Origin of the sequence: Runella limosa DSM 17973 (assembly GCF_000482465.1) — a bacterium.
GTDB classification, from domain to species: Bacteria; Bacteroidota; Bacteroidia; order Cytophagales; family Spirosomataceae; genus Runella; species Runella limosa.
On record NZ_KI519422.1, the window covers coordinates 376,926 to 489,622 of the forward strand.

The following is a 112,697-nucleotide window of genomic DNA, read 5'->3' on the forward strand; positions in this document are numbered from 1 at the left end:
GCTCGACTTCGCTTCCCGTCGGGGTCACAACTTTGGCTTTTAACTCATTGACTAATACATAGTTAATGAGTTTTGTTTTTTATGGGGACGCGTAAGGGGATGAATTTTAATGTGGAGGGTTTATATACTAAAAGTTTTTGGCACTTTTTCTTTCATTTAAACTCTGGTGCTGGCCATTAATGATATTAGGGTGCAAAGTTTTAAAAGTTAATTTGAATGATTCCTTTTTCTCTTTTATACCAGGTTAAACGCATTAAAAAAAGTAGCCTCAGCGAGGCTAAATCTTCGTAGAAAAAAGGGGGGGATTTGATTCATTTTTCTACTAAGATGTAGCTCCTCTGGAGCAAATAAATGGGGCTTTATATTTTAATGCGTTCAACCTGATTCGATAATGATTTTGAACAAAGATAACAAAAAACACTACGCTTAAAACACGAAAAAAGCCTCTTTTGGAGGCTTTTAAAGTAAAATGAATAGGGTTTTTGTCAGTCATCAATGGATTGATAAATCATTTGGCGGAACAAATTATTGAGGTTATCGCCGCTGCTTTGGGTCTGTTTCATAATCACGCCAATTATTTTTTCTTTGGGGTCGGCAAAATAGTTGGTATTAAAATAACCGCCCCACTCAAACGTCCCTGCGCTACCTTTAGCTCCTTTGTCTTCGCCCGCTTTATTGAGGAGGCCGAAGGCTAAACCATAAGATGAATTGGCTTTGTCGCCACCCAATAAATCTCCTACTTGATTGCTCAAAATAGTTTGTATGGTAGTGCGGCTTAAAAAACGTTTGCCATTGAGCTCACCGCCGTTGAGGTACATCATCAAAAACGTAGCATAATCTTTGGACGTACTTGATAACCCTGCGCCTCCCGAGAAAAATGTTTTTGCTCCTTTGATGGGGTAGTCGGTATCGTAGAAAGTATTAGGATAGCGCACCCATTGCCCGTTTTGCGGTTTTTGAATTGTTACCAAACGCCCTGCTTTCGCGTCGGGCAGGTAAAAATAAGTATCTCCCATGCCCAATGGCTCAAACAATCGTTTCCGCAAAAACTCATCAAAGGGCATTCCCGACATCAATTCGATGAAGTAGCCCAATACATCTAAACCTTCCGAATAGACGTACTTCTCGCCTGGGTGATGGTGGAGTGGGAGTTTGGCTAGTTTCTTGATATTATCGCCAATTTTGACGGGCTCGGTTGTGAACAAATCAACAATGCCCGCTTTGTGGTACATCGCCTTGAAACGCTCGTCGGCATCAATGACCCCGTAGCCAAGTCCTGACGTGTGCGTTAGCAAATGACGGATGGTAATTTCTGATTTTACGAGTTCGGTGGTATAGGTGGAGTCCTGAAATTTGAAGTTTTTGAGCACCGTTTGGTTTTTAAATTCAGGAATATACTTCGAAATCGGGTCGTCGAGTTGAAACTTTCCTTCTTCCCACAGCATCATCACGGCCGTGGAGGTGATGGCTTTACTCATCGACGCAATCCGAAAAATATCATCCCGTTTCAACTGACGGTTGGCGGTATTGTCGGCCATTCCAAAGGCTTTGTAATAGACAATCTTGCCGTTTCGGACGATAAGTGCCGATACGCCTGGAACACTGCTTTGCGCAATCGCATTTTGGAGGACTCCGTCAAGGCGGTTGAGGCGCTCAGACGACATACCAACCGTTTCGGGGGCGGCTTCGGCTAGGGGAGGAGAGTTCTTGAGTGATTTAGTTTGAGCCTGAACCAGTTCAGTTGCGAGGCCAAAAAGGCTTAAAAGGAGGAAAACTTGCTTCATGAGGTTCTTGTAAGTTTATCCCCTTATGAAGCAAGTTTTCGCTAAATTTTACTGATTATACAACCGCCTATTGGCTAGTACTTGGCAGGTTGGTTCGATTTCGGTGTTGACTTCTTAATAAAATCGCGAATGTCATCATTTGATTTTTGAAGGTCTTCCTTGCGCAAATACATCATGTGACCGCTGCGGTAGCCTTTCCAGCTCATGCGGTTCTTGAGTTTTCCAGCAGGATCCATTTGCCACATATTGTATTGGGCATTAAAATAATCGCAAGCACCGTCGTAGTAACCCGACTGCACCAGTAAATGCAAATAAGGGTTCTGTGCCATGGCCTGACGGAGGTTTTCGCCCGTTTGGTCATTAGAACGATCCCAAGGGTTTACGGGGCCAAACATGTAGTACTTGAGGTCGGTTTTGTAATTGAGCTCGTTGCGAAGGTACATGTTGATGGCAGGGGTAAACGAGTGCAACCACGACGTCAATTCGGCGTTAAAATCTGGGCGGTCGCCAGCATCTTTGCGGTCGATGCCTTTGTAACGAGAATCCAAACGGCCTACGGTATAGCCTTCATCACGCAGAAGCTCTTTCCAGAAGTATTGAAGCGGCATGTTGAGGTTGTTTTGGAGGACTTCTTTTTCCGAAACCCCCGTATAACGAGCGAGCTTGGCCGCGATGGCTTTGCGCTTGGCATCGTCCAAAAAGCCGCCCATGCTTACGGCAGGAAGAAGCTCATTGATGGTAAAATTCTCTACCTCAGGTAAGAAATCGGTCAAGTCTTTTTTCTGTAAATCCGCAGGAAGTTTTTTGTGATACCAAGCCGTAGCCGCGCAGTAAGGTACTTTCAACGCCGCCTCAGAAGCTTCGCCACGCTCTATGCCAAGCGTAGTAGGCGATACCAAGATTACGCCATTGATGTACATCCATTGGTTGCTTTGTAGCTCCAAGGCCAAGCCCGAAACGCGCGTTGTGCCGTAGCTTTCTCCGATGAGGTACTTAGGCGAATCCCAGCGGTTGTTGCGCGTCACAAACGTACGAATCCACTCGGCCAAATATTTGATGTCGGCATTTACCCCAAAAAACTTTGAGGTAGGAACATCTTTGCTGGTAGGACGAGAGTAGCCCGTGTTGACAGGGTCAATGAACACAATGTCGGCAACGTCTAAAATCGAATACGGATTTTTCTTGTAGCCATACGGTTGTAGCGGATAGCCCTCATCGTCGATGTTGAGCAGGACTGGGCCTGTGTAGGCCATGTGCATCCACACCGATGCCGTTCCAGGGCCACCGTTGAACGAAATAATCAACGGGCGATTGCCACGGTCTTTTACGTCGCTGCGTTCGTAATACATGTAAAACAAGCCTGCTATGGCTTTACCACCTTCGTCAAAAACGGGCATAGTACCAGTCGTTGCCTTGTAAGGGACGCGTTGCCCTTTGACGGTTACTTCGCTTTCAGTAACAACAAAAGAGTCAGGATTAAAGGGGATGTCGCTTCCTTTGTCTTCTTTTGAGGGAGCCGTAGAAGTTGAGGCTTGGCGCTCGCCACCGCCAGCGGGGCGCTGTTGGGCGTGGGTGAGGTAGCTTCCTACGAGCAAGGCTGCTGCCAAGAGTAATGGTTTTTTCATTTAGGTTTAGTTTGATTGAAAGTTATAATTGACCAGACACGCAATGTGAACGCTTATGCAAGAAAGCATTCTAGGCTACAAATGTAAAATTGTATAGCTTTAAAAGCCTAAAATGTCGCTATATTACCTTATTAATGAGACTACTTTTGGGATGAAAGCCGTAATTTTGGGACTTCACTAAGTAATCGTAATCCACCATGCAATTGTACGATGTATTGATAGTAGGCGCGGGGCCTTGTGGGCTGGCTGCTGGGATAGAGGCTGCGAAGGCAGGATTGAGTCACTTGATTCTTGAAAAGGGGAGCATCACGGAGTCGATTCGGCGCTATCCCAAACGAATGCGTTTTTTCTCCACCGCCGAAAATATCGAGATTGGAGGCATCCCGTTTCCCATTTCGGACGTCAAAGCCAACCGCAGTGAGGCGTTGCAATATTACCGCAAAGTGGCGGGGTATTATCACCTCAACTTCAAATTGTTTACAGAAGTAGCTCAGGTTGTAAAACAAGACGACGAAGTATTTGAAATTCAGACGATAGGAGGAGAAAATTACTATGCCAAAAAGGTCATTATCTCTACGGGTTATTTTGACTTTCCTCGCTTTTTGGGGATAAATGGGGAAAAACTTCCGCACGTTTCTCCCTATTATGACGAACCGTTTCAGTACTCATTTTCCAAAGTTGTGATAGTGGGAGGGGCTAATTCTGCGGTGGAGGCCGCGCTGGAAATGTACCGCCATGATGTGGACGTGACGGTCGTTCACCGAGGGGCGGACTTTCGTCCGACGGTGAAATATTGGTTAATTCCTGACGTCAAAAATCGGGTCAAAGAAGGGAAAATAAAAACGCGTTTCAATAGCCTCACCAAAGCCATAGAGCCTAAGCGGGTGTTGATAGAAAATACCCAAACGGGTGAGCAAGAATGGCTTGAAGCTGATTTTGTATTGATGCTCATTGGGTATATACCAGATGGAGCATTGCTTCAGCGGTGTGGGGTGGAGTTGCGCCAACCAAGTATGGTGCCAGTATTTAACCCCGAAACCTTTGAAACCAACGTCTCTGGTTTATACTTGTGTGGCACCGTAGTGGCAGGTATTCATACCGAAAAAGTCTTTATTGAAAATGGGCGCGACCATGCTGCCGCCATCATTGACCATATTGCGGGTCGTCAAGTACGTAAGGTAAAAGAATTGATAGATCGGATTTAGCACGCCCACTACCGTCGGTTTATTTTACCGTAAAACTGGAGTTGGTATTTTTTGGGAGTAATGTGAAAGTACTTCTGAAACATTTTGTTGAACTTAATCGCCGAAGATGCGCTGTAGCCGATCATCAGCGCTACTTCGTTGGCTTTATAACCTTTTTTCAAGAGCGAAGCAGCCCGCTCCATTCGCTTTGCCGTGTAGAGTTGATAAAATGGCTGTCCATATACTTTTTTAAACAGACTTTTAAACAAGGCAGGTTTAATGCCATGGTTTTCAGTGATTTCTTTTTCTGAAGGGGGAACATTGCCAAAATCTCCTTGAAGGTATTTATCATGGATTTTTTTTACAATTTCAAGGTAATTGTCCTTAAAAGCCGAAGTTCTATCAATGACTGTTTTTGGAGAAAGATATCCATTGTATTTCACTTCAAAGGCAATCTGTTGGCGAACCAATTCCAAACAACATTCTTGAAAGTCTTTTGCATTTAAGACAATCATGATTTTTGTGCTTTCAGTTTGAGGAAGCACCGATTTTTCGAGCGCACTTCCTTCACTGGAAGTGGTTGGTTGTAGGGAGGCGTTCATAATGACATTTCGGGTAAAAATGAGTAATCAATACTATGCGAAAACAGTCAAAAATTGCCCCAATGTTCTGTAAAATCAATCCTTTTGTCGTCAACTGGCCACTAAATACAACCAACTATCCAAAAACTACTATGTTGTGGTAGGTTTATTGCCTTTTATGACGATGGATTTAACAGTTTTAGTAGGTGATAAAAAATGTAAAATTCTGACTTACTGGTAGTTATTAGTGAAATTATTTAAACTAGACTTAGCATTAATATGCTTTAAGTTGTAAGATGGCTTGCGCTGTAGCCGTGGGGTTGTCGTCGGTAGGGTGGAGGTGATGAGAAATAGCGCGTTGAGAGAGCTCGTATAGGTAGGCTTTGTCGTAGTAGTTGAGCGAAATATCGGCTACCGTAGCGTAGTCGTGGCGTTGGAGGGCGTCGATAGCGGCTTTGTAGTGCTGGCCGCCAAGTCGTTTTTTGATGCGGTCGGTGGCAGCTTGCAGTAATGTGTGGTCGTAGCAAGCGTATTCGCGGACGAGGCGTTGAATACGGAGGTCCTTAGGAAGGTCAACAAAAACAAACTGCGTCGGCTGCTGCATTTGTTGCCAAAAAGCCAGCGGAATAAAACAGCCCCCAATGTGCCGACTTTCGCTTTCGAGCCAAACGCGCCGCTGTGGGTCTAGCAAACGCCATTGTTGATGTAGTAGGTTTTCAAACTGTTCGGAAGAAGGCTGGGGAGATTGCCCAATCGCGCCGTAAGCCGAGCCTTTGTGGTGGGCAATGGCCTCCAAATCAATGACTTGTTCGCCCATTTCGGCGAGCGCACGTAGAATGTCGGTTTTACCGCTCCCTGTTGGGCCACCCAAAATGGTCATGTTTTGTGGTCGGCTAAACGACTCCAAAACGTGGTTGCGGTAGGCTTTGTAGCCACCTTCTAGGGTTGATACGCGGAAACCCGCCGTTCGCAATAACCACGCAAAGCTTCCACTGCGCATTCCGCCGCGCCAGCAGTGAACCAGCACTTCTTGTTGAGGAGCGACTAAGTCGGCTTTTTTGACGAATAAAGCGAGTTTTGGCCCTACCATTTCTAATCCTAACCGAACGGCCGCATCGCGTCCTTGTTGTTTGTAGCAGGTGCCCACTTTGACGCGTTCGTCGTTGCTAAAAAGTGGGATATTGATGGCACCAGGAATGTGCGCGTGGCTATATTCGCCTGGCGACCGCACGTCGATGATGGGCAAGCGCTGGGAGGCTTGCAAAAAATCAGCGGGAGAGAGTGCCGTCGCCATGAAATTTTCAGATTAGTTATTTCTTAGTCCTTTTGCCACAAGCCGCTCACGTAGTTGATTGACCATGTAAATAGAGGCTTCTATTTCGTCTTTACGAATGGCCACACTTTCGATGTTAAACCCAAAAGGAATGGCGTGTTCGGCACAAAACTCAATAAGTTCATCCGCAATTTGTAAGCAAAGATTCACCGACGTTTCGAGGATGTTTTCAGATTCCAGCAAGGTTTCTTTTACCGAATCAGGCACGTGAATACCGAGCCATTCCATGAAGTGGAGCGTTTTTTTTGACCCACAGGCGGTAATGGTAAATACAAACGTAGGAAGGGGTAATTGTTGCGCTTGGCAGGTGTTGACGACGGCCGTAAGCATTTGTTTGGCATAGGCTACGTTGAACACACACTGTGAGACAAAATAACTGACCCCGCTCGCGACCTTATCGAGGATGCGTTGGTCTTCGTCGTTGAGAACAGCATGCCGTTCGGGAATGGTGACGGCGCCGATGATAGAATTTTGGTCAAATTCTCGCCAAACGGAGTAGGCGTCGGGTAGGCTGGTGACGGGCGTAAAATCAGGTGAAGGAACGCCTACAAACACAGGATAAAAGCCTTGTTGGGTCAAATTGCCCACCCACTGACGAAGTTCGTCTTGGGTAAACTTTCCTGCAGGGCGATAGATAATTTTGGGAATTGTCAGAGGTGCCAAATGCTGACGGGCAAAATCAAAGGGGTCGAGGGCGGTGATGAATGGAAAAGGCCGCTCTTCGGAAGTTCGACTCGATTCATCTTGAACATCATACACAATGAGGGCGTCGATGTCTAACCCTTGCAAACGGGCCAGTGTTTTTTCGGCAATCTCACTTACTTTTTCAGGAGCGGTTTGTGATTTGGGAGGAGTGATTCCGTATAGCAATAAACCCGACTCTTTTGATTTGATTTTCGTTAAAAACATGCTGCAATTCGTAAATGGAGTTGCAAATGTAGGAAATAGGGGGAAAATACCGAATATATCGTGTGCCGGGGTGTGAGCACCCCGACACACGGCGGTTTATTTTTGCCCTTTCAAGATTTTTTCGTAGCGAGGCATGTCTTTAAACAAATCTAGCGCTGCCTTTACTTCGGCATCTGTGCGGAATACGTATTCGCGCTCCCCTTTTTGTAGGTAATAGTGCGAAACAATTTCCCGCTCTAGTAGGTGTTTAATGTCTTTTTTGAACATCGCCAAATCGCTCTCTTTGCTATGACCGAGCTTGGTTTTAAGTGCTTTAAGTTGTTCTTGGATAACATCAAAGTACTTTTCTTTTTTGGCCGATGCCTCAAGCGTGCCGAGGTCTTTCTCTACCTGTGTCACGTAGTCGTATTCTTTGTCTTTTAACCAAGTCGAAAATCCTTGATAATCGGCATCTGTGAGCTCAAATTCTTTAGCGGCTTTGATGGTTGGGTGCGCGGCACGGTAGTGCAAAGCATAGTCAAAAAACAACCCTTTGGCGTTTAGACTGGTCACAATTGTTGGCAATGCAGGCAGTTCGGTAGCTACATCAGGTTCTACGCCACCACCGTCATACACCACGCGGCCATTGCGGGTTTTGAAGGCCACTTTGAGCGAGTCAGGTACTTTGGCCACGCTGCCGTCGGGGTTGCGGTGGCTATAATCGATGGCCTGAATACAACGTCCACTCGGGATGTAGTACTTCGCAACAGTTACTTTTAATTTGGTATTGTACGACAAATCGCGGGTTGTCTGGACAAGCCCTTTGCCGTAGGTTCTTTGCCCCACCAACACCCCACGGTCGTAATCTTGCATCACCCCCGACACAATTTCAGAAGCGGATGCACTGCGGCCATTGACCAGCACCACCAACGGAATGTCAGTGTCCACAGGCGCCATTGGAGCCGTATAAGTTTTGTTCCACTCCGTTACTTTTCCACGGTTCGATACCACTTCAGCATCTTTGGGAATGAATAAATTACAAATCAATACCGCTTGGTCAAGCAATCCACCTGGGTTTTCGCGAAGGTCAAGCACCAATTTTTTCATGCCTTTTCCTTTGAGTTCCACCAGCGCATTTTTTACCTCGCGGGCAGCCGTTTGATTAAAATCTTTGAGGTCGATGTAGCCTACTTCGTTGTCGAGCATTCCGTAATAAGGGACATTTCCTGTCTTGACAAACTCACGCGTTACATTGACTTCAATCAGGTCTTTGGTACCCACGCGGCGCACGGCGAGCTTCACCGACGAATTGGCCTGCCCTTTCATGAGTTTGTCGGGGTTGGCATCTTTGCGGGTGGTGATGTCTATTCCGTCGATTTTGACAATTTCATCACCTACGTGAAGGTTTGCTTTGGCGGCGGGAGAATCTTCCAGGATAGAATAAATGATTTGTTTGCCCTTGTTAGGGGTGATTATGGCCCCGATGCCCGTGTATTGGCCCGTGGTCATGGTGCGATAATCTTCAATTTCGTCTTCGGCGTAGAAATTGGTGTAAGGGTCGAGGTTTTTAAGCATAGATTCTATGCTCATTTTAGTCAACCGATTGGGGTTGATTTCGTCCACATAATAGCGATTAAGCTCCTTAAACAGCGTGGCATAAATGTCTAAGTTACGGGCGATTTCAAAAAAGCGTTCGTCATTGCGGAAGGCAAAAAAACCTACGGACACAACGCACACAGCGGCAAGAATGAGTTTACGGAAATGTTTCATGGTGGTCCTTTTTATCAAAAACGCGTAAAGTGTCACGAAGTTATGAGATTTCCCCAAAAAAACGAGCGATGCCTCGAAAGACATCGCTCGCCATGGTTGGGAAAGGTTTTTAGACCTTATTTTCCTCCTTCAAACATTTGGAAGAATTGGTCAAGTTTTGGAAGAATGACGATTTCAGTACGACGGTTTACGCTGCGGTTTTTGCTGCTGTCGTTCGCTACTTTTGGTACATATTCTCCACGGCCACCTGCAGTCATACGCTCAGGTGCTACGCTGTATTTTTTCTGAAGTGTGCGTACTACTGACGTTGCACGCTTGGCACTCAAATCCCAGTTGTCTTCCAACACCGATGCGCTGTTGTACGGTACGCTGTCGGTGTGGCCTTCTACCAAGATGTCGAAATCTTTGCGGTCGTTTACTACTTTAGCAATTTTGCTCAACACTGTTTCAGCTTGTGGCGTGATTTCGTAGCTGCCGTATTTGAACAACATTTTGTCAGAAAGCGAGATATACACTACGCCTTTTTTCACTTCAATGTTTACGTCTTCGTCGTTCACATTGTCAAGTGAGCGCTTGAGGCTCATCACCAACGCCAAGTTGAGTGAATCCTTGCGACGCAAGTTTGAGTTCAAATCTTGGATGTAAGAGCTCTGACGGTTCAAGGCATCCAATGATTTTTTGATGCTTTCTGCGCCATCTTTACTTACGATTGACAAGTCAGACAAACGGTCAAGAAGGTTGGTGTTTGTACGTTTCAAGTACGCCAATTCATCTTCCAATGCTTTGAGTTTAGCACGTTCGTTGGTAACATCACCATCTTTCAATTTGATTTGGTTTTTCAAATCGCTGATGTCATTGTTAAGTTTTGAGGTCAACGCGTCGCAATCAGCCTTGTTTTTGTCCAACAATGCTTGGAGTTCAGCTTTTTCTTTGTTGAGTTGGGCCAGTTGTTTCTTGTTGCAAGATGCAAAGAGGAGAACAGACAATGAAAATAAAACAATTTTTCTCATTTCTTATGAGGTTAAAAGTGGATTATATAGTTAGGTATTTGCTACAAACTTAAAGCGTTTGCTTCAACTTTTCGCTATATAAACTCAATTCTTTGCAATTTTTACCACTCGGAAGGCAATTTTTTTTGAAAAAAAGCGATTTGGAACCCTTTTGAGCCATTTTGGAGTAGTCATGTACAAAAGTAGCGCACAAGCCTAAGTGAGCCATGTAGGTGGCTTGCCATAGAAATGAAAAACAGCAAGAGACGTAGGGGAAGTCGTGGCCAAATGACTAGATTTACGAAAAAATTCCTATTTTTACGCCCGTTTTCAACCCCCAAATCCAGAATTTTACACATACAATGAGACAAATACTTTTCCGTGAAGCTTTACGTGAAGCCTTGAGCGAAGAAATGCGTCGTGACTCACGCGTGTTTTTGATGGGTGAAGAAGTAGCCGAATACAATGGAGCTTACAAAGTAAGTCAAGGAATGCTTGACGAATTTGGGCCCGAACGCGTTATAGACACACCTATTGCAGAATTGGGTTTTGCTGGTATCGGGGTAGGTGCTGGAATGAACGGTTTGCGACCTATCATCGAGTTTATGACATTCAACTTCTCGTTGGTAGCCATCGACCAAGTGATCAACTCTGCTGCTAAAATCCTTTCGATGTCAGGCGGACAATACAGCTGTCCTATCGTATTCCGTGGGCCTACTGGGAACGCGGGTCAGTTGGGCGCGCAGCACTCTCAAAACTTTGAAAACTGGTATGCCAACACGCCAGGTTTGAAAGTGGTTGTTCCCTCAAACCCTTATGATGCAAAAGGATTGCTGAAAGCCTCAATTCGTGATAATGACCCCGTTATTTTTATGGAGTCAGAATTGATGTATGGTGATAAAGGCGAAGTTCCAGAAGAAGAATACATCATTCCAATTGGAAAAGCGGAAGTGAAAAAGACAGGGACGGACGTAACGATTGTTTCTTTTGGTAAAATGATTACACGCGTTGTTAATCCTGCCATTGAAGAATTGGCCAAGATGGGTATCAACGCCGAATTGATTGATTTGCGTACCGTGCGCCCTATCGACTATCCAACGGTGATTGAATCTGTCAAGAAAACCAACCGCTGCGTGGTGGTAGAAGAGGCTTGGCCATTGTCGTCGATTGCGACGGAACTTACTTACATGATCCAGCGCAAAGCGTTTGATTATTTGGATGCTCCTGTCGTACGTGTGAACAGCATGGATGTGTCGCTACCTTATGCGCCAACCTTGATTGAAGCCGCTTTGCCAAACGTAAAACGTACGATTGATGCCGTGAAAACGGTGATGTATCGTAACTAATAAACAGTGACTACTGTAGATAAAAACAAAAAAGCCCCCGACGGGGCTTTTTTGTTTGGCACGATTTTTTAGTGGTATCCTATCATAAAACCATTATTTTTGGAGTTATTCATCCAAACGTCTTTTTTAACGATGAAACAGCTAGTTGTAACCTTATTTTTAGCCGCTGTGGTGAGCACAGGGCTTTATGCGCAGACTTCAGACGCAAAGGCAGATTCTGTCTTTTTAAAGTATTATACAGCCACGGGTGGCAAAGCATTGTGGGATTCGGTTCAAACTTACACCCTCAAACAAGCCTACCGCGCAGGAACGGCCAACGACTTTGATTTGGACATCAAAGCCTCAGTGCCTTCGCAGGCAATGGTAAAGGTACGTACCATTTTAAAACGTGATTTTATCTATGGCATCAAAGCAACCGATGGTTGGCTAAAAATTCCTATTGGTAGCCGTGACAAGGTAACGCAGTACCAAACCAGCAACTTGAGCGATAAAGAACGCGAGAACATGCGTCGCGAACTAACGGATATCCTTATCCCTTTTGATGATTATACCACCAAAGGCTACATCGCTACCGTCGTTGGAACGGAGCAAATCAATGGTGCCACTGCCACGCAAGTAGAATTGGAAGGAAAAGGAGTGAAATACAACCTGTATTTTGATGCAAAAACGGGCTTGCTCCTGCGAGAAAAATTGACATTGGCAACGGGCGAAATTCAAACCCGTGACCATGCCAAATACGAAAAATCAAAGTATGGTCTTTCGTATCCTTCAGAAACAACTTATGTAAGTAGCATTGATAAAAAACCGATGAAGGTCACAACGGTGACGGACTTCAACGTGAAGTTTGCCGAAGATCCGTTTGTGAAATAGAACTTTTTGGTGCGTCGGGTTGTGAGCAACCCGACGCTTTTTTAGTGAATCAACATTCTCTCGCGGGGGGCTAAGGGGGCTATTGAGTGAAAAAAGTAGGTAGAGGCATATTGCTTGTTGTATTGGGACTACTGCTAGTGGTCGGTTCGGGGGTGGTTTGGCTACAAACTACTTCGGGCCAAAACTGGCTGACCCAACAAGCAGTGTCGTACCTTCGTAAAAAGCTTAATACAAAAGTGGAGATAACCCAAGCTCGCTTTTCATTGCCCGACTGGATTGAACTACGTGGGGTGTATGTGGAGGATTTGCGGCGCGATACGCTACTTGCGGGAGGACGCCTATACGTGGACTTGGACGTGTGGGGTTTGCTTCAAAGTCGGGTGGGTATTAATGAAATCCAGCTGGAAGACATTCGTCTCAAAGCCTACCGTACACTCCCTGATACTACTTTTAATTTTGCCTTTGTCGCCAAAGCCTTTGCATCGGAAGATACCACGCCCGATACCACGACAGCACCGCTGGATATGCGACTGGATGCCATTCAGCTGCGCAATGTGCGTGTGTCGTACCAAGACGCGGTCATCGGTACCGATGCTGATCTGTCACTGCCCGATGCGCGCTTTCTTTTTTCGGCTTTCAATCCTTCATTGAACCGTTATCATTTATCTAAAACCGACATTCGTTCGGGAAAGGTAGCGGTGAAAATGTACCAACCCCTTCGCCAAGATACGACCCAAACTGCTGCTACAACGCCTGCCTCTGATTCGCTTGATTTGAAACTGGGCATGATTCGCTTGGCAGACTATCGGTTGACGTATGAAGACGAAAAACAACAGATAAAAACTGCTCTTACCATTGGAAAAATAGAGGTAGAAGCTGAAAAATTGTTTTTGACCAAACTGTTGGTTGCCCTCAAAAAATTAGGCATTGAAAATACCGACATTACGTTTCGTTCGGGTGATTTTGGCCTAGAGCTTCAGCAATTTCAAACCCAGCTAGATAGTTTTTTATTTGCACCAGAACGTATTTCGGGGCAATTGAAGTCGGGGAGTTGGGTAGAAAAACGACGCGGAGCGGTGCGCCAACTTCGTGCTAATTTTGTCTATACGCCCCGCGAAGTATCACTACAAAACCTGCTACTGCAAACCAATGAAACGCTTCTTCAAGATCGGTTGGTGCTGCGCTATGCTTCGCTAGATGATTTTTCAAAAAACGTGGGGAAAGTGGGCGTAGATCTGCGTTTGACCAAAAGCCAATTGAGTTTTAAAGACATCCTTGCTTGGGTGCCTTCGTTGAAAAAAACGCCTCCGTTTACCAAAAACCCTGCCGCCATCGTCAAACTCAATGGCCTTGTACAAGGCCGTATCGACGATTTGAGCTTAAAAGGCGTTGACATTAGTACGTTAGAAACAACCCACTTACGGGCCGATGGGCGGATTAAGGGTTTACCCGATCCTCAACGAATGGCGCTGGACTTAAACATTGCTGACTTGTCGTCTTCGAGGCGAGATTTGCAGCGGATTTTGCCCGATAGCGCCCTGCCTGCTACCATCGAATTGCCCGAAAACCTGCGTTTATCGGGCAAAGTGAAAGGGAGCTTAGACAACTTGCAGTTGGATACCCAATTGGCTTCCGACCAAGGCAATGCGACCTTTGCGGGAAATCTCAAAAATTTTGTAAAAGGCCGTCAACAAAGCTACGACGGAACGCTTGTTTTGCAGGAATTTGATGCAGGGAAATGGCTCAAACAACCGCCTTCGGAGTTGGGAAAACTTTCGCTCAAAGCAACGGTGGTTGGACAAGGCATTGATCCCAAAACGCTTCAAGCAGATTTGACTGGTGTCGTTGAAAAGGCCGATGTGAAAGGCTATGTATATCAAAATTTGGCCTTGAAAGGGAGTGTGAGGGAGCAAGTTGCAGACCTAACGGCCGCCATTGCTGATTCTAACGCTACCCTGACATTGGTTGCCAAAGCAGATTTGCGGACGGACTATCCTACGTTTTCATCCCAGTTAGACATCCTAACGCTGCGCCTAAAACCACTTCATTTGTACGAAGAAGATTTGGAAATCAAAGGGGGAATAAACGCCAATTTTACTTCTACTGACCCCGAAGACCCACGCGGAACGTTCCAAATTACCAATGGAATTTTGGTACAAAAAGGTAAAACTATTCCCCTGCAAAATATTCAAGTAGCATTGGAGAATCAGCAGGGAGAGCGCTTGGCGCGGATAGATGCGCCTTTCTTAAAAGCCAAAGCTACGGGTACGTTTCGCTATGTGCAGTTGGCCGACGTGGTGTTGACTGAAATCAACCGTTATTTTGCCCTTCCCGACGTTTCTTACAAACCCGTAACCAGTCCGTATCGCTTGTCGATGGAAGGAAAAATAGCCAACCACCCTGCGATTCAGGTTTTTGTGCCTGAACTGACTCGAATGGATACTGTGCGTTTTTCGGTGAATTTGGACAGTCAGCGTGATACTACGTTGCTGGCGCGTATTTCGGCACCGCACGTTGAGTACGATAGCATGGTGGTTAAAAACGCTGATTTTGGCGTGTTAGGAGTCGAAAATCAGGCCAATTACGTGGGGCATGTGGACAACTTTTTGTACGATACATACCAAATCAAGCGGGCAGCCGTAGAGGGTCAAGTGGCCAATAGTTTGGTAGGTTTTAAGGCATCTTTTAAAGATTCATTATACCAAAAACAACACGAATTGGCGGGCTCACTGGCAAGCGTGGGCAATACGTATCGCTTACAACTCGTGCCAAATGGCCTGTTGCTTGATTACAAATCTTGGCAAGCAGCGCCCGATGGCTACGTTCAGTTTGGGAAAGAAGGATTATTGGTCAAACAATTTGGCTTGCAACAAGACCGTCAACGACTGCTCATCAACACCACGACCGATACGCCCAACGGCCCTTTGCGGGTCGAAATGGATAGCCTTGATTTGGGCTCACTGACCTCTTTGGTGATGGATTCGTTGCAGGTAAGCGGTAAATTGGGAGGGAATGTGTTGTTACAAAACTATACCGAGTCGGCTGTATTTACGGGCGACTTGGGCATTGAAGGCTTTAAATATACCAACATCCCGATTGGAGATTTGAAAATAAAAGCTGCCAACGAATCGGCGTCTAAGATTGTGGCGGAAGCAACCCTCAAAAGCCCCCAAAACGATGTTCGTTTGACGGGTAATTACCTGTTGAAAAGCAAAACCCCGCTCGACTTGCAGGTGGATATTCGGAAGCTTGGAGCGCAGACGATTGAGGCATTTAGCGCGGGGCAGCTTCGTCGCGCCACGGGGGCATTGTCAGGAAAAGCCACCATTCGAGGAGCTGCCGATAAGCCGCAAGTGGAAGGAGAGGCACTGTTTGATAGTGTGGCATTTAATATCACCAAATTGGGTGCCACGTACCGCATTCCCAATAGCCGCTTGCAGTTTGCCAATTCTGATATTTTCCTCAAAAAATTTGTGGTTAGAGATACCCTCAATCAGCCCTTACAGGTGGACGGAAAAATCAATTGGGCTAACCTACCGAACGTAGCCTATAACCTCACGATTGAAGGGAAAGACTTTACGGTGTTGAACGCCTCACGCAAAGAAAATGATTTCTTTTACGGCAAAGGCATTGTGGACGCCAACTTGCACATCGAAGGCGTAGGTACCAATCCGACGATTGACGGGTCGGTCAAACTCAAACAAGGAAGCGATATTACGGTGATCATGCCCGACGATGATTTGGGTAAGGCAAGTACGGAAGGGATTGTCGAGTTTGTGAATAAATCGGACACCACGGCGGTGCCAAATACAGGTGCAGAAACGGCCGCACCGCTGGCTTTTGGGGCAGGGATTTCGCTCAACTTAGAAGCCGACGACCGCTCGCAATTGACCATTGTGGTGGATGAACTGAACGGAGACAACCTAAAAGTAAAAGGCAATGCGCAGCTCAATGCGGGCATCACTCCCGAAGGACAACCGTATATTTTGGGATTGTACGAACTTACCCAAGGGTCGTATAATCTTACATTTGAAATTTTAAAACGAGATTTTACCATCCAAAAAGGAAGCCGCCTGCTCTGGACGGGCGACCCCATGAAGGCTGACGTGGACATTACGGCGGTGTATCCCGTTGTTGCCGATTTAACGCCCCTCCAAGGCAAAGCCGCGCAGTTCGGCAAAGTGCCGCTTGAGGTATTGCTCAAAATGCAAGGAAGCCTTAGCAATCCACAAATTAGCTTTGAAGTGCGTCCCGATCCCGCCAAGGTGTCGGCTAGCATACGTAGCCGAATCGAAGAAGATGGGGTTTTTAACAACATCAAAGACCCCGTTCAGATGAATAAACAGGTGTTTTCTTTGCTGGTTTTGAATAAATTTATGGGTGAACAATCGTCAGATTTCTTCTCGTCAGTCAATCCCGAAGTGATAGCCCGCCAAAGTGTGAGTAAGCTCCTAACCGACCAGCTTAACTTGTTGGCGTCGGATTTGATCAAGGGTGTTAAACTCAATTTTGACGTGAACTCGACCGCCGTGGCAACGGGAAGCGGTAGCGCAGGCCAAACCGACTTGAACGTGGGGTTAAGCAAAGCATTTTTGAACGAGCGTTTGACGGTGAATGTGGGCCGAAACTTTGAGATTGAAAGCGGAAACCGTACCCAAAAATCCACCGAATTGGTCGATAACGTCAACATCAATTATAACCTAACCCGCGACGGGCGCTATGCGGTACGCGCTTATCGAAAAAATCAGTATCAAACCGTATTAGAAGGATTTATTGTAGAAACAGGCGTGAGTTTTGCCGTTGTTTTGGATTACGAAACCTTCAAAGAAATGTTCAAAAAATAGGTTCTCAAATTAAAGTTACATGTCAAGAATCACGGCTGTCTGGCTTTTTCTGGTTGGAATCGTGCTGAGTAGCTGCTCGGTATCGAAGCACTTGCCTGCGGGAGAGAGCCTGTACATGGGGGCGGAAGTAAAAGTGGTAGCTGACTCGGCAGTATCGGCCAAAGATGCCAAGGCCGTGAAGGCAATGGTAGAACCCTTGATTCGGCCTGTGCCAAACAGTAGCTTGTTGGGTTTCCCGTACAAAGTTTGGTTCTATTATTTTATGGGTGAGCCTACCAAAGAAAAGAGCTTTCGAGGGTGGTTTCGGAAGCGTTTTGGAGAAGCGCCCGTGTTGGCAAGTCGTCGGGCTGTTACTGCAAACGGCGAAATAGTCACGAATTATCTCCAAAATGAAGGTTATTTCCGTACCGAAGCTTCGGGGGAGTTGGTTGAAAAAGGGCGTACCGCCAAAGCCCATTATACGGTCGCCCTAAAACCACGGTATTTGATTGAAAACGTTGAATTTGTGGATCCCAATACGGGACGAGGTTTTACCCGAGAATTTCTCAAAAACCGCCAAGCGTCCCTGCTAAAACCAGGGCAGCCTTACCAGCTTTCGGTCATTGAGGCCGAGCGCCAGCGGATTGAACGGGATTTGAAACGCGTTGGGTTTTATTACTTTCGCCCCGACTACCTCATTGTCAAGGCCGATACCAACCTCAAGCGAAATCGGGTGAATCTGTACGTGGAGCTAAAACCCAACACAACCCAGTTGGCTCTAAAAAGGTATTTTATTAAAAATGTGTATGTCATTTCGGACAATGGCTTGCTGCGTTCAGATACCTTGGCGGGAGCAGTGTATCGACGTGGTTTTCAGATTGTGGATCCTGCGCGGGCGTACCGTGTTCGGACATTTGCCGATGCCATTGGTTTTCGCCCTAAAGCAATGTATAGCAGCGACATACAAGATGTGTCGTTGTCGCGGCTAATCAACCTCAAGAATTTTAAATTTGTTAAAAATCGCTTTGAGTTGCTTCCTCGGTCCGATTCGGCTTTGTTGGATGTGTATTATTATTTGACACCACTGAAAAAGAAATCGCTGCGGGCAGAACTAAGTGCCGTTACGAAGTCAAGCAACCTGACAGGGTCGCAGCTAAACCTGACGTGGATGAACCGAAACCTGTTTCGGGGAGCTGAAATGCTTCGCCTGACGGCCAATGCGGGGATAGATGTGCAGCTGGGACGTCAGCGGAATATCAAAGTGCGAGATTATTACCGAACGAGCGTAGAAGGTGAACTGTCGTTCCCGCGTTTTGTCTTGCCTTTTTACCGAATGAACCCCGCCAAAAACCAAACATTGCCCAAAACAACGTTGACGGTAGGGTACGAAGAGTTATCTCAAAAAGATTTTTATACCCAAACCTCAGTGAAGTTCAACTGGGGCTACGTGTGGCGGCGAAGCACGAGGTTTGAACACTCATTTACGCCCATTTCGCTCAACCTTGTCAAGCCCCGAAACATTAGCGAGGCATTGGTGGACAGCATCACTTCGGCTACTGTTTCTTTGCAAGATTTACTTCGGTATTTTAGTATCCTCGAAAACCGCCTCATTTTGGGAGCGCAGTACAACTTTAGCTTTACCCCGCAGTCCGCTTTTGGTAGTAAAGGAAAGTTTGTCTTGAATGCGGGGGCCGATATTGCAGGAAATGTGGCGGGCCTCATTGCCAAAGGCCGCCAAGAAGTGGGCATGGTGTTTGGCATTCCGTACGAACAATACGCGCGTTTCGATGCCGATATGCGGTACTATTACGATTTTACGCCTTCCATCCGTTGGGCCAATCGTATCCTTGGAGGGGTGGGGATTCCCTACGGAAACTCGTTTGCGTTGCCTCAGTTTAAGCAATATTTTGCGGGTGGAAGCAACGGGATTAGGGCGTTTCGTGGGCGGTCCGTTGGGCCAGGAGGCTACCAGCCCGACTCGCTGAGTTTGTTTGGCTTTACTTCCTTTGGGGATATTCGACTGGAAGCCAATACGGAGCTTCGGTTTAAAGTAAATCAATACATTGAAACGGCGCTTTTTGCCGATGCGGGCAATATCTGGATGTATCGAAATTTCGATAATTCGTTTTATTTTCCCGAAGACAATGCCGTTTTTACCAATAAGTTTTACAAACAAGTAGCCGTAGGAGCGGGGCTTGGCTTGCGCTTGACCTTGCCGTTTTTGTTGCTTCGTTTCGACTTAGCGACGCCCCTTCGCAAGCCTTGGCTTCCCGAAACCGACCGTTGGGTGATTCGTCAAATGGACTTTGGAAGCCGTAGCTGGCGAAAAGAAAATTTGGTACTCAACATTGCCGTTGGGTATTCGTTTTAGCCTACACTTCTGCCACGCCAAAAGCCCGTTCGGGGGCTTTCCCTTCGGCAATGAGAAAACCGTTGGGCGTCAGGTGCGTAAACTCTTTAAAGTCGCGTACCAAATGTTGATAATCATAATAACCCAATTCGAGCGCAATTGTGAGCCAATCTTTGTGCGGTTGGGCATTCTTGAATTTTACGGCTTTTTCAAAACGCGTAATTCGGTCGAAGGTTTTGGGACTTACACCGACCCTTTCGGTGAAAACTCGGTGAAACTGACGGACACTTAGGCAGGCATCGTCGGCCAAAGTGTCCATAAAAAGTGTCTTGTTTTGGGATAAAACAACTTGCGCCACTTTGTCAACCCCAAGCAGTGGGCGTTTTGACTTTTTAATCAGTTTTTCCAAAAAACGTTCTGCCAGTAGAATGGCCCCAAAAGGGTCGTCTAAATTGGAAATTTCTTCGTGAACCGAACGAATATCGCTCCCCCAAATCGCTTCGGCGTCAATAAACGTATTGGTCAATTCAGAAGAAGGAAGACCCGTGAGTCGAAATAACGCCGTTGGTTGCAAGACAATCTGCAACGCCCAAAAATCGCGCCCAATGTATCGGTTTGTTAGCAGCGTATGCTGGCCGTTGAGGGTACATTGGGGATGTTTTTGCAGCGGTGCGTCGTTGGAATATCCTACGTTTTGTAAATCTCTCAAATAAAAAACCAAGCATTGCTCGGGGCGGGGCACGTAGGCTTTGAAAGGCAATACCTCATTCGCCCCAAACTTAAATCGAATGATTTGGTGTTTGCGGACGTATTCTTGCAAATGCAAACTGGGCAGTACATCTTTCAGAATAACCATTTTATTTTAGGCTTAAAGGTGGTCCTACATTTTTCATGCCGTGCGCCATGGTGATTTGTTGAAACTCTTCTTCGGTTGGTGGCGCCTTCAATTCATTCATTTTTAGGAAAAATTCTTCCATTTTTCCCGCAGGCTGCACCATGTAAATCAACTTGCCTTTGTCGCTCAGTTGAATCCACGTGTGGGGGATTTTGCGGGGTAAAAATATCGTGTCTCCTGGCGCTAACACTTCTTCTTTTTCGCCTACCCGAAACCGATAGCTTCCTTCTACCACCGTAAAGATTTCGTCTTGGTCGTTGTGTACGTGCAGGACGGGGCCTTCTTTGACATGGCCAATATACTCAAAAACAGCCAATTGTCCATTGGTATCTTTTCCCGAAATCTTAACATCGTTGGGATTAATACCCTTGTAGGGCGTATGAACCCCAAAGCGAGCTTCCCCATTCTTGACGAGGAAAGGTTTAGGGTTACTTTGGGCAAATAATTTGGGGGCGAAACTGCCAGCCGTAGCTACTGCGGTGGCAGAAAGAAAGAATCTCCGTTGCATACGAATGAAGTAAATTTTGTGCGTGAATGATGACACAAAAGTGGAAAGTCGGAGAAAAAAGTTGGTGGTAAAAATCGGACGTTTTGGGGATAAAAGCCATTTGAAAAGACGGATAGCCCCAAAGAGAGTAATTTTTAGGGTTGAGTTTCTTTTCTGAGCATTCGCCTTAAACCTTAATCATGTCGCAAAAATCCACCTTACAACACCTTGTTCAAATTCCCGTTATTGTTGCCGCACTGGGATATTTAGTAGATATGTACGACCTGTTTTTGTTCAGCGTCGTGCGTGTCAATAGCCTCAAATCTTTGGGCGTTTCGGCCGACCAACTTCTTCCAGAAGGCGTGTTCTTACTCAATACCCAATTGGCAGGTTTGCTCATTGGTGGGGTGTTTTGGGGGATATTGGGCGACAAAAAAGGCCGTCTTTCCATTCTTTTTGGTTCAATTCTAATGTACTCGCTGGCCAATATTGCCAATGGATTTGTCGAAACCGTAGAGCAGTATGCTTTTTTGCGTTTTATCGCGGGCATTGGCCTTGCGGGCGAACTAGGCGCAGGAATTACCCTTGTATCAGAAGTGTTACCTAAAGAAATTCGGGGCTACGGAACTACGGTTGTTGCGACGATGGGGCTGGTGGGCGCGATCATGGCCAATTTTGTGGCTGATTGGTTCGATTGGCGCGTATCGTACTTTGTAGGCGGTGGCATGGGGCTTGTGCTGCTGATTTTACGCTTAAATGTGTTTGAGTCTGGTTTGTTTGAAAAAGTAAAATCGCGGAAAGTTCAGAAAGGTAATATTTTGATGCTGTTCAACAACCGACGCCGTTTTACTAAGTACTTGTTGTCGATTCTCATTGGCATTCCTTTGTGGTTTGTGACGGGCGTTTTGATGACTTTCTCGCCCGAATTTGGCAAAGCCGTCGGACTGACCGAACCCATTTTGGCGGGTAAATGCGTCATGTTTGCTTTTTCTGGACAAATCGTCGGGGATATTGTGAGCGGCCTTGTCAGTCAGTACCTCAAAAGCCGTAAAAAAGTAATGGGGCTGTTTATTCTGCTTTCGTTTGTATTCATGCTTGCTTACCTGCTATTCCCAGTCAAAAGCGCCGATTCGTTTTATGTGATTTGTGTGTTATTGGGCTTTTGTAACGGGTATTGGACGATTTTTATCACGATTGCAGCCGAGCTTTTTGGCACAAACCTCCGCGCGACGGTGGCTACCTCCGTGCCTAACGTGGTGCGCGGAACCGCCATTATTCTTACTTCGGCATTTGTAGCTCTAAAACCCAGTTTAGGCATCATCAACAGCGCCGTATTGATTGGAACAGTCACCGTAATCATAGCATTGGCATCGCTGTATTTCTTGGAAGAAACTTTCACCAAAGACCTCAATTACGAAGAATGAGTTGAACTCTTATCGAGGGATTGTATATTTTATTACCTTACCGTTAAATGCGACAAAATTTTCGGTAAGGTTTTTTCGTTTTTAGTAAGACTTACCCCCTTTGAGATTAGATTTTGCTTAGAAACGCAGCGTAAACAACGAAATTTGCGTAAACAAGATAACAACATAATACGTTGAAATTAGGCACAAGATTTGAGGAAGAGGAGAAAGAGACTAAACCAATGAGAAAGCAACCCTACATATTTCTTGTTATTATCGGCTTATGGGCGTTGGGGATGGCATTGCCTACCCAAGTACACGCTCAGTTTGACGTGAAAGGTAAACTGTGTATTCCCGATGTAGAATGTAAAAGCGATTCTGTGACGTTCTCGGATACACTCAAAACTTCTACGGCTTGGCTTTGGGATTTTGGCGACCCAGGCAGTGGTACCCAAAATACCTCTACCAAAGTCAGTGCCAAGCACTTGTACCAAACGCCAGGGCCTTATACCGTGACGCTGACGCGGACGGTCAATGGGGTGCCGCAGATAGTAACCAAAACCATTAATATTGGTGTTCCTCCGCCACAATTCCCAGGTTGGCGGCGCGATACGATGATTTGTAAGGAAGATTTGGGAAAATTAATCCTGAACCCTTATCCCTCCAACGCGCCTTCGGGAGCAAAATACCTGTGGTTTCCCAACGGAGATTCTACCCAAACCATGCGCGTGGACAGCTCGGGCTGTTATTCGGTAGAAGTAACCAACGCCGAAGGCTGTACCTACGAAGACCGCATCAACGTAAAAGTTTGTTTGGAACAAAGCAGTCAGGAAGGCGCAAAGTGGTATTTTGGAAATAATGCGGGTTTGGATTTTTCGGGCGGTAGCCCAACCCCCCTCACCAATGGCCAGCTGAATACGCCAGAAGGGACGTCGTCAATTGCCAACTCGAAAGGACAACTCTTGTTTTATACCGATGGGATCAGCATTTATGACAAAGGCGGTGCACTGATGCCCTCTAAGGATGGGACGACTACGCCTTTGGGAGGAAGCCCGAACTCTACCCAATCGGCTTTGATTGTGCCAAAACCTACCTGTCGGGGATGTGAGTATTTGTATTACGTGTTTACAACTTCTGACATTAATGGCAAAAAACAACTCAGTTATAGCCTCGTCGATATGCGCCGTAACGGAGGAAAAGGAGAAATTGTAGAAAAAAATCAAGTACTAACCGACAATACAACCGAACGGATTACGTCGGTTCGGAACGACCAAGATTCGACCTACTGGGTAGTTACCCACGATTATAATAGCAACACTTTCAAGGTATATCACGTAACCAAAGCGGGTATTGAAGGGCCTACGGCTTATCCGTTGGGAACGCTCCAAAACACACCTAACCAAGCAGAAGGATACATGAAGTTTTCGGCCCAAGATAGTACGGGTTCGAGACGATTGGCAATGGTAGTGCCTGGGCCACCCAAAAACTTGGTACAGATTTACACTTTTAGCGATTCGTCGGGGAGGCTTTCGGCACCTTTGACCATTGACATAGGCCCTGCGCCGCCCAAGGCATACGGGGTCGAATTTTCACCCGATGGTTCTAAAATGTACGTCACCCTGCAAAAAGACGACAGTGATACAACCCTATCGCGTCTTTATCAGTACGATATTAGTTTGGGGGATTCGGCTCGCATTGCCGATTCTAAAATACTCATCGACAGTTCGGCAACGCAGGTATATGGCGCTTTGCAAGTAGGCTCCGATGGGCGTATTTACATGGCTATCAAAGGCAGTCAGTATTTGGGGGTAATTAATTATCCCGACGAAGATTCTCAGGACGAAGTACGGTTTGTTGAAAGGGGGATTAATTTGGGAGGAAAAATCAGCCAAATTGGCTTGCCCAACTTTGTCTTTAACTTTACCCAAGAGTCTTCTGGGCCAGGTTTTACGTATTCGGATACCTGTTCCAACCAAGCTACCAATTTCCAAGCGTCCCCTCTCTGCGACCCTATCAAAGATTCTTACACGTGGAATTTTGGGGATGGCTCTGCGCCAATCGTTGGCCAAAACCAACAAGTACAGCATACCTACCGAAACCCAGGTAGTTACACAGTGAGTTTACGTTTAGTGAACCGTTGTAAAGACACGACCATTACCCAACGAATCACGATTGTGGCTACCCCTGACCCGATTAATCTGAGGTCGCCGATAGATACGTGCGTCAATCGACTGGTACTGGATGCGGGCGTCCAAGCCGAAGAGTATATATGGCTGAGGAATGGTGCGGTGATTGCGCGAACAAAAACGATTACGTTGCAACCCAATGGGGGTTCAGGAACGTATCGGGTGATTGCTGCCAATGGCATAGAAGGGCAGTGTCGGGTACAAGGAGGTACGCAAATAACCATGAGAAGACCGCCCGCGTATGTATTGAGTGATACCAGTTTGTGTGTTGGAGGTGGAACGGTTGTATTAGATGGAAAACCTTCTCTCACAAATTGGAATAAATTTCAGTGGAGCACAGGAGAAACTTCACAGACCATTACGGTCAGCAGACCAGGGGCATATTCAGTTCAAGTGACCATCAATGCGGGCACTCCCCAAGCCTGTGTAAACGAAGATACCATCCAAGTACGCGCCTTACCCAAGGCACGAATGCAAGCGACCCTTACCCCGCCGACGGGCTGTACCACGCGCGACGGCAGGATTGTGATTGGAAGTATTACGCCTGCGGGCAATTATACCTTTAGCTGGTTTGGACAACCGAACGACACGCCACTAACGGGTACGGGAAATACGTTGGCGAGTTTAGGCGAAGGGACGTACAAAGTCCGACTGACGGGTAACCCAACGGTTTGTGCGACCGATTCGTCATTTACCTTGCGGGTGGTCAAAAACCTACGACTACAACCGACGGTGGTTGATGCCCGATGTACCGTTCCCAATGCAGGGGCTATCAACCTTTCTACCTTGGCAGGAACTCCAACGCGCTATGTTTGGACCAATGCTACGGGGGGAACGGTAGGTACAAATGCGCCAATCATCAGCAACTTGTTGCCAGGGAAATACAACGTGCAAGTGACCGATGCGGGCGGGTGCGATACCACCTTGCGCGACATAACTGTGGGAGTGTTACCTGAGAAGTTTCTAAGCCTTGGCCCCGACCGTGAAAAATGTGTTGGAGATACGGCTTTGTTGGTGCCAACCCTTCCCAATATTGCAGGCAATCAATACCAATGGAGTACGGGAGAAACGACTAACCGAATTACGGTGAGTCGAGCAGGAACGTATTCATTGACAGTGACCAACTCCGTGACGGGCTGTACCGATACCGACAATTTTGTGTATTCGTTGGCGCCGAGACCCGTCTATGATTTAAACCGTGATGTAGGGTTGTGTGATTTGGATGTGGGTGCAACGGCGACATTAATTATTCGCCCTACGACGCCCAATTTACGCTATCGTTGGTTTCCGCCTCTTGATGCCACAACGCTACGGGTTACCGTAGGTCAGGTTGGAACGTATCGAGTGAGTATTACCAGCCCAGCCAGTTGTGAAGTCACCGACTCAGTGCAAGTGGTGGTGCGGTGTGAGCCTCGATTGTTTATCCCTGACGCATTTTCTCCAAACGCGGATGGCCAAAACGACCTGTTGGATGTGTATGGCGACCACTTGAGCGATTTTGAATTGAAGATTTTTAACCGTTGGGGAGAAGTTATTTTTCATACCAACGATATGAATGAGAAGTGGGATGGCAAATACCGAGGTGCGCTTTATCCTCCGATGACCTATCCTTATGTGGTCTCGTTTAAGTCTAAATTTTTCCCCGACCGCCCTCGTATTTCTCAACGAGGGGCGGTGACGCTACTTCGATAACCAAAAATTACCGTGGGAAAGCCTCTAATACACGCTTGACAATCCCATCAAGCGACGAGTTTTCGATCCAGCGAACGACCATCACGAGTTCATGGTCGGGGTCAACATAAACGATGTTTGTCCCGTTACCAACGTGATAATACACGTTCGCTGGAGCGTTCGGAAGCGGTTTACGGTCGGTATTCAAAAACCAGTTCATATACCCATAGGTCGGTTGGGCGGAAGTGGACGTAGTTGCTTGTTTCACCCACTGTTCTGAGAGCAATTGTTTGCCGTTCCAGCGTCCGCGATGCAGGGTCAATAGTGGGTTAAATTAAAAGTTAGTACAAAAAGCGCCACGGGTTTGACGTAGCAAAGTTGGCGGAGTATAGATCAGCTGTATTCAAATCTCAGCGCCATCTTTAAAGATGTTATCAAGATTGAAGGTTTGAAAATCTACCATTTCTGAAAAATCATACTCCCCAAGCAAATTAATATGCTCCCAACTGTGGGTAGATGTAGCCAGTATGTTTTTTAGTAATGCTTCGCGGTCTGCCGGTTTCTTAGATTCTGCCAGAGTTTCTGATAAATGAAGCAGATTCCAACAATTAATCGAATTGGCAATCAATCTTTTGCATCCTTCAGCTGTAAGCTGTTCCCGATATGTAGCGCCGATCAACTGCTGATTATTACCATGAGAAATCGCCTTGGCGAACTTATTACTGTTCTCTACTTTGCTTAAAACCCGCTCAACAGATTTTCGGACAGCCGGCTCGTCCATATACTGGAGTATATAAAGTGTTTTATAAATCCTGCCAAGTTCTTTGAGCGCTTTGTAAAGAGGATGCTGTCTGGAGTAGGAATTCAATCTCCGGATTAATGTAGATGCTTTTGAATGACCTAACTTGATCGTCGAAATAAATCTCATAATTTCGTCCCAATGCTCTATAATTAGCTCGAAGTTGATTTTGGCGTCGGGTTTTACCTGATATCCTAACTCTCGGTAGGTCGAGACGGCGTCGATTGAAAATAAATTGTGTTCATGAATTTTGGCAAGCCTTGGCCGAAAAGCTATTCCAAGTAATGCGGTAATGGCAAATATGATTTCAGAAAAGCCGCCGGTATCTGTCGAATGTGCGTCAGATTGTATTACCCGGTTATGCATCAACCCATCGATCATATAAGGTGCTTCATGGTCAGATGAACTGAATGCAGTTGAATAAAAAAGCTGACCTGCTTCATCCAAATGAGAGTATACGGTTACGCCTTTTCCATTTCCAAAATACCTAAAAGACCATGCGGCCCTTAACGATGCAACTGACACATCGTATTTTTGACCATCGCTACTTGTATGAATAAAGCCGGGATGAATTCGGAATTTATCAGTCAAGGGTAACTTATTACTGAATTCAACAACTATGTCATTGGCCTTCAGTGCCATATCAGGTGAAAAATACTGAATCGAGGTAGTCTGTAAAGCACTGCCTGTTATATTCTTAGAAATCATTGACATTTTGGGGATACCAATATTGCAGCCCAACCCGATAATAGAAGCAAAAAATAGTTTGTCCGCCGGGCGTGGCGGTAAATAATCAATTCCTTTATGTTGAAAAGCGTTGGTGAACCCGCTAATCCGGTCAATTGTAATTAATACTTCCAATAAAGATACAGCCCTATTTTGCGGGTATAGGTTCTGAGGATCTTCGACTTCATTCTCGTCAGGTTTGTATCGGTGCATATGCCATTGCCCTTCTGCATCAACATAAACCTGTTGGTTCTGTCCATTATCTACATGTTGATTGACAAGCCTTAACCGGTAATTCAATTCTTCATTCAGTTTTAGCAAGATGGCAGCAGGTTTTTGAAGATGGCTTAGTGAGGCCCGTTTCAAAAGAAAATCCTTATCCCTAATCCATTTTAGTTTTGGAATCATGTATTCTTCAAAAGACCGATACAAATAAGAGGAACGAACATTCAACGCCCCGGCCCGGATATGGTCGCGCATCTCCCTGAACAACAATATTTTATAAAGTGATACTCTGACCTTTCCATCCGATGTTATTACACGTTGTTTTTCTTCAAGAGATAAAAAATCAATCGGTACACTATTGTGTTGCTGTATATTGCCATCCTTTTTTTGAAAATATTCAATGGCGTCCAGCAATTGTTTTTGGGACGTTTCAAAATCAAACGCTAAGACTTTAATTAGGTCAGATACGCGGATTTGCAGACGCAATGACCCTTTTTCGAGGGCTTGGTAATAGTCCTCCCGGTCACTGATCCGCTGGTTGACCAGTTTCAAATTATTTAACCTTTGCTGATCTTCCAAGAGCCCCCGGGAGGATACCTTCCTCTTTCTCAGCAGCTCATCAATGAGCTCGACTTTCCGGCTTGCTTCCAATACCTGATCATGGATAATGCGCTCTACTTCGGTCAGGACATCGATGTGCGTAACGCTTCGGACAGCAACGGAACTCACTAAACGCGAGGTGTTCATCCTGTTTTCAAACAGGCTTTCCTTAATTTTATTCTCACAGTCGTTTACAGCGCTTGTAACAGCCTGATTAAATGTCTGCACAAGTGCGTCACCCAATTGGTAGTATTGGTGGATTATAAATGATATGAGTAGCAGGTAACGGGTGTTGTCCCGGTCGGCAATCTGAAAGATTTGGTTATCAATCACATATTCAGCATAAAATTTTATTGTTTCTTCCGGAAGGTTAAGCCTGGTGATGATAGGCAAAAGTTGGAAGTACATTACCTTCAGCCGAACAAAATTGTCCACCCTTCCTTTGATTACGGACGGCTGCATAGACTGGGTAATTTTCTTAAAAAAGGTCAGCTGATATCTTTTAATCTTGATTTGGTTTTTTTGTTCCTGCTGATAGGAATCGTGTAGAATTAGCAACGAGTCAAGTAAGGCTCTGTCTTCCAAGAGCAGATACTTGGCTAAAATTTCTTCCAGTTCCCGTTCAAAATGCCGAAAAGATTTTTCAAGTAGTGTTCTCAGTGTTGCATAACCGGGCAGCTCAATCCGATGTTCTTCCAGAAAGGTTATTACCGCTTCCATAATCAGCACCGGCTCCGTCCGGAGTGAAACCATTCTTTTCATTTCAAAAGATACCAGAGCGGAAGCTTCTTCATCGAAACCGGCATAACCCAAGTGTCCAAGTATGTCCTCCTGATGCCGGCGAAATGTTCCTCCTACATAATCAGTCATATTAACTTGATTGGGATCAACCATTATACCGGTAATGATATAATCAATATCTGACTGAATGAACCGGTTAGATAGAAAGAAACGACTGACAACACGGAAGTACCCCAACTGTAAGAGGAACCCAACTTGATTCGTCGGTGTCTGTAAGGTTTTGAGGTAGTTGTTCGCCCATTCAGGAAGTTGAAGGAAAAGCCCTTTCTGTTCGGCCAACAATTGCGGTGGGTTTTCAAATCGGTTTCGTTCTTCGAGAGTCAGGTACTCTTTTCTTGCCATATTGTCTATTTATTAAAACGACCGTATTTTTACATAATTCCAAACCCGAGTATTTCTTACAATTTACTTATTTATATTGCCATGTAATTAAACTAAATGTAATATATTTGATTTCATTAAGTTTCGTACATAAAATGATCAAATTAGGATACGCCCGGGTCTCTACCCAGGAACAGAATCTGGACCTTCAGCTGGATGCATTAAAAAAGGAAGGATGTAAGCAGGTTTTTACTGATAAGGTTTCCGGGGTAAAAGCTACAAAGCCAAATTTTGAGAAATTGATGGAATATGCCAGACCCGGGGACACTATAGTCATCTGGAAATTGGACCGGCTTGGAAGAAGCACAATTAAGCTTATTGAGTTGATTGAAGAATTGAAAAATAAAGGGGTGAACCTAAAATCGCTTTCGGAATCTATTGATACGAGTACAGCAACGGGCAATCTGTTTTTTCAGTTTATGTGTGTGTTGGCCGAGCATGAACGCAACATAATCAGAGAACGCACAAAAGCCGGTCTGGATTCAGCCCGAGCAAGGGGCAGATCCGGAGGAAGGCCGGAAGGGTTAAGTGAGCGTTACCGCAAAATCGCCCCCGAAGTCAAAGAAATTTATGATAAGAATAACCGGAGTACAGACGAAATTAGGGAGATGTTCAAAATCAAAAGCCAGCCCACACTTTATAAGATATTAAAGTTTGCAGGGGCAGATGTAAAGGGATTCTTAAAAAAACGCAGCTGACCAATTTAATCCTATATTTTGCTACGCCAAACCCGTGGCGCTTTTTGTACTATCTTTTAATTTAACCCAATAGTCCGAAGCGAGCCATGTCATAGGCATTGATAAACATTCCTCCTCCCCAATGCCCTCCGCCACTCACCGACTGCACAGGCTGTCCATCGAGCACAATCCACGCATTTCGATAGCCCGTCCAGCGCCACGTATTTGACGCTCCGATTTCGTCCATGATTTTTTCTTTTAGTACTTGGGGCAAAGGCTTTCGCCAAACGCTCGTGGCGGCCAATGCCAGTGCATTTACGCGCACATCGTTGTACTCATATACTGCTCCAGGGGCATTTCGAGGGCGAGTCAGCCATTTCGAGGCATCGGCATCGGGGCGGTCGGCCCAGTCAGGTTTTCCCCAAAGTGTTCCTTCCCAATCCGAGGTTTGGCGCAGCATGTGATCCCACGTAATGCGGCGATTGTGGGGTGTGTCAAATAAGTTCAAAAGTTCAGGTTTGCCAAACTCTTCGGCTGGGCGCTGCACGGGTTGTCCGTACAATTCGATGGGAGGAACATAGCCCGCCACGGTGTCGTTTACGCTACGAATCAGACCTTTATCCACGGCCAATCCTACCACTGTGGATAAAAAACTCTTGGTGACGCTGTGCGTAATATCGCAGCGATTGGGTTCGCCCCACTGCGCCACAATATACCCTTTGTAAACAATGAGGCCCGTTTGGTCGCCACGGTCGTTGAAGGGGCCAATGGCAAACCCGTAAGGTTCTTTTCCAAAAGTCTGGTAGTGTGACTGCTCCATGCTGCGCGGGTTTTTGGACTCCGATGCTTTCGCAAAAGCAATCGCTTCGGCCAATTTGCTAGGGTTTAAACCTAGTTCGAGGGGTGTTTTTTGCGCCCATGTATGAGCAGGAGGAAAGTAAGGAGTTGGTGTAGTATTTTTTTGACCAAAAGAAGAAATAGCCAATGCCCAAAAAATCAAACCAGTAGCAACAATACGCATAAACAGTGAGTTAAAATGTAAATTTAAAAGTAGGAAATTTTCAAAAAGCAGAAGTACATTTGTTACAACTGTTTTTTAACATTTCTGTCTATTCACTGGCAGTGTCGTAATCGTATGGAACGTTTTCTCCCGCTTTTCCCTTTGGCCTTGGTAGCTTACCCTACCGAGAATCTCAATCTGCACATTTTTGAGCCTCGTTATCGCCAGCTTATTACGGAATGTATAGAGGAAAAGAAAACATTTGGGATTCCTACGTTTATTGGCAACAAACTCCCAGGCTACGGAACCGAAATGGAAGTTGTACGCCTAGCCAAACTTCACGAAGATGGTCGGATGGACATCAAGACGCGAGGAATACGGGTTTTTAGAATACGTATGTTGCAAAATCCAGTGGCAGGAAAACTGTATTCGGGAGGAGAGGTTGATTTTTTTGAAGAGCAGGATTTACCCCAAGGTGCGATTCCTGAATTGCTTTTTCAACTCGACCGCCTTTATACCCTTCTTCAAACCAAAGTAGATTTTAATCCTGACGTAGCGCCTTTTTCGTATCAAATTGCCCATAAAATTGGCTTGTCGCAGGAAGAAGAATATCACTTGCTGACGATTCGTTCGGAGGTAGAGCGCCAACAATATATTTTACGGCATTTGAATAAAGTACTTCCCGTCATGTCAGAAATGGAACGTACCAAAGAACGCATCCGCATGAATGGTCACTTTAAGAACCTCGATCCGTTGAATTTTTGATGTAGTGGTATGGGTTGCTTCCTATCCGACTTGCAGGTGTATGAGTTAGATTACTCATATCCTGACGGGTTGTTTATTTCTTCTGATTACGAAGCTTTTGTACCGTTTCGATAGTTACATCAGCCAACGATGCAATTTTAGGATCATCAAAGTCTGTTTGCGATAGCATAGTATTGACAAAGAGCCGTTTGCCTTTTTCAATTCCTTTTTTTTCTCCTTTGGCTAATCCACGCTTTTCCCCAAGACGACGTTCTCGTTCCAACACAAATTCAACAATGACCATGGTTTCTTTCGGTTTGTTTAATAATTGATCTATCGCGTGGTCAAATTTAATATCATTTTCGCTTTTCCCAAAACGTACCATACCAGGTTAAACACATTAAAAAAAGTAGCCTCAGGGAGGCTAAATCTTAGTAGAAAAAGAGGGGTGAAGGCTGTTTCAAAGCCCCATCGGGGTGACATCTTTCACCGAACGTCGTGGGGGGGGACATTCATTTTTCTACTAAGATGTAGCTCCTCTGGAGCAATCAATAGCCACTCTATATTTTAATTCGTTCAACCTGATTTTTCAAAAATTTTCCTTCTCAAAAAACGAAACTCGTATTGCAAAGTCACTTCCTACTCTCAATCCGCCCTAGTGATAGAATTGGGAATTTTCATCTGTTCATAAGTAAAGAGAGGCACGTTGATGTGTTGCGGGTTGCTCACAACCCGCTTTATTCCCGCATTCGGAAGAGATTTTCTAGCGGCCGTTTTCCCGAAATAACATTGGCAGCAAGTTCGCCTAGCGCAGGGCCGTGTTTGTAGCCGTGTCCAGAGCCTCCTCCCAAAAACCAGCAGTTTTCGGCCTCGGGATGCGTATCCAGAATGAAGTTGCCATCGGGGGAGTTTTCGTAAGGGCACACGCGATTTTCTACCAAAGGCGCATTTTTTAATGCAGGAAAACGGTGAGCCATAAAAGCCCGCGCTTTTGCCAAGACCTCCGCATTTGCTACACGTTCTCCGTGGGTGGGGTCAAAAATCTCCCCTCGTTTGTCAACCCCTACTTTAAAGCCTCGGTACGCATTGCCTGGAATCCCATAATAAAAATCTTCCCCGTCGAGGTCAATCCAAGCGGGCATTTGGTCAAAATACGCGGTATGTGATGCAGGCACACCTAAGTAGTAAGCTTCTTGTTTGGTACAGGTAATGACATCGCCAAGTAGCTCAGGAAACAGCCGTCCTAACCAAGAACCACAGGCAAATACGTACGCATCGGCCGACAACGTACTGCCGTTGGACAAAGACAGTGCTTCCATTTTTTCCTTTTCAACCGCAGTGGGTTGTACCAGTGCATTGACATAGTTTCCGCCTTCTTGTACAAATGCTTCTAGTACGGTTTGACAACTTTCGCGGGCTTTGAGATAGCCTCCGTAAGGGTCGAGTACGAGGTGGTGCAAATCATCGGTATAAATATGAGGGTAGCGCTGCGCCGCTTCGGTTTTGGAAATGTATTGGTATTCTAAACCGTGTTTTTTCATAAATGGCAGCGTTGCCTCGATCATCTCTGGGGCTTCATTGTAGCAAAACCACAGGACTCCCGCGTTGAAAAATATTTTTTTGTTCCATTTTTGCTGGTGTTCTCCCCACAACTCAATGGCCCGTACGTTGAGGTCAAAATAGGTCTCATTGCCGCCGTAGGTGGAGCGAATGACCCGCGTTTCGTCGCCCGAGCTTGCCCGCGAGTTACCAGGTCCCCAAGCGTCAACCAACGTCACCCGAAACCCCAAACGGCGTAACCACAAGGCCGTCCATCCTCCAAAAACGCCTGCTCCCACCACCGCGATGTGGGCATGAGCATTAAGTAATGCCCCTTGGCGTGGAGTTTCAAAGATTTGGTTATTTCGGGGAGCAAAGGTAGGTTGGGCAGGCATAGGTTTAAGATTTAGGACTTTACTGTATCTTCGCACCAACTTATGAGAATTTTACTAATTCACCAATATTTTTTGGAAGACAACGACGGCGGCGGTTCGCGTTGGAACGAAATGAGTCGATTTTGGCAAGAATCGGGGCATCAGGTCACCGTGCTTGCGGGCATGGTGCATTACATGGGGCATCGTCCTGCCAAATACAATGGTAAATATTTTGACCGTAGTACCAACCAAGACGGCGTGGATGTGATTCGTTGCCACGTTTCGGAGTCGTATAACAAAAGCTTTGTCGGACGGCTTTGGGCGTATTTTTCGTTTACATTTTCGAGTATATGGGGTGGGCTTCGCTATGCCCGTGGCAATTATGATGTCATTGTGGTGACTTCGCCGCCTCTTTTTGTAGGAATCACGGCCTACGTACTGTCGCTGTTCAAACGCACTCCTTTTGTTTTTGAAATCCGCGACTTGTGGCCCGAATCCGCCATCGATACGGGTGTTTTGACCAACGGCATTCTTATCAAATTTGCCTATTGGTTTGAGAAACTGATGTACCGAAAAGCCCGTCTTATCAATGTACTGACGCCTGCTTTTCGCGATAAATTAATTACCAGCAAAGGCGTTTCTCCGTCAAAAATCATTTTTATTCCCAACGCCGCCGACTTTTCATTATCAGAAGAACTGCTTCAAACCTTTGATGTTGCCGCTTTTCGTCGTGAACAGCAGTTGGAGCAGCACTTTGTGGTGACCTACGTAGGTGCCCACGGCGTTGCTAACCACTTGGTGCAGGTGCTAGACACTGCCGAATTGCTGCGCGATACCAACGTTTTGTTTTTGTTGATTGGGGACGGAATGCTCAAGGCTGAACTAAAAGCGGATGCCCAACAACGCGGCCTGACAAATGTTCGTTTTATTGATTCAGTTCCCAAACGGGATGTTTTTAAGTATATTTTAGCTTCCGACGTAGGGGCATCGGTATTGAAAAAAGTAGATACGTTTAAGACGATTTATTCCAACAAAACTTTTGATTATATGTCTTGTCAAAAGCCTATTCTAATGGCCATCGACGGCGTTTCGAGAAAGTTGTTGGAAGATGCTGACGCAGGCTTGTACGTCGAGCCTGAGAATCCTGCTGATTTTGCCGCCAAAATTCGCGTATATTTACAGAATCCATCATTGGCAAAACAACACGGACAAAATGGCTACCACTATGCCCAAGCCCATTTCGACCGCCAAGTATTAGCTACTAATTACTTGGCGGCGCTGGAACAAGTAAAGTAAACATTATGGATACGCAATTACCTTCTGAAAATCAGATTTTTATACCAATAATTTCTGATTATGGCTTCAAAGCGACCTTTGGAAATGAGGCAAATACTCTATTCTTACGAAAAGCCCTGCAAGCACTTATTAAATCATCCATTGCCATCAAAGAAATTAAATTTGATAAAAATGTATTTGAAGCACTAACGATTGATAGTCGCAGTGGCATCTTCGATTTGTCATGTACAGATGAAAACGGCAACCATTTTGTCGTTGAGATGCAGTTAGGCTATGCCCCTTATTTCGTTCAAAGAATGAAATTTTATGCGTTACACAAATTTAATGTGATGGTAGAAAAAGGAGAGTTTGATTATGAAGGATTACCAAAACTTTATGCAATTGCATTTTTAGAAAAAAATATTCTTGACACTCCCCAATTTCACACAATTGCCAATTTACGGAGCGAACAGGGTGAAATTATTGATAATCAAATGACGTTTATTACAGTAGAATTATCTAAATTTAACAAAAGAGTAGCTGATATTCAAACAGATTTAGAGAAATTAATTTACACTATGAAAACGTTGCATAAAACTACTGATATAAGCCAGTATCCTCCTTTTTGGAATGAAGATTGGCTTAAAAGAGCTATAGATGAGCTGGATACTCGAAAAATGACCCCTGATGAAAGGGCTTATTTTGCTCGGGTAACTGCTGCAAACGCCGAAGCGGTTAAAGCAGAGAAGAAGAAAATTGAAGAAGCTAGATTAGCAGCTAAAACTGAAGCAATCAAAAAGGCGCTTCGTCGTGGTAAACTAACTAATGAAGAAATCGCTGAAGATAATGATGTCCATCTTGAGTTTGTTCTCTCCATTCAAAAACAGCTTGTTATTAATGAATAATACTTTTATTGTTCACTAATTTTATTTGTTTTTTTCACATACAACAACTTCATGACTCAAGAAACCAATCCACGTTTAGCATTTTTTCGTTCTCAAATCGGGCAACAGATGACCCATAGCCCATCGGGTCTTGGGCGTTGGCTTAATGGCAAACTTGTTGATATTCAGCCCCAATCTATGACTGTCGAGTTTGTCGTGCGTGAAGATATGACCAATCCGATGATGACCCTTCACGGTGGTGCTGCTGCTTCCATCATGGACGATATTGTCGGTATGTTGGTTTTTACACTCGGTCGCGAAAACGCTTACACTTCCGTCAATCTTAACTGCGATTTCCTCAATGCCGCCCGCGTCGGCGACGTACTCACAGCGCGGGCCGAAGTCATTCGGGCGGGCAAAAATGTGATTCACTGCGAAGCGCGGATTACCAATGCCGACCAAAAGATAATCGCAAAGTGTAGTACAAACCTGATTCAGACTTCGATGAAGTTGGCGTTTTAGGCAAACTCAACTTATGATGTAGCGTTGCGTATGAAATTTTTGGTGATTTTGCTGTACCTCCTTCCCACTTGTGTACTGTTTTTGTACAGTTGCGCACAGCTGAGTTTGGTTTGGAGCTATTGGCGTGGTAAAAAATTGGGAAAAGGCTTGGTCTTACATTCTTTGTCGCCCGCTTCGCTGGTATGCGTACAACTTCCCATTTACAACGAGCGCTACGTCGTCGAACGCCTTATTGACGCAGTTTGCGCTTTTGAGTACCCCAAAGAATTGCTTGAAATTCAGGTATTAGACGACTCTACAGACGAAACGATTGCGCTTATCGCTCAGAAAGTGTCGTATTATCAATCATTGGGTTTTTCCATTTCGCACATTCGGCGGCCTCATCGCCAAGGTTTCAAAGCGGGGGCGTTGGCGTACGGACTGGCCCTTACGAAAGCTGAATTTATTACGATTTTTGACGCTGATTTTATTCCTGCGCCCGATTTTTTACAAAAGACATTACCTCATTTTTCCTCGTCTTCGGTGGGGGTGGTACAAACCCGTTGGGGACACCTCAACGAATCGTACTCGTTGCTTACTCAACTTCAAGCTTTTGGGTTAGATGGGCATTTTGTGGTAGAACAGGGCGGCCGCAATGCCGACGGGCATTTTATCAATTTCAACGGAACAGCGGGAGTCTGGCGAGCGAGCTGCATTACCGACGCTGGTGGCTGGTCGTCGGATACTCTCACCGAAGACCTCGATTTGAGTTACCGCGCCCAGCTTCGGGGTTGGCAGTTTGTGTATCTCGAAAAGATAGAAAGCCCCGCCGAGCTGCCTGCGACCATGCCTGCCTTTAAGTCGCAGCAATACCGCTGGATGAAAGGTGCTGCCGAATGTGCCCGTAAAAACTTATGGAAGGTGTTTAAGAATCAAACACTTAGGCTTTCTACCAAAATTCACGCGGCCTTCCACTTGCTCAATAGTGGGGTGTTTATCGCGGTCTTTGTGATGGCGATACTCAGTATCCCTGCCTTATTGATTACGCACGAGTCACCGCGTTATCATGCCGTGTTGGGAATTTTTCAGTTTTTCCAATTGAGCGTTCTTATTCTACTTGGATTTTATGGCACCACCCACTACGGCCGAAAATCATTTTTTGAATTAGTCTGGCAATTGCCCCTGTTTTTGACGGTTGTCATGGGGCTGTCGCTGCATAATTCAATTGCGGTACTTGAAGGGTATTTGGGGAAGAAAACGCCTTTTGTCCGTACACCCAAATGGGGAATTGTAGAACATCAAGGAAACTGGCAGCAAAAAAAGTACCTCGTTCGGAGCCTCAATCCGCTCACTTGGATGGAGTTAGGTTTGGTTTTATACTTCGGTATTGGTCTTGCACTGGGTTTATACTGGCAGACTTACTCGTTGGTTGGGCTGCACAGCATGTTGGTGTTGGGGTACGGGTTCGTGGGTTATTATTCCGTCAAACACTCGTTATCCTAACTTTTTGGCTACAAAGGGCAACAAAAAACCCCGCCGTCGCGGGGTTAAATCTTTTGCAAAAGATGGTCGTGTATGACTACAACGCACCTACTTCTTTCAAAACTGCTTCAATACCTTTTTTATTGATAGTACGAAGAGCTGAAGTAGCCAATTTAATTTCTACCCACTCATTCAAAGAAGGAATAAAAAACTTCTTTGTTTGCAAGTTTGGATAAAACTTACGCTTGGTTTTATTGTTAGCGTGCGATACGTTATTACCAACTCGTGTTCTTTTGCCCGTAATTTCACAAACTCTGGCCATGACAATTGTTGTTTTCAGAATGAGGGTGCAAAAGTCGTAATTTTTCAAAAAAATAACAAGTGTTTTCTAAAAAAAGACTAGCCAAAGAGGTCGCCCGTCCTAAATTTAGGGACAATACCCAAGTGTCGATAGGCTTTTTCGGTGGCTTCTCGCCCCCGTGAGGTACGTTTTATAAATCCTTCTTGAATCAAAAAAGGCTCATAAACTTCCTCAATCGTCTCTGCTTCGTCGCCACAGGCGGTTGCAATGGTGGTAAGACCAACAGGCCCTCCTTTGAATTTATCAATAATGGTACTCAAAATACGAATATCCATTTCATCAAGGCCATGTTGATCCACGTCAAGGGCTTTGAGGGCAATTTCTGCAATCTCCACCGTAATGCGTCCTTTGCCTTTTACTTGGGCAAAATCGCGGGTACGGCGCAGCAAATTATTGGCAATACGCGGGGTGCCACGGCTACGGCGAGCAATCTCAAAGGCACCATCGTCTTCAATCGGAGTGCCCAAAATGGCAGAAGACCTTTTTACAATTGATGACAACAATTGGGCATCGTAATATTCTAGGCGGCAATTGATTCCAAAACGTGCCCGCAACGGCGACGTAAGCAATCCCGCACGGGTGGTAGCCCCAATGAGTGTAAACGGATTTAAGCTGATTTGAATACTCCGAGCGTTGGGGCCAGAATCGAGCATGATGTCGATTTTGTAGTCTTCCATGGCCGAGTACAGGTACTCTTCTACAATTGGGTTGAGGCGGTGAATCTCGTCGATAAACAGCACATCGTTGGGTTGGAGGTTGGTCAACAGCCCCGCCAAATCGCTTGGTTTGTCCAGTACAGGCCCCGACGATGTTTTCATGGTAGAGCCCAATTCGTTGGCAATGATATTGGAAAGGGTCGTTTTCCCCAAACCTGGAGGCCCGTGAAGAAGCACGTGGTCGAGCGGTTCGCCGCGCTGTTTGGCTGCCGTTACAAAGATCCGAATGTTTTCAAGAATCTTGTCTTGCCCCGCAAAATCACTGAATGACAACGGCCGTAATGCCTTGTCAATTTCTTTTTCGATGGGCGAAAGCGGCTCTTTATTTCCTGATAGATAATCTTGACGCATACATCAAAGATACGTTAAAATGGTGAATCGCCGAAGTCTTTGTGGACAAAGCGGTGTTTTACTACAAAAAACTAATCTCCCGCAAAGAACAGTCCTTTGATATAACTTTCCCACGGTTCGTTTTTGTTGAGACGTAGCCATCCGATGAGCCCAAAATCGGTACGAACCAGAAAATGTTCTTCTAGTTCAAAGTCAGGGCGGCCAAATTCGGCCATCACCACTTCGACTTTATAGCCTTTGGGAAGGCTTGCTACTACTTCTTTGGAGGTTTTGTCTTTGTATAAAGTAAGCTCTTTCAACGCCACTGATTGTAAACCTACGTAGTAAAAAGGTTGGGTCATTTCGGCGATGGTATCGTTTTTGATTTGAAACTTTCGACGTTTATCAAACAAATTATTGGTATGCCCACTGACGTAAAAAGTGGTGCTATTGGTCAGAAATAGCTGCAATCCATTGACTGTTCCGAGGGTTTTGCCCGATTTAGTTGCAATCATAAAATTGGGGTCTTCGCTGGGGCCGTGCGAAAACAACACATATAGCGAATCACTGATTTGTGGATGTTTAAAAATCGCTAACCGCTCATAAACGGGTGCATCGGGGTCGGGGCAATACCAAGGGCTAGTTTTGGGAAACTGCGTGCATTTTTTTCTACTGAGCTTGATGGAAGCTTTGTCGTAGCCAAATACCACAGGGTTCATACCGCCGTCGATGCGGATTTTGGTCAGTTGTGGGAAATAATTGGGGGCTTGTCCACAGGTGATATGCGCCACCAAACTACAGAGAATCAGGGTTAGAAATAGATTTTTCATAGCGATTGATTATAAAGAAACGCCAAATCGTTTGCCAAGTTCTTCCAAAGATTGTACGACGGGGGCGAGCAAATCGAGTCCATTTTCAAGGCGGTCGGCTTCGATGGCGCGTTCGGGGTCGCCAGGAATCAAGACTTGCTTACCCTCAACGGCCTCGGCCGAGCGAAAACGGCGAATCCACGTGTCCATGTGGGTTTTAAACTCGTCGGCTGGGCGGAAACCGTCTATGCGCATTGCGCCAAAAAAGTGCCCAGTTCCTTTGCCTACGCCTTCGTTGGCAGTCATAAAACCTGCGGTAGCAAAAGGCGGTACCCAAGGCCCGTAATTAGCGCCCGACAATACGCCCGAAAAAATATCAACAATGGCGCCAAGTCCGTAGCCTTTGTGGCTACCGTGTTCGCGGTCAGAGCCTAGCGGAAGCAATGCCCCGCCGTTTTTGATAGGGTTGGCATCGTCGGTAATATTTCCTGCCGAATCTTGCGCCCAGCCGAGGGGAGCGGGGAGGTTTTTGCGTTGTAAAATCTCAAACTTACCGTAAGCGGCGGCGGTACTGGCAAAGTCGGCCACAAAGGCAGGTTCTTCTTGGGCAGGAACGGCCACGGCAATGGGATTGGTACCGAGCATTTTTTCCAATGAAAACGTGGGAGCCACCAAAGGCGCGGCGTTGGTCATGGCCATGCCTATCATGTCGTGCGGGAGGGCAAGCATGGCGTGATAGCCTGCAATGCCAAAGTGGTTGGAGTTTTGCACCGAAATCCAGCCCGAACCTACGTTTTTGGCTTTTTCAATGACAATTTCCATGGTTTTTGGCCCAACAACCAGACCCACTCCCGCGTCTCCATCGACGACGGCGGTGCTGGGAGTTTGATGTACAATTTTAATGGTTGGAGTAGGGTTGAGCCGTCCGTGGTCAAACAACCGCACATAACCTGCCAAGCGAGCGATGCCGTGCGAATCAACCCCGCGTAAGTCGGCGGCTATGAGGACAGTGGCGGCTAGTGTCGCATCTTCTTCCGAAAAACCGATGCTTTGGAATATATTTTTGGTAAAAGTTCGTAGTTGTTCAGCAGAAAACATAGTGAAAAGTATCTTGAAATTGTTTGGGCGCAAATGTCGCAAGAAATGCACGAAAGTAAAATAGTCTGTTTCTTGGCTTTGGATACGAACAGTCAAACTAATTTTAACGATGTATAAGCTAGTACTTTCGCTCGCCCTGTTGATGGGAACTTGGGTCGCTCAGGCCCAAACGCAAAACGCCCTTTCGTCCCAAGAAAAGAAACAAGGGTGGGAATTGTTGTTTAATGGTAAAGATGTGTCTGGGTGGCATACGTATGGTAGCAAAGGCGTAGGAACAGCGTGGAAAGTGGAAGGTGATGCCCTCAAGCTAGACGTGCCCAACCGCGCGGGGAATAAAGCCCCTAATGGCGGCGACATTGTTTCAAATGTGTTTGTCTCGGGTGACTTTGAGTTCAAAGCCGACTGGAAAGTAAGTCCATTGGCCAATAGTGGTATTTTCTTTTTTGTGAAAGAAGCGGAGCAGTATAAAAACATGCACAATACGGGGCTTGAGCTTCAGGTGCTGGATGATAAAATTTACGAAGGGGCTGCCGAAAATAAACACCGCGCGGGCGATTTCTTTGGTGTCGCCAATGCACGTCTCCGTGAAATAAACCCTGTTGGTGAATGGAATCAGGTGCATGTAGTGTTTCGGAAAAATAAATTGACGATTACGCTCAACGGTTTTGTGGTTCAAGAACACGACTTATCGAGCGCTGATTGGAAGCAGAGAATTACTACCAGTCCGCTGAAAAATGCACCCATTGCCCAAAACCAACTGACGGGTGTCATTGGGTTACAAGATTGGGGAAGCACGGTTTGGTACCGAAATATTAAGCTTCGGAAGTTGAAGTAGGCTGGGACATTGCCTGAAATTTTTCTCGCAGATTAGCACAGATTTTAAGCCGCAGATGCGCGCAGAATGGCTTTATTAAGCCCTTTTCCTGCGGACATCTGCGGGCGAAAAATTCAAATTACAATGTATTTAGCCGCTCTAAGAGTTCTTTACCTTGCTTTTTACTTGAAATGGGCATTCTGATTTTGTATAAATCTTTGCCAAGTGGAGTCCCTTGTTGAGGACTTTCAAGAAGTTTATTCTTTAAATTTTGAATGTCCTTAACCAAAGAAGGGTATTTTTTGTATAAATACTTAAATTCCTTTTCGAAGGCTTCAAGAGGGATTATTTTCCAATTCATCTAAAAATTGGTCTAAAGTTTTTAACTGAACTTCACCTTTAATCGCTTTATTAAGCTGTTCCATACGGCCCTCGAACGAATCAAGAAACTCTTGTTTTTTACGCTTTTTTACGTCGTTCTCCCGTACTTCGTTTTTTATTTTCATTCGGTTCAAGACCGACTGTACAAATTGAAGTTCCTCCTCATTTCTTGGTTTGGCAATCAGTTCCATAAGTGTGATTTTTTATCAAAAATAGGAATTTTTAGTGAAAATTTGACTGTTAAAAACAACCTTACCGCTTCATCGCTATGCGATATAGCACCACGGCCATGGCGGTAAATAAACCTGCGCCGAGGAGTTGATACCCACCTTCGCCGAGGGTCGAAGCAAGTGCATGTTCGAGGTTGATGTTGGCAAGGGCATTAAAAATACTGTCGTTGACCGAGAGAAGAGCTACAACCACGCCCGCCAACGCACCACCTGCCACCAATCCCGTCGAAAACAAATTCCCTTTGCCCAAGTCGGCGTCTTCTTCTTCAATACCTTGGCGTTTTGAGTTCCAATTGACAAAGGCTTTGACGCACCCACCTGCAAAAATGGGCAAAGTCGTTGAGAGGGGAAGGTACAAACCCACGGCAAACGAAAGCGCGTTGACTCCCATGATTTCGATGGTGAGGGCAATAAAAACACCTACCAACACAAACTGCCAGTCGAGGTTAAACGATAACAGTCCTTTGATAAGCGTGGCCATGAGCGTGCCTTGAGGAGCAGGGAACTTGTCGGTACCAATTGCGTGCTGAATGCCTTGAGCAGCCAAATCAGGCGTGGGTGTATCAAGTAATTTTACGGTAGCACCAATCACCAACGACGACACAATGACCCCGATGAAAAGGGCAATCTGTTGATAACGCGGCGTAGCACCTACCAAATATCCCGTTTTGAGGTCTTGTGAAGTGTTACCTGCATTGGCGGCGGCGATGCAAATCATTCCCCCAATGACCAAAACGGCAGGTTCGTACATTTTTCCTGTTAATCCAAACCCAATAAAAACCAGCGACGTAGCCATAATGGTAGCAATGGTCATTCCCGAAACGGGCGACGAGCTTGATCCAATAATACCGACAATGCGGCTGGCGACGGTGACGAAGAAAAAGCCAAATACAACGACCAAAACTGCAATCAAAAACTTGGTTAAGAACCCATCACCAGGAATTTGGGGTAAAATCACCATCAAAATGACCAAGGCCAAACAACCAAAAAGCACCACTTTAAACGACAAATCTTGCTCGGTACGGAGGCGAGTAGCATCAGCGCCTGCTTTCATTGAGGCTAAACTCTGACTGAAGGAAGAAACAATCGTAGGAATGCTTTTTATCAACGCCATAAAACCACCCGCTGCCACAGCACCTGCGCCAATTTGACGAATGTAAGCGCGGTAAATGGCCGAGGCCGTATCGGTGAAGCTGTGTGAATCAGGATTCCAGCCACCTGGGCCGCCTACGGTAGTGAGGTCTTTGAGGTAGCCTAACTTGATGAGTTGTTCGGCGATGGTATCGGCAGGAACGAGGGTGGCCAAAAGCGGAATCAAGCCCAGCCACGCCAAAAGTCCGCCACCTACCAACACAGCTGAAATACGAAAGCCAATGATGTAGCCTACACCCAAATATTCGGGGGTGATTTCACCACTGACGACGGCTGAGGGGAAGATTTTGCTGGCTTGGGACGAGGCCAATTTGGGTACTTCGGCAATCACGTGTAAGATTTTTTGGAAGAAAGCGTACAGCATGGCCACGCCCAGTCCCTGATAGGCTGTTTTGGCAAGGTCACCGCCTTTTTCTCCCGCAATCAACACCGAACCGCAAGCTGTCCCTTCAGGGTAGGGGAGGGTGCCATGTTCTTGCACAATCAGCGACCGCCGCAACGGAATCATCATAAATGTGCCCAAAAATCCACCCAAAATGGCCAACGTGAGAATGGTCCAATAATTGAAAAAATCAGCCCCGATGCTTTTGCCCTCTTCGGTCATGGAAAGGAACAAAAAACCTGGCAAGGTAAAGACCACGCCCGATGCGATGGACTCGCCCGCCGAACCCGTGGTTTGAATGATGTTGTTTTCGAGGATGGTAGTGCCCAAAAATTTGCGTCCCAGCGAGATAGCCAAAACGGCAATGGGGATAGAGGCCGAAACAGAAAGTCCCGCTTTGAGCGATAAATACACCGTAGCAGCGCCGAATAATACGCCAAAAATAGCACCCATGACGACCGATTTTACCGTAAATTCGGCGACGCTACTTTCGTTGGGAACGTAGGGTTTGAAGTCTTTTGATTCCATGAAATTTTAAGGTTTAGGAGATAAACCTTAAAGATAGCATTGAAATAGAAAACCGCAATTAGGTTTCCAAAATCAGCAGCATGGCATCGTTCGATAATGCTTCAAACTCCACCTCCGTTGCCGACGCAAGCGATAAACCATCACGGGCATGAAGCAGGCGGTTTTGGACTTCAAATGCACCCTCGATCACAAAAACATACACTCCTTTTCCTGCTGATTGCACTTGATAAGTATCCTCTGCCCGCCCGTCATAACGCCCGATGAAACCTGGCACACACGCATTAAAAAGAGGAAGCAACTGATTCTTTTGCGAAAAATCGAACGTATTTATTTCTGTTTTTGGGGTAAAATCTTCTGACGGACGTTTTAGCCAAATCTGTAAAAAATTCACCAGATGGTCAGGATACGGATTGGTGACCTTGTATCTCATCCCTTCCTTTGCCGAAAAGACCTGTACTTGCCCTGCTTCTACAAAACCCGTTTGGCCGAGGCTATTGTCATATTCCAAAGCCCCAACCAACGGGATTAAAACCACATCCGTAGCTTGGTCAATTGCCATTTCGAGGCTACGTTCATAGTCAAGGGTATCGTCGTTCAAGACGCGTAATGCCCCAAACGGCGCTCGGTTTTCGGCCTGATACGCTCCAAAATTGAAACTATGGTAGCTCCGAAACCAATCGAGTTGTGAAACTCCGCGTTGGTCGGCTAAAAAGATAATTGCGTCGGTTTGGGGCATCATGATTTATGAATCAATATAATGGATTACGCGCTTACAACAATGGTATGGGTTAAAGCATATCCATTGGCAACACTTCCCGAAACTGTACCAAGCTCGTTGGCATACCCGTCTCCAAATACGTTATCTTTTTCGTTGGTTGTATCCGCTTTGCCTTTTTTATAATAATTAGTAGCTGTTGTAAACACAGTATCACAGACATCGGTAGGGAAGGCAATTTGGGTGACCAACAATGACTTGCCCGTCGAATCATAAATGTGAACGTGGATGTGTACTGCACGACCTGAATACCAACCAGGGAAAATAGTAGTAAAACCAACATTGCCTGAGGCGTCGGTAGTTTGGCGTCCCCGCAAAAAATGAACGGAGGTATAATTGGTACTTTGCATACCCGTACCGCCGTATTCCGAGTAGTTGCCGTCGGCATCGCAGTGCCAAATATCCACCAACGCTCCCGCGAGATTTGTACAGTTGTTATTTTTGTTTTTGATGTTAATCGCCACTGTCATTGGAAGCCCCGAGCGGTCAGAACGGATGTCTTTCAATACCAAAGAGCTAGGAGTTTTGGTAGGAAACGGTCCTTCGGTTTCTGAATTTGTTACTGTACAGTTAGAGCTCGAAGAGCCATTGGTAGAGCCTTGCGATGTCGTAGAACCCGAAGTTGACGTGGTGGGGTCAACGGTGTCTTTGCTACAGGCATTTACGAAGGGTGTTACTGCTGCAATTCCTAAAAGTGACAAGCTTCTTTTCAAAAATTCCTTGCGTTCCATGTTCGTTTGATTCGTTTGAATGAGTGATTTTAATTACCCATACGTACAAGGCATTTACAACGTTGTGCAAAAAGCCTGTTTTGAGGTAAAGGGCTCAAATGTTGCGGTAAACACTGGTCAGACTATCGTCTGACCACGGTGTTTTTTACCATTTTTTTGTCAAGTGCCTGGTTCATGGTTACTTGTTCGGCGGAAAGGCGGGCGTTGCTTGTTACGGTGAAACTACCCGTTTGAATATAGTTGAGTGTTGCTGCCAAACAATTTTCTTGCGTATCTCCCCAATTTTTCGTCAATCCATCGGATACCGCAGCATCTACAGCCAAGCCCGTATAATAATCTCCAACATTTTGGGCATTGACAGTCTTAAACGCAATTGGAGCAATAACGTAGTCCATCACCTCAAAACCATACATTCCTACGGGTTTGCCGTGCGTGGTACTACCAATCGTTTTGACGTCTAAATACGGTTTCAAGTTGTTGATAAGCAATTCGGAGGCCGATGCGGAGGCCGACGACGTGATGAAGAAAATTCGAGAAAGATTCAAAGCACCTGTTTTAGAAAAGCGAACCGTCTCGTTCCACTGCGAAAGTTTGGTATTGTGAAGATAGCTAAACATCACCGACGACTTGGTGACACTCGTAGGAGCAAGCGCATTGGCCAACATAATTTGCGTTTCGACGTCACCACCGCCGTTGTATCGCAAGTCCACGATGAGTTCATTGACACCCGCGCTTTCAAAATTGCTCAATACCGCTTTTAGCTCATTTTGTGACGGTGTTCCTGTAAAGCTATTAAAGACAAAATAACCCACTTTTCGCCCTGCCACATCGTACGTTTTAGTGTAAAGAACGGTATTCATCGTGTACGTAGCGGCAGTCAATGCAATTGTGGCAGTGGTTCCGTCTGATTTTTCAAACCCAAACGTCGTGGAAGTAGCATCATAGAATGCACTAACAATGGCATCATCCGTCATTGATTTTACTGACTGACCATTGAGCGTGGATAGCTTCCACCCTCGTTCTACCCCAGCTTTTCCCGCTGGCGACTGCGCATATACATAGCGTACGCGCAGGTCGTTGTTGGCATCGTATTTTATCCAAAAACCAAAGTCCTGCGTTTCACCATCCGAAAAATAACTATTGAAGGTGCTCGCTTTTTCTACAAACGACCAACGGTCTAGCGTTTGATAGGTACGCAACGCATCCATTTCGCTCTCAGGATCAGCATACGAACGTGGATTGAACGTCGTAGGAAGTTTGTCGTACCACAAATACACGTCTTGCATATACAACCACAACGAATCACGAATATCGGCCGTGGTAGCTGACGTGTTTGAGGAAGTAGAGCCGCTAGAAGAGGTTTGGGGATCAAGGTTGTTCTGCTTGCAACTGAAAAGGGCAATACAAAACGCCACAATCATTCCAATAGTAAGTTTTGCCATGTTGCTCATGATACTGTTTTTAAGTTAGGTGAAGAAAAAAAACAGGGAGAGGTTTGGCAAATTCGGGTAATGCTCAAAAAGTGGATGATTGCGTTAACAATTGCTGTTACGCATCTCCTTTTGGTAGCGTTGCAGAAAACTGTGCCCGTGGTTTTGAGAAACCACGGAATCCTCAGACGCGGTTTTGAGAAACCGCTGGCACTTTATTTTGAGAAACCACGGGCACAGCGGCGACAGGAGCGGTTTTGAGAAACCGCTTCCACTTACTAAGTGGAAAAGCGTTTGAAAAATTCTGCTTCGTAGCTACTTCCGATAGGGATTTCGTCGCCGCCTAACGTAATCGCCTTATTACGAACGTTTTCGATGCGTCGTAGTGGAACAATAAACGACCGATGCACCCGTATAAAATCCCGTGAAGGCAATTTTTCGGTCATGCTTTTCATCGTCATCCGCGCGACAATTGGCTTGGCATTTTCCAGGTGGATTTTCAAATAATCGTCTAGCCCTTCGATAAATACAATGTCCGAGACCGCAATTTTATACGTACTATAATCTGCTTTTATGTACAAATATTCCACGACCGTCTCAGGTTCAGGTTTTTTGATAAACTGAGAATAATCCAGTGCTTTTTGAGCACCTTGCTGAAAACGTTCGAAGGTAAATGGTTTCAACAGATAGTCAACCGCGCTGAGGTTAAAGCCTTCTACGGCATATTCGGCATAGGCCGTCGTAAAAATCACCATCGCGGCCTTTGGTATCGACTTGTAAAAATCAATCCCCGACATGGCAGGCATATTGATGTCTAAAAACAACAAATCAATCTCGTTTTGAGCCAAATAAGCCAACGCCTCATCCGTACGTGAAAACGTCTTTTGAAGGTCTAGAAACGGTACTTGGCCACAAAAATGAGTGATTACACGTAGCGCAGGCGGTTCGTCGTCGATTGCAATTGTCTTTAGCATGCTTGTGGTACGGGCTAGAGGCTTGTTTTTTCCAAATATAAAAACAATCAGGTTGTAAGCAACCCAACTCACACATACAACCCTCCTTTATCGTAGGCGCAAGCGCAAATCAACCGTAAAACTTTCGGCCTCATCCCCAATTATTAACTCATAATCATCAGGATACAACAACTCCAGTCGCGTTCTTGTGTTTTCAATACCTATCCCACTCGACGCTTCTTCATCGTAAAACACCCTCACTTTTTTGTTAAATGTAGTTAAGTTTAACACCCCTTCTTTCACCGAAATCCGTACACGAATCAGCGATTTTTCTTGAGGATTTACGCCGTACTTAAACGCATTTTCGATGAACGAAATCAGCAGAAGCGGGGCTATTCTGTAGCCATTTGCATGACCTTCAACCACAAAATCGACCTCCACCGTATCATCCAGCCGAAGTTGTTGAAGAGCAACGTAGTTAGTGACGTACCCAAGTTCGTGCTCCAATGCTACCCAATCGGTATCCGCTTCGCGCATCACGTAACGCATCAGCGACGACAATCTCACGACCGCATCGGCTGTGTTGGGGGATTGAACAATCGCCAACGAATAAATACTATTGAGCGTGTTGAATAGAAAATGGGGGTTAATCTGAGCCTTCAAAAAAGACAATTCCGTATTCAGCTTTTCGCGCTCCGACTGACGCAAACGGTTATTGATACTCAACGCCAACGATACAAACACACCTACCAAATACAAAAACAAGGCGTGACTCAATTCAAACCCCACAGGCGGCTTATTTTTTTTCATCATTTCTTCCGAAGGCAGCGAAGGGTTGGGAGGTGGGTAGTGCTCCATATCAGGAGGCGGTGGTGACTGGTGATGATGCTCCATGTGAGCCCCTTGATACAACTGAGGCCCTACCATTGTACGGTCGATTGAGGCCAGAAGTAGAAAAATAATTCCAAAAAACACACCCACACTCAGCGCGTATTGAACATACTTTTGGGTAAAATACAACCGAGGAATCAAGTAATAATAGTTAAGATAAAAAAAACCGAACATAAGCAGGTAAGAAAGAAAACTCGTTAGCTCATGCGGATTGGTTGTCACACTCAGCAGCTGTGACAATCCATTGGGGGCAAATATGTAAGGGAGAGTCACAAAAGCCAGTCCACCTACGATATGAGACGTGATTTGCCACAAGGGGCTTTTCATAAAAGGATATTTTTGGGGAAAATTAGAAGTCCCCTTTATTCCTCCCAAACTCTTGCGGTCATCAGGCATAATTTGTCGGTAGATAAGTATTTATGAGGTAGGTTTTGGTTTTTGGTATAGATACTCCTACTTTGTCTCCAAATCCTATAATTGTTTGTTCTGTAGTTATGGCCAACGAAGTACTTCTGCAAATTAGCAGTAAACTCAAAGATTACCGCAAGTCGAAAGGAATAACCATCCAGCAATTGGCCGATCGTGCCCAAGTAAGCAAGGGGCTTATCTCGCAAATTGAAAACAATCGGACGATTCCTTCCTTATTGGTACTTATCAACCTGATTCGTTCTCTAGGGGTGGATTTGAACGATTTTTTTGCCGACGTAGAACAAGCTTCCGAGGCCAAAGTGTTGGTCAAACGCAGTAGCGAGTATCAGTCGTTTGAAAAAGAACAATCCAAAGGTTTTTTGTACAAACGCATCATGACGCGCAACATCCAAAGTCTTCCTACTGACATTGTTATTTTGGAATTAGCGCCTAAAGCTACCCGCGCTTTTATGGTCAAAACCAATGCTTATGAGTACAAATACATCATCAGTGGAGAAGTAGAATACATCGTAGGCGACCAAAAATATACCTTGAGTGCAGGAGATTCTATTTTCTTTGACGCTAACCTCCCGCACAAGCCTGTCAACGTAGGCGACACCACGGCTTCGATGCTCGTTATGTATTTCTTTAAAGAATAACTTTGTTTTATCATACACCTTAAACCTTTACTACCATGAGTCATTTAATCTATGTATTGATTGTTGGTGCAATTTCAGGATGGTTGGCTGGTCAAATAAGACGCGGATTTGGATTTGGCCTTTTTGGAAATATCGTAGTAGGAATTGTGGGAGCGTTTGTCGGGAATTGGGTCTTTGGCCAGCTTGGCGTTTCGCTGGGTGCTGGTTTATTGAGTACCATTCTCACCTCCGTTATCGGGGCATTGTTGGTATTATTTATCATCGGCCTCATTAAAAAGTAGCGCGTTTATCAACATTTTATACCCAAATAGCCCGTATTTTGCGGGCTGTTTTATTTTAGTCACCCCATTTTCTGTTTTTAGTAGTATGAAACCTTTTACTGTTCTCGCTTTTTTCCTTGTATCTCTATTAGTACACGGTCAATCGGTACGTCTAGTACACGGTCAATCAGTACGTCCAACCACGGAGTCCGTCGCCAAACACATTCAGTTTTTGGCCTCTGATAAAATGAAAGGACGGGGTACTGGAAGCAAAGAGAATAAAAAAGCGGCGGCGTACATTGTTAAGCAATTCAAAAAAACAGGACTATCCCCCCTCGGCACCGACGGCTTTTTGCAACCTTTTACGGCCAAAGTACGTCGCATTGTGGTGCCCGATAGTATTCGTTCCGCTTCTAACGTGATTGGTTTTCTGGACAATGGTGCCCCATATACCATCGTTATCGGTGCGCATTACGACCATTTGGGGGAAGGTCGGCAAGGTAGTTTGCGGGATGCCAACGCCGTAGGACAAATTCATAACGGTGCCGACGACAACGCTTCGGGCGTGGCGGGACTGCTAGAATTGGCCCGTTATTTTGCCAAAAATGACGTCAAAGAGCCCTATAATTTCTTGTTTATTGCTTTCGGAGCCGAAGAACTTGGGCTCGTTGGGTCACGTTACTTTGTGAATAACCCGACGTTGCCGTTGGATAAAATCAACTTTATGGCCAACATGGATATGATTGGCCGCTACGCTCCCGACCGCGGCGTAGGTATTGGGGGCTACGGAACGAGCGATGCTTGGCCCGACATCTTTAAGGACGTCAGTGGAGACAATGTTAAGTTTTTTACCGATCGTTCGGGTAGTGGTGGTGCTGACCATGCTTCTTTCTATGCCAAAAAGATTCCTGTTTTGTTTTTCCACACGGGCGGGCACGACGACTACCACAAGCCCACCGACGATTTTGAGAAAATAGACTTAGTTTCCGAAGTAGGTATCTTAAACATTGAAATTCAACTCATCGAAAATGCGATGAAGTTACCAAAATTGAATTTTACAGAAGTGAAGTGAAAATCCTTTAACTCTCATTATATAACGTTATGAAATACGCCATTTTTTTAGCAGCCTCTCTAACACTTTTACCGTTTTTAGGGCTATCTCAGCAAAAGGAAATTTCTATTGATGTATTGCCTTTAATAAACAAAGAGAAAGAAATACCCAATGTTCTTGTAAGAATTCCCCACAATAATCACCGAGGGAACTACAGAATAAAGCTGGGGACAAGTTTGAGTAACAATAAAACAAACCCATTCATAGAACAAAGGAACAATAATGTGAGGTTAAATCTTGGCTACGAATTCTACCGCTCACTCAAATTTATGGACTTTATTTATGGGTTTGAGTTACTGGGAGATTTCCAACTAAAAAAGAATGCAGACCCTCATTGGGAGGCCAATGCTACGTATTTTGACGAAAATAACGTGCCAACTGAGCAAATCATTAAACGAACGATGCTAACTAGTCAAGGCTTTGGGAGCAATCTTTTTGTAGGCTTTCGCAAAAGATTTTGGGAAGATTTTTCAATTTCTGTTGAAACAGCCACTGCCTTAGAGCTTTACTTTTCAAAAGTTGAGCTGACAGAAACCATCACTAAGCCCTCTATCGGTTTTTTTACTGAATCCATTCGTTACGAAAACAGAAATTCATCTTTTCTCAACCTGCATCCCCTTTTTGCCATTCGACTAGGATACCAATTCGGTAAATGACCTTGTCTAATCTTATTCAAGTTTGTCGTTATATTCCTAAGCTTTGGTGCTTTATCTAGAATAAACACCAAATTCCTTTCGGTAACCTTATGAGTATTTATCTACGAACCCTTTCGGTGGCCGCAGCCTTGACCGCTGCCACTACGCTTGTGTCTTACAAAAGCGGCCCCTCCCCACGTCCCTCTAAAAAACCAACCTTGGCCGCCGCCGATATAAAAGTTCCTGCGGGCTTTACGGCCACTATTTTGGCCGAAGATTTGGAGACACCACGGCACCTAGCCGTTTCTAAAGGCGGTGACATTTACGTCAAAATCAACAAACTCAAAGACGGTAAAGCGATTTACCGCCTCCGCGACACCAATGGTGACGGCGTTATCGATGAAAAAATAGGCTTCGGAAATTACAAAGGCTCAGGCATGTACATCCGAGGCGGCTATTTGTATGCATCGTCGGCCACGAGTGTTTATCGCTACAAACTCAATGATAAAGAAGAAGTTATCGACTACGACAATCCCGAACTTATCGTCAAAGGACTCGTAGCCCGTGGCCGCGACGAAGCCAAAAACCTCACCGTCGATAACAACGGATACGTGTATGTCAACGTTGGGTCTTACGATGAAACTTGCAAACAACCTGGCACCAAACAGGGCATCATGCCTTGTCCGCTACTGGATTCCATCGGCGGAATTTGGCGTTTCAAAACCGACCGCTTGAACCAATATTACAGCGACGGAATTCGCTACGCGACTGGTTTAAAAAACGTAGTGGGTCTGGATTGGAACTCAGCTAACAATTCGCTCTTTGCCCTCATGCACGGACGTGGCAAGTTTCACGAAGATTTCCCGCAATACTACACGCCTCAAGATAGCGAAAAACTCCCCGCCGAAACTTTGTACGAACTCCACCAAGGCGACGACGCGGGCTGGCCTTACGTCTATTATGACCCTTTCCAAAAGAAAAAAATCCTTTGCCCCGAATACGGTGGCGATGGAAAGAAAACGGGAGGTGAAAAAGCCGTTAATCCCGTAGCCGATTTTCCTGCTCACCTTGGCCCCAACGCACTTTTGTTTTATACGGGTAAAATGTTTCCTGCCAAGTACAAAAACGGTGCGTTTATCGCCTTCCATGGGCAGTCGCCTGTTTTGAAAAAGGGGTATATGGTGGCCTTTGTACCGTTCAAAAACGGCAAACCTTCAGGACCATGGGAGATTTTTGCGGATAATTTTGCGGGCACTGACCTCGCCAAACCAACTGGCCCCGTTCAGCACCGCCCCACAGGTCTTGCCCAAGGGCCAGACGGCGCGATTTACGTCACCGACGATTTGAACGGGACGTTGTATAAAATTACGTACAAGGCTCCTAAGAAATAGGTTTTTCTAATTGCATAAAAAAAGCCCGCGTCAATAATTGGCGCGGGCTTTTTTATGTGTTTTTGCAATCTAATAATTGGATTGGTAGTAAACTCCTTCACAAATATCTCTGATAAAGTTTAGAAATGTACCATCATTATACCCTTTCTACTTCGTACTCTTCTAGATTACAATCAATTTGCATGAATGAAATCCACTCAATATTTTCTAGGCCAACTAGATTTGCAAACTCATAATCTCCATTTTCATGCGCAGCTTTTATACTTGATGGATTAAGTAGCTTATTTAGTATATCAATTTTGGATGAGTCGATAATTTTTGACAATACTGTATTATTAGTAGTGTTTTTTATGTGTAGATTTTCCTCATCAGCGTGAATTGAATATTCCCCTATCAAAGTTTCATTTTCAAAAACTTCAAAACCCCAACCTAAAAAATCGTTTGTTCGATCAAAAAATACTAGAATTCCAGTGTTTACATTTGTTATTTTAACGTCTGAAGTAAACCCATCAATTTCTGTTACAAATGTCGTCCATCCATTTACAGGTTCAAAAGTATACCCTGTAAGTTTAGCTCTTTCGAACAAATCTAAAACATCTTGTTTGTTGCTCGTTTTAAGGTGGTATGCAGCACTAAAATCGCTCATTTTTTTAATTATTATTAAGATTATTAAAGTATCAATTTGTACTTTTAGTGTATTGGTTTTACTCTCAAATATAAGCATTTGTTTTTAGATTTACTTAAATAAATACAAGTTTTTTTGATTTTTAAGTAAATATATTCGACAATACCTCGCCACCAACCCTTAATTATGAGCAATAACCAACAAATTACGGTAGTTACACTTCTTATGACTATTATTTTAATTTATTTCTTTTTTAATCTCAATCAATTCGTTTTTGACTTCTATCCTTAGCCAATATTCTGAATTTAAGTGCGAAAACGAACTTAGTTTCAATACAAGGCTGTAGTTAAGCTTTTTTTCTCCAACTAAATACTTATAAATATTGCTATCTTTCATCTCGAATAAATCTGCTATTTTTTTTGAATAATGTTAAACATTTTGAAGTACAGTTTAACAAAATCTAACACCCTAATGGGTCAGACATGTTCTCGGATTCTATGTAATCTTCAATTTTGTACTGTATTGTTAATAGCTCATTTCTTAGCTTTTGTTCTTTTGACTGAGCCTGCGAATGAGCCATAATAAAGTCTTTCAAAGCAGCGCTTTTTTCCTCATTCCAAATTGCATCTATTTTAACTTCTTTGTTGTATCTCTCCATTTTAATGCTCCGTACTTTTGGTAATAAACAGCCATTAATTTAAACACATTTTCTTTATTTCTCTCCAAAATACGGCTTAAATACCCAATAATAGCCTCAGAGATGCGAAATCTTGGTAGAAAAAGGCAAACAACTCCCCCCCCCAAGCCCCATCGAGGCGACTGACGCTCGGTAAAAGATGTCACCCAGATGGGGCTTCTTTTCACACCTGATTCATTCTTTCTACTAAGATTTAGCTCCTCTGGAGCCATAAATAGTAGCTTTTACTTTAATGAGTTCAATTTGTTCACAATATCAAAATTCTACTAATATATCACCTCGCTAAGGCTGTTTTTAGGCATTTCTCCAAAGCAAGTTACTAAAGAAAACATATTTTTTTACATTTAACCTAATCTTTTACCCCAAAATTCCCCACCTCCCTTAGCCCAAATCTCCTTCTCCAACGTACTCTAAAAAAGACTGTTGAGAGGAATGAAAAAACTGTGTTTGACTGCTGTGATACTTGGTATCGGACTATCCACTACTTTCGCCCAAACGGGCAGCGTCCATGAGCCCGTACGCTACGTAGGTGGCATCAGCGCCGACCCACAAGTCCACGAAGGACGGCTGCGGTATGCCATCGGGGTAGAAAGTCGGCAAACGGTACGCGTCAATCGTACGCACCCCGAATTGGCCGATGGTTTTGGCTGGACGTACAACCACGCTTCTACGATTTGTTATTGGAACAACACGTTTTACCAACAATACCTCAGCAACCCCGTTGATGAACACATCGCCCCTGGCCAAACCTTGGTCGTCACCTCCAAAGATGGGCGAACATGGGGTAAACCTACGGTGGTCTTTCCACCGTACGTCGCTCCCAAAGGCGTTAAAATCCCCAAAGGCTCTGATGGTTACATGATGCACCAACGAATGGGTTTTTATACTGCTCCCAACGGCCGCTTGCTAGTCTTGGCTTTTTATGCCCATGCCGAAGAACCGTTTCGCGAAGGCGGCATCGGGCGAGTGGTTCGGGAAGCCTACAAAGATGGGACGTATGGGCCGATTTACTTCATTCGTTACAGCAGTCATAAGGCCGTTGATGGCACTCAGTGGGGCGAGAAAAACACGTCTTATCCTTTTTACAAAAAATCAACCGACCAAGGGTTTGTGGAGGCTTGCCATGCGCTCTTAGGCGATAAACTCATGACGCTCCAGTGGCGAGAAGAAGACAACGGCTTGGACGGTTTTTACAAAAACAACCTCGATAAATCGCTTGATATTCAGGCATTATCGTATTATCATCGAAAAGATGGCAAAGTAGTAGCTCTCTGGAAACGCTCAAAAGCTGCACTTTCGGAGGACGAAGGAATCACATTTTCTCCGCCTGTCAAAGTGCCTACACTGACCATGGCAGGCGGCAAACAATGGGGCCAACGCACCGACGACGGGCGTTATGCCATTTGCTACAACCCCATTGAAATGGACGAACATCGCTTTCCACTCGTGATTATTACGGGCGATGATGGGGCTATTTTCGACAATATGCTTTTGGTACAAGGCGAAGTGCCGCCGCGCCGCTTTTTTGGCCGTTGGAAAGATTTTGGCCCTTGTTACATGCGGGGCATGGAGGAAGGAAACGGCAATCCGCCTGGCAACGATATGTGGCTGTCGTACAGCATGAACAAAGAAGATATTTGGATTAGCCGCATTCCTACGCCCGTTCGGTACGAAGTCAAAGGCAACGTCAACGACGATTTTAATGCGCTTCAAAATAACGACCCAGTGCCCGATTGGAACGTTTATGCTCCTCAATGGGCACCTATCACGGTCGTGGCAACACCCCAAAAGCAGGGCAAATGCCTCGAATTAGCCGATAAAGACCCCTATGATTATGCACGCGCCATTCGGGTGTTTGAAGAGAGCACCCAAATCGAATGTTCGCTGGCAGTATCACCCGCCCAAAACAAGACAGGTTCCCTAGAAATTGACCTCACCGACCGCTACGGCAACCGCCCCGTTCGCCTCCGCTTCGACGATAAAGGCAACATCGTTGTGACCGACGGCGGTGTCGAAAAAATCGTCCAAACGTATGATGCCTCGCAATGGTACACGTTAACCTTCTCGGTCAATGCCCAACTCATGGGCGGCTCTTTCGACTTGTCTATCAACGGCAAGAAAGTGGTAGAAAAGGCGGCTTTGGCAGAAGCAGTAAAATCAGTAGAACGCTTATCGCTGCGCACGGGGCCGTACCGTGATTTACCCAACCGAAAAACCCCGAACGAAGACCCTCATCCACCTCTGGTAGGTGCCGACGAGCCCGTTGCGCCAGCGATTTTCTATGTGGATGATGTTGTGATCAAAAAACGATAAGTTTCTCTATGGTTTTTCCCACAGAAAATCACAGATTAAATGCACACAGAATTATTTTTTCTGCGAAAAACTTCCGTGAAAATCAGTGAGAAAAACCTGAGAAAAGGGGGGTACTATTGCACTAAAAATCAGTAGTATAGAAAATTCTTAAACCCCCAAAAACCAGTATTCTCATGGAAGAAAAAAAAATCACTCCACACGCCAACAGTCGTCGCGATTTTTTGAAGGCGTCCTCGGTGGCAGCCACTTCTTTTTTCATTGTTCCTCGTCACGTATTAGGCAAAGGTTTCGTTGCTCCCAGCGATAAGCTCAACATTGCGGGAATCGGTGTCGGTGGAAAAGGGAAAAGCGATTTGGCGTCGTTTGCCAACAGTCCCAACGTCAACATTGTCGCCCTCTGCGATGTGGACGACCGCCAAGCCGTTGAATCCCGCACGCGTTTCTCCAAAGCCACGTATTACAAAGACTTCAGAGAGATGCTCGCGAAAGAACATAAAAACATCGATGCTTGCTCCATTTCTACCCCCGACAACACGCACGCCGTCGCAACGCTGGCTGCCATGCAATTGGGCAAACACGTTTACACCCAAAAACCACTGACGCACGATATTTACGAGGCGCGGATTTTGGGCATGGCGGCGAAAAAATACAAAGTAGTCACTCAAATGGGCAACCAAGGTGGTTCGGGCAATGGCGTTCGTCGGATGAAAGAAATTTATGATTCGGGCATCATTGGCGACGTGCATAAAGTATTGACGTGGACCAACCGCCCTGTTTGGCCGCAAGCCATTCCGACTGACAAAACCTACGAAGTTCCCAAAGAATTGGATTATGATTTGTGGCTCGGCCCTGCCAAAAAAGTGCCTTACAACGAAGCCTATTTGCCTTGGAACTGGCGCGGTTGGTGGCCTTATGGTACGGGAGCACTCGGCGACATGGCTTGCCACATCATGGATCCCGTATATCGTATTTTACCAATTGATTATCCCACTTCGGTGGAGTGTAGCGTAGCAGGTACGTGGACGTTTACGCTCCGTCCCCAAGACGACAATCCCGACTGGACGCCCTTTTCGACATCCATCCACTTGGATTATCCGCGTAAAGACGGCAAAGGTAACATCAAAGTAAGCTGGTACGACGGCGGAATTTTACCCGAACTCCCAGAAGAGTTATTGCCAGGTGAAAGCTTTGGAAACTCCGATGGTGGCGTGCTTTTTATTGGAACCAAAGGAAAACTCATGGCCGACTGCTACGGCGCGAAGCCACGTTTGTTGCCATTAAAAGCCAACGAAACCCTCAACATTCCCGAAACCATACCGCGCGTTCCTAACGAAGACCACTATTTGCAGTGGGTAAATGCGTGTATTGCAGGCTATGGCAAAGGCGTAACAAGTTCGCCGTTTGAGTATGCGGCACCGTTTACCGAAAGTATTTTGATTGGGAACTTAGCCATCCGTAGCTGGATGTTGCGCGATAACCCAACTGCCAAGCGTTCGGTTGACCGATATAATGGCCGTAAGAAATTATACTACGACGCGCCAAACATGAAAATTACGAATTATGACTTGGCCAACCAATTTGTAAAACGTGACTATCGCGAAGGCTGGAGCTTAAATCTGTAATTTTTTAGTATGTAATTAATCATAGACCTTCCAAGTTTTCAAAACTTGGAAGGTCTTGCTGTTTTTTGGGAACTTGGAAGGTCTTGCTTTTTATAAACATAAGTTCAGTAACTATAAACAAAAAACACCACCTTTGTGATTTCACTTTTATTCGTAAAAAAGGAATTGCAAACAATGGATTCGGGAAAGATAGTAGTGTTTACGGCACCAGGGCAGGAGATGAAATTGCTGAACAAAAAAATACCTGAATTACGCCCAGGTGAAATCTTGGTTCAGAACCTTTACACTACCATTTGTGGCAGCGATTTACACACATTTTGCGGCCTACGAAAAGAAAAAACGCCCACGATTTTGGGCCACGAGATTGTCGGGAAAGTTGTTAAAATAAGCGATGCTCATTCGGGGAAAGACTACTCAGGAGCTCCGCTTCGTCAGGGTGACGTCGTTACGTGGAGTATTTTTTCAGCCACTGAACCATCTGACATGGCACAACGCGGAATGCCCCAAAAATCCGAAAATGCCTTCAAATACGGCCATGCCCTCGTCACCGACGACGACTGTTTTCACGGTGGTTTGGCCGAATATACCATTCTGAAACCCAACACGGCGCTGCTTAAACTGCCTGAGGAAGTGCCCCTTCCCGTGGCGGCCACCATTAATTGTGCCGTGGCTACCGTGGCAGGAGCGTTGCGCCTCGCGGGCGAACTCAGCCACAAAACGGTACTTATCACGGGCATGGGGCTGCTGGGCGTTGTGTGCGCGGCGATGTGCCGAGTGGCTGGTGCCGCCAAAATCATCGCAGCCGACATTGATGAACGCCGTTTGCAGCAAGCCCTTCCTTTTGGGGTAGATCAAGCGTACTTGCTTCAGCACCAGACTATTGACAACACCATCGACGTTGTCTTTGACATGAGTGGCGCTCCCGACGCCATGGAAGCGGGCATCGAAGCCCTCGGCGTGGGAGGCATGGCGGTGTGGGTGGGAGCGGTCTTTAAAAATCGCAAAATCGAAATAGACGCCGAACAAATCATTCGCCGCTTGATTACCATTCGTGGCTTACACAACTACAATTATGACGACTTTGCCAATGCTGTGGCCTTTATTTCTCAGCACCATCAGTCGTTTCCTTTTGCCCAAATTGTCGCTCGTGAGTTTACGCTTCCACAAGCAGAACAAGCTTTTGAATATGCTTTAAAACACAAACCCCTCCGCGTCGGGATTCGTATTGACTAACCTTAACTTACCCTTTTCATGAACAAATCGTTTCGGAGCCAACAGTGGAAAATGCTATTGGTAACCATGTTATGTTACTTGTTTTTTTACACAGGTCGGCACAACTTCGGGTGGGCTGCCAAAGGCATGGCCGCTTCTTTAAACATCCCTTACACTTTCATCGGCTGGGTGAGTTTTGCGATGCTGTTGGGGTACGCCATCGGGCAATTTATCAACGGCAACCTAGCTGACCGCGTCAGTGCGCGGTTTATGGTAACGACGGGAGCGTATTTGTCGGTACTTACCAACATCGCCATTAGTTACAGCAACTCCATTACCCTCATCCTGATTTTATGGGCTCTTAATGGCTATTTTCAGTCGATGGCTTGGGCGCCTGGCAGTAAGCTTATTAGCAATTGGTGGAGCAAAGCCGAGCTGGGGAAAGCCTTCGGATTTTACACCATGGCCGCAGGGTTTTCATCGGCTGTCACGTATCTACTTTCCATTGTTTTACTCCAGCAAGGCATGGAGTGGCGGATGCTTTTTCGCCTTCCAGTGTTATTGTTACTGGTAGCTGCCACCATTTTTTTGATTTTTGCCAAAGACACCCCTTCGCAAGCAGGTTTTACGTTAGACAAAGAACATGCCTCCCAAAACGCAGTAGAAGAAGGTTGGTGGAGTCGCTACCGCACTGTGCTGTCGCACCGCCATTTTTTGTTTACGGCCTTGGCACTCGGTTTTGAAAGCATGGCGCGTTATGGCCTTATTTTTTGGGTTCCCGTCCATTATTTGGGCAAAACGTGGAAAGAAAACCCCGCCAACCTTTGGGTGACGTTTTTGCTACCCGTTGGCATGGCCTTCGGCGCGCTGTCTTTTGGACTTCTTTCTGACACATTTTTTAAAGGAAACCGCATCCACGCTATTCGTTTTGGAATGGCCGTCAGTGCGGTTATTTCATTGCTGGTTTTTATTACCCCAACGGATAGTTTGGTTCTAGGCGGTTTTTTGATGCTTTCAGTTGGCTTTTTTGTCTATGGCCCTCAATCCTGTTTTTGGGCACTTAGTCCTGAGATGTTGGGGCAAACTTACACGGGCACGGGCGTAGGTTTGATGAACATGTGCGCTTACGTTTTTGCGGCCCTTGGCGAACCTTTATTTGGATATATTATTGACAAAACGGGTAATACCTCCACCATTTTTATCTTTATTGCAGGAATTTGTTTCTTGTCGGTCGTGATGATTTCATTGGCAAAAAGGGCTTGGGCAAATTCGGTTAAACGCGTAGTTTGATAAACAATGGATATCTCTTCGACTTTTACGTGGCAACTTTGGGCTTTGGTATTTCTAGGAGCCTTCATCATTGGATTGGCCAAGGCCGGTCTCAAAGGCGTCGAAATGCTCAATGTCACCATCATGGCTTTGGTATTTGGCGGGAAAGCCTCGACGGGGGTAGTGCTGCCAATGCTTTGCGTTGCGGATATTTTGGCCGTTTTTTATTACAATCGCCACGCCCAGTGGAAGTATTTTTGGCAACTTTTACCTTGGATTATTTTGGGAGTACTGTCAGGAGTGTATATAGGAAATTTGTTGGAAGAAGCTGTTTTTAAGAAAATTATGGCTTTTGTCATCTTACTTATTGTGGGAGTAATGAGCTGGCTCGAATACCGCAAATCGGCTCCTATTCCTACCAGCAAGTGGTTTGCCGCGATGATGGGAATTGTGACGGGTTTTACAACCATGTTGGGCAATCTGGCGGGGCCACTTTCGACCATTTATTTTCTCGCCCTTCGCCTTTCCAAAAACGATTTGATTGGCACGGCCGCTTGGTTGTTTTTGGTGATAAATTTATTCAAACTTCCGTTTCAGGTATTGGTATGGCACAACGTTACGTTTGATACCCTTCAGCTTAATCTTATGCTGCTGCCTTCACTGGTATTGGGCTTTTTTGTGGGCATCCGAATCGTTTCTATCATCCAAGACAACAATTACCGACGCGTTATTTTAGGGTTAACCTTACTGGGAGCGTTAGTGATTTTTATGCGGTAGTTGAAAAATAAACGGCACACTAGCCCTTGCTGTATGCCGTTTATGGTTCTTTTATTGTTTTATTCCTTTTAAGGTCAAATGCGTTTTATCCTCGTAATTCACCCGAATCAGGTAAATTCCCGTCGATAAATGTTCGCCAAAACTCACTTTTGTACCTCGCGTTATTTTTTCAAGTCCAACGCGCTCTAGCCCTAAAATATCATATACTTTGAGCGTTTCGACGTTTTTGCCCGACACCCATGTGAATACATCCTGAGTAGGATTAGGGTAAAGTAAGAACGCGTCTGAAAGAGTTGCTTCCTCCGCAGCCACTCTGGCCGTTGCACAAACGCTCACCGTTTTGCAGTATTGCTTGTACCAAGGAGAAGCCGAATAATTTACCCCCACGCATACCTGTCCGCCCGTAAACCACTGACCAATATTAATCGTCACTTTATAAGGCTGCCCCGATGTAGGCGTCATACTTTGTACCGAACCCGTACTCCACCAAGAATAATTGGTAGCATTGGCTCGGTTGGCTACGTTGAGCTCAAAGGTTTTTATTGAATTAACGGCGGCACAGTCATCGCCGATAATTTCAGCGGTCGAAGTGGGAGGATTCGTAACCGTAACCGAAACCACCGCCGAAGTCGTTGTTGCTCCTTGGTTATCAGTCGCTTTCGCCGTTAAACTATACGAGCCTGCCACCACGTTCGTCCAGCTAAATTCGTACGGCGAGGTCAGGTCTTCGCCCAGCTTGGTAGTACCGTTATAAAACTCCACTTTGGCGATGCTGCCATCCGCGTCAGAAGCAGTGGCGGCCAACGAGATAGAAGCAGGTGGCAGAAACGTCGCATTGTTGGATGGCGCGGTTACGCTTACTGATGGTGCTTGATTGACCACGGGAGGTTGTCCTGTACAAAGTGTCACTGTTTTACAAAACTGCTTGTACCAAGGTGCGGCCGAATAATTGACGCCAACGCACACTTGTCCGCCCGAAAAGTTAGGGCCAAAATTAATATTGACTTTAGAAGGTTGCCCCGACATTGCCGTAATGCTTTGAGTAGAACCCGTACACCACCATGAAAAACTGTTGGCATTGGGTAGGTTGATAGAATTTAGCTCAAACACTTTAACTTCGTTACTACTCACGCAATCGGGGCCAATAATGTCTGCGGAAGGATTGCCAGGAGTATTTACATACACGGTTACACTTCCTGAAGTAGTAACAGCATTTTGATTATCAGTAGCCTTCACCGAAAGCGTATAAGCTCCCGATGCTACGTTGCTCCAATCAAAACTATACGGGGCCGAGGTATCTTCCCCGAGTTTGGTTGAGCCATTGTAGAACTCGACTTTTGCCACACTTCCATCGCTATCCGCGGCATTGGCCGAAATCGTAATCGTAGCAGGTGTCGTAAACGTCGTCCCATTGGCGGGGGCGGTCAGACTCACCGTTGGTAGCTGGTTGGGAGCAGGAATGGCAGTTACTTGCACCAGCGACGACGTCAGTGGCCCGCTTGACGCAAGTAGTGCTTTGGCCGTAAAAGTATAGGTTCCCGCTTGCACATTCGAGAGGGTTAAAGTGTAGGGAGCAGTTGTATCTTCTCCTAGCTTGGTAGCGCCATCGTAAAACTCCACCGCCGTTGCCGTCGCATTTCCAACGCTTGCGTTGATGGTTAGAGTAGTGCCAATTGTCACGGTCGAATTATTGGCTGGACTCGTAATTGTCACAAAAGGCGTAGGAGGGCCAAAGTTATCGGCGGGGTTCAGGATTTTATCTTTGACCCACGTTCCTGAGGTGCTCGTATTGTTCCAACCATTGTTGCCACACGCCCCAGGCATCAACGCTGCCGACGATTCGTCTTTGTCGCAATAACTCCAGTTGCACCAGCTTATTTTCATGCCCGATGAGTTATTCCCTCCCATAAAGCTTACCCAATTTTGGGCGTTGGTGTAATCGTTCCCGCCGTTTCCTGAGTAGTTGCTTGTCCCCCATTCTGATACAAACAGAGGTACAGTTTTGATGACATCGTCGATGTAGCTTTGGGTATAATGCGAGCCTGCGTAGAAGTGGAACGTGTACATGATGTTGTGGGCGTTCGGTCCCATTAGCGGATTGGAACGGACGTCACCTGGCGAACCACTCCACGAAGGTGTTCCCACCAAAATAATGGCGTCGGGGTCGTACTGACGGATGGCTGGGATGACCTGCTCGGCATAACTTTTGACCGACGACCAGCTGACACCGTTGGGTTCATTACAGATTTCGTAAATGACGTGTTTTTTACCCGCGTGCTGCTGCGCCATTAACTGAAAAAATTCAATGGCATCGGCGGTGTGCAGGTTAGGGTCACCAGGGTTCAGAATATGCCAATCAATGATGCAATACATCCCAAACTGAGCCGACCAATCGACCAACTGATTGACTTTATTGCGCAGACCGACTTTGTTATTCATGTACCCACCTTCGTCCACGTACATGGCTGCCCGAAACACGTCCGCGCCCCAGTCGTTGGCCAGCGTTTGTAAGGCCGAAGAAGTATAACATTGATCGAACCAATGCAACCCGTGCGAGCTCATTCCCCTCAGCTGAATGGGCGTACCTGCTTCGTTACAAAGTTGGCGATTAATTACCTGTAAACGGCCGTTGGCCGCCAAAGGAGTGGAAGATTGTCCGAAGGTAAAAGCATGGACAATGAAAAGGAGCGCAAACACTCCGAAGATACGTACAATTGCGTTTTTCATACACCTAAAATTTAATGGAACAATAGATAAAAAATATGCTCCCACGCTATTTTTAGCGGGGAAAATAATGCCATTAAAAAGTAGGGGAAAATGCGACTAGGGGTAAATATACGCGTTTTTGACTTTTTTTAGTCGCATTTATTACAATCTTTTTTTGAGTCCCTAAATAGGCTTTCTTTTGTCTATTTTCTGGATAAAAACTTGTTTTTTGTTCAGAAAACTCTTGCTTTGCATAAGTTCACTTCTTCCATCCCTAAACCTCTATTTTCATGAACAACTTTCCACTTGCTGGGTTTGGTAATCGTTTGGTTGCACAACTCATTGACGGTATTATTTTAGGTATTGCGTTTAGTATTATTATCATTCCTTTTGGTGGTTTAGCCGCTATTTTGGGACTTGGTTCGGCAGGAGTATTTGATGGTTCTGATGAGGCTACGGCGGCAGCAATGGGTCTTTTCGGAATGGGTCTTATCGGCCTTATTTTATTTAGCCTACTTACCCCCTTTTTGTATGATGCCTTTATGGTAAGTTCTGCCAAACAAGCTACGCTGGGCAAAATGATTATGAAAATTAAAGTGGTAGGCCCTAATGGCGAACGCCTTACGTTTAGTCAAGCGTTGGTGCGGTCATTGATTAAATACATCTCAAGTCATTTTTGCATTTTGCTGTGGTTATGGCCATTATTTAACCCCGAAGAGCAAGCCTTGCACGATTTAGCGGCCAAAAGTTTAGTAATTCGAGAAGCGTAATGATAAAAAAAGTCATCCTGACGGTAATGGCCTTGGTCATTACCGTTTTTTATTTTTACTACAATCCTGCTGTTCAATCGTTTGGGCCGCCTTGCCTCATTCACAAAACCACAGGCTTGTATTGCTGGGGCTGCGGTGGGCAACGGGCGTTTCATGCGCTACTTCACGGAGAATTTCGTATGGCATTTCAGTATAATGCACTCATTTTCTTGGTTCTGCCGCTTTTAGGCGTGGTTTTGTACGCCGAACTCTTCGACGATGTCCGCCCGTTTCATTATCTTCGCCGCCGCTGGGTAGTCCTCCTAGCCGTAGGAATATTTTTCCTGTTTACGATTATTAGAAACCTAGACGGATTTGATTTTTTAATTCCAACAAACTAATTTCTTATGCTTACCATTGACCTTCGTTCCGACACCGTTACCAAACCCACCAAAGCAATGCTCGAAGCCATGTTTATCGCCGAAGTCGGTGACGATGTCTTCGGCGATGACCCTACTGTTAATGCGTTGGAAACCAAAGCTGCGACATTATTTGGCATGGAAGCGGCGCTTTTTTGTAGTTCAGGAACCCAAACCAATCAACTGGCCATACGTGTTCATACCTGCCCTGGAACTGAGGTAATTTGTGACAAACTTTCGCATATTTATTTGTACGAAGGTGGCGGTATCGCGCTCAACTCACTTAGTTCGGTCAAATTATTAGACGGAGATAAAGGTCGCATCTCTGCGCAGCAAGTACGAGATGCCATCAACAACCCCGACGACGTACACGCGGCTGTTTCGCGCTTAGTTTCTCTCGAAAATACGATGAACAAAGGCGGAGGCTGTTATTATAGTTTCAGCGAAATTGAAGCAATTAAAGACATTTGTACCCAAAATGGTTTGGCACTTCATTTAGATGGGGCTCGCCTGTTTAATGCCCTCGTCGAAACGGGTGAAACCCCGTTCCAATACGGTCAAGTTTTCGATAGTATCAGTATTTGTTTGTCCAAAGGGCTGGGCTGCCCCGTCGGGTCTTTGTTGTTGGGTAGTAAAGAGTTTATCAAACAAGCCCGTCGAGCTCGTAAGGCCATGGGAGGCGGATGGCGCCAAGCGGGTTATCTTGCTGCCGCAGGAGTTTATGCCCTCGACCATCACGTAGAGCGCCTTCGCCAGGATCACGCCCGTGCTCGCGCCATCGGAGAGATCCTAAAAGGCCGCCCCGAAGTAGAAGAAATTTACCCGATTGATACCAATATTGTAATTTTTCGTTTACCCGAAACCATCCTTGCCACCGATTACGTAGCCCAGCTTGCTTCTCAAGGCATCCGAGCAGTAACGTTCGGGAAGCACTTGGTTCGCTTTGTGACCCACCTCGATTTTACGGATGAACACCTCTCAGAATTACAAAAACGGCTCTAAAGTTATTTTTCGGTAACAAAATGCGTATTTCTACGCTATAATTTTGTCCAAAAAGGTGGCACTTTTGTTGCTGTAAAATTTTTGTGATTTTTTTTAAACCTTTTTGTACTTTTTCCCGTCTAAAGTAAAAACAGGCGCAAAAAGCAATGTGATTGAGAAAAAAGCAGAAATGCTATTTTTTCTACAATAGCAAGGCAGAAAGTCCGTTAATTGAGCTAAATTAGTTGTTTTGTTAATTTCTAAATCGTCCGTCAAAGCCATGAAAAAAGTCGTCAAACTCTTGTCAGTTGCTTTAGCAGTGGGTGCAGCCGTATATACATACAAAAAGTTGCAACCTAAAAAAGCATAAAAAAGGGGCGTTGCTGAGGGTCAGCAGCGCCCTTCGCTTTTATGTCCAGTTTGACTTGTTTATGAAGCAACGCCCAGGCGTTCAAAACCAGCATTCTTCTCTGCGGTAGTTTCAAAAATACCCTTCGTTTTTTCAAAGTGATACTCCCGAATCACCATTTTTTGGGCAATTTGTACGAGTTCGTTTTCATCAACCCCTGCGGGAACCTCACCTGCCCACTGCAAGAAAGTTTGGTAGTCCTTAAAATCGCATATCGGTAGCGACATAGCCAAAATTCTACACAAGCCATCAAGCGTTGTTGTATCAAAACAACAATTCCACGGGCTATTCCACATTTTACTGTAACTTTTTTTTGCAGCTTCAGGAGTGGGGACTTTTCCCAAATGATGACAAAGGGGAATTTTTTCCGAAAACCAGTGAAGCAACTTCTTATCAGTGGGTCTATTTTTGGGATAATCCTCTATTGCCCAAGCAAGAAGACTTGTCAATAAGCCCATGTAATAGGCTGAGTGAGTAGGGTTGGGTTTACGTGGCATAGAACTAAATGGTTTAGATGTCGGTACACCAAACAACTAAGTATGCGCACGAAAGTACTTTTAACGGGGTAAAGTTAACACCCTGTAAAAATGAGACTAATGAATTTAAAATGCTAGGAATGAAAGTAGAAAATTTTAGGAATCTTATTCATGGGTATCAACAAGGAACTTCCCTCGACCAATAGCAGTTACTAATTCATAACATTTCATAGTGATTAATTAGCCTTGGAAAGTGCAGTTTCCCTAAGTCACTATTTATTTCAAAATGCTTCAAAATCGATTCATAAAACGGGTTTTTGCCTACTTTGTACGGGGGCTTGTGCTGGTCGCTCCCACTTATTTTACGTTCCTAATTATCAAAGAAGGCGTTTCCTATTTGGACAGTATTTTACCCATTTACATTCATACCGATGCCAAGCATCCACTTTATTTGCCAGGGCTAGGGCTGCTGATTATCGTCTCAAGTATTGTTTTTTTAGGGTTTATTTTTTCCCGCTTCGTGCCCCAATCAGTATTTAGTTTTAGCGAAAGTATTTTGAAGAAAATGCCGTTGGTGAGTTTGATATATTACTCTATCAAAGATCTAATTTCGGCTTTTGTGGGCGACAAGCGTAAGTTTAACCAACCTGTATTGATTACAATCAACCCTCAGTCTGACCTAAAAAAACTGGGTTTTATAACGCAAAACGACCTTTCTAGCTTCGAGCTTAGTGAGTACGTAGCCGTTTATTGTCCACACTCTTACGCGTTTTCGGGGGAGTTGTTTATTGTAGCAAAATCCAACATCAAGATTCTCGACAACGTATCGAGCACTGACGTCATGAAGATGATTGTTTCGGGAGGGGTTTCGGTCAAATAGCCTTACAACCCACGAATCACACGGCGTGCCCATGAGTTACGTCCGCGTGGCGTGTCGGGGGCTTTGAAAACATCCGTCCACGTCATTTGCTTTTTGCGCTTCATTGCCCGCATTTTAAGGAAGTAGCCCGCGCTAAGATAAATACAGAACAAGCCTACCAAGATAAAGAAAGCTTCGGTATTGGTAATGTATTCAAATGTCATGAAGTAACCCATGACGTTGACAATAGTCATTGCCCAAAACGTAAGTGAGGTTTGGATGTGGGTAAACCCATTGTCTAAAAGCACATGGTGCATGTGATTGCGATCCGCTTTAAACGGAGAGCGGCGGTTGAGGATACGCACCAAAAATACGCGCAAGGTATCAAAAATAGGAACAATCAAAAGCACTACCGCAAGAATAGGGGCATTGAAGAAGGCGGTAGAATCATGTTGATAAGTAATGTTAAGACGGATAAATTTCACGGCAAAAAATGCCAACAAGAAGCCTACAATCAACGACCCCGTATCGCCCATGAAAATTTTGCTCGTCTTTGAAAAGTTGAACCGTAAAAAGCCCAAAAGTGCCCCCGAAAGGGAGAAAGCCATGCAGGCCATTGAGAAATGGTGATTTAACAAAAACCAGGTTCCAAAACTCAAACTTGCGATAAAAGCGATACCTCCTGCAAGCCCGTCCACGCCATCAATGAGGTTGACGGCATTGATAATGGCAATGAAAATAAAAATTGTGAACGGAATACTGATGATATCTGGAATGTGAGTCCAGCCAAAAATACCAAAGAAGTGGTCAACTTTCAGTCCTCCAAGTAATATCAAGGTAGAAACGGCTACTACTTGAAGCAAAAGCTTTTTATTGGGGTCAAGTACTAAAATATCATCTTTGAGCCCTAAAAAGAACAGTATTGTAAGTCCCACCACTGCCAAGCTTGTCAAGTAGGCATCGGTTTGTTCGTTGGTATGGGGCCACAAAAAATGGGCAATTAGAAGCGAAGCATAAATCGCAATTCCTCCAAACTCAGGTGTTTCTTGCTGGTGAGAGCTGCGGAAATTGGGTTTCTTTTTCAGCTCCAATAATCCACTAATATTGATAATCACTGGAATAGACGTAATGGCCACAGCGCAGGCAATCAAAAAGGATATAAGGCACTGATACACTTCGTGTTGAAGTATATTTTGATACTGGCTTCTGAGTACGTCTATTAGTATATCTGCGTTCATAGAATTCCGTTTCTGCCTTTTTGTCTCTCATAACGGAAGACAAAAATTATAAAAATTAGCTTATGTCACAAAAAACACTCCCGAAAATACGATTCTATTTATTATTCGGTCGTTTTGGTTTGTAAACAAATTGTAAAACCTTTCTAAGGGGTTTGAGCCATAAAGTGAACCAATAGGGCTCCAATCCATTTAGATGCCAGGCTTCTCGGTCACTTTGGTTTGCCTTTAAGCGATTCCCCACTGTTTTGTTACTTACCCCGCCCGTTCGCATCACGGTGACAATCTCGGGAAGGTAAGTAACCTTTAGACGTTGCTTGTATAGGAAACGTAACATTAATTCGTAATCTGCCGCGCTTCCCAAATCAAGACGATACGTCCCAAGCTGCTCATAAGACGCTTTTTTTACAAAAAACGTTGGGTGAGGGGGCATCCAACCGAAAAGAAATTTTTTTCTATCAAACCCGCCCGACTTCCAATAACGTTTTACCTGTGTCGTATCGTTTGCATCTACGTAAACCAAATCGCCATAGATGCCGTCAGCGTCCGTTTCTTTCAACTTTGTCACTAACTTCTCAATGACTTGGTTGTCTGCATAAAAATCATCGGCATTTAAGATCCCGATTACTTCGCCTGTTGCGTGGGCGATACCTTTGTTCATCGCATCATAGATACCTTGGTCTTTTTCAGAGATAAATACCGCAATTTTTGTGCCGTAACTAGCGACTATCTTAGGTGTATTATCGGTTGATTTTCCGTCAATTACGATGTATTCTATATCGTGATATGACTGATTTAGCACCGATTCTACACAACTCTTTAGCGTCTGTTCTCCGTTAAAAACTACTGTAATAATACTTACTTTCAAAGCCTCTTGGGTTGGTGATGAGATGATGTTTAACGTTTTAGCGTTACTCCGTTATTTTACGTTCGCGGATCCACTGAGCGGGATTTCCTTGATAAATACCATAAGGCTCTAAGTCGCGTACTGCCACTGAATTGACGGCTAATACAGCATGTGAACGACAGGTAACCCCTGGGCAAACCACCGCTTTGGCGCCAATCCATGAACCTTCTTCGAGAACAATTTTACCCACCTTCAAATCAAAAGTACTTCGGGTATAGTCGTGGTTTCCGGTCAGGAGCATGGCTCCTTGCGAAAGGCACACATTGTTCCCAATCACAATCTCGGTTAAGCTATCAATCCATACCTCTTCACCAATCCAGACGTAATCTCCAATCGTAAGTAACCAAGGATACTTGATGTTTACTTTGGGTTTAATCATCACATTACGCCCGACTTTCGTTCCAAAACCTCTCAAAATAAAACACTTAATAGAGGCGGGCAACGGAAAATACGAATTAAAAAAAAGTGCATTTACCAGAAACCAAAGCACATTTTTCCAAAAAGGCGGATGCTTGTACCAACTATTGTCGTACCGAGACAGGTCGGTTTTGAACCGATGATAGGTCTTTTCCGTATTCATTTCGGAAAAATTCAATGATAGCTTGTTTATCTTTTCCAACTCGAAACTCTACTTCAAACAGTTTGGCATCCACCAAGAAACGATACCATAACCCTTGTAAAAAGTGCCATACTAAGCCTTTCTTACCATCAAGGAAGCCAAACTTTATAAAATAACGATACAAAAAATAAGCGAATGGACGAGTAAAAAGGGGTAAGGAAGCATACTTTTGCTTTAAATAGCGCTTCCGTTGCTCTTGTGTTCCAAAAAGCTTGGGAATAACGCGTTCTGCTTCTGCAAAATTATACTTTATGTCCAATAAATCAATCACTTCTCGAATGGCATAATTATTATGTTTTTGCGTCCACCACGTGAGGTTATTCAAATTATGATCTACAATGTCATTTTTGAATTGGACTGTTTCCCCTTCCGAAAGTTTAATGTGTTCGTCCATCCAAAGTTCTTCGCAAATCCCCTTGTCGCGGTGCCATAACCGTAAGAGCCAAATGGGATAATACCCCCCGCGCCGAATCCATTGATTCATAAACATCACACGGCGCTTGACATATACACCAGTAATTGTAGGTACAAGCCCAGCAAGGGTTTGGTTGATTTCGTTGGCCAACTCAGGCATTACGTACTCATCGGCGTCCATGCGCATGAGCCACTTGGTCTGAAAAGGGGTATTCTCAATCCCAAAGTTAAACTGCGTAGCGTAGGTAATCCACGGGTTATAAACGACTTTCGCTCCTAATGATTCTGCGATTGCCACTGTACGGTCGGTAGAACCCGAATCCACAATAAAGATTTTGTCCGTAAACACCAGTAAGCTACGGAGACACCGTTCGATGTGCTTTTCTTCGTTGTGCGTGAGGATAATGACTGAAATATCAGATTTCACAGTTGTGCGATTTCAAGCCGCAAATTGTACTTTTTTAGGTTGAAAAGCAAAAAAATGGCCTTAACTTTGTAAAATTATCAGATTATCGACTCTCAATGCAAGCAGTAACCGTTTACCCACCTCTGGCGCCCATTCAAGCCCAAATCCAGTTAGCAGCTTCTAAAAGCGAAAGTAATCGCGCTTTGATTATCAATGCGTTATCGAATTTTGGAGGACAACTTTCTAACGTATCAGCCGCTCGTGACACCCAAACGATGCTGCGTTTGTTGCAATCGTCGGAAACGGTTGCCGATGTACTTGACGCTGGTACTACCATGCGTTTTCTCACTGCTTATTTTGCGGTGACAGGCCAAAACAAAACCATGACAGGTACACCACGCATGTGTGAGCGCCCGATCGGGATTCTGGTCGATGCCCTACGCACGCTTGGCGCAGATATTACGTATTTGGGGAAAGATGGATACCCACCAACCCAACTAAATGGGTTTAACTATTCAGGGGAAAATAAGGTAAGAATACGGGGCGATGTGAGTAGTCAGTATATTTCTGCCTTGCTAATGGTAGGGCCTACGCTTCCCGAAGGCATTACGTTAGAGCTTACGGGCGAGGTTGGTTCACGCCCTTACATCGAAATGACCCTTCAACAAATGGTTGCTTTTGGAGCAACGTTTGAAGCAGACTGGGAACAGAAAATTATCCGTGTTCCTGCCCAAAAATATACCCCAACTCACTACCAAGTGGAGTCTGATTGGTCGGGTGCTAGTTATTGGTACAGTGTAGTTGCGCTGGCCGAACAAGCTGAGGTAGAGCTTTTGGGTTTAAAAGAAAACTCATTGCAAGGCGACAGCGCCATTGTCAATATTATGCGACACATGGGCGTGGAAAGTACTTTTACGGCGCAAGGAGTTCTTTTGACCAAAATTCCTACCCAAGAAGCTTTTGCTTGGGACTTTACTGACTGTCCTGATTTGGCTCAAACCGTTGCAGCTTGTGCCGTAGCTAAAGGCATTACGGTGACAATGACGGGTATCGAAAGCTTAAAAATCAAAGAAACCGACCGTGTAGCGGCTCTTCAGGCAGAGTTACCCAAAATTGGTGGAGAATTAGTAGAAGTTGAAAGTAATACCAAATACGTAGTAAGACGTACCGTAGCGCCTACAACACAACCTATCATCGAAACCTACGACGACCACCGCATGGCCATGGCTTTTGCACCGGTAGGAATGGTAATGCCTATTGTTATTGAAGAACCGCACGTGGTGGCCAAGTCGTACCCAAGTTTCTGGGAAGACTTGAAAAAAGTCACAACTGTTGAATAAATCGTAGGAGCATCGCTTTCTATACTCCACTACATTTTGTCAGCCCGAAGCTAATACCTTCGGGCTAAAATCATTGTTTCATTTTACTGATATTTTCCTCAAAACAATGAAAAATCCCTATTTCTCGCTCTTACAAACGGCTTGGCGATATGCACGCAAAGAAAAAGGGCGATACGTGTTGGTGTATGGCCTTTTTGTCCTTGCCAATGTGATTTTTGCGCTTAATCCTCTTTTGTACGGCTGGTTTGTCGAAGCCATTCAAAAAGAGGGAACGGGTGTAATCAAGCACGTTTGGATGTATGCAGGTGGTTACCTATTCTTGATGCTGTTGGAGTGGGCTTTTCATGGCCCTGCGCGGGTTATGGAGCGCGAACTCGCGTTTAACCTGAGCCGTAATTTTTTAGAAGAACTGTATCACCAATCGCTGCATTTGCCCGTTCGTTGGCACCAAGACCACCATAGTGGCGCTACCATCAACCGTATTCGGAAAGCCTACGAAGCTTTGAAAGATTTTTTTCAAAACGGCTTTATGTTTTTGCATGCTTTTTCGAAGTTCGTCTTTTCGTTTTTAGCCATTCTGTATTTTTCTCCGCTTTACGGAAGCATTGGCGTTTTGATAGGAGTTTTTACGGTTTGGATTATTTTTAAGTTTGACAAACCCTTCATCAAAGCCCTCGACGAAACCAATGAAAAAGAACACGTCGTGTCATCGACTTTGTTTGATAGTCTTTCCAACATTATTACCGTCATTACCCTGCGCCTCGAAAAACGCATGGAAAATAGCCTGTTGGCCAAGGTAAAAGATATATTTCCGCCATTCCGTCGGACAGTGGTTATCAACGAATGGAAATGGTTTGTGGCGAGTGTGCTCATTGGGGTTATTTATGTGGTGGTTGCGGTTGGGTATGTGTATCAAAATTACGTTCCCAACGAAGTATTTTTAGTGGGCGGACTGGTCACCTTGCTGGGATATGTCAATCAATTTACCAGTGTTTTTCAGGATGTTGCGTGGCAATACACCGAAATCATTCGCTATAATACTGACGTTCAAACGGCTCGTTCCATCGGCGAAGCCTACCGTCAGCAGCACCGCGCCGAAGCCTCTGAAACACTTCCGTCTGATTGGAAAACAATACAAATCAACCATTTGAGTTTTTCGCATCACGATACCTACGATGCCCAGAAATCGGCGCATAGCCTTCATCAATTAAACCTGCGCATCCAACGAGGCCAACGCATTGCTTTTATTGGTGAAAGTGGTAGCGGAAAAAGTACCCTTTTGGCCTTGTTGAGAGGATTGTACGAACCCGAAAAAGGGACAAAATTGACCATCGATGGAAAACCAGTGGAAGGAGTTGGCCTGATTACGGACACCGTGACGTTGTTTCCACAGGAGCCCGAAATTTTTGAAAATACCATTGCTTACAACATTACGTTGGGATTGCCCTTTGCAGAACAAGATATTTGGCAAGTATGCGACACGGCCCAATTTAGCGAAGTAGCCCGTCAATTACCCAATGGTCTTGAATCTAACATTCAAGAAAAAGGGGTGAATCTTTCGGGGGGACAAAAACAGCGGTTGGCGTTGGCCCGTGGCATTTTGGCCGCCCGAAGCAGCGATATTGTATTGCTAGATGAGCCTACCAGTAGCGTTGATCCCAAAACTGAGTCATTGATTTATGACCAATTGTTTGACGAATTTAGGGGCAAAGCCGTACTTTCGTCCCTGCACCGTTTGCACCTTTTGACCAAATTTGACTACGTGTATGTGCTCGAAAACGGCCGAATTGTTGACCAAGGTACGTTCGAGTCCCTCAGGGCAAATAGTCCAGTTTTTCAAGAATTGTGGAAACATCAAGAGAAAGCTTCGAGTTAGTGAATCATAACCAAGATATTTATGCTAACCATCAACCCTAAAGACGTTTCAGTACCCGTATTGCATCACTTTTTGCAAGGTGCGGTGGCGCCTCGCCCCATTGCTTTTGCCAGCACGATTGATGCCGAAGGCAACGTAAATCTCAGCCCATTCAGTTTCTTTAATTTGTTTGGGACAAAACCCCCGACCTTGATTTTTTCTCCCAATCGCCGCGTGCGAGACGGAAGCAACAAACATACGCTGGAAAACGTACAGGCCGTGGACGAAGTGGTGATTAGCATGGTTGACTACGCGATGGTGGAGCAAATGTCGTTGGCGAGTTGTGAATATCCGCGTGGTGTTAACGAATTTGTAAAAGCAGGTTTTACCGAAGTTCCATCCCAACTGGTGCGCCCTCCGCGCGTTGGCGAATCAAAAGCCGTATTTGAGTGTAAAGTCAAACAAATCATTTCGTTGGGCGAAGAAGGAGGAGCGGCCAATCTGGTGATTTGCGAAGTGATTCTAGCCCATTTTTCGGAGGATATTTTGGGAGAAGATGGCCGTATCGACCAGCGCAAAACCGATTGGGTAGCTCGCATGGGCGGCGATTGGTACGCACGTGCCTCGGGCGATGCTATTTTTGAAATTCCCAAACCAAGTACTCAAAAAGGCATTGGGGTTGACTTGATTCCTGATTTTATCAAAAATAACCCTGAATTTTCGGGAAATAACTTAGGGCGTTTGGGGAACATCCAACAGTTGCCTGAGGCCGATAAAATTGAAGATTTTAAAGCCCAGCATGCGGGGCAAGATTGGGTAACGACAGCCAAGCAGTACCTTTCGGAAGGAAAAGTAGAACAAGCTTGGCTATCGTTGTTGGCTTCGCAGCAAGTCTAACCTAACGCTTTTCCTTGTAGTACAGGGCGTTTATCTTTCGCTCCCGACATTCGGTTGATGCTGTTGTCGAAACTTACCGTCAGGCCATCGCCTTCAAAATGACAAATGATATAATTGCGGTGCGGTGATTCGTAATAGCGCAACGTTATTTCAAACGTATTGGCGTCTTTCCACGTACCACTCGCCGCTATTTTGGCAATTTTTTCGGTTTTAATTTTCTGGGAAGCTACCAAATTGGGTCTTGGCAAGTCGGTTTGTCCAAAGACCCATTTTTCCAATCCCACTTCTACTTTATGCTCACCCGTTGCATCTTTTAGCATGAATTGATACGTACCTCCTTCGCGGTACGTCAGCGAAATTTGCTGTACATTCATCGAATTTGTTTCGACTGCAAACGCTTTCCCCGATACTTTTACAGCTTCCGAAGGCTTTACATTGCCTTTGGGTGGCAACAAAGCCAATGCCGCCATCCGTTGCTTCAAAGCACTAGCCGAAGCCGCATTGGCAGGTAAGGCTTGCTGCTTCATGGCGGGCAGAATGTGCTCCCATACCAAGTCCAAAATTCCCTGCATATCAGGCGTTTCGCTCGTAATGGCCAATACTGCATCTTGGTCGGGCATCACAATCGTGTATTGTCCATACGCTCCGTCGCCTCGGTAGGCGTTGTGCTGGCAGCGCCAAAACTGATAACAATAGCCCTGAAGCCAGTCATTTTTTTCGTTGGGGCGCGTTGGTTTGGCGGGAGAAGGTTGCTGAATTTTAAAGGTCGTAGCTTCTTCTACCCAGGCTGCTGGAATGATTTGTTTGCCATTCCACTTGCCTTTTTGAAGGTACAATTGTCCAAACTTCGCCATGTCTTCGGTACGGACGCGCAAGCCCCACCCGCCCGTATTGATGCCCAACATATCCTCTTCCCAATCAGCACCTTCAATGCCAAGAGGTTCGAACAAACGAGGGCGTAGATAGTCGATAATTTTTTGCCCTGTTACTTTTTGCACAATGGCCGAGCACATGTAGGTAGCCATGCTATTGTACAAAAATGTACTGCCTGGGTCGTTTTGAATCGGGAAGGCCAAAAACGTTTTTATCCAATTGGCTTCATCCCGAATGCTTTGGCCCGTTGGATCCACGCCGTGCCCTACCGACATCGTTAGGAGGTCTTTAACCGTCATTTTGGCCAAATAATCACTGACCGTTGCGGGCGCGTATTCGGGGTAAAATGAAATCACTCGGTCGCTGGTTTTGAGCTTGCCTTCATTTACCGCAAACCCTACAGCCGTGGAAGTAAAACTCTTACTCATCGAGTACATAGTATGTTTTAATTCTGCCCGATACGGTGCCCACCAGCCTTCGGCCACCACTTGGCCGTGCCGAACGAGCATCATACTGTGAAACTCGTGCTTACTTTGGGCAATAGCGTCCAAAAACGCATTGATATTTGCCGAATCAACCCCTTGTGCTTCGGGAGTACTACGAGGTAGTCGAACGGCTGATTTGCCCCAGCTGTCGAACGGCAATGCCGCCGAAAGCCCTAGGCCAATTCCTGCCAAACCTAACTGTTGGATAAACTGACGACGCGTAGTTTGCATGGTCTATTTGTATTTTTTTTGTAGAAAAGGAACAAGAATTTTGGCGTATTCACGATAGCCTTGCGGGTTGATGTGGAGGCTATCTTTGGTATATAGTTCGCTTTTTACCGTACCATTAGGGTGAAATAGCGCGGGGTTAATATCCACGTACGACAAACGCTTTCCTGTACTAAAGGCTTTCACCATTTTATTTCCTTTGGTAACTTCAGCCCAGTGCTGGCGGCGCGATGGCGATAGCTTCATTGACACAAAGCAAATGTGAGTTTTGGGAGAACGCTTGTGAATAAGCGAGACAAAATCTCGGTAAGAGTCGAAGAGTTGTTCGGCCGACTTGAATTTTTTTCCTGATAAATCATTCTCGCCCCCATAAACAACCAATAATTTCGGCTCGTGCGGAATCACCGTTCGTTCTGCATAATGAATCAGTTCGGGAATAGTAGAACCCCCAAAACCACGGTTGACGACGGGCAGCGGGGCCAAATCAGTCGCCATGTCTTTCCATAGGCGCCAACTGGAACTTCCGTACAAAACTACTTGGCCTTTTTTGATATCTTTGGTTGCATCTTCTTGCTCAAATTTCTTAATTTCTTCTTCAGAGCGGTCGATTTTGTAGTCTAGCGCAAAAGGCTCGGCGATAGGTTGATAGGTAAGGCTACTACGTTGGCAGGAGGCTACCACAAGAAGCAATAAAAAGCTACTTACGAAAAAGTTGCGTTTGGTACATAAAGCGGTCATAGGTGGAGTGTTTTCTAGTTGAAAGCGCCAAAAGGTTAGAATTTACGCTTAGACCGAAAAAAAAGCTACCCTAAGAAGGTAGCTTTTTTTGCTCACAAACACTTGACCTAGTTTTCAAAAAAAGATGTTGATGTGTCTATAGTAGGACTCATGGCGCTGCCACGAGACGTAGTTACAAGTCAAAGATAAGATATAAAATCGCCATTTCCTCACAAATAGTACAGTTTTACACAAAAACTAAAATTATCAGTTGCAGTAATTCCGACAAACAAAAATCCGACTCTTCATCGAAAAGTCGGATTCTCCCACGATACCTAAACCTTTACTCTACTGAAGGATGGAAAACTCTTTTGTTAGATAAAAATCTGATATTGTAACGTCAGTGCACTTCGGCGACCGTTGGGGCTCAGGCGTCCGTCGGTCGCATTTTGATACACTGGACGGTTTTGATAATCGAGCGTAATTTTGGAGTTATGGCCTTTAATGAGCCAATTCATCCCTACACTGTAAATACTTGCAGTTTTTGACAGGCGCTGGTAGTTGGCTACTTGAGCCGTGGCGTAGGGCATTAAAGTGCCGTTTTTGCCTAATAAGTCGGCTGCGCATAAGTAGCCCAGTTGGCTATAGATCACACTGCCTGTTCCAAACATCGGAAACGCATTGCCTTGCACGCCCGATACTCCCGAAAGCCCTTGAGTGGTTCCACTGGCGGGGTTCATGATGCCATTGAAACGTAAATAATTGGGGCCGTAGTCGGTATGAAAATAGCCCAAATATCCCGAAAATGCTGTCCCTTTTGTTTTGTTGATTGGCATATCAGCAAACAATGCCAACGACCATAAATTCATCGCATTATACACCGTGTCTTTGCCTTGGTTGGCGGTATTCCACATTGCTTTTTTCTGCGAAATAAATCCACCTTCTAGGTTCAAAATCTTCTTCTTCCCCAAATAGGTGCCCGTCATGTAAGGCGTCTGGTGCGTGTCTTTGTCGAACAAATTATACACCAAAAAACCTTGGTATTGCTTGTGGTGACCTTTGGCGGCAAAACTAGCGTTGGTCGAAATCGCTGGCACAGCAGCGCCGTTGGTGGTGATGGGGAAGGGGTCGGTTAATCCTATACGATAATCCCATTTGCCTACCTGACCACGGGCATAAACGGTGAGTTTGCGGGAAAACTCATCGGTTTGATCCACGGTGGCTTGCGCAAACACAGGCACATCCATCGACATAATCGTAGTGACGCTTGGCTGACTAAAGCGAGAAAGCCCGTTCAAGATGGTTAGTCCACCCCCAATTTTTAACCAATCTTTGTTGGCAAAAGCGGAATATTCCACCACGGCATCATGGATAAAAAAACCGACTTTACGGTTGGTGGGCACTCCTTGCGCATTTCCCAAGGCAGGAAAGCCATTCAAGAAGTTGAAGTTGTTCATTCCCAACTGGAAATAGACAAAGGCACGGTCTGAAATCTGCCCAAACAACTGCATACGCGTCCGACGAAGCCCTAAATCTAAGGTTTGTGAAGCGGGTTCATTTATTACCGTCGTACCTGGATTGCTTTGGTTGAAGCGTACCCAAGTCTGATTCAAAAAAGTAGCTTTAAAGAAGTGCGTGCCTGACGCATTTAGGTTGTATTTTAACTCATTTTTGTCGGGAGCAGGTTTGACTGAATCCTGTGCCGTGGCAATTCCCCCCGTGAGAAGGAGCATCCAAGTAAGGTGCTTCATGGTGCGCTTTTTAAGTATTGTTTACGCTCACAAAGCACCTACTTGACTATTAATACCACATGAAAAAAAAATTAAAATCATGTTAAAGGAAAAGAAGTGGACCTATTTGCCAAAAGCCCACTGTAAGAAATTTGGCATAATCCGTGACCAGGTTGCTTGGTCGTGGTGCCCGCCTTTTACCTCTACATAACGCACTTCTTTGCCCCACCGAAACCCTTTTCGTTCGAGTTCGGCTACAAGGTCTAAGGTATCTTCAATAGAATCAATGACGCCGTTGTGGTTTCGGTCGTCTTTTTCGTCATCGGTGCCTGTTTGGAACCAAAAAGTGGGCGTAAGTTCTTTAAATTGCTCTCGTCGTACCGACGATTCGCGCACCAAACGGTGCATAATGCGGTCTTGGTGGTCGTCGTAATGATTTTCGTAAGCCCGTTGACGCCACCAAAAAGAACCCGAAAAAGCCCCCGCTTTGCCAAATACTTGGGGATGATGCCACACAATATCAAACGCCGACAAGCCGCTCAACGAGAACCCGCAAAAGACCGTGTGCGACGGGCCTGTCAGAACCCGATAATGATTTTTGATGTAAGGAAGAAGCTCTTCTAGTACAAACGAAGTATAAGCACCTGCTTTTGCGCCACGGTGTTTGTAATCGGCTTGAGATGCTGTGCCGTATTCTTGAATGCGCTCACCGCAATGTATTGCTACAAGAATAAAAGGAGGCACTTGCTGATGTTGGTACAACTCACTTAGCACATGCGTCATTTGTAGGCGTTCTAAATCCTGTCCGTCGTTCATGTACAATACGGGATAGGCCGTATTCGTTGCCTCATAGTGAGGCGGTAACACCACGTCCATGACGATGCCGCGATGCAAGTGCTGCGAATGAAGTGTTGTGTCGTGTTTTACGACCAGTTCAGAAGGAGTGATGAAGTGTTCCAATGAGGTAAAAGCTTTGAAAGGCAACAAAAATACAAATAACCCAATATGGGGTATTAATTTCAAATAATTCATTCTTCCAAACTTTTTTCGGACATTTTTGCGTTTATTTACGAAAACTATCAAAAATTGATTTTAATCCCAAATTTTTCTAATTGCATGAAGTATCCCATCGCGCTGACCCTCACGGTAATAGCATCAACCGTTGTTTCATTTGCTCAAACCAAGAAAGCGCCCGTAAAATCTGCTACACCTGCTGCTAAAACCGCCGCACCTGCCAAAACTGCTACGCCAGGCAAACCTGCGACAGGGTTAAAAATGACAAACGAGTTAGATTCCGTTGCTTATAGTATAGGTATGAATATTGCCCAAAATTTAAAAGGGCAAGGACTTGATAAAATCAACGTTGGCTTACTTTCTAAAGCCATTCAGGATGTGTTGAAGTCGAGCAAAACCGACCTCGACGATTCTCAGGCGCAGATGATTCTTGGTAATTTCTTTAACAAACTGCAAGCCAAGCAGCAGTCGGAAGAAGCCAAAAAATACGAAGCTGTGAAATTAGCGGGTGAAAAGTTTTTGGAAGAAAACAAAAAGAGAAACGGCGTAGTTACTCTTCCGAGTGGGTTGCAGTATGAAATTATGAAAGCAGGTGACGGCCCTAAACCAACGGCTAACAACACCGTAAAAACCCATTACCACGGCACGCTTATTGACGGAACAGTGTTTGATAGCTCAGTACAACGTGGCCAACCTGCCGAGTTTCCTGTAGGTGGGGTCATTCAAGGCTGGGTAGAAGCCCTTCAATTGATGCCTGTAGGTTCAAAATGGAAATTGTTCATTCCTTATAACTTAGCATACGGTGAGCGTTCGGCTGGCCCAACCATTAAACCGTATTCTGCCCTTGTTTTTGAAGTAGAGTTGTTAGAAATAGTTAAATGATTTTAGCGGGTTGTCGCTTTTGACATCCACTCGCAAGGCTGGTTTTAGAAGTCGCCACACTAAAGTCAATAAATCAGTTTATGAAAATGAAAAGCCTATTAATCGCCTTAGCTCCAGTGTTGCTGCTTGGTCTGCAACCTGATGATTCTCGCTCGCGGGGAGTGATTGCTTCTCACCCCTCTGCCATTAGTGAAGACGACTTGAAGCCTAACATCACCCAAGAAAAGGTGGAGGCGTACGTGACCAAAATTTTCTCGGGATACCATTACCGCAAATTTGGTCTCAACGATTCGTTGTCGAATAAAATGTATGAGAACTATCTTAATGAGATTGACCGTGCAAAGCTTTATTTCTTAGCAAGTGATGTACAGTCGTTTGAAAAATACCGTAACCAATTGGATGAGTCACTTAGTAATGGGGACTTAACTGCGGCTTACGATATGTACAATACGTTTAGAAAACGCTATCGCGAGCGTAGTGCTTACATTGATAAACTATTGACAAAGCCTGCTTTTGACTTTACAGTCGATGAGTCATTCAATACCGACCGTGAAAAAGTTGCTTGGGCGAAAACGCCAGACGAATTGAATGAAGTTTGGCGTAAACTGATTAAAAATGAGGCACTTGAGCTTAGAATTTCAGGCAAAGCCGATTCTTCTATTGTTACTTTACTCAAAGACCGCTACAAAAACCGTGAGCGTAACTTAGGCCGTTTTCGTAGCGAGCAAGTGTTCCAAATGTACATGAACGCTTTCTGCGAAGTGCTTGATCCGCATACACGGTATTTTTCACCTGCTGATTCCGACCGCTTCAAGCAAGATATGTACCAAGCCCTTGAGGGTATCGGTGCGGTGCTTCGCGAAGACGGAAACTACATCAAAGTGGTAGAAGTAGTGCCAGGTGGGCCTGCTTTCAAAGACAAGCGCTTGAAAAAAGATGACCGTATCATCGGGGTAGCCCAAGGCGACGAAGGAAAATACGAAGATATCGTTGGTTGGTACGTGGACGATGCCGTGAAGAAAATCAAAGGAGCTAAAGGAACGGTTGTTCGTTTGCAAGTTTTAGCGGCGGATGCCCTTCCGAGCGACCCTCCAAAAGAAATCCGTTTGGCGCGCGAAAAAGTAAATTTGCAGACCTCTCGGGCTAAAAAGGAAGTTGTAACCATTACTCAAAACAAACACGATTATAAGATTGGAATTATTCAGATTCCGTCGTTTTACCGTGACTTTGAGAGTGCTGGCAAACGTGATAAAGATTTTGCAAGTACTACCCGCGACGTACAAAAGCTATTGGATTCACTCAAAGCTGAAAACGTAGAAGGAGTAGTTATTGACCTTCGTAACAATGGTGGTGGCTCGCTTACTGAAGCTATTTCGCTTACTGGTTTGTTTATCTCAAAAGGGCCTGTAGTGCAAGTTCGTGAGCAAACGGGAGAAACAGAAGTTCAATCTGACCTCAATCCCGAAGTAAATTACGACGGGCCACTAGCGGTACTTACCAACCGTTTCAGTGCGTCTGCTTCCGAAATCTTTGCGGCGGCGATTCAAGATTACAAACGTGGTATTGTATTGGGCGAGCAAACTTACGGCAAAGGTACTGTACAAACCATGGTGGATTTGAACCAGTGGATTAAAGATCCCGACAAATTAGGTCAAATCAACATTACTGTCGCGAAGTTTTACCGCATCAATGGTAGCAGCACCCAGCGCAAAGGAGTTTCACCCGACATTGAGTTCCCGTCGGCGTTTAGTGCTGCAGAATACGGCGAAAGCTCACAGCCAACGGCGCTTCCTTGGGATCAAATCGCGACTACTCGTTATGATTTAACGAAATACTTGAACGAGAAACAAGTAGAAAAGCTGCGTGAAAAATACCAACAACGCCTCAAAAATGAACCCGAATTGAAAACGTTCGTGGATGAACTTGAGCTTTTCAGAAAAGCGCGCGAAAATACCGTTGTTTCTCTCCAAGAAACCAAACGTAAGAAAGAACGCGAAGAAGCGGAGAAAAAACGCCAGGCGTTGAAAAAGTTGGAAACTGAAGAAGAGGATGACGACGAAACTTCGGTAGCAACCAAGCCTGCCGATAAAAAGAAAAAAGACATTTACATGATTGAAACTGAGCGCATCTTGGCTGACTATATTGCGTTGATAAAGTCGCCTTCGATGGCTAAACGCTAATTTATGAAATACAAAAAGCACGTTTTTATTTGTGCCAACCAAAAAGATGGTGGCAAAAAATGTTGTGGCGCCGAACACGGAACGGCCCTAGTCGATGCCTTCAAGACATCGTTGAAAGAAAAAAGTCTCCACATTGACATTCGTGCCCAAAAAGCAGGCTGCCTCGATGTATGCGCTTTTGGCCCAGGCTTGGTAGTGTATCCTGAGGGTATTTTTTACGGCAATGTCCAGTTGGCTGACGTGGAGGAAATCGTGGAAAGCCACTTGGTAAACAATACGCCAGTGGAACGCTTAAGACTTCCATTCTAAGCCGTTTTTTTGATTTTTTGAATGCCATTGCAGGCGAGTAAATGTTTCAAAGCTTTACTTTCTGCAATGGCATTCTTATTTTTACTGCTTCTCTAACCTCCCTTTGACCTCATGCTCAAACGTTACTTTTCACTCTCTTCCCACCAAACCAGCCTTCGCACGGAAGTCATTGCAGGGATTTCGTCATTTTTGGCAACGATGTACATCATTGTGGTCAACCCCGCCATTCTCAGCCAAGCAGGCTTGCCCTTTGGAGCTGTTCTGACGGCGACCGTTTTGCTGTCTTTTTTCTGTAGCTTGATGATGGGTTTATATGCCAAAAACCCGTTGCTCGTCGCGCCAGGTATGGGGCTGAATGCTTTTTTTACCTTTACGGTCGTCAAAGGCATGGGGATTGCTTGGCAAACTGCGTTGGGAGCGGTGTTTTGGGCAGGCGTATTGTTTTTGATTTTATCTATTTTCAACGTCCGTACCCACATCGTCAAGGCCATTCCGAAACCGCTACGCTACGCCATTTCGTCGGGCATTGGGCTTTTTATTACCTTGATTGGTTTTACAAATGCCAAATTTATCGTTGGTAATCCTGCTACACTTGTCGGAATTGGCAACCTCAAAGACCCTGTTTTGATTACGTTTTTGGTAGGCTTGCTATTAACGGCGGTGTTGGTCGCAAAACGTGTTACGGGCGGTATTGTCATTGGCATCATTACGACTACGCTTTTGGCCATTCCTATTGGCCGCTGGTGGGGCGATGCGTCAGCGATTAATTTTGGACAAAAAGCCCTCGTCAACTGGAACGGTGTGCTTGCTTCGCCCGATTTCAGTCTATTGTTTCAGCTTGATTTGGGCGGTTCGTTGAGCCTAGCGCTGTTCCCCGTTATTTTTGCTTTCGCCTTTACCGACCTTTTCGATAGCTTATCGACCTTCGTAGGAGTAGCCGAAGCCGCAGATTTGTACGACGAAAACGGCGACCCACGCCACATCAAAGAATCGCTCCTTACCGACGCCGTCGCTACCACGCTGGCGGGGATTTTAGGTACAAGTCCAGGCACAGCTTACATTGAGTCGGCGGTGGGGATTGAGCAAGGTGGTCGTACAGGTCTAACAGCCGTAATCGCCGCCTTTTTGTTTTTGCCTTTCATGTTTTTATCGCCCTTGCTGTCGGTGGTACCTAGCATTGCTACCGCCCCTGCGTTGGTGATTGTAGGCGCATTTATGATGAAGCCCATCACCAAAATCGACTGGTCACGCATGGACGAGGCCATCCCTTGTTTGCTCGCCCTTGGCCTAATTCCGTTCAGTTATTCCATCACCCAAGGCATCATCTTTGGTTTCTTGAGTTGGAGTGTTTTAAAAACGATGACAGGACAAACAAAAGACGTCTCGCCAACGCTCTGGATTATTAATATTTTTGCTATTGGTTCCCTGATTTGGGGACATTGATTGAATTTAGAAAGCAACAAATCACAATTCCTGACTATTTTTGAGTGTTTATATCTCAATCCATTCAATTTTATTCAAACGCAAAAAAACTATGAAAAGAACAGCAGCTGCCAATTGGCAAGGAAGTGGTAAAGAAGGCCACGGAACCGTTTCAACGCAAAGTACGGTATTAGACGGAACGCAATATTCGTTCAACACGCGTTTTGCCGATGGCATTGGTACCAACCCAGAAGAGCTCGTAGGAGCAGCTCATGCAGGTTGTTTTACGATGAAATTAAGCTTTGTGATTGGAGAGTATGGTTTGACTGCCGAGAATATCGACACGAAAGCAACCGTTACTTTTGAAAACGGAGCGATTCCAAACATTCATTTATCGGTGAAAGCAAGTGTACCGGGCATGACTGCCGAGCAATTTGCCGAAGCAGCACAAAATGCAAAAGCCAACTGCCCTATTTCAAAATTGTTGAATACCGACATCACCATGGATGCGGAATTGGTATAGTATTTCATAACAAAACGCCAGTCGGTTTTCACCGCTGGCGTTTTGCACTTATTAAGATGTGGTGGGTTGAGTCAATGACTAGATGTATTGATTCAAGATGTTTTCAAACAACTCTTGCTTACCGCTGATAAGTTTCGGCTCACCATTGGCTACGGCGTAGCTGTGAAGGTCTTCCAACGTCAGTTTTCCTGCTTCAAAATCTTGGCCAGCGCCACTGTCAAACGAAGCATAACGCTCGGTACGGAGTTTGCTGTACGGAGATTTTACCAAAATATCATTGGCAATTACCAACGAACGGGCAAATGCGTCCATACCGCCGATGTGGGCGATGAAAATATCGTCAAGGTCGGTAGAGTTACGACGGGTTTTTGCGTCGAAGTTGATACCTCCTGGTGTAATACCACCTGCTTCCAAAATCACCAACATCGCTTCCGTTAGTTCGCTAAGGTTGATGGGAAATTGGTCAGTATCCCAGCCGTTTTGATAATCGCCACGGTTGGCATCGATGCTACCCAACATACCCGCATCAGCCGCTACTTGCAACTCGTGTTGGAACGTATGTCCTGCCAACGTTGCGTGGTTTACTTCAATGTTTAATTGAAAATCTTTCTCCAAACCATACTGACGTAAGAAGCCAATCACCGTTGCCGAATCATAATCGTATTGGTGTTTGGTAGGCTCACAAGGCTTAGGCTCGATGAAGAACGTACCTTTAAAGCCGTTTTTACGTGCATAGTCACGAGCCACGGTCAAAAACTGCCCTAGGTGATCCAATTCGCGTTTCATGTTGGTATTGAGCAAGCTCATATAGCCTTCACGACCACCCCAAAATACGTAGTTTTCACCACCCAAAGCAATCGTTGCGTCAATGGCGTTTTTCACTTGTACGCCCGCATGAGCCACCACATTGAAATCAGGGTTGGTCGATGCGCCGTTCATATAACGTGGGTTTGAGAATACGTTGGCCGTACCCCAAAGCAATTTTACCCCACTTGCTTGTTGCTTTCCTTTCGCATAGTCCACAATGGCTTGCATACGGCGTTCGTACTCCGAAATGCTTGGCCCTTCGTCCACCAAATCCACATCGTGGAAGCAGTAGTAAGGTACTCCTAGCTTGGTGATAAACTCAAATGCCGCGTCCATTTTGTCTTTGGCACGCTCTACGGCATCTGCTTTGGCATCCCAAGGAAATACTTTTGTTCCTGGGCCAAAGGGGTCAGCGCCTGTTCCGCAGAACGTATGCCAGTAAGCTACGGCAAAACGCAAGTGTTCTTTCATGGTTTTTCCGCCAATGATACGGTTTTCATCGTACCACTTAAAAGCAAGCGGATTGTCTGAATCGCGACCTTCAAACTGAATTTTGGAGATGCCCTTGAAATATTCGGAATTTCCGAGTGTAACTGACATAAAATAAGTTAGTTTAAATGTTTTCTCGAAAGCTTAATTACTACTAAAAGAGCGAATTTTGCTTTCTTACTGATGCAAAAAAAGAAAATAATTGTCAAATTGACAATTTTATATTTAAACTTGCACTTGACAATCTTTTTTTAAATCATCGAAAAACAGTCAATGGGTTATCATACAGGGTATTAACTTTGGTTCGTTCATGCAAAAAAGGATAAAAAAAATAGATATACGACTACTTACCTACTCACTTCTGAACGAGTTTTGGTAGTCTTTTTTACCTAAAACTGCGTAGTAAAGAAATCCAAGTATGGTAATTTATTGAGCAAAGTCTCTTTTGACCGAGAGAACCCAAAAATATTCTATGAAACTCTATCGTACCACCAATGGCTTTTATGCCGAGGCTGATGGCCAATTTTATAAAATCCCAACCTTTATTTGGGACGAACTTATCAACCGCGACGATTTGCACGCTTATTTGCGAACCACCATTGCTAGTCTTGCTCCCGAAGCATCTTTCGACGAAAGCAGCATTGTAGCTCCCGTAGGCACGCAGGAAGTGTGGGCGTCGGGTGTGACGTATTACCGCAGTAAAATTGCCCGCATGGAAGAGTCAAAAGACTCAGGAGGCGATACCTTCTACGACAAAGTGTATGACGCCGAGCGTCCTGAGTTGTTTTTCAAAAGCCTTGCCCACAAAGTAGTGGGAAGTGGTGGCACAGTCAACATCCGTCCTGATTCGTCGTGGAACGTACCAGAGCCAGAATGGACGCTCTTTGCGACTTCAACGGGGAAAATTGTTGGATATACCATCGGAAACGACATGAGTTCGCGTAGTATCGAAGGAGAAAACCCACTTTATTTGCCTCAGGCCAAAGTCTATGACGGTTCGGCAGCGTTGGGGCCTTGTTTGTACGTACCCGCCGAGCCAATGGCTGTTACGACCACTATTGATATTGAAATTTTACGGAATGACGCAAAAGTATTTGAAGGCCGTACAACCCTCGAACAACTCAAGCGCCGCCCCGAAGATTTGGTGAGTTATTTGTTCCGTTCCAATACATTTACCACAGGCGTATTCTTGATGACGGGCACAGGTCTTGTGCCTTCTAACGAATTTACGCTTCAAGTGGGTGACGTTGTCAATATCCGTATCGATAAAATCGGTCAATTGACCAACACTGTTGCGTTTGCTAAAGCTTAAAATACACCAATCTATATGCAAGATACACTCCCACAGGGCTTTATCCCTGTGATGCTCACCCCGTTCAAAGAAAATGGTGAGATTGATTTCGATGGTTTGACCCAACTTACTGAGTTATATTTACAAGCAGGAGCAGCGGGTCTTTTTGCCAATTGCCTCTCGTCCGAAATGTACGAACTCACCGAAGACGAGCGCCTTGCCATTACGCGTCACGTAGTGGAGGTGGCCAACGGTCGCGTGCCAGTGGTGGCGACAGGTACGTTTGGCGGACCGATTGCTGAACAGGCTGAGTTTGCCAAGAAAATTTACGCAACGGGGATTCAAGCGGTGATTGTGATTACCAGCTTGCTGGCTGATGCCAACGAATCGGACGAGGTGTTTATGGAGCGAATGAACGAGCTTCTTCACCTAACGCCAGGCGTAATTTATGGACTGTACGAATGTCCTGTTCCTTACAAACGTCTCGTTACGGCCAAAGATTTGGGTGAATTAGCTGCGACGGGTCGGGTAGTTTACCACAAAGACACCTCACTCGACATTGACAATGTAAAAAGCAAAATCGCCGCCACCCAAGGGCAGCGTTTTGGCGTATATGATGCCTATATGGAGCACGCCGTGGCATCGCTGCAAGCAGGTTCGGCAGGGTTATCGTGTATTCAGGGGAATTTCTTCCCAGAAGTTATTGTGTGGCTATGCGCAAACTATAACAATCCTGACCAGCAAGCAGGCATTGCCCGCGTTCAGCAGTTGTTGATTGATACCATGCCTGTCATTCACTATGCGTATCCTACAGTAGCCAAGTATTATTTGCAAAAACGTGGTTTCCCAATCACGCTTTATACCCGTCGCAAGGTAGAAGAATGCACGGCAGAAGTGAAAACCGAGGTCGATGCACTTTACGAGCGCGTTGAGGCACTTGCCCAAGAACTCGGGATTAGCTAAGTATCATCGCATTGGTTAGTTGTACGAAAATTTATAGATAACCACATAGCCCACATAGAATAAACACATAGAAACGATAGCTATGTTTTCTATGTGTTTATTCTATTGTGAGCTATGTGGTTTGGAATGAATGCCACTCACTCTTCATGGTCAGTCCCTAATAACGGGGCTGGCTTTTTTTATTTGCATTGCTTGGATTTCACCAAACTATGGCTGGTAGCGATTAAAAATCTTTCCCTTTGCGCTTTTCTTCCTAGCAAAACTATCTACCTCTACATGAAATCATCTTTTTATCTCTTCATCACCACTATCGCTTTGGCTACTAACTCATTAGCACAGCGGCAAATTGTACCTGTTAATTTTTCGCAGGTTACGGTCAATGATTTTTTTTGGAAACCTCGCATTGAGAAAGTCCATTCGGCCACGCTGCCCGTGTGCATGACTTACACCGAAGACTCAACGGCGCGGATTCGTAATTTTGAAAATGCCGCCAAACGCAGTGGTCAACACAAAGGAATTTATTTTGACGATTCGGACGTCTATAAAGTCATTGAAGGTATTGCTTACACCCTCAAAACTACGCCTGACAAAGCCTTAGAAGCCAAAACCGACGAATGGATTGATAAGATTGCGGCCGCTCAACTTCCTGATGGTTATCTGAATACGTACTATACCCTCAAGGGACTTGACAAACGCTGGACCGACATGGAAAAGCACGAAGACTATTGTCTAGGGCATTTGATAGAGGGGGCGGTGGCCTACTACGATGCAACCCAAAAACGAAAACTACTCGATGTATCCATTCGATTTGCCAATCATTTTGACTCTACGTTTCGGCTTCAAAATCGTCCGTGGGTGACGGGCCACCAAGAATTAGAATTGGCGCTGGTGAAACTTTACCATACGACCCAAAACGATCGCTACCTAAAACTCGCCGACTGGTTGATTGAACAGCGCGGCAAAGGAAATGGCCGTGGTCAGATTTGGACAGATAAAAATTTCGACGGCGCTCGCTATTGCCAAGACGATGTGCCCGTCCGCGAAATGAACGACATCAAAGGCCACGCCGTACGAGCCATGTACCTCTACACAGGCATGGCTGACGTAGCCGCCGAAACGGGCGACCGTGGCTACACCCAAGCCCTCGAACGCGTATGGGCCGATGTGGTAGAGCGAAATATGTACATCACAGGCGGAATCGGTTCTTCGACCAAAAACGAAGGCTTTACCATTGACTATGATCTCCCCAACGAATCGGCTTACTGCGAGACTTGTGCTTCGGTGGGAATGGTTTTTTGGAACCAGCGCATGAACCTCTATTCGGGCGAATCGAAGTATGTGGATGTACTCGAACGTTCGCTTTACAACGGTGCGCTGGCAGGTGTACAACTGACGGGAAATTTGTTTTTTTACGTAAATCCGCTGGCTTCGTTTGGGATGCACCACCGCAAACCTTGGTACGGGACAGCTTGTTGCCCCAGCAACGTATCGCGCTTGTTGCCATCGGTGGGTGGCTATATTTACAACACCTCGGCCAATACACTTTGGGTGAATTTGTACGTAGGGAGCAGTACCGAAGTAAAATTAGGCAATAACAAAGTGAAGTTTACCCAAAAAACCAACTATCCCTGGGCGGGCGAAGTAGAGCTCAAAGTAGTGTCCGACAGCAGCAAAGTTGACTTTGGGGTTAAATTAAGAATTCCCGCTTGGTGTGAAAAATACACGGTGGAAGTCAACGGGAAAGTGGTGCCTAATTTAGTATCGGACAAGGGTTACGTGACGGTTGCTCGCACTTGGACTAAAAACGATGTGTTGAAACTTCGCATGGATATGCCTGTAAAAGTTGTCGCGGCTGACCCTCGCGTGCAAGCCAACGTAGGGAAACGTGCGATTCAACGTGGCCCGCTTGTGTATTGCATTGAAGAACAAGACAATCGTCATTTGGACTACGACCAGATCGTTCTTTCACCCAAAACCCAATTTACTACGGCGTTTGAACCTGCTTTGCTTGGAGGTGTAACCACCATTAAGGCCCAAAACGGGAGTGATAGCTTTACGTTGATTCCCTACTATTCGTGGGACAACCGCCAAGCGGGCCGCATGAAAGTATGGATGGACTGGAAGGGGAAATAGCCGCAAACGGTTCAGTATCGGAAGTTTAGCTTTGCATTAAGCTTAACTTCCGATAAAAGCTTTTTTCTTCCTTCAAAAGCTCGTCGTGCGTACCGCGTTCGATGATTTTTCCACCGCTTAATACCAATATTTCGTCGGCGTGCTGAATGGTGCTGAGGCGGTGCGCAATGACCAAGGTCGTGCGGTTTTTCATCAAATTAGTCAAAGCTTCTTGCACCAACTTTTCAGATTCGGTGTCCAGGGCCGAAGTTGCTTCGTCTAAAATCAAAATCGGAGGATTTTTCAAAATTGCTCTTGCAATGCTCAAACGCTGCCGTTGACCACCCGAAAGCTTGGTGCCTCGGTCGCCAATAACCGTTTGGTAACTGTCGGGCTGTTCCAGAATAAAATCGTGGGCGTTGGCGATTTTAGCCGCTGCCATCACTTCTGTTTCGGTGGCTTCGGTGCCAAAAGCGATGTTGTTAAAAATCGTATCGTTGAAAAGAATAGATTCTTGCGTTACAATCCCCATTTGGTCGCGCAGCGATTTTGTGGTGATGGAACGTAAATCCAGCCCATCAATCAAAATTTGCCCGTCAGTAGGGTCATAAAAACGGGGAATCATATCGGCAATCGTTGATTTACCCCCGCCCGACGAGCCTACAAGTGCAACGGTTTTGCCTTTTTTGAGTGAAAAAGAAATGTTTTGCAATACAGGAACTCCTTTTTCGTACTCAAACGAAAGGTTTTTTACTTCAATTGCTGAGTTAAACTGCTTGAACTGCTGGGCATTGGGCGCATCTTGAACTTCCAAAGGCATGTCAATCAAGCGCATGATGCGCTCGCCCGAGGCTACTCCGCGTTGGATACCACTGATGGCGTTAGAAATTTCTTTGGCAGGCCTTAACACCTGCGAAAAAATGATGATGTACGTCACGAAGGTAGAGGCCGAAAGCTCAAAATTATCAGAAAGTACCATCGAGCCACCATAAAGCAAGATACCTGCAACGACCGAAACCCCCATAAATTCCGACATTGGCGGAGCCAGTTCTTGACGAAACACCATGCGCAACAAGGAATGGCGATAGCCTTGGTTTTCTTCTTCAAAACGGCGACGAATGACTTTTTCGGCATTAAAACCTTTTACCACCCGAATGCCCCCGAAGGTTTCGTCGAGCACGCTGATGATATTACTCAAACGCTGCTGAACTTCCGAGGCCGATTCCTTGAGTTTTTTGGCTAAGGTTCCAATGATAATTCCCGAAAGAGGAATGACTATCAAAGTAAAAAAAGTCAATTTTACCGACATCGCAAACAGTGTGACGAAGTAAAAAATGAGCGTAAACAGCTCTTTGAACAACGCGCTAAAAGCCCGCCCGAGCGAGTTTTCAATTTCCTGAACGTCGGTAGTAACGCGGGAAATGAGGTCGCCTTTGCGTTCGTTGGAGAAAAATGAAAGACTCAAACGAATGGCACTGTCAAAGACCGCTTGGCGCAGCTGGGCTACGGTGTGCGCTTTGAAATTTTCAATGATTCGTATTGAAAGGTATTTAAAAACGTTGGCCAGAAAAACGCACAACAAAATAGCCCCGCACACAAATTGCAGCGCGCCGAGTTTGCCGTATTGCTGAATGGCGTGCCCAAAGTAATATTGGAACAAATCGACCAAATAGGCTGCGTCGAAGCGGAAAGAAGGAAAAACCAATTGAGACGGAATTTTTGCTTTCCCAAAAAGAACATCTAGTAAAGGCTGAATCAGTGTAAAATTGAGTACCCCAAACAAGCTACCCAATAAAGAGGTAAAAAAGTACGGCCCTACGTATCGGCTAAGCGGGCGGGCGTACTGTAAAATGCGCCAGTAAATTTTCATTTAAAACTCTAATACATTACATCAATCTCAACAACGATAAACTCTTTATAGTTGAGATGATGTACAGTTTTGTCAAAATTGTTCATCTAATAGATGCCAAAGGTAACAAAAATCGCATGTTTGCCATAAGTATGTGTCGCGTTAGCTATTGCTAAAATGTGTTGATTTTCATATTTTTGATAAAAACATAGATGTATGCAAACGGCCACTTTTGTTACTCTTGAAGAATACTTCGACTTACTTCAAAAATCTGACGTTAAACTGGAATACCATGCAGGCGAGGTAGTTGCTATGGCAGGTGCCCAGCCTGCGCATAATCGACTATGTATCACGCTTTCTACTGCGCTGGAAAATTGCTTACGAACAGGGGAATGTATCGTGTTGAATAGTGATCAACTCATCAAAATCGAAGGGTGCCAAAAATATGTTTTTCCTGATTTGGTGATTGTTTGTAAAACACCTGTATATGAGAAGGCCCCAAATGGATTGGAAGCGTTAGAAAACCCTGAAATCATTATTGAGGTTCTGTCTGACTCTACAGAAGCCTATGATAGATTAGAGAAATTCGATTGTTACAAAACTATTCCGTCATTCCGAGAATATGTACTGGTGTCATCGAAAAAGAAAAAAGTGGAAGTCATCAAAAAACTCAGTGAAGCGGAGTGGTTAAGTCATACCTACAATGAAAATGATACTACTCTTCAAATTGGAGACTGTATAATTACTTTGGAAGATATTTATCGTAAGGTCATGTTCGGGTAAAACATTTACGAAAAGTGAGTAGGAAACAGTTTTTAATATTTTTTAAAATATATTTGTACTTATTATAAACTGTTCCTGCCTTTATCGTGAAAATGAATCGAAAAATACTTGCTTACCTGTTCAAAAACAGGCTTTTAGTAGGAGTAGGCATTGCAGTTAGTTGTGTGACTACTGCTTGCTTTCTGAATGGAGGTAGCACGTCGGCAGCTTCTGTTCCTGACGAGGTTGACTATAACTATCACATCCGACCGATTCTCTCGGATCGTTGCTTTAAATGCCACGGCCCAGATGCTAACAAACGGGAGGCCGATTTGCGTTTGGACACCGAAGAAGCCGCTTACGCCGCGCTGAAAGACAATGCCAAACTTCACGCGATTGTTCCAGGTAAACCCGATGAGTCGGCGGTGTGGCTGCGGATTATTACCAAAGATACGGCCGAAATTATGCCGCCTTTGGAATCCAACCTCAAACTGAGCGAACACGAGATTTCACTGATTGAAAAGTGGATTAAACAAGGCGCTAAATACAAACCTCACTGGGCGTTTATTGCACCAGAAAGGCCCAAATTGCCCAACGTTGACAACGATGCTTGGCCTAAAAACTCCATCGACTATTTTACATTGGCTAAAATGGAAGAGAATGGCCTAAAGCCCAACGAAGAAGCTGATAAAGAACGGCTTTTGAAACGGGCGGCCTTGGATATTACGGGCCTTCCTCCATCGCTTGAGTTACAGGAGCGCTTTTTGAAAGATGAATCGCCGAATGCGTATGAAAAAGTGGTGGATGAGTTGTTGAGTTCAAAACACTACGGTGAAAAAATGGCGATTCCGTGGTTGGATGCCGCTCGCTATGCCGATTCGCACGGGTATCAAGACGATGGACTACGAACAATGTGGCCTTGGCGCGATTGGGTCATTCATGCTTTTAACCAAAATTACAGCTACAGCAAATTTTTGACGTGGCAACTTGCGGGGGATTTGATTGTAAAACGTCAGAAGGGCAATCCCGCCAATCCCCTAATCAAAGAGGCATTGCTGGCGACGGGTTTTAATCGTAATCATAAAATCACGCAAGAAGGTGGGGTGATTGACGAAGAATACCGTATTGAGTACGTAACCGACCGTACCAATACATTTGGGAAAACGTTTTTGGCTATGACCTACGAATGTGCCAAATGCCACGATCACAAGTACGACCCCATTCTACAAAAAGATTATTACAGTGCTTTTGCCTTTTTCAATCAAGTTCCCGAAAAAGGATTGGTAGGAACCATTGATGCTTCCTTCGCCGACCCTCCAAACCTCAAGTTGACGACCAAAGACGTCAAGAGTATTCTGACCTTTGTCAACAAAACCGATACCGCCGATGTGACGGTCATGGTAATGCAAGATTTGGACACGTTGCGGAAAACGCACGTGTTGGGACGCGGTAATTATGACCAACCGACCGATGTGGTTGAGGCCCAAATGCCAAAATTCTTATTGCCTTTTGATACCAAAAAATACCCCGAAAACCGCCTAGGGCTTGCCCAGTGGATGCTTGATGCGAAAAACCCTCTAACGGCGCGGGTGTTTGTCAACCGGGTGTGGCAGGAGTTCTTTGGACGTGGCATTGTCAAAACTGTTGGCGATTTTGGAATGCAAGGAGAGTTGCCTTCACATCCGCAGTTGTTAGACTGGTTGGCGGTGGATTTTCGCACCCACGATTGGAACATTAAGCGTTTGGTGAAACAAATTGTGATGTCGGCAACCTATCGACAGTCGGCAGTGATAACGAAAGAACACTTGGCGAAAGACCCAGAAAATGTGTTGCTGGCGCGTGCCCCTCGAATGCGACTTTCGGCAGAGCTAGTGCGCGATTTTGTGTTATCTACAAGCGGGCTGCTCAGTCCTGCCATTGGTGGGCCAAGCGTCAAACCTTACCAGCCAAAGGGCTTGTGGGAGGTAGCGACTTCGGGGCGTGGAAGCCTTAAAAGCTACATTCAAGACCACGGTGATAGCCTTTACCGAAGAGGAATGTACGTCTTTATCAAACGGACGGTACCGCCGCCGTCGATGCTGATTTTTGATGCATCGAACCGCGACCAATGCGAGGTGAAACGTTCCCGAACCAATACACCACTTCAGGCATTGGTAATGCTCAACGATCCTGTTGTACTTGAGTCTGCTAGGGTTTTGGCTGAGAAATTAGCCGTTGAAAAAATACCCGACGAGGATAAAATCAAGAAAGCATTTCGCATCGTGGTGTGCCGAACTGGAAAAGATAAAGAACTCAGTGTGCTCGAAAAATATTTTGAAAGTGAGCAATCGGTGTTTGCCAAAGACCCCAAAAAAGCAGCGAAACTGCTGAGTGTAGGAGAACGTCCGCAAGCACGAATCGCCAATCGTCCTATGGTAGCAGCCCTTATGCAATCCATCCTGATGATGTATAATTTGGAAGAGGCGATTATGAAATAACTGGGCAAGAACACACAACAATTCATTAGAACTATGAATAAGAACGAATTTTTTGAAAACCGTTTGAATGTCAACCGTCGGCATTTTATGGGAAAAATGGCGGCGGGGATTGGTAGTGTTGCATTGGGGTCTTTGCTTGTTCCTGATTTGTTTAAGGGGGCAGGTGATGACGTAGAAGAACTGCCTTTGGGGATTGCTCAGTTTGCACCCAAGGCAAAACGAGTCATTTATTTGTTCCAAAACGGGGCTCCTTCACAATACGAAAGCTTTGAATATAAGCCCTTGCTCAACAAGATGGCGGGCGAAGAGCTTCCCGCTTCGATACGCATGGGGCAGCGCCTAACGGGGATGACGGCCAACCAAGCGAAGTTTCCGTTGGTAGGGTCTTACTTTAAATTTGCACAACATGGGCAGTCAGGGATGTGGATGAGTGAATTGTTTCCCAACATTGCTAACATCGCGGATGACCTTTGCATGATTAAAACCATGAATACCGAGGCCATCAACCACGACCCTGCATTGACTTTTATGCAAACGGGCGCACAGCAGGGCAATCGGCCGAGCATGGGCTCGTGGGTGAGTTATGGTTTGGGTAGTGAAAATAAAAACTTACCCGCATTTTCGGTGTTGTTGTCGCGCGGGAAAGGAAACGGACAAGGGGTGTATTCTAAACTTTGGTCCAACGGATTTTTGGATTCGACACACCAAGGGGTAGTATTTAGTAGCGGCGAAGACCCTATTTTGTACCTCAACAACCCCGCAAATTCTGACCGAGCGTCGCACCGCAAAATGCTTGATAATCTGGCAGAACTGAATAACATGGCGTTCGACGATTTTGGTGATCCAGAAATCAAAGCTAAAGTTCAGCAATACGAAATGGCGTATCGGATGCAAACGGCCGTTCCTGAGTTGACAGATTTGAGCAAAGAACCTGACCACATTGTAAAAATGTACGGCCCCGAGTGTTTGGTACCAGGGACGTTTGCCGCTAACTGTTTGTTGGCACGTAAACTTTCGGAAGCAGGGGTGCGCTTTGTGCAGTTGTATCACCAAGGCTGGGATCAGCACGGAAATATGGTCGGTGAAATGCCATTGCAAGCCAAAGATACCGACCGTGCTTCAGCGGCTTTGATTACCGATTTGAAACAACGTGGCCTGCTCGACGAAACATTGGTGATTTGGGGAGGAGAATTTGGGCGTACCAACTACGGACAAGGAACATCCACCAAAGATAACTACGGCCGCGACCACCATCCACGGGCTTATTGCACGTTTATGGCGGGCGGAGGCGTAAAACCTGGGACAGTCTATGGCCAAACGGATGATTTTGGGTATAACATCGTTCGTGACCCTGTTCATATCAACGATTTTCACGCTACGGTGATGCACTTAATGGGGATTAATCACGAAAAACTTACCTACAAGCACCTTGGTCGCCGCTATCGCCTGACTGACTTGGCTGGAAAAGTATTGCCTGGGCTAATTGCGTAACAGGCTGGAAGCCTGCTAATAGTCGTCACTCGGCAGAGCCGAGCGACTGCAATCGTTCGACGCAGTCGCTCGCATCCTGCGAGTGACGACTACTACAAGGCCTCTGGCCGTAAAATGTAACAAAAACCATGTCTGAGCTTCGTAAAGCAAATATACCCGAGGCCACCTATTTTGTGACTTTGACGGTTGTAGGATGGATAGATGTATTTACACGACGAGAATATTGCGATGAAATAGTCAAAAACCTTGCTTATTGCCAGCAAAAAAAAGGGTTGGAAGTTTTTGAATACGTAATTATGCCAAGTCACCTCCATTTGATTTGCCGCCGAAATGAGGGAGTTTTGAGCGAATTATTACGCGATTTTAAAAGCTATACAGCCAAACGATTACTAGGGTTGATTCAAGAAAATGAACAAGAAAGCCGTAAAGAATGGCTGATGTACATGTTCCATTTTTTTGCAAATCGTTACGCTCAAAATGCGGAGTATATGTTTTGGCAAAAAACAAATCACCCGATTGAGTTATATTCTAATAAAGTAATTCAACAAAAAGTAGATTATATTCATCAAAACCCCGTGAAGGCGGGTATTGTGACAGAGCCTTGGTATTACTTATTTAGCAGTGCCTGCGCTGAATCGCCTTTGAAAGTAAGTAATTTATGATGCAGGCTGGAAGCCTGCCAATAGTCGTCACTCGGCAGAGCCGAGCGACTGCCTTAAAATTCGACATTCTGCCCTCTAACCTCGACACTTAAAAATGTTTCGTTTCCAAACCCTTCTATCTTATTTACTGGTTGGCCTTCATGTATTATTGTTGTTTTTGTTGATTTTTCAGGAAAAAGTCATGCTGCCCGCTTGGCTTCAGCCCGTCGGACGAATGCACCCGATGCTGTTGCATTTGCCCATTGGCTTGTTGGTTATTGTGGGACTACTTTGGCTTTTTAAGCGGGAGTTTGCGGGTGAAAGCTTTACAAAACTCATGAAATTTGTTTTGGGAATAACCGCTTTGTCGGCCGCAGTAGCTGCGTTGATGGGTTTCTTTTTGTCGCGCGAAGAAGGCTACACCGCCGATGTACTCAGCTGGCATAAATACACGGGCATCGGGTTGAGTTTTTTGTGCTATGGTCTTTGGGCTTTGTACCAGACGACCCAAGAACAGCGCCTTTTTACGCCACTTTTGGGGATTAGTGCCGTTGCTATGTTCGTGACGGGGCATTTTGGTGCAAGTTTGACCCACGGCGAAGGCTACCTGTTTCCCAATGCCGACGCAGCATCGCAATTGACCTTTACGGACGACACCCCTGTCTTTGAAGCGGCGATTCAACCCATTTTGAAAACCAAATGCTACCAATGCCACAACGAACAAAAAACCAAAGGAGAGTTGCTGATGACAACCCTTGCTGGCTTGCTTAAAGGAGGGAAAAATGGGCCTATTTGGGTCGCAGGTGATGCGCTAAAAAGCCACCTTATTCAACGTGCAAATTTGCCATTGGAAGATAAAAAACACATGCCACCCAAAGGCAAAGCACAGTTGGAAGCCGACGAAATTGGGGTACTAACGGCTTGGATTAACGCAGGTGCTAATACCAAACAGAAGGTGGGGCAGTTGGCCGCAAATGACCCCATTAGGGCTTTTTTGAACAAAGAAAAGAGCGCTGAGACGCAGGTAGCCACCTACGATTTTGAACCTGCTAGTGAAGAAACGATTGAAAAGCTAAACACTCCTTTTCGCGTTATTTTTCCAATTGCGAATGGCTCACCCGCATTGCATACCGATTTTTTTGTGCGCCAAGCTTACAAGCAAGAACAGTTGGGAGAGTTGTCCGAAATCAAAGATCAGTTGGTGGCATTGAATTTGTCAAATATGCCAGTCAAAAACGAAGACCTGAAAACCATCGGGCAGTTTGAACAACTTGAAAAATTGGTGTTAAACAATACCGACATTACCGACGCGTCTTTGTCGAATTTGCAATCGTTGACCAAGTTGAAATCATTATCTCTTTCAGGAACGAAACAAACAAAAGCAGGTATGGCGGCATTGGCAAAACTTCCAGCCCTTAAAGAAGTGTTTATCTGGAATACCCCTATTTCGGAGGCCGAAGCTAAGGAACTTCAAAAGCAACACCCTGCTATTCGCTTTGAAATGGGCTATGTGCCTATCGATGCCGAAAAATTGAAGCTCAATCCTCCTGTTTTGGTCAACGAAAATTTGGTTTTAACCAATGCTACCCCCGTTTCGTTTAAACATCCCCTCAAAGGTGTCACCATTCGTTATACCACCGACGGAACTTTGCCTGATTCGCTGACGGCACCAGCTTATCAAAAACCGTTTGCGCTGAACGGCTACACCATCGTGAAAGCACGGGCTGTAAAAGACAAATGGTACGCCAGCGATATAGTCGAATACACTTTTTTCAAAGGAGGATACCGCCCCAAAACGGTGGAATTGCTCAACGAACCTAACCCACAATACATGGGTGAAGGAGGTGGAACGCTGGTAAACTTCAAAAAAGGGGAGGCCAACGACTTTAAAAACAAGGCATGGTTGGGCTACCGAGAAAAGCCCTTGGAAGCACTTTTTGTATTTGACAAACCAACGCCCGTCAAATCGGTAATGTTGAGCATAGGGCGAAACTTAGGCGGGTATATTTTTCCGCCAGCGTCGATTGAAGTGTGGGCAGGAAACGACCGTACTAAACTCCAATTAATGCAGAAGCTAAATCCTGTTCAGCCTACCCAAAACGAAGCCGTGCGGATAGAGGCCATCGAGACTAAGGTAAAAGAAGGTAGCTATACTTTTATCAAGGTGATTGCTCGACCTGTAGCCAAACTCCCCGAATGGCACGGTGGCAAAGGACAACCCGCTTGGGTATTTGTGGACGAAGTGTTTTTTAATTAAGTACGTATCGTTTTATTTGTAACATAAACCCTTTTACCTATGAAAAAAGTCCTCAAATGGATAGGCATCGTGGTCGGTGTACTAGCAGTAGTGTTGTTCATTGCTTTCAAGTTTGTGCAATCAAATACCAAAAAAGCAAGCCCAGAAGCAACGGTTAATTACAAAAAAGACGGTACCGAAGTGTCGGTGTTTTACTGTCGCCCCTCTAAACGAGAACGCGAGATTTTTGGCGAATTGGTGCCTTACGGTAAAGTATGGCGTACGGGGGCCAACGAGGCCACGACCTTTACCACCAATAAAGACTTAACCATTGAAGGTAAAACCCTACCAGCAGGAAAATACACCCTTTGGACGATTCCTCAAGAAGACAAATGGACAGTTATCTTCAACAATAAAATGTACGATTGGGGAGTGAGTTTCGGAGGAGAAGCAAGCCGCGAGGAAAGTGCAGACGTTCTTCAAGTGGATGTGCCTGTCAATATATCTTCGATTCCAGTAGAAAAATTTGAAATTTCATTTGACGAAAATCAGCCCGCTCTTGTCTTGGAGTGGGATATCACCAAAGTGGTCGTCCCTTTCAAATAACACCTAGTCAATGAGCTTGATTTTCTGACGGTTTTGGGGGCTGTTTTCCTTGATTTCAATGGCACAGTCCTCAAAACTTGGCGCAGAAAGAATCGGCCTAAAATTTTTACTAAACCCAAAAGGTTCTTTGGGATAGCCTACTATATTTTTATCAAGTTTATCGTTGTCGTTGAGGTCATGATAGACCGCAATGACGTACCTTCCTGCGGGTAAGCTAACGATCACTTGCTGCGCCGTTGCTGCGGTAATCGGTACTACTTTAAAGAAATCTGGCTTTGCTTTTGGTCCCGTAAAAGGATTTCCTTCCCGAAAAATTCCGATGCGAAGGCTTCCCCTTGTTTGTGTAATATTGGATACCTCCACCGATACCGTAACGCCATTTTCAGTGTGTGGTTTGCTGTCTTTCTCGTGTGGCTGGTTGCTTACAACCAGCCCAAAGCCCCAAATAGCACTCGGAAGCATTTTATTCGCGAATGATTGAATTGAAAACAGGCTAAAAAGAAGGCTTACAAGAAGATTTTGCATGGGATAACGGCGGAGGTGGTTTATTGTTTTCATCCTAATTTTTATAACTTAAATGTAAACCAGAAGGTTTGCAATTCGTTGCTAATTGTCTATACTTGCAGAAATACTTGATTTTAAACTTAACCTAGTGATGAAAGAAAAAAACAATTTAAGTTTTTGGCAAATTTGGAACATGAGTTTCGGATTTTTGGGCATTCAGTACGGCTTCGGATTACAGCAGGCCAACATGAGTCCAATCTTCCGATACCTCGGTGCCGACGAAGCTTCAATCCCTGGCCTTTGGCTCGCAGGCCCACTCACTGGGCTACTACTTCAACCCATTATTGGCGCAGTATCCGATCGCAGTTGGTCGCCCAAATGGGGGCGTCGTCGTCCATTTATATTGGTAGGGGCACTTGTTGGAAGCCTTGCCATGATTCTCATGCCCAATTCTTCGGCCGTATGGATGGCCGCAGGGTTGATGTGGATGCTTGATGCGGGTCTCAACTCGGCCATGGAGCCATTTCGGGCTTTTGTAGGTGATATGCTCAATGAAAAACAACGCCCCGTAGGTTTTGCAGTACAATCGTTTTTTGTTGGTTTTGGACAAACCCTCGCCAACCTCATGCCGTATATTTTGCCGTTGCTGGGCATTTCGATGGTTTTGAGCGACGAGCAACTTGCCAATGGTATCCCTAACTCGGTTCGTTATCCTTTTTATATCGGAGCTGCATCGATTTTGATTGCCGTTTTCTGGACCATGCGTACCACCAAAGAGCACCCACCCGAAAATGATGACTATAAGAAAAAGCATGTTTTTACCGACGAAGAGAAAAAATCTATTTCCTTTTGGCACCTATCGCTTGCCGTGGGAGCCGCTATTTTGGGCTTCGGATTCGCGTATTTTTCAGGAGGATTAGCGACTGGACTCCAGTGGGGGTTAGGCATTTTAATTGGAGGCTATTTGATTTTGATGCTTCCTGTGTTTAAAGAAATTTTAGCGCCTTTGTCATCCATGCCTACCGTGATGCGTCAGCTTTGGTGGGTGAAATTCTTTACGTGGTACGGGCTTCCGTTGATGTGGCAATATTTATCGCTTTCTGTGGCCAAATACGCCTTCAACGCCCCCGATGCCGTTTCTAATCCTACGGGTTTTGAGGAAGGAACAAAATGGGGAGGTTTATGTTTTGCCATGTTTAGCGTATCCTGTGCAGTGATTTCCTTTTTTATTCCTCGAATCGTAAAAATGGTGGGAAGTTCACGCGGAACGCACGCATTGTTTCTGGTTCTCGGGGCAATGGGCTTTTTTATGACATTGCTTTCCAACGATAAAATGGTATATCTCGCAGGAATGACCATCATTGGTTTGATGTGGGGCTCTATCATGTCAATGCCTTATTTGATGTTGGCTGCCGCTGTGCCTAAAGAAAAAATGGGCGTATATATGGGGATTTTCAACGGCTTTATCTGCGTACCTCAATTTATCGGCATGTTGACAGTGCCTATTTTCTACAAAACGCTTCTTGGCGATGACCCACGCAATGCCCTCGTTTTGGCAGGGGTTTGTATGTTATTTGCAGCGGGGTCTTGTTTTTTGGTAAAAGAACAAGAAGCGTAAAACGAATTACGAATGAGAGAGTTGGGAATTACGAATGAGGGAATTGGGAATTATGAATGAAGGAATTACGAATTACGAATGAGTGAAATAGAGAAGGGGCTTGAAACTCAGCTTTGAGATTCAAGCCCCCTTTTCTTTTGTTTCGCCTGACCCAAACTACGCTTTGGGACAAAAATGGCTTCTATCGCTTGTCCCAAACTGCGCTTTGGGACAAAAATGGCTTCGCGTCTCTGACGCAAATGTTATTTCTTCCCAAAATTATACCCCAACGTCACAAAGAAAATTTTTGACTCTGTGTTGGCATAAGGTTTCACGCCATTTTCTGAAAAATCGGGATTCAAAAAATCGGTGAGATAATATTGAACTTTCAACCCAAAACCGCTTTTGGTTTGAAATCCTGCAAAAACAGCAGGCATAAATGGATTGGAACGATTGCTAAACCACTCGTTGAATTTATCGACTTTTTCGCCGTTGATAAATGTTTTTTGCTTGAAGTTAATAGCATACGCGGCTTCAGCACCACCATAGACATAAAACTTACGAAGGTCACCGATTTTGATACCCACAGGAACCCCCAAAGCATACACCCGTTGTTTGTATTTAAAGACGTCGGTTTTGACGGTTCCAACGATTGTTTCTTCGGTAATCATCCCGATGTTGGTCAAATTCAAACCTGCAAAAAGGCCCAAGTGGTTGCCTAAATCTACGTTGGCGTTGGTACCAATGTTGAAAAACATGGTAAAACGTGGAATCGTTGACACCTCTTCACCGTCGCGGGTAACTTGGGCAAAGGAGAGCAAACTGGCATTTCCTCCTTTGGTATAATACACTTTGGAGTTATTTTTTTTCTCAGAATAATTGTCTGAGTCTTGGGCGAAAGCACTGAATGAAGCAGCGAAGGCAAGAGCGAAGATGAACGTTTTCATGGCTATAAATTTGTTTAGTTTAAGAACTGATTTCGATAGCAAGATGCAGCAACGACCCCAAAAAGTTGCGCGATTAGGATAAACGGAACGATTTGCAGGATAAGTGGTTTATAATGTAGTTGGAAGAACAGAAAGCCGCTGGCTTTTGGAAAAAACCTTTAAAAAGCAGCAGAAACTTTTTTTGACTTGTGAATATTAATAATTAATTCTAACTTTGCAGCCCATTTTGACAGAGAAGTGAAAGCGCTAACACAGTACGACATAGACATTTACGGCTTAAAAGAAAAGCAATATGTTTTTGATTTTGAGTCTAAAAACGAGTTTTTTGAAGAGCTGGAGCAAGAACTCATTGAAAGTGGGCATTTTAAAACCCATTTAAAACTGGACAAATCGGCTACGATGCTGATGCTTTCTTTCCACATTGTTGGGAAAGTAGAATTGGTTTGTGATCGCAGTCTTGAGGTATTTGAAGAGCCTTTAGACATTCAGGAACGGCTCATTTTAAAGTTTGGCGACCACAACGAGCAGCTTTCTGACGAAATAGAACTCATTCGTCAAGACACGGTTCGTATCAATGTGGCCAGTCATATTTTTGAGTACATCGCATTGGCATTGCCAATGAAAAAACTTCATCCACGATTCCGAACCGACGAGGAGGAAATAGAAGACGATGAAGAAATTGACGGAATTTTGGTTTATCAAACCCCCGAGGAAGAAACACCAGAAGAACCCGAAGATGACGATCCGCGCTGGGCAGCCCTAAAAAAGCTAAAAGGCAATTAATACGCACTTTTTTAAGTATTTATAAATAGCAAACGAACAATTAATTAAAGACATAAGGTAATGGCACATCCCAAACGAAGACACTCAAGCACACGCCGTGACAAGCGCCGTACGCACGACGCATTGACGGGCAAGGCTCTTTCTACTGACCCAACAACAGGCGAAGTACACGTAATGCACCGCGCCCACGTTTTTGAGGGTAATTTGGTTTATAAAGGCAAAGTTGTAGTAGAAGGCTACGCAAAAGTCTAGTTTATAAAGCATTGTATATGAAAGCATTTCATCACAACTTGTATAGAAAGTTGCGATGAAATGCTTTTTTAGTATTGCTTATCTACTATTTTTACAGCCTCTTACTACCCAATACCTACAATAGAAAAATGAAAATAGGAATAGATGCAATGGGAGGGGATTTCGCCCCCGAGGCAATTGTCGAAGGTGCTGTCTTAGCAGCGGCTAATTTACCGACCCATGTCCAGCTGGTGCTTATCGGCAAACAAGACATCGTCAATCAGTTAGTGACTAAGTACGGCTATCAAGGCTCGCAGATTGAGGTTGTACACGCAGAAGACGTGGTAGAGATGGGTGAACACCCCACTAAAGCCTTATCCCAAAAACCTCATTCGAGCATTTCAATTGGGTTTAAGTTACTCAAAGAAAAGAATATAGACATCTTTTGTGGCGCAGGTAACACGGGAGCGATGCACGTAGGTGCTTTGTTTAGCATCAAAGCGATTGAAGGCATTATCCGCCCCGCAATTGTTGGGCTTGTCCCTCAGAAGAAAGGAGGATACGCTGCCATGCTTGATATTGGCGCCAACGCCGACTGCAAACCAGAAGTGCTCGAACAATTTGGCGTGATTGGTTCAATCTACGCTCAATATACCTTTGGCATCGACAAACCACGCGTGGCGTTGATGAACATTGGTGAAGAAGAACAAAAAGGCTCACTCGTAGCTCAAGCAGCACACCAGCTTTTGAAAGAAAATAATCGTATCAACTTCGTTGGTAACATGGAAGGCGGCGACTTTTTCGATGACAAGGCCGACGTAATCATTACGGATGGTTTTACGGGAAATGCCCTTTTCAAACTCGCTGAGTCGTTTTACACGGTCGCCAGCGAACGAGGTATCAAAGATGACTACATCGACAAAATGAACTACGAAGCGGTGGGAGGAAGTAGCATCGTGGGCGTAAACGGCAATGTGATGATTGCACACGGTATTTCGTCACCAACAGCTATCAAAAACATGATTACTTGGGCTTGCAAACAAGTGGAAGCTCAAATCCATGTCCATATTGCCAAAGCATTGAGTTGAAACCACCTTTATCGTCGTCCCTCTGAGTTATAAAGAGGTGAGACCTAATCACTTATATCAAAGTAAAAAATGAGTCAAATTCGCGCGGCTATTACGGGGATACAAGGATACTTACCCGATTATGTACTAACCAACGCTGAGTTGGAGAAAATGGTAGATACCAACGACGAGTGGATTACGGCCCGTACAGGTATTAAAGAACGGCATATCCTCAAAGGCGAAGGACTGGGTACATCCCACATGGCCGCCGAAGCAGTAAAAGGGCTTTTGGCCAAAACAAATACTGCGGCAGGTGATATTGACTTGTTGATTTGTGCAACAACTACTCCCGATTTTGTATTTCCGAGTACAGCCAACCTCATCTGTGATATGGTGGGCATTAAATCCATCGGAAGTTTTGATATTCAGGCGGCTTGCTCGGGCTTTATTTATGCCCTGACGGTAGGTTCGCAGTTTATCGAAACAGGTAAATACAAGAAAGTGATTGTGGTAGGAGCGGATAAAATGTCAGCTATTATTGACTACACCGACCGTACAACCTGCGTGTTGTTTGGGGATGGAGCAGGCGCTGTTTTGCTCGAACCCAACACCGAAGGACTCGGAATTTTAGATACCATTATCAAATCAGACGGAGCTGGTCAGCCATTTTTGCACCAAAAAGCAGGAGGAAGCCGCTTCCCGCCCACGCACGAAACAATCGACAAGCGCTGGCACTATGCTTACCAAGATGGTCAGTCGGTATTTAAGTTTGCCGTCACCAATATGGCCGACGTTGCGGCTGAAATTATGGAGCGTAACCACCTCTCAGGTGACGACGTGGCGTGGTTGGTGCCTCACCAAGCCAACAAACGCATCATTTCCGCAACGGCTAACCGCATGAAAGTCGGGATGGACAAAGTGATGCTGAACATTCATAAATACGGAAACACGACTGCGGCAACCATTCCTCTGTGCTTATGGGATTATGAATCGCAACTTAACAAAGGCGATAATCTCATTTTTGCCGCCTTTGGAGGAGGCTTTACGTGGGGTTCGGTATATGTAAAATGGGCGTATTAACGAGGGAACTTCCCAATTCTCAAAAATCAAATTTCGATAAAAGGCTAGGGTTATTCGTAGCCTTCAATCTAATGAATTAACGATTCATACTAAAATGGCAACAACTGCAGACATCCGTAATGGATTAGTAATTAATTTTAACCACGATTTGTTTCAAATTGTCGAGTTTCAACACGTTAAACCTGGTAAAGGAGCGGCTTTTGTACGTACAAAATTGAAAAGCCTTACCAGTGGTAAAGTGTTGGACAATACCTTTAACTCTGGCGTTGCCATCTATCCTGTGCGCGTTGAGCGTCGCGAGTTTCAATTCCTTTATAAGGATGAAGCAGGATACAACTTCATGGATAACGAGTCGTTTGAGCAAATTTCAATCGACGAGAAATTGGTTGATGGAGCTGATTTGATGAAGGAAGGCCAAGTCGTAGAAATTTTATTGAATACCGAAAACGAAGCACCCCTCACGTGCGAACTTCCAGCCACAGTTGACTTGGAAGTAGTATATGCAGAGCCAGGCATTAAAGGCGATACTGCCAACAACCCTCGCAAGGCAGTAGAAGTAGAAACGGGAGCGCGTATCATGGTGCCAATGTTTATCGAACAAGGTGATAAAATCCGCATCAAAACGGCTACCAGAGAGTACTCAGAACGCGTTAAGTAAGACGTAAGTCTCCAAAAAACCTAACTTCAAACAACAATGGAAATTAAAGACATTCAAAAACTACTCGATTTCATTGCTCACTCAAGCCTGGATGAGGTCAATATCGAAACTGGTGAGTTTAAAGTAAGCGTAAAACGCAATGCTGTCACTACGGTGGTCGCTGCGGCAGCTCCTGCTCCAGTAGCAGCGCCCGTAGTAGCTGCGCCAGCCCCTGTAGCTGCTGCTCCTGTTGCAGCGCCTGCTCCTGCGGCCAAAGCAGATGACTCGAAGTATTTGACCATTAAGTCACCAATGATTGGTACATTCTACCGCTCTGGAGGGCCAGATAAGCCTTCGTTTGTGGAAGTAGGCGACGAAGTAGCAACGGGCAAAGTAGTTTGTATTGTGGAAGCAATGAAACTTTTCAACGAAATCGAATCTGAAGTTTCAGGCCGTATCGTGAAAGTATTGGTTGAAAACGCAACTCCAGTAGAGTACGACCAACCATTGTTCTTGGTAGAGCCTGCTTAACAATTTCCAAAAACTCATGTTCAAGAAAATACTAATCGCCAATCGCGGGGAGATTGCACTGCGCATTATCCGTACTTGCCGCGAAATGGGTATAAAGACAGTCGCGGTGTATTCCACTGCCGACCGTGATAGCCTTCATGTACGTTTTGCTGACGAGGCTGTGTGTATTGGCCCTCCTCCGAGCCGCCAATCATATTTGAGTATTCCTAATATTATTTCTGCTGCGGAAATTACCAATGCTGATGCCATTCACCCTGGCTACGGCTTTTTGTCAGAAAACGCGGAATTTTCGCGAATTTGTGCCGAATATGGTATCAAATTTATTGGAGCAACGGCCGAGCAAATCAACTTCATGGGGGATAAGTCAACCGCCAAAGCAACCATGAAAGCCGCTGGAGTTCCCGTAATTCCTGGTTCAGAAGGGTTATTGGAATCGGTTGAAGAAGGAAAAGAACTTGCGAAGGGAATCGGTTATCCTGTGATTGTTAAAGCCACTGCGGGTGGTGGTGGCCGTGGGATGCGGATTATCAAAGACGAAAGTGAATTTCAGAAAGCATGGGACGATGCTAAAATGGAATCAGGAGCAGCCTTCGGAAATGATGGCTTGTATCTTGAGAAATTTGTAGAAGAGCCCCGGCACATCGAAATTCAGGTAGTTGGTGACCAGTACGGCACCGTTTGCCACCTTTCGGAGCGTGATTGTTCGATTCAGCGTCGTCACCAAAAATTGGTCGAAGAAACGCCGTCACCAATTGTATCACCCGAGCTTCGTGAACGTATGGGCGAAGCCGCTATTCGTGGAGCGTCAGCGATTGCCTACGAAGGAGCAGGAACTATCGAGTTTTTGGTGGACAAATACGGCGAGTTCTATTTCATGGAAATGAACACGCGTATCCAGGTAGAACACCCCATCACGGAGGAAGTGACTGATTTTGACCTTATTAAAGAGCAAATCAAAGTAGCTGCTGGTGAGCGCATTTCGGGTCAAAACTACGCTCCAAAGCTGTACGCGATGGAGTGCCGTATCAACGCCGAAGACCCTGCCAACGGTTTCCGCCCAAGCCCAGGAAAAATTACGCAGTTGCATTTTCCTGGAGGACACGGTGTTCGTATCGACAGCCACGTGTATGCAGGTTATACCATCCCACCAAACTACGACTCAATGATTGCGAAAGTAATCGTCAGTGGTCAGTCGCGGGAAGAAGTAACAACGAGGATGAAGCGCGCCTTGCAAGAGTTTGTAATTGAAGGTATTAAAACAACGATTCCTTTCCACATTCGCTTGATGGACGATGCAGGCTTCCAATCGGGAATGTTTACAACAAAATACCTCGAAACATTTGATTTTAGCGGTTTGTAATAAAGCACAAAACGGAGTTACCGTTGCTTAAAATAAACATGGAAAGCGGGCTGTATAGCCCGCTTTTTTTATGTCGTTATACCGATTAAGATTACAAAGTCACCGCCAACCAGCTTGAAACTTTGGTGCGAGCGGCGGTTTTGGCTACGGCATCGTCGCTCGTTGTTTTTTCGTCAAAAGAGTGGTTGGCGTTGTCGTACGTAACCAGTTCAATGCTTGTTCCTGCGCCGTTTAATTTGGCACGGTCGTACTGTACTTGGGTGGCAGCAAGCAAATCGTCGATTAGGGTACAGAACGTTGATTAACCAAAAGTTTTTAAGGAGTTCAAAGTAGCCTCGGTAGAGGCGCAACGTTTGTAGAGATTTAATCAAAAGTTTTTGCGGAAATCAAAGTAGCCTCGTTAGAGGCGCAACGTTTGTAGCAAAGGAGAAATAAAAGTTTTTGCGTAAATCAAAGTAGCCTCGGTAGAGGCGTAACGTTTGTAGCAAAGGAGAAATAAAAGTTTTTGCGTGAATCAAAGCGAATCTAGCCCGCTAAAAAGTTGGACACAAATTAGGGTATAACTTTTAAATTTGTGATTCAATGGGAAAGCATCAAAAATCATGGAGCCAGGAGGAAAAACTGACCATAGTGAATTACTACAAAGAACACGGAGCTGCTAAGACATCTAAGGAGTTTAACGTCTCGAGTGCAAACATTTATAACTGGGTTTCCCAGTACGAAAAAGGAGGTTTTTCAAGCCCATCCAGCGTTAGTAACTCTGATAAAGACAAAGAGATTCTTCGCCTTCAGCGAGAGATTCAAGCTTATAAAGAGATAATCGCTGAAAAAGAATTGTCACTTAGAAT

97 protein-coding genes are annotated in these 112,697 nt (G+C 45.2%); 54 read left to right on the plus strand and 43 right to left on the minus strand.

The genetic code is table 11. The features are described from left to right. Window positions 1-485: 485 nt before the first annotated feature. Window positions 486-1,784, minus strand: a complete 1,299-nt coding sequence (locus K339_RS0119480; RefSeq protein ID WP_028525100.1) for a serine hydrolase domain-containing protein — start codon at window positions 1,782-1,784, stop codon at window positions 486-488. Window positions 1,785-1,858: 74 nt separating this feature from the next. Further along, window positions 1,859-3,409, minus strand: a complete 1,551-nt coding sequence (locus K339_RS0119485) for a S10 family peptidase (RefSeq protein ID WP_028525101.1) — start codon at window positions 3,407-3,409, stop codon at window positions 1,859-1,861. Between the two features lie 197 nt (window positions 3,410-3,606). On the opposite strand from K339_RS0119485, the gene K339_RS0119490 reads away from it, so the two are divergent. After that, entirely contained in the window at window positions 3,607-4,614 is a 1,008-nt protein-coding gene (locus tag K339_RS0119490) for a YpdA family putative bacillithiol disulfide reductase (protein WP_028525102.1), read from the plus strand. Window positions 4,615-4,622: 8 nt separating this feature from the next. Here K339_RS0119490 and K339_RS0119495 read toward each other — a convergent pair whose 3' ends face one another. The 5 genes from K339_RS0119495 to K339_RS0119515 form a co-directional block, all read right to left on the minus strand. After that, the gene (locus K339_RS0119495; protein ID WP_028525103.1) at window positions 4,623-5,195 is read right to left on the minus strand and encodes a helix-turn-helix transcriptional regulator; all 573 of its coding nucleotides are present in this window, start codon (window positions 5,193-5,195) and stop codon (window positions 4,623-4,625) included. A 253-nt stretch (window positions 5,196-5,448) separates the two neighbouring features. Beyond that, window positions 5,449-6,468 carry a tRNA 2-selenouridine(34) synthase MnmH gene (gene mnmH / locus K339_RS0119500; RefSeq protein ID WP_028525104.1) on the minus strand — a complete coding sequence of 340 codons (1,020 nt, stop codon included), beginning with the start codon at window positions 6,466-6,468 and terminating at the stop codon, window positions 5,449-5,451. A 12-nt stretch (window positions 6,469-6,480) separates the two neighbouring features. After that, on the minus strand, window positions 6,481-7,416 hold the full coding sequence (locus tag K339_RS0119505) for a methylenetetrahydrofolate reductase (RefSeq protein ID WP_028525105.1): 936 nt from the start codon (window positions 7,414-7,416) through the stop codon (window positions 6,481-6,483). A 96-nt stretch (window positions 7,417-7,512) separates the two neighbouring features. Continuing rightward, complete coding sequence (locus K339_RS0119510; RefSeq protein WP_028525106.1) at window positions 7,513-9,165, minus strand: S41 family peptidase; 1,653 nt, start codon at window positions 9,163-9,165, stop codon at window positions 7,513-7,515. 116 nt (window positions 9,166-9,281) lie between these two features. Further along, on the minus strand, window positions 9,282-10,175 hold the full coding sequence (locus K339_RS0119515; protein WP_028525107.1) for an OmpA family protein: 894 nt from the start codon (window positions 10,173-10,175) through the stop codon (window positions 9,282-9,284). A gap of 320 nt (window positions 10,176-10,495) precedes the next feature. Between K339_RS0119515 and K339_RS0119525 the strand changes: the two genes are divergently transcribed. The 4 genes from K339_RS0119525 to tamL all read left to right on the plus strand — a co-directional run bounded on the left by K339_RS0119525 (window position 10,496) and on the right by tamL (window position 19,564). After that, window positions 10,496-11,500 (plus strand): pyruvate dehydrogenase complex E1 component subunit beta, encoded by a 1,005-nt coding sequence (locus tag K339_RS0119525; protein ID WP_262506076.1) that lies wholly within the window; start codon window positions 10,496-10,498, stop codon window positions 11,498-11,500. A 132-nt stretch (window positions 11,501-11,632) separates the two neighbouring features. After that, window positions 11,633-12,370, plus strand: a complete 738-nt coding sequence (locus K339_RS0119530) for a hypothetical protein (RefSeq protein ID WP_028525109.1) — start codon at window positions 11,633-11,635, stop codon at window positions 12,368-12,370. Between the two features lie 86 nt (window positions 12,371-12,456). Continuing rightward, on the plus strand, window positions 12,457-17,214 hold the full coding sequence (locus K339_RS0119535; protein ID WP_028525110.1) for a translocation/assembly module TamB: 4,758 nt from the start codon (window positions 12,457-12,459) through the stop codon (window positions 17,212-17,214). A 19-nt stretch (window positions 17,215-17,233) separates the two neighbouring features. After that, window positions 17,234-19,564: a translocation and assembly module lipoprotein TamL gene (gene tamL, locus K339_RS0119540; protein WP_028525111.1), complete on the plus strand. Its 2,331-nt coding sequence runs from the start codon at window positions 17,234-17,236 to the stop codon at window positions 19,562-19,564. Between the two features lies 1 nt (window position 19,565). Here the strand turns inward: tamL and K339_RS0119545 are convergent, their stop codons facing one another. After that, on the minus strand, window positions 19,566-20,399 hold the full coding sequence (locus tag K339_RS0119545; protein WP_028525112.1) for a helix-turn-helix domain-containing protein: 834 nt from the start codon (window positions 20,397-20,399) through the stop codon (window positions 19,566-19,568). 1 nt (window position 20,400) lies between these two features. After that, window positions 20,401-20,946 (minus strand): cupin domain-containing protein, encoded by a 546-nt coding sequence (locus tag K339_RS0119550; RefSeq protein ID WP_028525113.1) that lies wholly within the window; start codon window positions 20,944-20,946, stop codon window positions 20,401-20,403. 179 nt (window positions 20,947-21,125) lie between these two features. Here K339_RS0119550 and K339_RS0119555 point away from each other — a divergent pair, with 179 nt between their 5' ends. Together K339_RS0119555 and K339_RS0119560 are read left to right on the plus strand one after the other, a co-directional pair. Further along, window positions 21,126-22,349 carry an MFS transporter gene (locus K339_RS0119555; protein WP_028525114.1) on the plus strand — a complete coding sequence of 408 codons (1,224 nt, stop codon included), beginning with the start codon at window positions 21,126-21,128 and terminating at the stop codon, window positions 22,347-22,349. Between the two features lie 221 nt (window positions 22,350-22,570). Then, entirely contained in the window at window positions 22,571-26,206 is a 3,636-nt protein-coding gene (locus tag K339_RS0119560; protein WP_028525115.1) for a T9SS type B sorting domain-containing protein, read from the plus strand. A 7-nt stretch (window positions 26,207-26,213) separates the two neighbouring features. On the opposite strand, the gene K339_RS0119565 is transcribed toward K339_RS0119560, so the two are convergent. Both K339_RS0119565 and K339_RS0119570 read right to left on the minus strand, forming a co-directional pair. Then, the gene (locus K339_RS0119565) at window positions 26,214-26,507 is read right to left on the minus strand and encodes a serine hydrolase domain-containing protein (protein WP_028525116.1); all 294 of its coding nucleotides are present in this window, start codon (window positions 26,505-26,507) and stop codon (window positions 26,214-26,216) included. 81 nt (window positions 26,508-26,588) lie between these two features. Then, complete coding sequence (locus tag K339_RS0119570) at window positions 26,589-29,678, minus strand: Tn3 family transposase (RefSeq protein WP_028525117.1); 3,090 nt, start codon at window positions 29,676-29,678, stop codon at window positions 26,589-26,591. 134 nt (window positions 29,679-29,812) lie between these two features. Between K339_RS0119570 and K339_RS0119575 the strand changes: the two genes are divergently transcribed. Beyond that, window positions 29,813-30,415 (plus strand): recombinase family protein, encoded by a 603-nt coding sequence (locus tag K339_RS0119575; protein ID WP_229598779.1) that lies wholly within the window; start codon window positions 29,813-29,815, stop codon window positions 30,413-30,415. A gap of 61 nt (window positions 30,416-30,476) precedes the next feature. On the opposite strand, the gene K339_RS34220 is transcribed toward K339_RS0119575, so the two are convergent. Further along, window positions 30,477-31,415, minus strand: coding sequence for a serine hydrolase domain-containing protein (locus tag K339_RS34220; protein ID WP_229598780.1), 939 nt, complete (start codon window positions 31,413-31,415; stop codon window positions 30,477-30,479). A 114-nt stretch (window positions 31,416-31,529) separates the two neighbouring features. Between K339_RS34220 and K339_RS0119585 the strand changes: the two genes are divergently transcribed. Continuing rightward, on the plus strand, window positions 31,530-32,159 hold the full coding sequence (locus K339_RS0119585) for an LON peptidase substrate-binding domain-containing protein (protein WP_028525119.1): 630 nt from the start codon (window positions 31,530-31,532) through the stop codon (window positions 32,157-32,159). A gap of 73 nt (window positions 32,160-32,232) precedes the next feature. Here the strand turns inward: K339_RS0119585 and K339_RS0119590 are convergent, their stop codons facing one another. Both K339_RS0119590 and K339_RS0119595 read right to left on the minus strand, forming a co-directional pair. Next, a complete protein-coding gene (locus K339_RS0119590) occupies window positions 32,233-32,523 on the minus strand; it encodes a hypothetical protein (RefSeq protein WP_028525120.1) in 291 nt (96 codons plus the stop codon). Window positions 32,524-32,875: 352 nt separating this feature from the next. Continuing rightward, window positions 32,876-34,072: an NAD(P)/FAD-dependent oxidoreductase gene (locus tag K339_RS0119595; RefSeq protein WP_028525121.1), complete on the minus strand. Its 1,197-nt coding sequence runs from the start codon at window positions 34,070-34,072 to the stop codon at window positions 32,876-32,878. 42 nt (window positions 34,073-34,114) lie between these two features. Between K339_RS0119595 and K339_RS0119600 the strand changes: the two genes are divergently transcribed. The 4 genes from K339_RS0119600 to K339_RS0119615 are packed head-to-tail and all read left to right on the plus strand — an operon-like array spanning window position 34,115 to window position 38,214. Continuing rightward, a complete protein-coding gene (locus K339_RS0119600) occupies window positions 34,115-35,347 on the plus strand; it encodes a glycosyltransferase family 4 protein (protein WP_028525122.1) in 1,233 nt (410 codons plus the stop codon). Window positions 35,348-35,352: 5 nt separating this feature from the next. Continuing rightward, window positions 35,353-36,231 (plus strand): Rpn family recombination-promoting nuclease/putative transposase, encoded by an 879-nt coding sequence (locus K339_RS0119605; protein WP_037301145.1) that lies wholly within the window; start codon window positions 35,353-35,355, stop codon window positions 36,229-36,231. A 51-nt stretch (window positions 36,232-36,282) separates the two neighbouring features. Then, on the plus strand, window positions 36,283-36,732 hold the full coding sequence (locus tag K339_RS0119610; RefSeq protein WP_028525124.1) for a PaaI family thioesterase: 450 nt from the start codon (window positions 36,283-36,285) through the stop codon (window positions 36,730-36,732). A gap of 30 nt (window positions 36,733-36,762) precedes the next feature. Further along, window positions 36,763-38,214, plus strand: a complete 1,452-nt coding sequence (locus K339_RS0119615) for a cellulose synthase family protein (RefSeq protein ID WP_028525125.1) — start codon at window positions 36,763-36,765, stop codon at window positions 38,212-38,214. 76 nt (window positions 38,215-38,290) lie between these two features. On the opposite strand, the gene rpmB is transcribed toward K339_RS0119615, so the two are convergent. From rpmB to K339_RS0119635, 4 genes are all read right to left on the minus strand, one after another. Then, window positions 38,291-38,515, minus strand: coding sequence for a 50S ribosomal protein L28 (rpmB, locus tag K339_RS0119620; protein WP_028525126.1), 225 nt, complete (start codon window positions 38,513-38,515; stop codon window positions 38,291-38,293). 77 nt (window positions 38,516-38,592) lie between these two features. Beyond that, window positions 38,593-39,621 carry a Holliday junction branch migration DNA helicase RuvB gene (gene ruvB, locus K339_RS0119625; RefSeq protein ID WP_028525127.1) on the minus strand — a complete coding sequence of 343 codons (1,029 nt, stop codon included), beginning with the start codon at window positions 39,619-39,621 and terminating at the stop codon, window positions 38,593-38,595. Between the two features lie 71 nt (window positions 39,622-39,692). Continuing rightward, on the minus strand, window positions 39,693-40,430 hold the full coding sequence (locus K339_RS0119630) for a hypothetical protein (RefSeq protein ID WP_028525128.1): 738 nt from the start codon (window positions 40,428-40,430) through the stop codon (window positions 39,693-39,695). A 9-nt stretch (window positions 40,431-40,439) separates the two neighbouring features. Next, on the minus strand, window positions 40,440-41,507 hold the full coding sequence (locus K339_RS0119635) for an Ldh family oxidoreductase (protein ID WP_028525129.1): 1,068 nt from the start codon (window positions 41,505-41,507) through the stop codon (window positions 40,440-40,442). 109 nt (window positions 41,508-41,616) lie between these two features. Here K339_RS0119635 and K339_RS0119640 point away from each other — a divergent pair, with 109 nt between their 5' ends. Further along, window positions 41,617-42,342 carry a 3-keto-disaccharide hydrolase gene (locus K339_RS0119640; protein ID WP_051398127.1) on the plus strand — a complete coding sequence of 242 codons (726 nt, stop codon included), beginning with the start codon at window positions 41,617-41,619 and terminating at the stop codon, window positions 42,340-42,342. 118 nt (window positions 42,343-42,460) lie between these two features. On the opposite strand, the gene K339_RS34225 is transcribed toward K339_RS0119640, so the two are convergent. The 8 genes from K339_RS34225 to K339_RS0119685 all read right to left on the minus strand — a co-directional run bounded on the left by K339_RS34225 (window position 42,461) and on the right by K339_RS0119685 (window position 50,101). Further along, the gene (locus K339_RS34225; RefSeq protein ID WP_051398128.1) at window positions 42,461-42,682 is read right to left on the minus strand and encodes a hypothetical protein; all 222 of its coding nucleotides are present in this window, start codon (window positions 42,680-42,682) and stop codon (window positions 42,461-42,463) included. Further along, window positions 42,657-42,893 carry a hypothetical protein gene (locus K339_RS0119650; RefSeq protein ID WP_028525131.1) on the minus strand — a complete coding sequence of 79 codons (237 nt, stop codon included), beginning with the start codon at window positions 42,891-42,893 and terminating at the stop codon, window positions 42,657-42,659. Before K339_RS0119650 ends, K339_RS34225 begins: the two co-directional genes overlap by 26 nt. 61 nt (window positions 42,894-42,954) lie before the next feature. Beyond that, on the minus strand, window positions 42,955-44,994 hold the full coding sequence (locus tag K339_RS0119655) for an OPT family oligopeptide transporter (RefSeq protein WP_028525132.1): 2,040 nt from the start codon (window positions 44,992-44,994) through the stop codon (window positions 42,955-42,957). 58 nt (window positions 44,995-45,052) lie between these two features. Continuing rightward, window positions 45,053-45,733: a pirin family protein gene (locus K339_RS0119660; RefSeq protein ID WP_037301148.1), complete on the minus strand. Its 681-nt coding sequence runs from the start codon at window positions 45,731-45,733 to the stop codon at window positions 45,053-45,055. 23 nt (window positions 45,734-45,756) lie between these two features. Further along, the gene (locus K339_RS0119665) at window positions 45,757-46,500 is read right to left on the minus strand and encodes a dioxygenase family protein (protein ID WP_028525134.1); all 744 of its coding nucleotides are present in this window, start codon (window positions 46,498-46,500) and stop codon (window positions 45,757-45,759) included. A gap of 122 nt (window positions 46,501-46,622) precedes the next feature. Next, complete coding sequence (locus tag K339_RS34230; protein ID WP_211243818.1) at window positions 46,623-47,942, minus strand: S41 family peptidase; 1,320 nt, start codon at window positions 47,940-47,942, stop codon at window positions 46,623-46,625. A gap of 266 nt (window positions 47,943-48,208) precedes the next feature. Then, complete coding sequence (locus K339_RS0119680; protein ID WP_028525136.1) at window positions 48,209-48,904, minus strand: LytR/AlgR family response regulator transcription factor; 696 nt, start codon at window positions 48,902-48,904, stop codon at window positions 48,209-48,211. An 87-nt stretch (window positions 48,905-48,991) separates the two neighbouring features. After that, entirely contained in the window at window positions 48,992-50,101 is a 1,110-nt protein-coding gene (locus K339_RS0119685) for a sensor histidine kinase (protein ID WP_028525137.1), read from the minus strand. 167 nt (window positions 50,102-50,268) lie between these two features. On the opposite strand from K339_RS0119685, the gene K339_RS0119690 reads away from it, so the two are divergent. From K339_RS0119690 to K339_RS0119710, 5 genes are all read left to right on the plus strand, one after another. Beyond that, window positions 50,269-50,841: a helix-turn-helix domain-containing protein gene (locus K339_RS0119690; RefSeq protein ID WP_028525138.1), complete on the plus strand. Its 573-nt coding sequence runs from the start codon at window positions 50,269-50,271 to the stop codon at window positions 50,839-50,841. A 35-nt stretch (window positions 50,842-50,876) separates the two neighbouring features. After that, window positions 50,877-51,122 carry a GlsB/YeaQ/YmgE family stress response membrane protein gene (locus K339_RS0119695; protein WP_028525139.1) on the plus strand — a complete coding sequence of 82 codons (246 nt, stop codon included), beginning with the start codon at window positions 50,877-50,879 and terminating at the stop codon, window positions 51,120-51,122. 85 nt (window positions 51,123-51,207) lie between these two features. Next, a complete protein-coding gene (locus K339_RS0119700; RefSeq protein ID WP_028525140.1) occupies window positions 51,208-52,173 on the plus strand; it encodes a M20/M25/M40 family metallo-hydrolase in 966 nt (321 codons plus the stop codon). A gap of 29 nt (window positions 52,174-52,202) precedes the next feature. After that, window positions 52,203-52,868, plus strand: a complete 666-nt coding sequence (locus K339_RS0119705; RefSeq protein ID WP_028525141.1) for a hypothetical protein — start codon at window positions 52,203-52,205, stop codon at window positions 52,866-52,868. 89 nt (window positions 52,869-52,957) lie between these two features. Then, window positions 52,958-54,238: a PQQ-dependent sugar dehydrogenase gene (locus K339_RS0119710; RefSeq protein ID WP_028525142.1), complete on the plus strand. Its 1,281-nt coding sequence runs from the start codon at window positions 52,958-52,960 to the stop codon at window positions 54,236-54,238. 136 nt (window positions 54,239-54,374) lie between these two features. On the opposite strand, the gene K339_RS0119715 is transcribed toward K339_RS0119710, so the two are convergent. Together K339_RS0119715 and K339_RS34240 are read right to left on the minus strand one after the other, a co-directional pair. After that, complete coding sequence (locus tag K339_RS0119715) at window positions 54,375-54,962, minus strand: hypothetical protein (protein WP_028525143.1); 588 nt, start codon at window positions 54,960-54,962, stop codon at window positions 54,375-54,377. 528 nt (window positions 54,963-55,490) lie between these two features. After that, complete coding sequence (locus K339_RS34240) at window positions 55,491-55,772, minus strand: hypothetical protein (RefSeq protein WP_037301150.1); 282 nt, start codon at window positions 55,770-55,772, stop codon at window positions 55,491-55,493. 220 nt (window positions 55,773-55,992) lie between these two features. On the opposite strand from K339_RS34240, the gene K339_RS0119730 reads away from it, so the two are divergent. From K339_RS0119730 to K339_RS0119755, 5 genes are all read left to right on the plus strand, one after another. Beyond that, on the plus strand, window positions 55,993-57,873 hold the full coding sequence (locus tag K339_RS0119730; protein ID WP_037301151.1) for a sialidase/neuraminidase family protein: 1,881 nt from the start codon (window positions 55,993-55,995) through the stop codon (window positions 57,871-57,873). Window positions 57,874-58,046: 173 nt separating this feature from the next. Beyond that, on the plus strand, window positions 58,047-59,495 hold the full coding sequence (locus K339_RS0119735) for a Gfo/Idh/MocA family protein (protein ID WP_028525146.1): 1,449 nt from the start codon (window positions 58,047-58,049) through the stop codon (window positions 59,493-59,495). A 174-nt stretch (window positions 59,496-59,669) separates the two neighbouring features. Next, window positions 59,670-60,728: a zinc-binding dehydrogenase gene (locus tag K339_RS0119745; RefSeq protein ID WP_028525147.1), complete on the plus strand. Its 1,059-nt coding sequence runs from the start codon at window positions 59,670-59,672 to the stop codon at window positions 60,726-60,728. 18 nt (window positions 60,729-60,746) lie between these two features. Next, window positions 60,747-61,997 (plus strand): MFS transporter, encoded by a 1,251-nt coding sequence (locus K339_RS0119750; RefSeq protein WP_028525148.1) that lies wholly within the window; start codon window positions 60,747-60,749, stop codon window positions 61,995-61,997. Window positions 61,998-62,003: 6 nt separating this feature from the next. After that, on the plus strand, window positions 62,004-62,753 hold the full coding sequence (locus K339_RS0119755) for a sulfite exporter TauE/SafE family protein (RefSeq protein WP_028525149.1): 750 nt from the start codon (window positions 62,004-62,006) through the stop codon (window positions 62,751-62,753). Between the two features lie 51 nt (window positions 62,754-62,804). Here K339_RS0119755 and K339_RS36125 read toward each other — a convergent pair whose 3' ends face one another. Beyond that, entirely contained in the window at window positions 62,805-65,480 is a 2,676-nt protein-coding gene (locus K339_RS36125) for a cellulase family glycosylhydrolase (RefSeq protein ID WP_051398129.1), read from the minus strand. A 269-nt stretch (window positions 65,481-65,749) separates the two neighbouring features. Here K339_RS36125 and K339_RS0119765 point away from each other — a divergent pair, with 269 nt between their 5' ends. Genes K339_RS0119765 through K339_RS0119775 form a run of 3 tightly spaced genes read left to right on the plus strand, consistent with a single transcriptional unit; the run spans window position 65,750 to window position 67,629 of the window. Further along, window positions 65,750-66,229, plus strand: coding sequence for an RDD family protein (locus K339_RS0119765; RefSeq protein WP_037301153.1), 480 nt, complete (start codon window positions 65,750-65,752; stop codon window positions 66,227-66,229). Then, window positions 66,229-66,609 (plus strand): DUF2752 domain-containing protein, encoded by a 381-nt coding sequence (locus tag K339_RS34250; protein WP_051398130.1) that lies wholly within the window; start codon window positions 66,229-66,231, stop codon window positions 66,607-66,609. Before K339_RS0119765 ends, K339_RS34250 begins: the two co-directional genes overlap by 1 nt. 6 nt (window positions 66,610-66,615) lie before the next feature. After that, window positions 66,616-67,629, plus strand: a complete 1,014-nt coding sequence (locus K339_RS0119775) for a threonine aldolase family protein (protein ID WP_028525151.1) — start codon at window positions 66,616-66,618, stop codon at window positions 67,627-67,629. A gap of 408 nt (window positions 67,630-68,037) precedes the next feature. Here K339_RS0119775 and K339_RS0119790 read toward each other — a convergent pair whose 3' ends face one another. Next, window positions 68,038-68,514, minus strand: coding sequence for a hypothetical protein (locus K339_RS0119790; protein ID WP_028525152.1), 477 nt, complete (start codon window positions 68,512-68,514; stop codon window positions 68,038-68,040). Window positions 68,515-68,779: 265 nt separating this feature from the next. On the opposite strand from K339_RS0119790, the gene K339_RS0119800 reads away from it, so the two are divergent. Further along, the gene (locus tag K339_RS0119800; RefSeq protein WP_028525153.1) at window positions 68,780-69,373 is read left to right on the plus strand and encodes a DUF502 domain-containing protein; all 594 of its coding nucleotides are present in this window, start codon (window positions 68,780-68,782) and stop codon (window positions 69,371-69,373) included. Window positions 69,374-69,375: 2 nt separating this feature from the next. Here K339_RS0119800 and K339_RS0119805 read toward each other — a convergent pair whose 3' ends face one another. The 4 genes from K339_RS0119805 to K339_RS0119820 all read right to left on the minus strand — a co-directional run bounded on the left by K339_RS0119805 (window position 69,376) and on the right by K339_RS0119820 (window position 72,954). After that, on the minus strand, window positions 69,376-70,590 hold the full coding sequence (locus tag K339_RS0119805; protein WP_028525154.1) for an MraY family glycosyltransferase: 1,215 nt from the start codon (window positions 70,588-70,590) through the stop codon (window positions 69,376-69,378). A gap of 94 nt (window positions 70,591-70,684) precedes the next feature. Further along, window positions 70,685-71,455, minus strand: a complete 771-nt coding sequence (locus K339_RS0119810; RefSeq protein WP_028525155.1) for a glycosyltransferase family 2 protein — start codon at window positions 71,453-71,455, stop codon at window positions 70,685-70,687. A 43-nt stretch (window positions 71,456-71,498) separates the two neighbouring features. Next, a complete protein-coding gene (locus tag K339_RS0119815; protein ID WP_028525156.1) occupies window positions 71,499-72,074 on the minus strand; it encodes a WcaF family extracellular polysaccharide biosynthesis acetyltransferase in 576 nt (191 codons plus the stop codon). Continuing rightward, window positions 72,016-72,954, minus strand: coding sequence for a glycosyltransferase family 2 protein (locus K339_RS0119820; RefSeq protein ID WP_028525157.1), 939 nt, complete (start codon window positions 72,952-72,954; stop codon window positions 72,016-72,018). Before K339_RS0119820 ends, K339_RS0119815 begins: the two co-directional genes overlap by 59 nt. A gap of 95 nt (window positions 72,955-73,049) precedes the next feature. Here K339_RS0119820 and K339_RS0119825 point away from each other — a divergent pair, with 95 nt between their 5' ends. From K339_RS0119825 to K339_RS0119835, 3 genes are all read left to right on the plus strand, one after another. Continuing rightward, complete coding sequence (locus tag K339_RS0119825) at window positions 73,050-74,273, plus strand: 3-phosphoshikimate 1-carboxyvinyltransferase (protein ID WP_028525158.1); 1,224 nt, start codon at window positions 73,050-73,052, stop codon at window positions 74,271-74,273. Between the two features lie 106 nt (window positions 74,274-74,379). Then, a complete protein-coding gene (locus tag K339_RS0119830; RefSeq protein ID WP_028525159.1) occupies window positions 74,380-76,149 on the plus strand; it encodes an ABC transporter ATP-binding protein in 1,770 nt (589 codons plus the stop codon). A gap of 21 nt (window positions 76,150-76,170) precedes the next feature. After that, entirely contained in the window at window positions 76,171-77,025 is an 855-nt protein-coding gene (locus tag K339_RS0119835; protein ID WP_028525160.1) for a flavin reductase family protein, read from the plus strand. Here the strand turns inward: K339_RS0119835 and K339_RS0119840 are convergent. From K339_RS0119840 to K339_RS0119855, 4 genes are all read right to left on the minus strand, one after another. Next, window positions 77,022-78,614 carry a serine hydrolase domain-containing protein gene (locus K339_RS0119840; protein WP_028525161.1) on the minus strand — a complete coding sequence of 531 codons (1,593 nt, stop codon included), beginning with the start codon at window positions 78,612-78,614 and terminating at the stop codon, window positions 77,022-77,024. The genes K339_RS0119835 and K339_RS0119840 overlap by 4 nt on opposite strands. A 3-nt stretch (window positions 78,615-78,617) precedes the next feature. Next, the gene (locus K339_RS0119845) at window positions 78,618-79,349 is read right to left on the minus strand and encodes a GDSL-type esterase/lipase family protein (RefSeq protein WP_028525162.1); all 732 of its coding nucleotides are present in this window, start codon (window positions 79,347-79,349) and stop codon (window positions 78,618-78,620) included. 353 nt (window positions 79,350-79,702) lie between these two features. Beyond that, window positions 79,703-81,079, minus strand: coding sequence for a hypothetical protein (locus tag K339_RS0119850; protein ID WP_028525163.1), 1,377 nt, complete (start codon window positions 81,077-81,079; stop codon window positions 79,703-79,705). 102 nt (window positions 81,080-81,181) lie between these two features. Then, window positions 81,182-82,090 carry an alpha/beta hydrolase gene (locus K339_RS0119855; RefSeq protein ID WP_028525164.1) on the minus strand — a complete coding sequence of 303 codons (909 nt, stop codon included), beginning with the start codon at window positions 82,088-82,090 and terminating at the stop codon, window positions 81,182-81,184. A gap of 84 nt (window positions 82,091-82,174) precedes the next feature. Here K339_RS0119855 and bamJ point away from each other — a divergent pair, with 84 nt between their 5' ends. The 5 genes from bamJ to K339_RS0119880 all read left to right on the plus strand — a co-directional run bounded on the left by bamJ (window position 82,175) and on the right by K339_RS0119880 (window position 87,388). Beyond that, a complete protein-coding gene (gene bamJ, locus K339_RS0119860; RefSeq protein ID WP_028525165.1) occupies window positions 82,175-82,954 on the plus strand; it encodes a BamJ family beta-barrel-assembly machinery protein in 780 nt (259 codons plus the stop codon). A gap of 86 nt (window positions 82,955-83,040) precedes the next feature. Next, window positions 83,041-85,134 carry a carboxy terminal-processing peptidase gene (locus K339_RS0119865; protein ID WP_028525166.1) on the plus strand — a complete coding sequence of 698 codons (2,094 nt, stop codon included), beginning with the start codon at window positions 83,041-83,043 and terminating at the stop codon, window positions 85,132-85,134. A 3-nt stretch (window positions 85,135-85,137) separates the two neighbouring features. After that, entirely contained in the window at window positions 85,138-85,443 is a 306-nt protein-coding gene (locus K339_RS0119870; RefSeq protein ID WP_028525167.1) for a (2Fe-2S) ferredoxin domain-containing protein, read from the plus strand. A 111-nt stretch (window positions 85,444-85,554) separates the two neighbouring features. Then, window positions 85,555-86,886 carry an NCS2 family permease gene (locus K339_RS0119875; RefSeq protein ID WP_028525168.1) on the plus strand — a complete coding sequence of 444 codons (1,332 nt, stop codon included), beginning with the start codon at window positions 85,555-85,557 and terminating at the stop codon, window positions 86,884-86,886. A gap of 91 nt (window positions 86,887-86,977) precedes the next feature. After that, entirely contained in the window at window positions 86,978-87,388 is a 411-nt protein-coding gene (locus K339_RS0119880; protein WP_028525169.1) for an OsmC family protein, read from the plus strand. Window positions 87,389-87,466: 78 nt separating this feature from the next. Here the strand turns inward: K339_RS0119880 and xylA are convergent, their stop codons facing one another. Next, the gene (gene xylA / locus K339_RS0119885; protein WP_028525170.1) at window positions 87,467-88,795 is read right to left on the minus strand and encodes a xylose isomerase; all 1,329 of its coding nucleotides are present in this window, start codon (window positions 88,793-88,795) and stop codon (window positions 87,467-87,469) included. A gap of 361 nt (window positions 88,796-89,156) precedes the next feature. Between xylA and K339_RS0119890 the strand changes: the two genes are divergently transcribed. The 3 genes from K339_RS0119890 (at window position 89,157) to K339_RS0119900 (ending at window position 93,071) form a co-directional block, all read left to right on the plus strand. Beyond that, window positions 89,157-89,996, plus strand: a complete 840-nt coding sequence (locus K339_RS0119890; protein WP_028525171.1) for a fumarylacetoacetate hydrolase family protein — start codon at window positions 89,157-89,159, stop codon at window positions 89,994-89,996. A 15-nt stretch (window positions 89,997-90,011) separates the two neighbouring features. After that, a complete protein-coding gene (locus K339_RS0119895; RefSeq protein ID WP_028525172.1) occupies window positions 90,012-90,938 on the plus strand; it encodes a dihydrodipicolinate synthase family protein in 927 nt (308 codons plus the stop codon). 276 nt (window positions 90,939-91,214) lie between these two features. Continuing rightward, window positions 91,215-93,071 (plus strand): glycoside hydrolase family 127 protein, encoded by a 1,857-nt coding sequence (locus K339_RS0119900; protein ID WP_028525173.1) that lies wholly within the window; start codon window positions 91,215-91,217, stop codon window positions 93,069-93,071. Window positions 93,072-93,096: 25 nt separating this feature from the next. Here the strand turns inward: K339_RS0119900 and K339_RS0119905 are convergent, their stop codons facing one another. After that, window positions 93,097-94,920 (minus strand): ABC transporter ATP-binding protein, encoded by a 1,824-nt coding sequence (locus K339_RS0119905; protein ID WP_028525174.1) that lies wholly within the window; start codon window positions 94,918-94,920, stop codon window positions 93,097-93,099. 195 nt (window positions 94,921-95,115) lie between these two features. Between K339_RS0119905 and K339_RS34255 the strand changes: the two genes are divergently transcribed. The 6 genes from K339_RS34255 (at window position 95,116) to K339_RS0119935 (ending at window position 103,112) form a co-directional block, all read left to right on the plus strand. After that, window positions 95,116-95,682 carry a Uma2 family endonuclease gene (locus K339_RS34255; RefSeq protein WP_051398131.1) on the plus strand — a complete coding sequence of 189 codons (567 nt, stop codon included), beginning with the start codon at window positions 95,116-95,118 and terminating at the stop codon, window positions 95,680-95,682. Between the two features lie 92 nt (window positions 95,683-95,774). Further along, a complete protein-coding gene (locus tag K339_RS0119915) occupies window positions 95,775-98,138 on the plus strand; it encodes a PSD1 and planctomycete cytochrome C domain-containing protein (RefSeq protein ID WP_028525175.1) in 2,364 nt (787 codons plus the stop codon). A gap of 33 nt (window positions 98,139-98,171) precedes the next feature. Beyond that, window positions 98,172-99,629: a DUF1501 domain-containing protein gene (locus K339_RS0119920; RefSeq protein WP_028525176.1), complete on the plus strand. Its 1,458-nt coding sequence runs from the start codon at window positions 98,172-98,174 to the stop codon at window positions 99,627-99,629. Between the two features lie 128 nt (window positions 99,630-99,757). Beyond that, the gene (locus K339_RS0119925) at window positions 99,758-100,291 is read left to right on the plus strand and encodes an REP-associated tyrosine transposase (protein ID WP_028525177.1); all 534 of its coding nucleotides are present in this window, start codon (window positions 99,758-99,760) and stop codon (window positions 100,289-100,291) included. Between the two features lie 94 nt (window positions 100,292-100,385). Continuing rightward, a complete protein-coding gene (locus K339_RS0119930) occupies window positions 100,386-102,527 on the plus strand; it encodes an FN3 associated domain-containing protein (RefSeq protein WP_028525178.1) in 2,142 nt (713 codons plus the stop codon). Window positions 102,528-102,566: 39 nt separating this feature from the next. After that, window positions 102,567-103,112: a DUF2911 domain-containing protein gene (locus K339_RS0119935; RefSeq protein WP_028525179.1), complete on the plus strand. Its 546-nt coding sequence runs from the start codon at window positions 102,567-102,569 to the stop codon at window positions 103,110-103,112. Window positions 103,113-103,115: 3 nt separating this feature from the next. Here the strand turns inward: K339_RS0119935 and K339_RS34260 are convergent, their stop codons facing one another. Beyond that, window positions 103,116-103,670, minus strand: coding sequence for a DUF2141 domain-containing protein (locus K339_RS34260; protein WP_084332261.1), 555 nt, complete (start codon window positions 103,668-103,670; stop codon window positions 103,116-103,118). A 97-nt stretch (window positions 103,671-103,767) separates the two neighbouring features. Here K339_RS34260 and K339_RS0119945 point away from each other — a divergent pair, with 97 nt between their 5' ends. After that, window positions 103,768-105,234 (plus strand): MFS transporter, encoded by a 1,467-nt coding sequence (locus K339_RS0119945; protein WP_028525180.1) that lies wholly within the window; start codon window positions 103,768-103,770, stop codon window positions 105,232-105,234. 242 nt (window positions 105,235-105,476) lie between these two features. Here K339_RS0119945 and K339_RS0119950 read toward each other — a convergent pair whose 3' ends face one another. Further along, window positions 105,477-106,160, minus strand: a complete 684-nt coding sequence (locus K339_RS0119950) for a hypothetical protein (protein ID WP_028525181.1) — start codon at window positions 106,158-106,160, stop codon at window positions 105,477-105,479. A 237-nt stretch (window positions 106,161-106,397) separates the two neighbouring features. On the opposite strand from K339_RS0119950, the gene K339_RS0119955 reads away from it, so the two are divergent. The 7 genes from K339_RS0119955 to accC all read left to right on the plus strand — a co-directional run bounded on the left by K339_RS0119955 (window position 106,398) and on the right by accC (window position 111,849). Further along, complete coding sequence (locus K339_RS0119955; RefSeq protein ID WP_028525182.1) at window positions 106,398-106,943, plus strand: YceD family protein; 546 nt, start codon at window positions 106,398-106,400, stop codon at window positions 106,941-106,943. A gap of 60 nt (window positions 106,944-107,003) precedes the next feature. Next, window positions 107,004-107,195, plus strand: coding sequence for a 50S ribosomal protein L32 (gene rpmF / locus K339_RS0119960; RefSeq protein WP_028525183.1), 192 nt, complete (start codon window positions 107,004-107,006; stop codon window positions 107,193-107,195). 128 nt (window positions 107,196-107,323) lie between these two features. Continuing rightward, window positions 107,324-108,262: a phosphate acyltransferase PlsX gene (plsX, locus tag K339_RS0119965; protein ID WP_028525184.1), complete on the plus strand. Its 939-nt coding sequence runs from the start codon at window positions 107,324-107,326 to the stop codon at window positions 108,260-108,262. Between the two features lie 69 nt (window positions 108,263-108,331). Further along, complete coding sequence (locus tag K339_RS0119970; RefSeq protein WP_028525185.1) at window positions 108,332-109,321, plus strand: beta-ketoacyl-ACP synthase III; 990 nt, start codon at window positions 108,332-108,334, stop codon at window positions 109,319-109,321. Window positions 109,322-109,415: 94 nt separating this feature from the next. Further along, window positions 109,416-109,979 (plus strand): elongation factor P, encoded by a 564-nt coding sequence (gene efp / locus K339_RS0119975; protein ID WP_028525186.1) that lies wholly within the window; start codon window positions 109,416-109,418, stop codon window positions 109,977-109,979. Between the two features lie 36 nt (window positions 109,980-110,015). Continuing rightward, the gene (accB, locus tag K339_RS0119980; protein ID WP_028525187.1) at window positions 110,016-110,489 is read left to right on the plus strand and encodes an acetyl-CoA carboxylase biotin carboxyl carrier protein; all 474 of its coding nucleotides are present in this window, start codon (window positions 110,016-110,018) and stop codon (window positions 110,487-110,489) included. Between the two features lie 16 nt (window positions 110,490-110,505). Next, window positions 110,506-111,849, plus strand: a complete 1,344-nt coding sequence (gene accC, locus K339_RS0119985) for an acetyl-CoA carboxylase biotin carboxylase subunit (protein WP_028525188.1) — start codon at window positions 110,506-110,508, stop codon at window positions 111,847-111,849. Window positions 111,850-111,940: 91 nt separating this feature from the next. Here the strand turns inward: accC and K339_RS0119990 are convergent, their stop codons facing one another. After that, on the minus strand, window positions 111,941-112,123 hold the full coding sequence (locus K339_RS0119990; RefSeq protein WP_028525189.1) for a hypothetical protein: 183 nt from the start codon (window positions 112,121-112,123) through the stop codon (window positions 111,941-111,943). A gap of 308 nt (window positions 112,124-112,431) precedes the next feature. Between K339_RS0119990 and K339_RS0119995 the strand changes: the two genes are divergently transcribed. Then, window positions 112,432-112,697, plus strand: a 266-nt coding sequence (locus K339_RS0119995) for a transposase (RefSeq protein ID WP_028525190.1), incomplete at its 3' end; no start/stop codon positions are given.

Bases quoted from the DNA above. Each gene is read 5' to 3' on its own strand.
- K339_RS0119750 (WP_028525148.1), top strand. From the start codon at position 60,747: ATGAACAAATCGTTTCGGAGCCAACAGTGGAAAATGCTATTGGTAACC.
- K339_RS0119850 (WP_028525163.1), bottom strand. From the start codon at position 81,079: ATGAAGCACCTTACTTGGATGCTCCTTCTCACGGGGGGAATTGCCACG.
- K339_RS0119945 (WP_028525180.1), top strand. From the start codon at position 103,768: ATGAAAGAAAAAAACAATTTAAGTTTTTGGCAAATTTGGAACATGAGT.
- K339_RS0119745 (WP_028525147.1), top strand. From the start codon at position 59,670: ATGGATTCGGGAAAGATAGTAGTGTTTACGGCACCAGGGCAGGAGATG.
- mnmH (WP_028525104.1), bottom strand. From the start codon at position 6,468: ATGGCGACGGCACTCTCTCCCGCTGATTTTTTGCAAGCCTCCCAGCGC.
- K339_RS0119545 (WP_028525112.1), bottom strand. From the start codon at position 20,399: ATGGTTATTCTGAAAGATGTACTGCCCAGTTTGCATTTGCAAGAATAC.
- K339_RS0119755 (WP_028525149.1), top strand. From the start codon at position 62,004: ATGGATATCTCTTCGACTTTTACGTGGCAACTTTGGGCTTTGGTATTT.
- K339_RS0119840 (WP_028525161.1), bottom strand. From the start codon at position 78,614: ATGCAAACTACGCGTCGTCAGTTTATCCAACAGTTAGGTTTGGCAGGA.
- K339_RS0119600 (WP_028525122.1), top strand. From the start codon at position 34,115: ATGAGAATTTTACTAATTCACCAATATTTTTTGGAAGACAACGACGGC.
- K339_RS0119845 (WP_028525162.1), bottom strand. From the start codon at position 79,349: ATGACCGCTTTATGTACCAAACGCAACTTTTTCGTAAGTAGCTTTTTA.
- tamL (WP_028525111.1), top strand. From the start codon at position 17,234: ATGTCAAGAATCACGGCTGTCTGGCTTTTTCTGGTTGGAATCGTGCTG.
- K339_RS34225 (WP_051398128.1), bottom strand. From the start codon at position 42,682: ATGAATTGGAAAATAATCCCTCTTGAAGCCTTCGAAAAGGAATTTAAG.
- K339_RS0119660 (WP_037301148.1), bottom strand. From the start codon at position 45,733: ATGATGCCCCAAACCGACGCAATTATCTTTTTAGCCGACCAACGCGGA.
- K339_RS0119595 (WP_028525121.1), bottom strand. From the start codon at position 34,072: ATGCCTGCCCAACCTACCTTTGCTCCCCGAAATAACCAAATCTTTGAA.
- K339_RS0119650 (WP_028525131.1), bottom strand. From the start codon at position 42,893: ATGGAACTGATTGCCAAACCAAGAAATGAGGAGGAACTTCAATTTGTA.
- K339_RS0119585 (WP_028525119.1), top strand. From the start codon at position 31,530: ATGGAACGTTTTCTCCCGCTTTTCCCTTTGGCCTTGGTAGCTTACCCT.
- K339_RS0119715 (WP_028525143.1), bottom strand. From the start codon at position 54,962: ATGCTTATATTTGAGAGTAAAACCAATACACTAAAAGTACAAATTGAT.
- K339_RS0119915 (WP_028525175.1), top strand. From the start codon at position 95,775: ATGAATCGAAAAATACTTGCTTACCTGTTCAAAAACAGGCTTTTAGTA.
- xylA (WP_028525170.1), bottom strand. From the start codon at position 88,795: ATGTCAGTTACACTCGGAAATTCCGAATATTTCAAGGGCATCTCCAAA.
- K339_RS0119855 (WP_028525164.1), bottom strand. From the start codon at position 82,090: ATGAATTATTTGAAATTAATACCCCATATTGGGTTATTTGTATTTTTG.
- K339_RS0119530 (WP_028525109.1), top strand. From the start codon at position 11,633: ATGAAACAGCTAGTTGTAACCTTATTTTTAGCCGCTGTGGTGAGCACA.
- bamJ (WP_028525165.1), top strand. From the start codon at position 82,175: ATGAAGTATCCCATCGCGCTGACCCTCACGGTAATAGCATCAACCGTT.
- K339_RS0119865 (WP_028525166.1), top strand. From the start codon at position 83,041: ATGAAAAGCCTATTAATCGCCTTAGCTCCAGTGTTGCTGCTTGGTCTG.
- K339_RS0119550 (WP_028525113.1), bottom strand. From the start codon at position 20,946: ATGCAACGGAGATTCTTTCTTTCTGCCACCGCAGTAGCTACGGCTGGC.
- K339_RS0119495 (WP_028525103.1), bottom strand. From the start codon at position 5,195: ATGAACGCCTCCCTACAACCAACCACTTCCAGTGAAGGAAGTGCGCTC.
- K339_RS0119905 (WP_028525174.1), bottom strand. From the start codon at position 94,920: ATGAAAATTTACTGGCGCATTTTACAGTACGCCCGCCCGCTTAGCCGA.
- K339_RS34220 (WP_229598780.1), bottom strand. From the start codon at position 31,415: ATGCGTATTGTTGCTACTGGTTTGATTTTTTGGGCATTGGCTATTTCT.
- K339_RS0119605 (WP_037301145.1), top strand. From the start codon at position 35,353: ATGGATACGCAATTACCTTCTGAAAATCAGATTTTTATACCAATAATT.
- K339_RS34255 (WP_051398131.1), top strand. From the start codon at position 95,116: ATGCAAACGGCCACTTTTGTTACTCTTGAAGAATACTTCGACTTACTT.
- K339_RS0119510 (WP_028525106.1), bottom strand. From the start codon at position 9,165: ATGAAACATTTCCGTAAACTCATTCTTGCCGCTGTGTGCGTTGTGTCC.
- K339_RS0119635 (WP_028525129.1), bottom strand. From the start codon at position 41,507: ATGTTTTCTGCTGAACAACTACGAACTTTTACCAAAAATATATTCCAA.
- K339_RS0119925 (WP_028525177.1), top strand. From the start codon at position 99,758: ATGTCTGAGCTTCGTAAAGCAAATATACCCGAGGCCACCTATTTTGTG.
- K339_RS0119505 (WP_028525105.1), bottom strand. From the start codon at position 7,416: ATGTTTTTAACGAAAATCAAATCAAAAGAGTCGGGTTTATTGCTATAC.
- K339_RS34230 (WP_211243818.1), bottom strand. From the start codon at position 47,942: ATGGCAAAACTTACTATTGGAATGATTGTGGCGTTTTGTATTGCCCTT.
- K339_RS0119700 (WP_028525140.1), top strand. From the start codon at position 51,208: ATGAAACCTTTTACTGTTCTCGCTTTTTTCCTTGTATCTCTATTAGTA.
- K339_RS0119775 (WP_028525151.1), top strand. From the start codon at position 66,616: ATGCTTACCATTGACCTTCGTTCCGACACCGTTACCAAACCCACCAAA.
- K339_RS0119575 (WP_229598779.1), top strand. From the start codon at position 29,813: ATGATCAAATTAGGATACGCCCGGGTCTCTACCCAGGAACAGAATCTG.
- K339_RS0119765 (WP_037301153.1), top strand. From the start codon at position 65,750: ATGAACAACTTTCCACTTGCTGGGTTTGGTAATCGTTTGGTTGCACAA.
- K339_RS0119880 (WP_028525169.1), top strand. From the start codon at position 86,978: ATGAAAAGAACAGCAGCTGCCAATTGGCAAGGAAGTGGTAAAGAAGGC.
- K339_RS0119890 (WP_028525171.1), top strand. From the start codon at position 89,157: ATGAAACTCTATCGTACCACCAATGGCTTTTATGCCGAGGCTGATGGC.
- K339_RS0119920 (WP_028525176.1), top strand. From the start codon at position 98,172: ATGAATAAGAACGAATTTTTTGAAAACCGTTTGAATGTCAACCGTCGG.
- K339_RS34260 (WP_084332261.1), bottom strand. From the start codon at position 103,670: ATGAAAACAATAAACCACCTCCGCCGTTATCCCATGCAAAATCTTCTT.
- K339_RS0119825 (WP_028525158.1), top strand. From the start codon at position 73,050: ATGCAAGCAGTAACCGTTTACCCACCTCTGGCGCCCATTCAAGCCCAA.
- plsX (WP_028525184.1), top strand. From the start codon at position 107,324: ATGAAAATAGGAATAGATGCAATGGGAGGGGATTTCGCCCCCGAGGCA.
- K339_RS0119665 (WP_028525134.1), bottom strand. From the start codon at position 46,500: ATGGAACGCAAGGAATTTTTGAAAAGAAGCTTGTCACTTTTAGGAATT.
- efp (WP_028525186.1), top strand. From the start codon at position 109,416: ATGGCAACAACTGCAGACATCCGTAATGGATTAGTAATTAATTTTAAC.
- K339_RS34240 (WP_037301150.1), bottom strand. From the start codon at position 55,772: ATGGCTCCAGAGGAGCTAAATCTTAGTAGAAAGAATGAATCAGGTGTG.
- accB (WP_028525187.1), top strand. From the start codon at position 110,016: ATGGAAATTAAAGACATTCAAAAACTACTCGATTTCATTGCTCACTCA.
- K339_RS0119930 (WP_028525178.1), top strand. From the start codon at position 100,386: ATGTTTCGTTTCCAAACCCTTCTATCTTATTTACTGGTTGGCCTTCAT.
- K339_RS0119560 (WP_028525115.1), top strand. From the start codon at position 22,571: ATGAGAAAGCAACCCTACATATTTCTTGTTATTATCGGCTTATGGGCG.
- K339_RS0119590 (WP_028525120.1), bottom strand. From the start codon at position 32,523: ATGGTACGTTTTGGGAAAAGCGAAAATGATATTAAATTTGACCACGCG.
- K339_RS0119655 (WP_028525132.1), bottom strand. From the start codon at position 44,994: ATGGAATCAAAAGACTTCAAACCCTACGTTCCCAACGAAAGTAGCGTC.
- K339_RS0119895 (WP_028525172.1), top strand. From the start codon at position 90,012: ATGCAAGATACACTCCCACAGGGCTTTATCCCTGTGATGCTCACCCCG.
- K339_RS0119835 (WP_028525160.1), top strand. From the start codon at position 76,171: ATGCTAACCATCAACCCTAAAGACGTTTCAGTACCCGTATTGCATCAC.
- K339_RS0119480 (WP_028525100.1), bottom strand. From the start codon at position 1,784: ATGAAGCAAGTTTTCCTCCTTTTAAGCCTTTTTGGCCTCGCAACTGAA.
- K339_RS0119815 (WP_028525156.1), bottom strand. From the start codon at position 72,074: ATGAATACGGAAAAGACCTATCATCGGTTCAAAACCGACCTGTCTCGG.
- K339_RS0119680 (WP_028525136.1), bottom strand. From the start codon at position 48,904: ATGCTAAAGACAATTGCAATCGACGACGAACCGCCTGCGCTACGTGTA.
- K339_RS0119790 (WP_028525152.1), bottom strand. From the start codon at position 68,514: ATGCCACGTAAACCCAACCCTACTCACTCAGCCTATTACATGGGCTTA.
- K339_RS0119935 (WP_028525179.1), top strand. From the start codon at position 102,567: ATGAAAAAAGTCCTCAAATGGATAGGCATCGTGGTCGGTGTACTAGCA.
- K339_RS34250 (WP_051398130.1), top strand. From the start codon at position 66,229: ATGATAAAAAAAGTCATCCTGACGGTAATGGCCTTGGTCATTACCGTT.
- K339_RS0119610 (WP_028525124.1), top strand. From the start codon at position 36,283: ATGACTCAAGAAACCAATCCACGTTTAGCATTTTTTCGTTCTCAAATC.
- K339_RS0119570 (WP_028525117.1), bottom strand. From the start codon at position 29,678: ATGGCAAGAAAAGAGTACCTGACTCTCGAAGAACGAAACCGATTTGAA.
- rpmB (WP_028525126.1), bottom strand. From the start codon at position 38,515: ATGGCCAGAGTTTGTGAAATTACGGGCAAAAGAACACGAGTTGGTAAT.
- K339_RS0119735 (WP_028525146.1), top strand. From the start codon at position 58,047: ATGGAAGAAAAAAAAATCACTCCACACGCCAACAGTCGTCGCGATTTT.
- K339_RS0119555 (WP_028525114.1), top strand. From the start codon at position 21,126: ATGTCGCAAAAATCCACCTTACAACACCTTGTTCAAATTCCCGTTATT.
- K339_RS0119870 (WP_028525167.1), top strand. From the start codon at position 85,138: ATGAAATACAAAAAGCACGTTTTTATTTGTGCCAACCAAAAAGATGGT.
- K339_RS0119805 (WP_028525154.1), bottom strand. From the start codon at position 70,590: ATGAACGCAGATATACTAATAGACGTACTCAGAAGCCAGTATCAAAAT.
- K339_RS0119515 (WP_028525107.1), bottom strand. From the start codon at position 10,175: ATGAGAAAAATTGTTTTATTTTCATTGTCTGTTCTCCTCTTTGCATCT.
- K339_RS0119900 (WP_028525173.1), top strand. From the start codon at position 91,215: ATGAAATCATCTTTTTATCTCTTCATCACCACTATCGCTTTGGCTACT.
- K339_RS0119950 (WP_028525181.1), bottom strand. From the start codon at position 106,160: ATGAAAACGTTCATCTTCGCTCTTGCCTTCGCTGCTTCATTCAGTGCT.
- K339_RS0119705 (WP_028525141.1), top strand. From the start codon at position 52,203: ATGAAATACGCCATTTTTTTAGCAGCCTCTCTAACACTTTTACCGTTT.
- K339_RS0119710 (WP_028525142.1), top strand. From the start codon at position 52,958: ATGAGTATTTATCTACGAACCCTTTCGGTGGCCGCAGCCTTGACCGCT.
- K339_RS0119875 (WP_028525168.1), top strand. From the start codon at position 85,555: ATGCTCAAACGTTACTTTTCACTCTCTTCCCACCAAACCAGCCTTCGC.
- K339_RS0119830 (WP_028525159.1), top strand. From the start codon at position 74,380: ATGAAAAATCCCTATTTCTCGCTCTTACAAACGGCTTGGCGATATGCA.
- K339_RS36125 (WP_051398129.1), bottom strand. From the start codon at position 65,480: ATGAAAAACGCAATTGTACGTATCTTCGGAGTGTTTGCGCTCCTTTTC.
- ruvB (WP_028525127.1), bottom strand. From the start codon at position 39,621: ATGCGTCAAGATTATCTATCAGGAAATAAAGAGCCGCTTTCGCCCATC.
- K339_RS0119730 (WP_037301151.1), top strand. From the start codon at position 55,993: ATGAAAAAACTGTGTTTGACTGCTGTGATACTTGGTATCGGACTATCC.
- K339_RS0119490 (WP_028525102.1), top strand. From the start codon at position 3,607: ATGCAATTGTACGATGTATTGATAGTAGGCGCGGGGCCTTGTGGGCTG.
- K339_RS0119800 (WP_028525153.1), top strand. From the start codon at position 68,780: ATGCTTCAAAATCGATTCATAAAACGGGTTTTTGCCTACTTTGTACGG.
- K339_RS0119640 (WP_051398127.1), top strand. From the start codon at position 41,617: ATGTATAAGCTAGTACTTTCGCTCGCCCTGTTGATGGGAACTTGGGTC.
- K339_RS0119970 (WP_028525185.1), top strand. From the start codon at position 108,332: ATGAGTCAAATTCGCGCGGCTATTACGGGGATACAAGGATACTTACCC.
- rpmF (WP_028525183.1), top strand. From the start codon at position 107,004: ATGGCACATCCCAAACGAAGACACTCAAGCACACGCCGTGACAAGCGC.
- K339_RS0119695 (WP_028525139.1), top strand. From the start codon at position 50,877: ATGAGTCATTTAATCTATGTATTGATTGTTGGTGCAATTTCAGGATGG.
- K339_RS0119485 (WP_028525101.1), bottom strand. From the start codon at position 3,409: ATGAAAAAACCATTACTCTTGGCAGCAGCCTTGCTCGTAGGAAGCTAC.
- K339_RS0119690 (WP_028525138.1), top strand. From the start codon at position 50,269: ATGGCCAACGAAGTACTTCTGCAAATTAGCAGTAAACTCAAAGATTAC.
- accC (WP_028525188.1), top strand. From the start codon at position 110,506: ATGTTCAAGAAAATACTAATCGCCAATCGCGGGGAGATTGCACTGCGC.
- K339_RS0119630 (WP_028525128.1), bottom strand. From the start codon at position 40,430: ATGAAAAATCTATTTCTAACCCTGATTCTCTGTAGTTTGGTGGCGCAT.
- K339_RS0119685 (WP_028525137.1), bottom strand. From the start codon at position 50,101: ATGAAAAGCCCCTTGTGGCAAATCACGTCTCATATCGTAGGTGGACTG.
- K339_RS0119615 (WP_028525125.1), top strand. From the start codon at position 36,763: ATGAAATTTTTGGTGATTTTGCTGTACCTCCTTCCCACTTGTGTACTG.